This window comes from Neobacillus sp. K501 (assembly GCF_053749995.1).
This window is the reverse complement of record NZ_JBSLYA010000001.1, coordinates 1-115,343: the sequence shown is the minus strand read 5'-3', so window position 1 is coordinate 115,343 and position 115,343 is coordinate 1. Positions and strand designations below refer to the sequence as shown.

Below are 115,343 nucleotides of genomic sequence, written 5' to 3'. Positions count from 1 at the left end.
ATATTAACGGGAATTATCTTTAGTTCGTTTCTGGGTGCGATTATTTCACTAATGATTGCTTTAACAGGAGATGAGCTTAGACAGATTATTGGCTGGTTGTTGGGCAGTGTATCGATGCGCGGCTGGGAATACATAAAAATTATTTTGCCATTTTTTATCATTGGTTCCGTCATCTTGCTTTTTAATGTGAAAGAACTAAATGCGATGTCGTTTGGAGAAGAAAGAGCGCAGCATTTAGGGGTTAACGTTCAAAAACGGAAGCTAGTGGTTTTAACAGCGGGTTCGATCCTAACTGGAGCAGCAGTGGCTGTTTCTGGAACCATTGGTTTTGTAGGACTTGTCATTCCCCATCTCTCTCGATTATTGTGGGGTCCAGATCATAAGCATTTGCTGCCATTAGCGATAGTAACGGGAAGCGGATTTTTAATCTTGGCAGATCTCCTGTCCCGGACAATTATTTCCCCTACCGAATTACCGATAGGGGTTATCACCGCCTTTATTGGTGCCCCGATATTTGCAGTCATTTTATTACAAAGAAAACGGATGGAAAGAAGTGGTTAAGAATGCTTAGCGTTCAACAAGTTTCAGGAGGATATTCAGGTGAATCAGTCCTGAAGGATGTTTCCTTCAACGTTCAAACTGGGGAGCTTTATGGGATACTTGGACCAAATGGAAGCGGCAAGACGACATTGTTAAAAATGGTGAGCGGTATCTTACCATTTGAAACGGGTGAAATCCTGATTAAAGGAAAAAGAGTTCAGGACTATAAAACGAAGCAGCTGGCCAAAATGATTGCGGTCTTATCTCAGCATTCGCCACCTTCTTTTTCCTACACCGTGAAAGAGACGGTTGCGCTAGGGCGTTATGCCCATCAAACAGGATGGTTTCAATCATGGGGGGATAATGATGAGGAAATTGTTCAAAGAGTCATGATGCAGACAGGCATATCTTCCTTCCAAAATAAAAATATTCAGGAATTATCAGGCGGTGAAAAACAAAGGGTGTTTCTTGCGCAGGCTCTTGCGCAAGAACCCGAAATTCTCCTTTTAGATGAACCAACGAACCATTTAGATTTATCCTATCAAAAGGAGTTACTTGATTTCCTTAAAAAATGGACGAAAGATTCAGGTTTAACGGTAATTTCCATATTTCATGATTTGAATTTAGCGGGCTTGTATTGTGATCGCTTGTTATTACTAGAGAAAGGGAGTATTCATATTGACCATGCTCCCAATGAAGTATTAAGAGAAGAAAGAATAAGGGAAGTCTATAATACCGAAATTCAGAAACATCCCCATCCGAAAATTGCTGCCCCACAAATCGTATTATTGCCGGAAGTGGAAGGGAAAAAGATAGAAGAGAATTTGATCATTAATGAGGTTTTATTAACGATTTCGGATGAAATGATCACGTTAACTTCGCCGCTTCCGTTAAGAACAATGTCTTCAGGTGTAATTGGTTCAGGAACAGGTTGGTATCATCACTTTGTCAATCGACATGTTGGAAAGGATTACAATTGTAGTGATCATCGCAAGGAAATGGCGGACTATTTAAGGTCTAATCGGTTTGAACCATCCGAAACGGTAGGGATGATGACGGCTGTGTATCTGGAGGACGTATCCTATAAAATTTTAGAAGAGGATCGTTTTTCTGTATTCATTGTCGTCACTGCAGGTGTCGGAAATGCAATTGATGCCTCTAAAAGCGAAATGCACTCATTCGAAATGGTGCCAGGCACCATCAATACATGGGTCTTCGTCAACGGGGAAATGACCGAAGAAGCATTTATTCAATCTATCATGACGGCTACAGAAGCCAAAACGAAGGCAATGAATGATTTAAAGGTTATCGATGCGGTGACAGGCACCATAGCTACAGGTACCTCAACAGATAGTATATTAATCGCTGCGACACAATCTGGCGAATATCTTGAGTTTGCGGGAACGATTACCCCTTTAGGGAAACTGATTAGCAAAGCTGTATACGAATGTACGACAGAGGCAATTCAAAAATCTCAAAAAAGGAAACAAGTATGATTGTCTATCACTTAACTGCTATCACCATTGCTTATTTTATTGACCTGCTAATAGGAGATCCACCACATTGGCCACATCCAGTCAGATGGATTGGGACAATGATTTCTTTCTGGGAAAAACGTTTGAACCAGGGGAGGAATAAAAAATGGAAAGGAGTCAAAATGCTCGTTTTTGTTTTAATTTCCGTTCTATCTATTGCTATTCTCTTGGTAATCATGGGCTATCAGATACACCCGTATATTGGTATGGCTGTGGAAGCGATTATGATAGCGACAACCGTTGCCCAAAAAAGCTTAAAAGAGGCATCTATGGAGGTATATCGTCCGCTAATAAAAGGGGATTTGGGAGAGGCAAGGATCAAACTATCGTATATTGTAGGCCGCGATACTGATCATTTAAAGGAAAATGAAATTGCCCGCGGAGCGATAGAGACGGTTGCTGAAAATACAAGTGATGGAGTGACAGCACCATTGTTTTGGGCGCTAATCGGCGGAGCCCCGCTTGCTATGGTTTACCGTGCAGTCAATACCTGTGATTCAATGGTTGGTCACAAAAACGAAAGGTACAAAGAATTTGGTTGGGCTTCAGCGAAATTCGATGATGTGATGAACTGGATTCCTAGTCGGTTGACAGGAATATTAATGCTAATAGGAAATGGGCCGAAGAGAATGAGTTACCGAAAAGCATGGTCAATCTTGTTCCGTGATGCAAAAAAGCATCCTAGCCCAAATAGCGGCTGGGGTGAAGCTGCTGTTGCTGCCATATTAGCTATTCAGCTTGGTGGGATCAACTTCTACAAAGGTATGATTTCGAACCGGGCAAAAATGGGTGAACCTTTGGTACCCATTCAAGCTGAACATATAAAGCAAGCAAATAGGATTTTAACCAGAACAGTAATATTGTTTTTAGTATTATTATGGATCGGAGGGATGACGATTGAAATGGCCTTCACATGGTTCCAATCCACAGTATTTATATAAGGCAATGGGGCTCGAGCTTCCCGGGGAGTATATTGATTTTAGTGCGAACATCAATCCAATCGGTCCACCAGCTGCTATAAAAGAAAAATGGGGCGAATTTTATCGTGAGATATCGGTTTATCCAGATCCTTACGCTTTTCAATTAAAAGAAATGATTGCAAAGAGAGAATCGATTAGCCCAGATTCGATTATAATTGGTAATGGCGGAGCAGAGCTGATTACCCTCGTGGCAAGGATGCTAGCAGGTAAAAAAATAGGAATTATCCAGCCTACCTTTTCTGAATATGAAAAAGCTTGCCTAGCAAATAAATGTGAAATCTCATACCATTCTTTAGCGGGACCAGACTTTTCCTTAACTCTCCCAGATTTGTCGAAGGTAGATGCATTATTCCTATGTAATCCCAATAATCCAACCGGCGTTCATTACCCTCCTTCAAAACTCAAGTCAATTATGGAGGAATGCGAAAAACATCGCTGCTTGCTAATTTTAGACGAAGCATTCTATGATTTCTTATCAAACTATGAATCTATCATTCCGAATATTAATCAATTTCCAAGGTTAATTGTCCTTCGCTCCATGACAAAAATGTTTGCAATACCAGGCATTCGGCTGGGATATTTAGTTGCAGCACCCAAGATTATTCATGAACTCAATACACTCCAATCCCATTGGAGTGTTAATACGATTGCTTTACGATCAGGTGAATTATGTTTACAGGACGAGACGTATATCAAGGATACTCAACGATTTATCGATGGTGAACGGAAACGACTCTTTGAATTTTTTACACAGGCTGATTTTGAAGTTTCACCATCCAAGGTCAACTTTTATCTGTTGCGAGATTCAAAAATACTGGATCAATTTAGACTCTTTGAAATTCTTCTCCATCGGGGAATCATTCCGAGGCATACGTTTAATTTTCCAGGCCTTGATGGGAACTGGCTTCGCTTTGCAATTAAAGGGAAAGATGAGAATGATCAATTAATGGAGGTGTTGTTAGCATGGAGACAACATCAACTTTAATCTTCATTACTGGAGGAGTCCGCAGTGGAAAGAGCAACTATGCTGAACAAATGGCCGTGGAGATTGCAAGGAAATATGACGGGCAGCTTACTTATATTGCAACAGGCGTACCTTCTGACCAAGAGATGAAGCAGCGAATTGCCAAGCATCAGCAAGATCGTGAGGCCGGATTGTTTAATTGGAAAACGATCGAGCGATCACTCAAAATTGGAGAAATAGCAGACGGTTTTTGCAAAAGGGATATAATTTTACTAGACTGTGTCACTACGCTATTAAATAATGAATTGTTTTCCAATGACCAGGATTGGGATGAAGCTTTTATCAAAATGACTTTAGAAAGAATTGTTAACGGTATTTTAGCCATAAAATCCCGTGCTGGAACATTGATTGTGGTTAGTAATGAGGTATTTTATGAGCCGAACGTCGGAAATGAGCTGGTTTTTACATACCGTAAGCTACTTGGTCAAATTCACCAACGTTTGGTCGAGAATGCTGATCAGGCAATTTTAGTCGAAGCGGGCATTCCAATCATGATGAAAGGAGCAGGCAGATGAAGGGAGTCATGATTCAAGGAACAGCTTCCGATGTGGGGAAAAGTTTAATTGTAACGGGACTCTGCCGAATCCTAGCCAACGAGGGAGTGAAAGTTGCCCCGTTCAAATCTCAGAATATGTCAAATAATTCTTATGTGACAAAAGATGGGAAGGAGATAGGCAGGGCGCAGGGGATTCAAGCAGAAGCGGCAAAGACAGAGGCGACAGTGAGGATGAATCCTCTATTATTAAAACCGCGCTCGAATCAAGATTCTGAGATTGTCTACTTAGGAAAGGCGATTAAGACTCTTTCAGGAAGAGGCTATCGGGAAGATTTTTATGAAAATGGCCTTGAAGTTATTGAAAAATCATTAATAGAACTTGAAAAACAATATGATGTGATCGTGATAGAAGGGGCCGGAAGCCCAGTTGAAATCAATTTAAAGGACCGTGAACTGGTAAATATGAAGGTTGCAGAGCTGGCGGATGTTCCCGTTGTGCTTGTAGCAGATATTGATCGGGGAGGTGTATTTGCTAGTATCGTCGGTACACTTGAGCTGTTAGAACCAAAAGAGAGACAAAGAGTCGCAGGAATCATCATCAATAAATTTCGAGGTGATCTTTCCCTTTTTGAAGATGGAATTCTGTGGATTGAAGCAAAAACAGGAATACCAGTCATCGGTGTATTGCCATATATTGATTCTCATATGATTGATGGGGAGGATTCTTTGTCCTTATCAAGCCAATTTTCTACGAGGAAAACAGGCAATATTGATATCGCAGTGATTCATCTGCCGTTTATTTCGAATTACAGCGACTTCGAACCGTTTTTATTTGAAGAAGATGTTTCCATCCGCTGGGTGAAAAATAAGTCTGAATTCGGCAAACCAGATGCTATAATCATTCCGGGAACAAAAAGTACGATAAGCGATTTGAAAACGTTAAAAGATAGACAGTTAGATTATCAGATTCAGGAGCATGTACAAAAAGGCGGCTTTATCGTTGGTGTATGTGGGGGATACCAAATACTTGGAGAAGAGTTGTTGGATGAAGCAGGTTCTGATACTGGAATTCATAGCAATCTAGTAAAGGGCTTGGGCTGTATACCTGGTAAAACCATTTTCTATGGTGAAAAAGAAACCAATAGAGTAGCCGGAGTATATCATATGGATACCGGACTCCAGCCTAATGAAAAAATAGAAGGATATGAGATTCATTTAGGGAAGACAATGATTGCGAGAAATGGATGCTCATTTTTAAGATTAGATAATGACTGCGATGAAGGGTTTTACTCGAATAACGGCCAAATAATTGGGACCTACCTTCATCATTTATTCCATAATGATCATTGGAGAAATCATTGGTTAAACATGATTCGAAAAAGTAAAGGTCTATCAATGAAAGATTCCCTTAATATAGGTGATTTTAAAGATAAAAAATATGATGATCTTGCCAACCAGATGAAATCAAACCTTAACTGGGAGCTTCTTAAAGACATTATCAATCATTGGAGTACAAAATGATGACGTTTTTAAAGGGGTTTATCATTAATCTGCAATTTTTCACCTCCATCCCAATTACCATCGAGATTCCGATGGATAAAGAAAATCTAAAGAAGGCGGTCCAAACATTTCCTATTTTAGGGCTATTTCAAGGTATTTTCTTTTCTAGCCTTTTATATCTTTTCATAGAATTCACTCCATTCTCAACGCTAGCGGTGTCATTTATGCTTTGGTTGGCAACGATTCTCTTAACGGGTGGGATTCATCTTGATGGTTGGATGGATGCAAGTGATGCCTATTTTTCTTATCAGAATCCAGAGAAGCGGCTCGAGATTATGAAGGACCCTAGAACGGGGGCATTTGGCGTTATTTCAACTATTGTATTGCTAAGTACAAGATTCTTCTTTATTTACGAAATAACTAGTAATTATCAAACTCTTTCATTCTTATTAATCTCAGCCATTCCATTTTTGAGTAAATGTGTGATGGGCGCATTATTGTTAACCGTTAGCTCGGCTAAAAAGGATGGTCTTGGCTCATTATTTCAAAACGCAGCATCGCCAAGTGCGTTATTCATTTATCTGATCTACTTAGTGGTGTTTCTTTTATTTTTCATTAGTAAAGGAATTCTAGCTGCTGGTATCTTGCTATTCATTGCGTTTTGTTGTTATTGGTTTTGCCGCAAGAAAGCAGTGAAATGGTTTTCCGGAATCACGGGAGATGTTTTAGGAGCTTCTGTAGAAGGGACTGAATTAATACTGTGGCTGACATTGTGGTTATTGCATTATTTCGTCATTACTTAACCGAGGCAAATAAGCGTAAAGCTTATTTAGGTTGGACTGATTCTCCATTATGTGTCAATTCTGAAAGGAGTTCCATTGATAGAAGCTATGAGCGCTATTTTTCTAGTGATTTAAAACGCTGCATCACAACAACGAATCAATTATTTCCTAACAAGGAAATGATTCTCTTAGAAAATTTAAGAGAAATGAATTTCGGTAGTTGGGAAGGAAAAACATATGAAGACTTAAAAGAAGACAAGCAGTACCAACGGTGGTTAACAGACCCTTCCCATTACTCACCGCCAAATGGGGAATCTTTTCAGGAATTTACTGAAAGAGTCCAAGATGGATGGAAAATGATCTTGGATGCAATGCATGAGCAAAGCTTCCAATCTTGTGCTGTGGTTACACATGGTGGCGTCATTCGATATTTATTAACCCAATTCGCTCCCATAAAAAAGGAATTTTGGGATTGGCAGGTTAGTCATGACCAAGGGATTGAATTGATTTTTGAAAAAGCAGCTTTATGGAGGGGTGACCGGTGCACTTTATTACAGGTGGTGCCTTTAACGGAAAACGAGCTTGGGTAAATCAGAACTTTGGAAGGGGTTATTGGCTGTCAGCCTATCAAGGAACCCCATTTCCCGTAGAAATTACCATTGTAGAGGATTTGATTTTTTTAGAAGGGGTTGAAATTTGGATAAAGGGATTAACGGATAAATATGATGCAAATCATTGCCTTGAAATCTGGAATTCCAGTCTAGAGAACTGGCTTTTATGGGAAGCTGCCAGTCCGAATCGCAAATTGATCGTGATTGGGACAGATATTACAAAAGGAATTGTCCCGATGGATGGAGAAAATAGACTATGGCGGGACGTAACAGGATGGGCTTATCAAAAATTAGCTGCGAAAGCAGAAAGAGTCGATATGATCTGGTATGGCTTAAATCAAACAATTAAAGGAGATGGGATGAAATGAGAATCTATACAAGAACAGGGGACAAAGGAAAAACGAGTATTATTGGTGGTAGAGTGGATAAAGACGATATCCGAGTAGAGGCGTACGGAACCGTCGACGAGGTAAATTGTTTTGTTGGTCAGGCGATAGTGGAATTGGATGTAGAAATTTTCAAGGATGTTTTGGCCGACCTTGAAAAAATTCAACATGAATTATTTGATTGTGGTGGAGACCTTGCCAATGTAACGGCAAAGCGTGAGTTAAAGCTGCAAAAAGATTCGATTGATTACTTAGAAACGAAAATTGACGAATATATTGAAGAAGCTCCAGAATTAGAACGGTTCATTTTACCTGGAGGAACGAAACCTTCTGCATCGATTCATATTGCGAGAACAGTGACAAGAAGAGCGGAAAGATTAGTAGTGAAATTGTTGAAAGCTGATCCCACTACACCTGAAGTAGCCTTACAGTACTTAAATCGATTGTCAGACTATTTCTTTGCCTTGGCAAGAGTCATTAACTTCCGTCTACAAGTGGGTGACGTGGAATATGTACGCAGTGCAAAGGTTTTTAGGGGTGGTAAACGTAAAGATGAAAAATAGGATGTTACCTTTATTGGCTTTGTTTACCGCATTATCGACTATCGGAGCTGCGATCAAAATTCCATCCAACATTGGCAGTGTAGCATTTGATGTTTTCCCTGCATTAATTGCTGCAGTGCTATTAGGAGGTATTCCTGGAGCGATCGTTGCTGCGTTTGGACATATGTTATCAGCCTTGATTGGCGGTTTACCACTAGGACCAATGCATTTATTCATCGCAGTCGAAATGGCCGTGCTTGTTTGGACTTTTGCGATTTTGTTTAAGAAGAATAAGACGATCGCGAGTCTAATGTTTATTTTGGGTAATTCTTTTGTTGCGCCGCTGCCATTTATTTTTATTATGAATATAGGCTTTTATTTAGCTATAGTCCCTTCGTTGATCGTTGGTTCGATCATTAATTCGGTGATGGCTTTATTTGCGATTCCACGGCTGACTGCATTCCAAATCATTAAGAGAGATGTAAATTTATGAGGGATGTTATATCGATTCCTTTTCAAGACAAGGAATCACTAATCATTGCCAGCGACAATAGTGGTGCAATTGGCATGAAAGAGCATGATCATGTTCGAGTTTCATACGAAACGGTTGGTTATTTTTCATTTAGAGTAGCGGCGATGGAATGTATCGCAGCTGGTGGGGAACCCGTTTCTGTCATCCTTCAAAATTTTTGCGGAAATGAATCTTGGAGCGCATTAGTAAATGGGATCCAAAAAGGATTAACAGAACTAAATAGGAAGGATGTTATGATAACAGGCAGTACGGAAAGTAATTTCCACTTAAGACAATCTGCTGTCGGTTTATCTGTGCTAGGTAGAAAGCCTGTTGATAAAAAAACAGAGTTGGTTTATTCTGAGCAATTGCAATTGGCGGTCATTGGTTTACCACTCGTTGGGAATGAAGTAATCGAACAACATGAAAAGGTTGTTCCATTATCATTATTTCAAAAAATATGCAATTTAAAAGAGGTAATGGTTTGGCCTGTTGGATCAAAAGGTATCCTATTTGAGTTAAATCAAATGTTTCCGAATCAACGAATTACTCCTGATCGGCTGAGGACAATGATAGATGTAGTAAAATCCTCCGGACCCGCAACTTGTTTTATTGTTGTATATCATCCAGTTCAAGAAAAAGAAATACGGCAGTTAACTTCTGAGTACTTTCATTCAATAAAAATAAAGAAAGAATAGCACGCCTATCGTGGCGTGCTATTGTCTTAAACCTTGAAGTTTTTCAAGAATGGAATCAACGCCTTTACCAATAACATTCAGCGCATCCTCTAGGCCTTTTTTCCAAACAGGGGCTTGTTCCTGAATGACTTCTCCAATTTTTTGAGCATTTTCATTTAGTTCCTTGCCAATTTTGTCTGCCTGTTCTTTAATTTCTTCTCTTGTCTGTGTTTTACCAGCAAGCTGATCATTAATCGAAACAACCTCAAAGCTTTCCTGTTGTAAATGGGGAAGGGATTCCTTTATAATTTCCTTGAAAATCGGGACCACATTACTCGAACTGCTGCTTGGCAAATAATGCTCACGGTCGGTTTGGTCAAAGCCAATCCAAATCGCAGCTACTAGATTAGGAGTATAACCAACCATCCATTGATCTTTGGTACCATTAATATCTGCATAAGGGAGCTGGGTTGAACCAGTTTTTCCAGCGATTTGAACACCTGGGATCTGAGCATTTTTACCGGTACCTGATTCTACGACATTTAAGAGCATCGCTGTCATATCATTGGCAACTTTTTTTGAAATGACCTTTGTCTTTTCTGCTTCGCGTTCTGCGATGATATTACCTGTTGGTCCGACTATTTTTGTAATCAAATGGCTGTCAGCGCGTTTCCCTTCATTTGGAAAGGCGGAAAAGGCATTGGCTAATTGCAGCGGTGAGATACCTTTGTTCATTCCTCCAAGGGCAATAGCAAGGTTTTTATCTTCTTTTTCCACAGGGATTCCAAAACGTTTGACTGTATCTAAGCCTTTCTCTAGACCGATTTCATTTAGCAGCCATACCGCTGGGACGTTTAACGAATCTTCAAGAGCCTTGTACATCTGCACTTTTCCCTGAAATGTTTTAGAAAAATTCTCTGGTGCATAATTACCGAATGTTGTCGGCTCATCGACTAATTCGGAAGAATATTCATAGCCTTCCTCAAGGGCAGGAGTGTAAACCGCCAACGGCTTCATCGTCGATCCTGGCTGTGCCTTTAGCTGTGTTGCCCGATTAAATCCGCGGAACACATGCTCTCCGCGCCCACCAACGAGTGCAAGGACACCGCCTGAACTAGGATCCATTAGTACAGAGCCCGTTTGTACGATTTCACCTGCTTTTCCTCGTGGGAAAAGAGCATTATTACTCGTTACCTTTTCGAGTCCTTTTTGCAGGTTTTGATCCATTTCCGTATATATCCGGTATCCTCTTGTTAAGATTTCTTCCTGTGTTAATCCGTATTTGGAAATCGCCTCATTTAATACGGCATCAACATAATAGGGGTATTCGCGCTCAACAAAACTACCTCCGCCTTTATTAATCTGGATTTTTTCGTTTTTCGCGGTTTCGTATTGATCCGCTGAAATCATTCCTAATTCCTTCATCTTCCCTAAGACCAGATTTCGCCTTTTAATCGCCAAATCATAGTTTTTTGTAGGATCTAGATAATTAGGGGATTGCAATAGTCCAGCAAGCAAGGCAGCCTCACTAATGGTAACCTGATTGATTGGTTTATTATAATATCTTGTTGAAGCATTGGCGATTCCCCATGCCCCGCTGCCAAAGTAAACCTGATTTAAATACATTTGCAGTATTTCATTTTTTTCATATACTTTTTCAATTTTAACCGCTAAGAATAATTCCTCAGCCTTTCGTTTATAGGTTTGTTCAGGTGAGAGCAAAGCGTTCTTCGCTAACTGCTGGGTTAACGTACTGCCGCCGCCGGTAATCTCGCCTGCAAACAAATTACTAAAAAATGCCCTGGCGATTCCTTTAATATCAAAGCCATTATGTTCATAAAATCGTTCGTCTTCAATCGCAACAACAGCATCTGGAACATGGCTTGGAAGTTCCTCAATGTTAATACCTTTTGTCCGATTGGTGGCGACATTGGTAGCAACAGCTTCATTCTTATCATAAATAACGGTTGGCTGACTTAAACCTTCCTTTAAGGATTGGACATTTGCTCTCGTTGCCAGCCAGCCAAAGTAAACAATTGTGATTAGGACAATAACTAGTAGAATTAATAGGATTATTTGTGTCAGGTGCTTCTTCTTCCAGAAACGGACAACCATTTCCCAAAAGGGCTTCAATCTCTCCATTTGATCTCCTTACTTTCCAGGATTTTTGCTTTATCCATTATAAATTTTTTAGCTAAAAAACACCAATGATTGTGTTTTGAAGGAAAATATTTTGTTTGCGAATTTAAAGTAAATGCGTGATATTTGCGGACAACCATTTTCAGTCCAAGCATATGTTATTAGAAAGAAGCATATAAAGGGGATGATGGAATGATCAACTGGAAGGTCCGCTTTAAAAACCGAAAATGGGTGATGGCCTTTATTGCTCAACTATTTATCGTGGCACAAATGGTGTTAGCTGGATTAAATTCATTAGGTATTACGGATTTTCAGCTTACCGAAGCGATACAGCAATCAATACTAAATTTCGTTAACGCAATATTTATTCTTTTATCGATGATGGGAATTGTACAAGATCCAACAACAAAAGGTATGAGTGATAGCGAACGAGCGATGACCTATAAAGATCCTAATTAATAGTTTGTATAGGAAACACCAGACTAGCAATCTGGTGTTTAAATATTTAGAATAATCAACTTTTATGTTATAATTCTGGTAATAACTGATTTTCCAATGTGATGAAAAAGGCAGTTCCTAGAAATCTAACATACTACATAGTAGGTCATCTTGATTTTTCTTTCGAATAGGATATAAAGAAGGGGGTCTAGTTATGTGGTTTTGGATTGCGGTTATATCTTTATTACTTATTGTTTTCGAGGAGTCCATCTATTATTTTTGGAATCGCTATATTTACGGAAGAAAAGAATCGAAACCCAAAAATTGGAAAAGGAGAATTACCCTCGGAATATCCTTTTTAATAAGGAAAAGAATGAGAGATGCACATGATAAACATAACCATAAGATTAGTTCATAAAAAACTGCCTTTGCCATCTCGGTAATAGGTAGTTTTTTTTGATTATTTAGAGGGAGGGTTGTTTTTATGCTTTTTATTCAAATATCCCCCAATGATATCAAAAAGAAAAAAAAGGGAAAACAATAATAATATGAAATATTCCGCATTTTCCATTACCCGAAAAGGATTTACACCTTTTGTAATAATTCCTTTTGGACTTATTCCCATTAGAATATCCATTATGATTATCACCGAAAACAATCCCAGTGCCAATAACATCGTGACAAGCAATAGTTTCACTCAACATCACCTTCAAAAAGCATTTGTTCTATTCTTTGTTATAAATAAACCAGTTAATCGTTAAATTGAAGAAAACTTATTGTAAAAATTGGATATTCTTGAATGTTCCGTGCAAAATAACCACAGATAATAAATTAAGTGAGGCGGAATTTGTGTCCATTTTGTCTAAAATGATGAAAAAGAAACGTAATCGAATACAGAATGATAACTACAGACAAAAACAAGATCCGCAAAATCCAGAAGATTTGCCAATTTTAAGAGATTACCAAGAAAATGTTACTCGTTTAAGGATGGAATTAGGTAATAGTAACGATTTAGCATTACGTGAAATTAAGGTTCGTCAAAATAAAGGAGTTGCAGTATATATTGATGGACTAGCTGATAATCAAATGATCAGTGATTTCTTTTTAGAATCCTTATTAGAAGATACTAAAGGGTCTCATGATGATTTTTTTCAATGGATGCTTGAAAAAGCAGTAGGGTTAGGTAATCTGCAGGTCATAATAAATTGGAATCAAGTATTTGATTTTTTGTTGTCGGGAAATACGATCCTTTTTTTAGATGGCTATAATAAAGGAATTAGTATCGAAACAAAGGGATGGGAAAAACGTTCCATTACTGAACCGACTACTCAATTAGCAATACGTGGACCGAAGGATTCTTTTACAGAAACACTTCGAACAAACACAGCTTTAATTCGAAGAAGAATAAAAAGCCCGAATTTATGGCTTGAATCTATGAAAATTGGAACGGTTACTCAGACTGATATAGCCATTATGTATATTAAAGGAATTGCAAATGAAAAAATTGTTTCTGAAGTGAAAGAAAGGCTCCAGAGGATCAATATGGATTCCATCCAGGGATCTGGTTATGTTGAGCAGTTAATTGAGGATCAAACATGGACCATATTTCCTACCACCTTTCACTCAGAAAGGCCGGATGTGGTAACTTCACAGATATTAGAAGGCAGAGTGGCAATCATTGTTGACGGGACACCATTTGTAGTTACTGCACCAGCGATATTTATTCAATTTTTTCAAGCACCAGATGATTATTATTCACGCTTTGATATTTCAACAGGTATTAGGTTATTAAGGATTCTTGCTTTTTTTATTGCTCTTATCGGACCTGCTGTGTATATTGCGGCAACTACTTTTCATCAGGAAATGATTCCGACAACGATGGCGATTGCAATTGCTGCACAACGTGAAAATGTACCATTCCCAGCATTTGTCGAGGCTTTAATCATGGAAGTTACGTTTGAGATATTAAGAGAAGCAGGGTTACGGCTTCCACGAGCGGTTGGGCAAGCTGTTTCTATTGTTGGAGCTTTAGTAATTGGACAGGCGGCAGTTCAGGCTGGATTTGTATCTCCTGTTATGGTAATTGTTGTTTCTATTACGGCGATTGCCAATTTTTCAACCCCAGTGTTTGCGATGGGAATTGCGGCCAGATTACTTCGTTTTGTCCTAATGGGATTGGCTACGATTTTAGGTTTTTATGGAATCATGTTAGGTTTTATGTTTATGAGCATCCATTTATGCTCACTTCGCTCATTCGGAATTCCCTACATGATGCCTTTGGCACCGTTTAATATCCAAAATCAACAAGATATTTTTATTCGTTTTCCTATTTGGGCAATGAAAAACAGACCTATGTTCATTAGTAAAGGAAATATGGTGAGAACTGGGGAACATCAAAAGCCAGGTCCTCCTCCTGCACAAAATGATGATCAATCTAAAAATGGTGATTCATGATGAAAAGAATAGTAATAATAGGCCTGCTGTTGATTTTGATGTTTTTCTCCCTAACTGCATGCTGGAATCAACAAGAACTGACTGACTTGACCTTCGTTATGGCTTTAGGAATCGATAAAGGAACAAATGAACGTTATCAAGTATCATTTCAATTTGTAAACCCAGGAAATGTTTCATCCAGTCAATTTGGTGGTGGACAGGGTCCACCCATCGCTGTCGCAAAAGCAACGGGAAATACGATAACTGAGGCTGCAAGAAATGTAACTAAAAAAATTCCTCGGGAATTATACTATGCACACACTAATTTAGTCATAATTAGTGAGGAGGTTGCAAAAGAAAAAGACCTATTTTTATCCATTTTTGATTCATTAGGCAGGGATCCGGAATTTAGAAGAACGACTGAATTGGTGATAGCAAAAGGCTCTACAGCAGAGGAAATTTTATCTACCATTACCATATTAGAAAAATTACCTGTCAATAAAATAACCAAACAAATTAAAACGAATGAAGGCATGCTAGGAGAGGATATCACGGTCAATATTGATGATTTTGTAAGTGGCATTGTCAGTACTGGTAAAGAGCCTATTTTAACAGGATATATTTTAATGGGTAAAAAAGAAATAGCAAAAGATCTAAAAAATCTTGAAAAAACGATACCAGATGCTTTCCTCCAAGCTGACGGATTAGCCGTTTTTAGTGATGGGAAATTGACAGGATGGATTGATCATAATAATGCTCGTGGTGTGTTATGGGTTTTAAATAAAGTGAAAAGCACCCAAATTAATGTGAATTGGGAGGATAAAAAAAACGCTCTTAATGTGGTGCCTATTCGTTCAAAGACAAAAGTATCAGTAGTCTTCAAAGATGGCAAGCCTGTCATACACATTAATGTAGAAAATGAAGGCTGGATAAGTGAAGCAAATATTGCGATTGAGTTGACTGATCCAAAGGTTATTTCCAAAATCGAAAAAAAGGTCGAAGAAAATATTAAAACAGAAATTCTAAAAACAGTTAAGGTTGCACAAAAACAAAAAAGTGATATCTTTGGCTTTGGTGATCGAGTACATCGAGCAAATCCTAAACTTTGGAAGAAATTAAAATGGAACTGGAATGAGTACTTTGCAAACCTTGAAGTAAAAGTTGAAGTGGACTCCTATATTCGCAGAGAAGGAGTCAAAACAAATCCGTTTTGGTCTAACCTTGGTAAATAATCCTTTGCTCCAAACAGGGTCAGGGGGAGGATAATTATGGAAAAGGCGAAAATTAATGCTTCACAATTGTTTGTCTTGATCGTTTTATTTGAGATGGGAAGTGCTATTCTTATCGGCTTAGGATCAAGCGCCAAACAGGATGCTTGGATATCGATTTTGATAGGATTAGGTTTTGGTATATTGCTCTTTCATATCTATTACCGACTATACGTATACTACCCTGACCTGCCCCTTACAAGCTATCTCCAAAAGATTTTAGGTAAAACCGTGGGGAGCATTATCGGGGTATTGTATATTATTTATTTTATGTACATTGCAACAAGAGTCATGCGTGATTTTGGCGATCTGTTAACTAGTACAATCTATACCAATACACCACTTTTTGTTGTAAACACATTAATGATTCTTACCATTATCTATGCTATACACAAGGGGATTGAAGTCATAGCAAGAGTAGGCCAGCTCTATTTTGCGATCATTTACTTTTTAGCAATTATTGGAATGTTGCTGATTTTATTTTCAGGTTTAATCCATTTAGAAAATCTTCAACCTATTTTGGAAAATGGCTGGAGACCAATTTTCAAGACGTCTTTTCAAGAAACCATTAATTTTCCTTTTGGGGAAATGATCGTTTTTACGATGCTTCTTCCATTTTTGAATGAGCAAAAAAAGGCAAAAAAGGTTTGTATCGGAGGTATGATTCTAGCGGGTATTAATATTACTTTAACGACGATCATTAATATTGCGGCCTTGGGTGTTGATTCTTTTACTCAATCGACCTTTCCGTTGTTAAGCACAATTAGCAAAATTCAAATTGCTGAATTTATTGAACGGCTCGACGTCTTTTTTATGCTTTATTTGGTGATTGGGGGTTTCTTTAAAGTCACTATTTTTTACTATGCGGCAGTTGCAGGAGCCGCGGATATCTTTAAATTTAATAATCAGCGAAAGCTCATTTTCCCAATTGGATTTATCATCTTAATTGCATCTCTAACGATAGCATCTAACTTTTCAGAACATCTATTAGAAGGTCTAAAATATGTTCCATTTTATATTCAGTGGCCAATCCAAATCATCATTCCCTCCATGGTCCTTTTCATTGCCTACATAAAAAACAGAACAAAGAAAATAAGCTCACCATGAGGCGAGCTTATTTTCGATCCAGGGTTTTTAAGTTAGTTGGATGACCCTGTTTTATTGGCAATACAATGTTTACAGTCGTCCCGTCACCGAGTTCACTTTCAAAATGGATTGTACCTTTATGAGATTGGACAATTTTGAAACTGACTGTCAAACCTAACCCTGTTCCTTTCTCTTTCGAGGAATAAAACGGCTCACCAATTTTATCTAATCGATCTTTTGATATCCCAATGCCATTGTCTTTTATGGTGATACATAAATGTTCGGTTCCGGCAGTTTCAACACCAATCCAAACCGTACCATTATTTTTTGAAGCTTCAATGGCATTTTTAATAAGATTGATAAACAACTGTTTTAGTTGGTTTGGCTCACATTCCAGTATGAGTTCCTCTTCTGGAAAATGAGAGTCCATTTGGACATTATGAAGACTCGACTCAACACCTAATAGGGATATAACATCATTTAAGATCTTTTGAATCGGCAGCCTCGAAAAATGAAAATGTTGAGGTTTAGCTAATAGCAATAGTTCACCAACAATGTGATTGATACGGTTTAATTCATCTAACATGATTTGATAATAGTATTGATGCTTTTGATCTTCGGTTTGCAAGATTTGGACAAACCCTTTTAAGGAAGTAAGTGGATTTCGTATTTCATGGGCGATACTAGCAGATAATTCACCAACGAGTGAAAGTTTTTCCGACCGAAGGAGTCGTTCTTCTGCCTGCCTTAATGAAGTAATATCTCTACCCATAATGACTAACCCTTCCCGGCTTCCGTCCTCCTGAAATAGTGGAACTTTAATGGTATCGAAGATTTTGTTCGTACCATCTGGAAGAGGAATGACTTCTTCACAACGAGTAATTTTTCCGTTTATCCAGGTTTCTTCATCTGATACTTCACAATTTTTTAGTGCTTCTGCATAAAACTCTGTGTATTGTGCTAATTCAGAGTCCTTTTTCCCACGATAATCGACGTTTTCAAGCTGAAATAATTTTAAGCCAAATTCATTTGCCTCAATCCAGCGACCTTCACCGTCCTTGAAGTTAACAAAATCAACCATTGAATTAATTAACGTCGAAAGCCGTCTTTCTTCTTCCTTTGTCGTAGAAAGTTCTTCTTTTTTTAACAGGAAAAAGTAAAAGAATCCACATGTTAAAAGAATATAGAAAATTTCTTTCACACGTTCGAAATAATAATCATATGAGGTTGGTATATATTCCGTAAGCAGATAATTACTGCCATATAACCATATTAAACTTCCTATCAGGTACAGAAATACCAGTTTCTGTTTTTTCATGTAAATCTCCTGTTCTCCGGTAACGAATAATCTTTATTTAATTATATAGTACAAGATGTGAAGGTATTTTGGAATAACGCATTACTGGAAATTGTCTATAAGTAATATCCATTATAATATAGCAAAAAGAAAATATGGAAAAAGGTTACAAAACGGTAACAATACTTGGAAAAAGTGTTTACCGGATTGTAACCCTTTTTATTGCCAATAAAAGTATGATTTATCCAAGGATGAAATGTACCAGGTCTACAAAAAAGGATGGAGAGTTAATATGGAAACGATTTTTAATGATTTATATAGAAAATATCATCACGAATTATTTAATTTCCTTTTTTACATGGTTCATAACCGGGAACAGGCAGAGGATCTCGTACAAGAAGTGTATATCCGTGTATTAAAATCATATACACAGTTTAAAGGTGAAAGCAGTGAGAAAACATGGCTGATTGCCATCGCTCGTAATGTAGCGATTGATTTTTTTCGAAAACAAAAGGGATGGAAAGAACGAACTATAAACAAATTGAAAATAGAGGATTTGCCGATAAAAGATCAAAGACCAATACCGGAAGAAATGGTTTATCAGTTAGAGGAAAAACAATTCATGTACCACTGTTTAGAAAAATGTTCGCTTGACCAAAAGAGTGTGATCATTCTTCGCTATATTCAGGAACTTTCCATTTTAGAGACAGCTCAAGTCCTTGGCTGGAAGGAAAGCAAGGTGAAAACCACGCAGCATCGGGCGATTAAACAGTTGAAAAATCTGATGCAGAGTAAAATGAAGCAGGAAATGGCGGGCTAATGCTTTAAAACTCAATGCCTTTGTTTACTTAATCACTCCTCAATAGAAAATACTTTGCTAAGTTTTAACTAGGATGTAAAATAATAGAAGAGTTATATTTTAGTAAAATGTGAGGATATTAGAATGACAGAGGCTAAGATATTAGTGGTCGAGGACGAATTGCCAATTCGCAAGTTAATAGTTTTTAACCTGCAAAGATCAAATTATAAGGTAATTGAAACAGGAAATGGGCAAGAGGCTATTCAGCTAGTTAAGGAACAATCACCTTCTTTAGTCATATTAGATTTAATGCTGCCTGATTTAGACGGTTTTGAGATCTGTACAAAATTAAGAGAAAGCTACCCTGAGTTGCCCATTGTCATTGTATCTGCCCGAGGGCAGGATATGGAAAAAATAATGGGACTAGAGCTTGGTGCTGATGATTATATCGTAAAACCCTTCAATCCATTAGAATTAGTTGCAAGAATAAGATCAGTGCTTAGGAGAACAACGCAAAAGGTTGATAAGCAGCCTTCAAATGTCATAAACAAAGGGCCTTTTGTGTTAGATACAAAGACACAGCGGGTATATAAATCAGGGCAGATCTTGAAATTAACTGCCCGGGAATACCAATTGGTAAAATTATTTTTTGATCGTGTGAATGAACCGATAACAAGAGATGAACTCCTCGATAAGATTTGGGGAGTAAATTACTTTGGTGACCCCAAAACAGTTGATGTTCATATTCGAAGATTACGTGAGAAAATCGAAGATGAGCCATCTAACCCTAGCTACCTCAAAACGATTTGGGGGTTTGGTTATTGTTTTCAAGAGTGCGAGATTCGAGCATGAAAAAGGGAATAAAAAGAAGAGTGGTTTGGAGTTATTTGCTCCTAATCATTTTTAGCGTTGCATTATTTGAAACGATGATTCTTTTTGCCTTAAGAGTTTACTATATTGATGGGGTAAAGCAGGCATTGCGTGATCAAGGAACGATGTTTTCGTCCATAAATGAGCAAGAATTAATTGACGACCGTCTAAATAATGACCCAGAAAAACTTTTGGATCAATTTCGATTTTTGGTAGAGGCCCAAGTACAATTGATTGATGAAAACGGCATGATTGTTGCTGATACACATAACCATGAGAATTTATATGTTTCAGACTATGTGGATGTGAAAACGGCTTTACTAGGATCAATTGGTTATTTGGATACGGAGATAAATGATGAACGAGTGTTAGTCGTCACCCAACCGTTACAACGGGGGAGCACCGTCATTGGAGCAATCCGATTTACCACCTCTCTTGAAGGAGTAAACAAAGTATATGCTCAGAATGCTTTATTTCTTGTTTCATTTGGTGGAATTGTTATTTTAACCGCTACCATTATGAGCTTCTTTTTAGCCAATACCATTACCAAGCCAGTTAGTGTGATTACGGCAGCAGCCGAGCAAATGGCATCCGGGAAGCTTTCAACAAGGATTCCTAAAGAAAAGGATGACGAAATCGGAAAATTGGCAGAGACGCTAAATTATATGGCGGAGGAAATTGAAAGACATGAACAATTAAAAAATGAGTTTATTGCTTCGATTTCACATGAACTTCGCACCCCATTAACCTCGATAAAGGGCTGGTCTGTGACCTTGCAGTCGATGTCCGAGGATCCATTCTTTCGCGATGGCCTTGAAATCATATCAAACGAAAGTGACCGATTAAATGGGCTGTTAAATGAATTACTTGATTTTTCTAGTCTTTCGTCTGGAAGGCTTCCTTTAGTATTGGATGAAGTTACCTTACCAGTCTTAATTAACCAGGTGATTCAGCAATTAGAACCAAGAGGTTTGCGTCAAGGAGTTACGCTTCGTACGAATATCGATGAATCGATCGGAAAAATCATGGCAGATAAAAATCGGATTAAACAAGTGCTGATGAATCTGCTAGATAATGCGTTAAAATTCACTCCAAGTGATGGAATCATTACAGTGGGACTAGAAAAGGACGAAAATGCTGCTGTTATTACGATAAGCGATACCGGTATTGGAATCGCGAAAGCAGAATTAAAACTCGTTCGGGATAAATTTTATAAAGGGAAGTCGAAATCAGCAGGAAGCGGGTTGGGCCTTGCCATTGTCGATGAAATCATTGGAATTCATCAGGGGCAATTTCTATTAACAAGCCAAGAAGGTATAGGGACTACAGCAGTCATTCGCTTGCCGTTGTAATCGATTAATTATTCTGGAGGACACATGAGAATAGCAATCAATTGGAAACTCGCTGCCACGGTTGCAGCTTGTTTATTTTTATTTACTGGCTGTAATTTATTTGTTTCCCCTGAAAGTTTAATTCAACTGCCAAACCAAGCAAAGGTCGAAAATCAAGAGGAAGATTTAATTTCGATTGCAAAAAGAAATTTGCCTAAAGGTACGGAACTGTCTGTCCCAAATGGCCCTGTTGGTGTCGATCCAGTTTTAAGTTTGGATCTTGATGGTGATGAAAAAAATGAAGCGTTGGTCCTTTACCGCTCGATTATTCATCAAAATCAAGTGGGGGCATTTTTGCTGAAGGAAGGTAAAAATGGCTGGGGAAAAGTCTTTGCTACCAAAGGAACTGGTTCTGAAATAAGTTGGGCAAGTGCATCGGATATAACCGGTGATGGGAAAATGGAAATTTTACTTGGCTGGCAAACAGGGGGATCAGAAGTAAAAGTCCTTGAAATCTATCAATGGGAAAAAGATAAATTAACAATCTTAAATGAACTAAATTATCACGAGTTAGAAGTGATTCATTTTGAAAATGATCCAATAGCAAGACTGGCGTTGTGGAAGCGGGACATAGCGGATGCTTATAAAATCGATTTGTTAGTTTGGAGTGGAAATACTTTCATTTCTGACAAGGACCACTACCCATCTTATTTCCAGAAGGCGATCTCTTACTATGAGCAAAGGACATCAGAAGTTCCGGATGCTGCCTATTACTGGTATTATTTAGCGGACTCCCATTTAAAAGCGAATCATCCTGAACAGGCACTAGATGCTATAAATACGGGAATGAAATTGAAATCAGTTGTTCCAACAAAAATAACTTTTGAGCAATTGAAAGTGAAAATTGAAAATAGACAAAAGGAATTGATCAATACAGACGTTGCCTTTGAATTGTCTGACCCTGATGTGACGATTCGTGTTCCCCGCAGCCTGGCGCCTTATCTATCAATAAATAGTGAGTTAATTCAAGATGATCATTTTACGATTTCTGTTGAAATTTCACCTGACAAAAAGTTGAAGCAATCGCTATTCACGGTCGAGGTTTTCCCTGTTGATATGGTCGTGAATAGTGATTCAAAAATGGAGAAAATTGGCGAGAATTTAGAGCATCAATTTTTTGTTAGAAGAGCGGAGTCATCTACTAACCACGGAAATAGAATCATCCAATTTGCCGTTAACACGATGGATCTCATCATTTCAAACATCGAATTAGGCCCATTAAATGCAGAATATCGGAGCTTAGAAGATGAAGTTGTCCTTCTGAAGGTAAAAGAGGCAGTAAAGAAATATTGGTATGTTATGAGTGGCGGCGATATGCCTGAGGGGAAAATGAAAACGGTATCCATCAATAATCATGAATATCGTTATCTTGGTAAAGATCTGAATACCCATGCGAAATTGGTGAATTATTTATCAGATTCCTTTACTGGGAATGCCATAGACTCTTTTATAGAACAAGCTCAAATCATTGAATATTTCGATAAGTTTATTCAGCCCAATGCTGATGGCGGCTCCTTCCTAAACTATGATGTAGGGGAAATTGTACAGAAGAAAGATAAGGGAAATGAAAAAGAATTTGATATTAAAATTCCGCTGGGGAATAGTTTTACCTATGAATTTGTTCATATAAGTTTCCAAAAAACTGAAAATGGTTGGAGAATCTTTTCAGAACCGGGTACTTTTTAACTTAAAATAGGCAAGTCAGCCAACCGATCTGATTTGCCTATTTTTATAAAAAAATAAAGATTTTTAAATAAAAAACTTGTTTTAACTGAAAGTTCAGAATAAAATAAAAGTAACATACCAACCGGTAGGTATGTTTAGTCTAATAATGGCATATTCTTTTTTAGCGGCAAAAAATCTAGATTCTGAATAAAGGAATGGAGTGGATCGTATGCATTTGCGTTTAACGGATGAACAGAAAATGGTACAAAAAACAATTCGAAGATTTGTAGAAAAAGAGTTGATCCCACTAGAAAATGATGTCCTTAGGAATGAAAGAGAAGGAAAGCCAAGTCTACCTCCAGGAAAATTAAAGGAACTTCAACTAAAAGCGAAGGAAGCAGGTTTTTGGGGAATCAATACACCTGCTGAATATGGCGGTGCCGACCTTGGTCAAATGATGATGGCGATTGTGTTAATGGAAGTGTCCAAGACTTTCGTTCCTTTTAGTTTTGGAGGTTCTGCGGATAATATCCTTTATTACGGAAATGAAGAACAGAAGAAGAAATATTTGCTTCCAACTATTGAGGGTGTGAAGAAATCTTGCTTTGCGATGACAGAACCAGGTGCGGGATCAGACACACAAAATATTAAAATGACAGCTGTGAAAGATGGAAATGAATGGGTATTAAATGGTGAAAAAACTTTCATCACCGGTGGAAATGAAGCAGATTTTGTTATGGCGATTGCGATTACAGATAAAGAAAGACATCAGGTTACTCGAGGTCGTGAGGGTGTAACTTGCTTTATCGTCGACCGTGACATGGGCTGGAAATCAGAGTATATACATACGATGGGAGAATGGGGACCAGCCGGCTTAGTATTTGAAAATGTACGTGTACCAGAAGAAAATATTCTTGGCGAATTACACAAGGGATACAATCTAGGACTGGAATGGATCGGCTTTGCCCGTTGGGTGGTTGGTGCCCGAGCAGTTGGAACGGCGGAACGCTTATTGCAAATGGCGATTGATTATGCCAAAGAAAGGGTAACTTTCGGCAAACCAATTGCGGAACGTCAAGCCATTCAATGGCAAATTGCTGATTCAGCAGTAGAAATTGAAGCAGCAAGATGGCTGGTATTAAATGCAGCGTTTACGCTTGATGAAGGGGAAGATAACCGTCACTTAGCTTCGATGGCTAAACTTTACGGCGCAAATATGGGTAATAATGTTGTTGACCGTGTTATGCAAATCCACGGTGGAATGGGCTATACAAGAGAGCTGCCAATTGAGCGTTGGTATCGTGAAGCAAGACTTTGGAGAATTTACGATGGCACGGATGAAATTCAGCGCATGATTATTGCTAGAAACTTAATTAAAGGCCATGTTAAAGTGGGTCAAAATTTTTAATATCTGATTGTAAGCGCTATCTAAAGATTGATAGATTATTATTTTTGTATAGGAGGAGAAAAAATGGCAGGCAGATTTTCAGGAAGAGTGGCATTTGTTACCGGCGGCAGCCGTGGGATTGGGAAGGGAATAGTTGAGCTTTTTGCAGAGGAAGGCGCGAAAGTCGCTTTCATTGATTTAAATGAAGAAGCATTAGCAGAAACAACAAGTGAGCTGAAGGAAAAAGGCTATGATGTATTTTCCAAGGTTGCGAATGTAACGGATCCTGAACAGGTGGAAGGTGCAGTAAGAGAGGCGTATGAAGCCTTTGGTTCCATTGATATTCTAGTCAATAATGCCGGGGTTATTCGTGATAATCTCTTATTCAAAATGACAGATTCAGATTGGCAGACTGTCATGGATGTTCACTTAAAAGGTTCCTTCAATGCTGCACGCGCTGCCCAAAAGTATATGGTTGAAAACAAGTATGGTCGCATTATCAATATCTCTTCAACATCCGCACTTGGAAACCGTGGCCAAGCCAACTATGCGGCTGCCAAAGCAGGCTTGCAAGGCTTCACGAAAACATTGGCGATTGAGCTGGGTAGATATGGAATTACAGCGAACTCAGTTGCGCCAGGATTTATTGAAACAGAAATGACAAAGGAAACAGCCGCAAGAATCGGTGTTCCGTTTGAGCAATTAATTCAAGCAAGTGTTGCGAATATCCCTGTTGGCAGAAGCGGTAAACCTGCAGATATCGCCAATGCGGTTGCATTCTTTGCAGATGAAAATTCATCGTTTGTCAATGGTCAGGTTATTTATGTAGCCGGCGGACCAAAAAATTAATTGGGAAAGTGAGGCGAAGAGTAATTGTTTAAAGATCAAATTGGCAAAAAGTCCATTAAAGTTAAAAATGTGGTGGAAAGAGGAGCAGTAAAGAAGTTTGCTGAGGCCATTGGTGACCTCCATCCGATCTATTTTGATGAGGAAACAGGGGAAAATTCTCGTTTTAAAAAAAATATTGCACCTCCAACCTTTCCTAGAGTCTTTGACTATGGTGTGATTGAGGGGCTGCATCTTCCAAATATAGGATTAATCCATGGTGAACAAACCTTTCATTATGAGCGTCCGTTGTTTGTTGGTGAGGAGATTCTCTGTTATTCAGAGGTGAAGAATTACACGGAGAAAAAAGGGAATTTTGGTCATATGGGGTTCCTTGTGTTAGAAAACTATGGAGAGGATCTAGCCGGTAATACGGTGTTTAGTTCTACCTCTACTGTGGTCATCTCTGAAGCGGTGAGGAAGGTGTTAACGAAATGAGTACCCTAGCACATTTACAAGTAGGAGAGGAAATAAAAGAAATTCAATTAGAGCCTGTTTCAAGAATTGATTTAATCAAATATGCAGGTGCTTCAGGGGATTTTAATCCGATTCATACCATCGATGATGAAGCGAAAAAAGCTGGATTGCCAGGTATTATTGCTCATGGTATGTGGACGATGGGGAATTTAGCAAAGCTTTTTACACCTTACTTTGAAGAAGGGTTTGTTGAGGATTACTCGATCCGATTTAAAGGGATGGTTTTCTTAAATGATGTGATTACTTTGAGAGCCACTTTAAAAGAAGTCAATGATCGTAAGCTTCGCTTTTCGGTCCAGGCTGTGAATCAGAATGGAAATGAAGTTCTAAAAGGTGAAGTTTTATATCATCAATTCTAAAAAATAACCCGGCATCAATTAGTTAATCCTTTTTGCTGCTGGGTTTCTTATTATTCTTAAAGAAGGGGAGGATGTCGAATGACGGCAAAAATGGTTTTAAGCTATTCACCGCCTGTGTTCTCAAATGTGGAGGAAGAAAGACTGCATTTAAAGCAAAAATTGGCAGCTGCCTTTCGTTTGTTTTCTAAATTTGGTTTCGATGAAGGGGTCGCTGGACATATCACTGCAAGGGATCCAGAAAAGAAAGATCATTTCTGGGTGAATCCATTTGGAATGCATTTCAGTCAAATAAAAGCATCTGACTTAATCCTTTGTAACCATGAAGGGGAAGTTGTAGAGGGGAAATTTCCTGTTAACCGTGCTGCCTTTGCGATTCATTCCCAGGTTCACGCAGCACGACCAGATGTCATTGCTGCTGCACACGCTCATTCTGTATACGGCAAGTCATGGTCTTCATTAGGGCGTCTCCTTGATCCGATTACCCAAGACGCTTGCGCTTTCTTCAATGATCATTCATTGTTTGACGATTTTACCGGCGTCGTCCTAGACACAGAGGAAGGAAGACGGATTGGTAAAGCGCTGGGAAATCGAAAGGCCTGTATATTGCGAAATCATGGTTTACTGACAGTTGGACAATCTGTCGATGAAGCGGCCTGGTGGTTTATTACAATGGAGCGCTCATGCCAGGCCCAATTGCTGGCAGAATCAGCAGGGAAACCAATTGTAATCGATGATGAAAATGCTAGTGTAACCTATGATACGGTTGGGACAACGGAAGCAGGCTGGTTCCAGTTTCAACCATTATGGAATCGAATTGTTAAAGAGCAGCCCGACCTATTAGATTAGTGTTGATATCTGAAAAGATAAGTCATCTTTTCAGACCATACATATAAATATTTGGAGGTTTACAGATGAAAATAGGAATTGTAGGTACTGGAGCTGTCGGAGGCTATTACGGTGGTCATTTAGTTAAGGCAGGAAATCACGTAGTCTTTTTTGCACGAGGGGGAAATCTATCATACTTTCAGGAAAATGGTCTAACGATTGAGAGTGAAGTAGAACATTTCCATGTCCAAAGTACATTTACCGATGATTATCAACTTTTTTCAACAGTGGACCTCTTGTTATTTTGTGTGAAGTCAACAGCCACAAATGAAGTAGCAGATAAATTACTTCCAGTTTTAAAGGAAGACTGCTTGATTCTTACACTCCAAAATGGCGTTGATAATGAGGAAATTCTTGCTTCCCGTTTCGGGAAAAATAGAATTTTATCGGCGGCAGCCTATATTCAAGCAGTAGTAAAAGAAACCGGTGTTATAAAACAAATTGGGGTACCCCCTAGGCTGGTCATTGGAGCACTTGATGAAAATTTAGCTGACAAAGTTGAAGAAATTAGCTCTCTTTTCAATGGCGCTAACACCGAAACATTTACTTCAAAAAATATAATAGAAATGAAGTGGAAAAAACTGCTTTGGAATGTCACCTTTAATCCGTTGACGGCTTTAGTAGAATCAAAAGTTGGGGCTATTTTTGAGAATGAGGGTTTGTATACAACAGCCAAAACTATCTGTAAAGAAGCGATAGCCGTTGCAAGAGCAGCAGGTTTAGACATTGATGAAAGCTTTGCTGAAGTGGTTTTCAAACAAGGACAATTTGCTCGTAATCATCATACTTCGATGCTGCAAGATAAGTTAAGTGGAAGAGCCATGGAGCTTGAATCGATATGTGGATATATTGTCAAAAAAGCGAAGCAATTGGAAGTGGATATTCCCGTCCTTGAAACCATTTACCATCTCTTAAACTACGAGGATCAAAAATTACGACAACACTAATTTTGAACCAGAACGGCGACAGTAAAAAGAGGGATTGCCACTTTATGTGTAGGCGGCGGTCAAGTATTGACGATTTTGGTAGAAAAAATATAAATTTATAAATAATTTTAATATAAAAATATTAACTGTTTTTTCTTGTAACAGATTGTATACATGAACAATAAAAAAATAGTAATATAACTTATTTTCAAAAGGAAATAAACATGAAAATTTTCCGACAAAAGTAGACATTGAATATTCTAAAAATTTTGGATAATATTACTTTAATGACATACCGACTAGTTAGTATGTGAAAAATTCCCATTTTAACTAGTAAAGTGGATTGCATGAAAGCGCTTAAACACAGCCTGTTGGATGATATCGAACTATTAATATTTAAACATATAGGATATGGAGGAAAGATCAATGCATGTAAAAGAATTATTTGACTTAACTGGAAAAGTTGCGATTGTTACTGGCGGTGGCCGAGGATTGGGACACCAAATTGCCGAAGGTTTTGCTGAAGCAGGAGCAAATGTTGTCGTTTGTTCTAGAAAGCTAGAAGCTTGCCAAGAAGTAAGTGAAGAGTTAAAAAATATTGGCGTTGAGTCAATCGCTTTAAAATGCGATGTCACTAATCCTGAGGATGTCAAAAATGTAGTAGAGAAGACTTTAGAGCGTTTTGGGCGGATCGACATTCTCGTGAACAATAGCGGTGCTTCTTGGGGGGCACTTGCAGAAGAGATGCCGCTTGAGGCTTGGAAAAAAGTCGTTGATGTTAATCTCACAGGTACCTTCTTAATGTCACAAGCTGTTGGAAAAGTAATGATCGAACAGCAATCAGGAAAAATTATTAACATTGCCTCAGTGGCAGGTCTTGGAGGCAGCAACCCGAAATACATGAATGCTGTCGGCTATAATGCCTCTAAAGGGGCGGTCATCACCTTTACTAAGGATTTAGCTGTTAAATGGGGACAACATGGAATTTTCGTCAATGCAATTGCTCCTGGGTTTTTCCCAACAAAAATGTCCAAAGGTTTGCTCGAACAAGGTGGAAATGGAATTCTTGAAGGGACTCCATTAGGTAAATTTGGTTCAGACTCAGATTTAAAAGGAGTTGCCTTGTTTTTAGCAGCACCAGCTTCCAATTTTGTGACAGGGGATGTCCTAGTGGTTGATGGCGGCGCACATGCGATGTAAATGAAGAAATTTTATAGAATTCAGGGGGGAAATAAATGAAAAGAGATGCCGTTATCGTATCTGCAGTACGCACAGCGATTGGAAGACAGGGCAGTGCTCTTGCCACTGTTCCAGCACATGTATTTGGAGCAGAGGTCATTAAAGAGGCAGTAAAACGAGCGAATATCGATCCTGAAATAATAGATGATGTCCTATTTGGTAATGTACTATCTGGTGGGGGGAATATTGCTAGATTAACAGCCTTACAGACTGGTCTATCTATTAATTTGCCAGGATTAACAGTCGATAGACAGTGTGGCTCTGGAATCAATGCTATTAATCTAGCTGCTCAGGCCATTTGGGCAGGCGATGGTGATGTGTATATTGCCGGCGGTACCGAGAGCATGAGTCGGGCACCATATTTGATGGAACGTCCAGAAAAGCCATATAGCGCTTCACCGCCAAGCTTTACAAATTTGAAAGTCTCAACAGACGAAATCGGTGACCCGCCAATGGGGATTACAGCCGAAAATCTTGCTGAAAAATATAAGATTACGAGAGAAGAACAAGATGAATTTGCTTATCTCAGCCAGCAGCGAATGAAGATTGCCATGGAAGAGGGTCGTTTTGATGAACAAATTGTCCCCATTACCATTCCGGTTAAAAAGGGTGCACCAATTGTGTTTAAAACGGACGAGCATCCAAGGCCGCAAACGTCGCTTGAGGCATTATCAAAGCTTCAACCGGCTTTCCTAAAGGGTGGTACTGTAACTGCCGGCAATAGCTCAGGATTAAATGATGCTGCTTCAGCATTAGTCATTATGTCGCGTGAAAAGGCAGAGGAACTAAATCTGACTCCATTAGCCGTAATCCGAGCATATGCGGTAGCTGGAGTCGATCCTAATATCATGGGAATCGGACCAGTACCTGCGGTAAGAAAAGTAGTAGAGAAATCAGGGATCTCTTTGGAGAAAATTGATCTAATTGAATTTAACGAAGCCTTTGCAGCTCAAGTATTAGCGTGTAACAGAGAGCTGAACATGGATTTAGAAAAGGTCAATGTGAATGGCGGAGCCATTGCCCATGGTCATCCATTAGGGGCAACTGGAGCCATCCTCGCAACGAAAGCGGTTTATGAACTAAAAAGAACTAACGGCAGGTATGCGCTATTGGCAGCATGTATTGGCGGCGGACAAGGAATCGCCACCATTATCGAACGCGAGTGAAGCCTTTATGAAGCAGAGGATCTTGGAAGCAGGAATTAAATTAATAGATGAGAATGGATTCAAATCAACCTCCATTAACGATATCGTTGAGGCAATTGGAGCAACAAAGGGGACCTTCTACTATTATTTTGCCAGCAAAGAAGAGCTGTTAAAGGATATACATTTATTGTATATAGAGGATTTAATTCATAGGCAAGATAAAATACTAGCGAATCCTGCTACAACCTGCACAAGAAAATTATATGAAATAATCTATTTGTTGATAAGTAATATTCGTACAAAGCGACAAAGTGCTCGGATTTTTATTCGGGAAATCAGGCATCTTTCGAAAGATAACTTTGATTCTATTCGTAATAAAAGGAACGAGTTCCGGGTCAATGTCCAACAGCTTCTCGAGGATGGAATTCAAAAAGGTGAATTTATAACAGGCTGTCAGGCTGACATCGTAACTTTAGGGATATTGGGGATGGCCAATTGGAGTTTTTATTGGTTTAATCCGAATGGAGCCGTTTCAGAAGAAGAGCTGTCAGAAATTTATGTAGATATGATATTAGCAGGAATAAAAAGCTAGTAAACTTCAATGGTGACGAATGAAACCATGTTAAGTGTTTTAGGGAGGTAAAATGATGCTGACTTTACATTATGAACATTGGCCGAATATCGCCAAGTCTTTAAACGTACCAAATACTTCTTTATATGACAATTTAAAGGTAAGTGCCAGTCGTTATCCTGATCAAACTGCTATCTACTATTATGGAAATAAACTTTCCTACGAGCAATTAGATTCAGAAGTTAATGCACTAGCTGGTTACCTGCAGCAAAAGTTAAGTGTGGCACCAGGGGAAAAAGTATTGTTGTTCATGCAAAATTCACCCCAGTTCGTCATTGGTTATTATGCGATTTTAAGAGCAAATGCTGTTGTTGTTCCAATCAATCCAATGCTTGTTGCCGATGAATTAGAATTTTACATCCGTGACTGTGAAATCAAAACGGCACTTATCGGACAGGAACTATACGATCGAGTTGGACCATTACTAGGTTTGACCTCACTAGAAAATTTGGTAATTGGAGCCTATTCCGATTATAAAGGGAATGAATTTGATGGCAATCTTCCTAAGGAAGTAGAAATGGCAAGGCTGGTATTTAATAAGGCTAATCATTACTACTGGCAGGACGCGATTCAGGCAAATTTAACACCAAGTGAACATACTGCAAAGGGCGATGACCTGGCTGTTCTTCCATATACTTCAGGCACGACGGGATTGCCAAAGGGTTGTATGCATACAAATCGCACAGTCCAAGCAAACACATTAGGGGCCTACTATTGGTCAAGGACAACTCCAAATGCTGTTCATCTGATGACTCTCCCGCTTTTCCATGTAACCGGGATGGTTCACAGTATGCATATGCCAATTTACAGCGGAAGCACGATGGTGATTACGACAAGATGGAACCGTGATACTGCTGTCGAACTGATAAAAACTCTGGGCTGTACCCATTGGGTAACCATCGCGACGATGATTGTTGACTTCCTAGCGAATCCGAATTTAAAGGCAGAGGACATTGCTTCGTTAACCTCGATTTCAGGTGGTGGTGCTGCTCTTCCAGAAGCGGTAGGAGAAAAACTGTTCAATCTTTGCGGATTGAGGTTTGTTGAGGGCTATGGTTTGTCTGAAACAATTGCTCAAACGCATTTCAATCCTGCTGAGCGGCCTAAAATGCAATGTTTAGGAATTCCATCTTTTGATGTTGATTCCCGAATTATTGAGCCAGCTACTGGAAAAGAGTTAGGGATCGGTGAAGTCGGTGAGATCATAGTCAACGGACCGCAAATAATGGTTGGTTATTATAACCGTGAGGATGAAAATCGTCAATCATTTATCGAGTTAGACGGGAAAAGGTTTTTTAGGACAGGGGATATAGGCCGTTACGACCAAGAAGGCTATTTCTTTATCGTTGACCGGGTAAAACGGATGATTAATGCTTCCGGATTTAAGGTTTGGCCGACAGAAGTGGAGTCGTATCTTTATAAGCATCCCGCGATCCAACAGGCATGTGTCGTCGGAGTACCCGATGAGAGAAGAGGAGAAACGGTAAAGGCGTTTGTCATCTTAAATGAAGGGTATGAAGGGGAGATTAGCGAAGAGGAAATTATCGAATGGTCGAGAGAGCATATGGCTGCTTATAAATATCCGCGGCTGATCGAATTCCGGAAGCAATTTCCGATGACTTCTAGTGGAAAGATCCTCTGGCGTCAGCTTCAGGATGAGGAAAAGCAAAAAATAGAAAAGTAGAAAAGTAGAAAAAGTGCTCAGTGGGTAGCTTGGGCGTAGAAGTTGCTCCCAGGCTCCCAAAAAGATTAAGCAAACTAAGGGGGCGAATTATGGAAATCTTAGTTCAACAATTATTTAATGGATTGACGATTGGCAGCGTATATGCTTTGGTTGCCTTAGGATTAACGCTTGTATATGGAATCTTACATATTCCAAATTTTGCCCACGGTGCTTTATACATGATGGGTGGATACATTACTTTAACCGTGATGACAAAATTGGGTTTACATTATTGGATCGCTATCGCTATTTCTATTCTTGTAGTTGGATTACTGGGAGTATTAATGGAAAGATTGGTATTCCATCCTCTGAGAAAGGCCCCGCCTATTCAAGATATGATTGCGGCGATTGGAATTCTCTTATTTCTAGAAGCTTTTGCTCATTATGTCTGGGGGGCAGAATACCAAAGCATGGTGACTCCATATGGACAAGTAGTTGAGATTTTTGGTTTAACTCTTACCGTTCAACGTATTCTAATTGTCGCTGCGGCGATTGTGGTCATGATTCTGTTAACTCTTTTCATGAAAAAAACCTTTACTGGGGCAACTATCATCGCGATGTCTCAAGATCGCGAGGGGGCAAGCCTTGTTGGGATTAATACGACCAAAGTTATTATGTTAACGTTTATGATTTCAGGTGGACTTGCCGCTATTGCTGCCTCATTGAGTGCACCAATCAATCTAGTTTTTCCTGGAATGGGAAATTTAGTCATTATGAAAGCCTTCGTCATCATTACTCTTGGAGGAATGGGAAGTGTTCCTGGAGCAATTTTAGGGGGGTACATTCTAGGATTTAGTGAAAGTTTGGGTGCGACGTATCTTTCAAATGATTACAAGGACATTATTGCCTTTGTTCTCCTGGTGGTAATATTATTCGTTAAACCTAACGGACTTTTCTCAAAGGGGGGACATTAATGACGAAGTTGGCAAACAAAAAAACGATTATTGCAGCTTTAGTTGTGATTGCGATACTCTTTCCACTTATTACACAGAATGATTATTTGATTCATGTATTGACTTTATCATTTATTTGGATGATCGGTGTTTACGGCATCAATATTCTTGCGGGTTATACGGGGTATCTTTCCTTAGCGCATGCCGGTTTCTTTGCAATCGGGGCGTATTCTCTCGGTTTGCTTACCGTAAAAGCAGAGATGAATTTCTGGCTTGCACTAGTTTTATCGCTAGTGATAACAGGTGTGCTTGGTTTCTTAGTAGGTTTAATTTCATTAAAAACAAAAGAACACGCTTTCTCCATCTATACAATGTGCGTAGGTTATATCATTTATCTCGTCATCGATAAATGGGAATCGTTAACAGAGGGTGTCCGCGGACTGATTGGTATTCCAGCACCGGCCAACATCGGACCCTTATCTTTTGAAACACAAACGTCTCATTATTACTTAATTTTGTTTTTCTTACTTCTTACGATTTTTATCATGTATCGAATTGTCCATTCCTTGTCAGGGAGAACTTATATCGCGATTCGGAATAGTGAGGATTTGGCTCAGACGATAGGTATTTCTACTACGAAAAATAAATTAATTGTCTTTGTTATCTCGACTATTTTTGCTGGATTAGCTGGTGCCTTGTATGCTTCATTTGTACGGTTTATCGGACCAGATATCGGCTCAACAGTCGTTGTGTTTGATTTTCTAACTTATTTAATGGTTGGCGGAATTGGAACGTTATCAGGTCCAATTGTTGGAACGATTCTTATCGTTGTGCTTTCACAGCAACTACAATTTTTACAAGATTACCGGATGCTCATCTTTGGTCCATTGTTAACATTACTGATCATCTTCTATCCATCGGGCATAGTTGGAGCAATTAGCAATTTTATTCAGAAACGCAAGGCAAAACGTACATTTCAAGGTAGAGATCTATCTATTGTAAAGGCGGGACCGATTACTGAAAAACAGGTAAAGGAGGGGTAGTCATGACTTTTTTAGAAACAAAGAATTTAACAAAAAGATTTGGCGGCTTAGTTGCGGTTAATAATGTCGATTTTGCTATTGAGCAAGGAAAAATTAATGCGATTATCGGCCCGAATGGTGCAGGAAAGTCAACCTTCTTTAACCTAATAAGCGGTTTCCATAACCCTACTTCAGGACAAGTTATTTTTAAAGGTCAAGATATTACTAAATTACCCTCAAATAAAATAGCAAAGCTTGGAATGGCCCGGACCTTTCAAACAACTAATCTATTTGAACAATCAACCCTTTTAGATAATGTGATTGTTGGACACCGGCTACGAACGAATTCCAATCTATTTGATGCAATCTTTCGGACGAAGCGTTTAAAAAGGGAAGAGGCAATCTGCAGGGAAAAAGCAATAGAAGTTATTGAGTTTGTTAATTTACAAGATGTAGCGTTTAAACCAGTTGGCGGCTTGACGCAAGAGGAGAAAAAACGTACAGCCTTTGCGTTGGCACTTGCAACAAATCCTGAAATTGTTTTCTTAGATGAACCTGCAGCTGGGGTAAACCCGGATGAAACGGAAGGTTTAGCAGAATTAATGAAAAAAATGGTTAAAAAGGGAATTACGGTTTGTCTAATTGAGCATAAAATGCAAATGATTATGAAACTAGCAGATAAGATCATGGTGTTAAACTACGGCGAAAAGATAGCTGAAGGGAAACCAGCGGAAATACAAAATAATGAAACGGTTATTAAAGCCTATTTGGGAGGGAGCGCCAGTGCTTAAATTACAAGATGTCTCTGTCAAATACGGTAGTTTTACAGCCGTCCATGACATCAATTTTGAGGTAAAAAAAGGAGAAATTGTCGTTTTATTAGGCTCAAATGGTGCTGGAAAAAGTACGACCTTTCGCACCATTAGCGGTTTAAGTAAGCCTTCAGTGGGTGAAGTTCTATTTGAAGGTACTTCCATTAATAAACGGTCGGCGGACCAAATTGTCCAGTTAGGAATCGGGCAATGTGCTGAAGGCCGTAAACTGTTCCCATCTATGACCGTTCAGGAAAACCTGAGATTGGGAGCTTTCGTTCATAGACGAAGAAAAGATGAAATAAAAAAATCCTTAGATCATGTATACGAATTATTTCCGATTCTCCATGAAAAAAGAAATGATGCTGCCGGATCACTGAGCGGCGGGCAGCAGCAAATGGTAGCCATCGGCAGAGCCTTAATGTCAAAACCAAAGCTGATGCTTCTCGACGAACCATCAGTCGGACTTGCTCCATTGATTGTTGAGCAGATGTTTGATGTCATTCAGCAAATCAATCGTGAGGGTACAACGATTTTGCTGGCTGAACAAAATGCTAACGCAGCCTTGAAAATTGCTGATAAAGGCTATGTTTTTGAAAATGGCTCGATTGTGCTTCAAGGAACTTCAGCTGAATTATTTGCGAATGATGAAGTTCGTAAGGCATACATAGGAGCATAAGTATGATTCGATTTTAAGGGGGTGGTTGCTAGTCCTACACCACATCTTTTGCTTGAATTTTAAAAATATGAGGGGGTAAATCATGAAAAAGATGAAATGGCTTTTAACATTAAGTTTAATATTCGTATTAGTTTTCAGTTTGGCTGCATGTAATAGTTCATCAACGAATACATCAGGAGAAGGCGACTCAAAGGATAATAAAGATTCTGGAGACGTTGGGACTGTTAACATTGGTTATACGGGGCCATTAAGCGGACCGGCAGCATTTTATGGTGAGCGGACATTAAATGGTGTTAAGATGGCTGCTGAGGAAGTAAACGAAGCAGGCGGTTTTGAAGTAGATGGTAAGAAATATAAGCTGAATATTGTTTCATTAGATGATAAATATCTGCCAAATGAAGCAGGTGCCAATGCAAAAAGATTAATTCAAGAAAATAAAACGCCAATTATTTTTACACCTCATAGTGGCGGCGTTTTTGCCCTTCAGGTATTCAATCAACAAGAAAAGTTTATCATTGGTGCTTATTCAAGTGAGCCAAAGATCACAGAGGTTGGAAACAAATTGACAGTTCGTATTCCTCCAAGCTACGCTGGCTACTTAAAGCCATTCACAGATTATCAAATGGAAAAATTCGGGAAGAAGATTGCATTCTTGCCAACAGCTTCTCAGTATGGAAAAGACTGGTCCGAACATTTGAAAGAGCATTGGGAAAAAGAAGGCGGTAAGGTTGTTTACAATTCAGCCATTGACTTCGCTAAGGATACAGATTTCTTCACGATCATCACAAATGCCTTGAAAGAAAAGCCAGATGTACTTTTCATCGGTGGTGCCTCAGAACCAACTGCGAAGGTAGCAAAGCAAGCGAGAGAGCTTGGCTTTAAGGGCGGCTTCATTGTAATGGATCAGGCCAAGTTTGATGAGATGCAAACCGTTACTGGTGGTTATGATATGCTAAACGGATCTATTGGTGTTCTTCCATTTGTTGATTCAGATGCTGCTGCAGTTGATCGTCTTGTGAAGAAATATAAGGAAGAGCATGGTGAAAATCCTGGATCTGAAGCAGCTTTAAATTATATTGCTACGCATGTATTCGTTGAAGCAATGAAGGCAGCAGGCTCTGTTGATGATGCTGAAAAAATCCGTGCGGCTATGCAGGATGGGTTGGACAACCTAGCAGATGATTATAAAGTCTATGATATTCCAAAAATTGGTGAAGATGGCGGGTTTGAAGCCAATCTAGAAGTTGGAGCAATCGAAGATGGGAAAGTTGTCCCTATTAAAGTAAAAAAATAAGTTCAAAAAATTTTTAACACAAATCCCCCTTGTCGAAACAGCACTTTTGTTTAAACAAGGGGGATTTTTCTAGTAAAATTTATTCATATTCGTCGTTCCAAATAAATATAGTTTATAGGACGAGCATTCCACTATTTGGAATAAGTTATATTTGGGGGGATTTTATGAAACTTAATGATCTGCTTGATACTAATATTGCTCAGTATGGTGAATATCCTTTCTTATATTATCAAGATAGGCAATTCACGAATGTGGAAACAAGGCAATATGCAGACCAATTAGCGAATGGATTACGTAAGAATGGGATCACGAATGGTGATCGGGTGATGGTCTGTATGGCCAATTGCCCAGAGGTACTGTTTTCTTATCAGGGAATTACACGAGCCGGTGCCATCATTGTCCCAGTTATGTTTACGCTACATCCAAAAGAACTACATTATATTGCTCTAAACTCTGGAGCTAAAGCAGTCATCACTTCCTCGATGGTCTTAAAAAATGTTGAAAAAGCACTAGAAGGACTTCCTGAAAAACCATTATTAGTAGTGGTAGATCAGCCCTCCGGTGAAGATGTAACGAACTTCTATGATGTGATGACATCAGTCAATCACTCGGAATCCTCAATGAGTGCAGCAGTAAAAGCAGATGATACAGCTGTCATTCTTTATACTTCAGGAACAACGGGTAATCCCAAAGGGGTCCTGTTAACCCACAAAAATTTATCTTCCAACGCAGAAAATTCAAGCAAACATAATGAAACAGAGCGGGGAACCACGATTGGAGTCCTGCCGCTTGCCCATGTTTACGGTCTAACAGTTTCAAATATTTGTTTATTAACTGGTAGCTCAATCGTTGTATTTTCCAAATTTGATGTTGCAGAAGTATTAGGAACAATTGAGCAATATCAAGTCAAAACCTTTTCAGCTGTGCCGGCAATGATACACGCACTAGTCGCATATCCGCAAGCAGACCGCTTTGATACCGCAAGTCTAGAGTCAGTCGGTTCGGGCTCGGCCCCTCTCCCGGTTGCATTGCTTTATGCATTTGAAAAAAAGTTCAACGCAAAGGTTTATGAAGGCTATGGGCTATCGGAAGCAGCACCAGTTGTAACGGCGCATAAAAAGGGGATTGAAATTAAACCAGGCTCTGTTGGTATACCAATCATTGGTGTGGAAGTGAAAATCGTTGATGACAATGGTGTTGTGGTCCCGATAGGAGAGGTTGGCGAGCTGCTTGTCCGCGGTGAGAATGTAACACCTGGATATTTTCAAAATGAAGAAGAATCGAAACGGGTATTAAAGGATTCCTGGTTACATACAGGAGATATGGCACGCGTAGATGATGAGGGCTATGTCTATATTGTGGACCGGAAAAAAGATCTCATCATCCGAGGAGGTTTTAATCTCTACCCCCGAGATGTAGAAGAAATTTTGAATAAAAATGAAAGCGTTTCCGAAGTGGCCGTGGTTGGTGTTCCTCATGAAAAAATGGGGGAGGAAATGGTCGCGTGTGTTGTATTGAAACCAGGTATATCGGCCACAGAGGAAGAATTAATCGCTTTTTGTCAGGATCATTTAGCGAAAAATAAGACGCCTAAAAGAGTCGTTTTTCTTGATACGCTGCCAAGGAATGGTGTTGGCAAGATTTTAAAAACACATCTGCGCAAAAGCGTGTCTGAACTAGAAATCTATTAAATGAGAGGAGTAAGAAGATGGAGAAAAGAACAATTTTAACAACAAGTAAACGAGGGCTACTAGAGGACAGTTTCCCATTTCGATTATTTCAAAAGGCAAAAAGGCTAGGAACCTGGAATCCTGCTGACATTGATTTTAGTCAGGATCAGCGGGACTGGAAGACACTTAATGCTGAACAGCAGGAAGATATATTACGCTTGATTTCGCAATTTCAGGCTGGGGAGGAAGCCGTTACCCTGGATCTGCTCCCGCTTATTATGGCGATTGCCAAAGAAGGGCGTCTCGAAGAAGAAATGTTCTTAACCACTTTTTTATATGAAGAAGCAAAGCATACAGAATTTTTCCGGCTCGTTTTAAATGCGATTGGTGAAAGAGGGGACCTCTCTCATTTTCATACCGAAACCTATCAGAAAATCTTTTATGAAATTCTGCCAACCACAATGGAGCGCCTTGTCACAGATCAATCACCTGAAGCGATTGCCGAAGCCTCGGTTGTCTACAATATGTTTGTTGAAGGAGTATTGGCTGAAACGGGATACTTTTCGTTTTATCAGGCATTAGAGACTGCAGGGATTATGCCAGGTCTCCTAGAAGGTGTGGGAAATTTGAAAAAGGACGAATCCAGACATATTGGTTATGGGACCTACCTATTGCAGCGTTTAATTTGTGAACATCCGCATCTCTTTGATTTTGTTGCAGCAAAAATGCAGGAGTTAACCCCGTTAGCACTGAGATTAAATCAAGAAGGTATCCAAGGAAAGGAGGTTAGTTCGTTTGGTGGTAATCCTGAAGAGGTAATGAACTTCACGCTTAAACAGCTTTCAGTACGGATGGAGGTATTAGCTCGGGCAAAAGGCAAAAAAATTGAAGAGATTTATAGATCGACAGAAAGTGAACTTGGAGTTTTGTAAATTAGAGGAGGAACGATGATGACAGTACATGTTGATGTCCAAACATTTCCACTTTTCATCAATGGAAAGTGGGAGCCTGCAAGTAGTCAAGAAACCTTTGATGTCTTCAATCCAGCCAATGGCCAGCTCGTTGCGAAAGTTGCTAAAGGAACTGTTGCAGACGTTGACAAAGCCGTTCAAGCTGCTAGAGATGCCTTTGATAACACTGAATGGAAAAATATGAATCCAAAAGACCGTGCAGGCATTTTGTATGCGATTTCCTACCAAATTGCCCAACATGCCGAAGAATTAACCTACTTGGAATCTATTAGCTCAGGCGGAACAGTCCGCCGTATAAGCAGTAATGACATTTTACAAATGGTCGATTTATTTCAAACAATGGCGAATTTTACACTCGAATATCCATATTCCGAGACATTGCCAGTTCCGCCATTTCCGGGACCAGCTCATAATTTCATCTGGCGGGAGCCGATTGGGGTTTGTGCCGCGATTACGCCTTGGAATTTACCGATGGTGATTGCCACTTGGAAAATTGCTCCGGCATTAGCAATGGGAAATACCGTTGTCCTTAAGCCAGCAAGCTATACTCCCTTATCAACGTTGAAGCTTGCTGAAATTATCTCAAAGGTTGTCCCTCCAGGTGTGATTAACGTTGTTAGTGGACCGGGGGCTGATGTTGGGGAAGCACTTGTCAATCATCCGAAAGTTGATAAGGTTGCTTTTACTGGATCAACAGAGGTTGGCAGGAGAATCATGGGACTATCAGCCAATACGATAAAAAATACAACGTTAGAGCTTGGCGGAAAATCACCTAATATTCTATTAGAGGATGCGGATTTAAGCATCGCTCTGCCAGGCAGTCTTTTTGGTGTGTTCTTACATTCTGGCCAGCTATGTGAGTCAGGAACCCGCTTGTTTGTTCCAGATTCGATGTATGACCAGGTAGTGGCTGGCCTTGTTGCGTTAACCAGTAAATTAAAGCTTGGGAATCCGCTCGATCCTGCCACAGATGTAGGTCCGGTTATTTCAAAGAAACAAAAGGAAACGATCCTATCATATATTGAGGCTGGTAAACAGGAGGGGGCAACGCTAGTTTGCGGCGGAAAAGAAGTGCAGGTTGCTGGCTGCGAAGAAGGGAATTTTATTGAGCCAACGATTTTTGCCAATGTCACGAATGATATGAAAATCGCCCAAGAAGAGATCTTTGGTCCTGTGTTATCCGTCATCCGCTATTCCGATTTAGATGAAGCCATTCGAATGGCGAATGATTCGATTTATGGTTTAGCGGCAGGAGTTTGGACAGGCGATGTCAACAAAGCTTATAAGGTGGCAAGAAAGCTTCAGGCAGGTGTCGTTTGGATCAATGACTGGCATATGCTGAGAAACGATGCACCATTTGGCGGTTATAAGCAAAGTGGTATCGGCAGGGAAATGGGTAAGCACTCGCTTGACGCCTATACACAGGTCAAGCATGTTCACACATCAATGGCACCCGAGCTGGAAAGAAAAAGCTGGTATGGAATACTGTTTGGCCAAAACTAAGGAAGAGGTGTATAAGATGAAAACTACCTTATCACAGTTTATGCTTCGTACGGGAATTTACAGCGGTTCAAATTCACGGGCGATGGTACCAAGCTTGTTTGCTGGTCTCGGTGCAAAAAGAGTGGTCCTTTTGAGTGACAGAGGTTTAGAAAAAGCGGGTGTCGTCAGCAAGGTGGCTGAAATTTTCCAATTAACCGGACATGGCAGCGGTCCACAGCTTGTTGGTCAATATCTTGATATCAGTCAAGATGCAGAGAGCCGCTGCATCAATGACGCTGTTCGCTATGTGAAGGAAGTCGGCGGTGATGCCCTATTAGCTGTTGGCGGCGGTAGTGTACTAGATACGGTCAAAGGGGTAAAATATGCCATTCACAAAGGGTTGTCCGATATCAAGGAGGCCATTCCAGGCGGACTTTTATACGAGCAGTTTCCAAAAGCGAATCATATTCCGATTCCACATATTGCGATCCCAACCACCGCTGGAACGGGATCAGAAGTTTCCCCAATCGCCGTTATTTTTAATGAAGATATTCAAATGAAAACAAATATCATTAATCCGTTTCTTAGTGCGGATATGGCGATTCTTGATCCTGATTTAACAGTTGGTCTTCCACCAGTGATTACGGCCTTTACAGGGTTTGATGCCCTAACACATGCGATTGAAGCACTTGCTTCCCCGACTGCAACCGCGCTGACAGACGCACATGCGTTGCACGCAATCCGGTTAATTGAAAAAAATCTCCCGGTTGCAGTCGCTAATGGTGGGAATTTGTCTGCGAGAATGGATTTATTGCAAGCAAGTTTAATGGGAATTAGCGCTTTTAGCTTTGCCCTTAATGCGATCCCGGTTCACAATATGGCACACGCCTATGGCGCCTTGTTCCGAATTCCACATGGATTAGCAAATGCTGTGTTCCTTCCAGTTGTCATGGAAATGGTGCCGATGTTGTACCTTCCCAAGGTGTATGAGCTTGCAGCTGCGTTGGATGTGGATGTGAAAGATGAGCCAGCAGAGGCTGCTTTGGCAAAGGTTGTTGAAAAAATTCGCTTACTGCAGCATAAAGTGGGCCTTCCGGCTGATTTCAAAGAATATAATATTTCGGAAGAAGCATTGCGGGCAACGATACCAGCGGTGATGAAGGATCCTGCCGCCTTGAGCTTCCCAATGCCAAAAGAATTAATTGCGGCAATCGGCCAGCGCGTTGTACCTTTAGGCGTAAAATAACTATTGAGCAAGCCCAGCCGGAAGTGTTGTTTCTGGCTGGGCTTGTTTTTCTTCTCTTGGCGAGTAAAAGGGGGAATTTCGCGAGTAGAGAAATATTTTTAGCGAGTAAACCCAAAATTCTCGCGAGTAAAACACCAAATCTCGCGAGTAAGGGTGTAAAATAATAATGAACTCTATATTTTCGCAAAATTACAAAAGTAGGTGTTTGTGTAGTGAGTGAGATTAGAAAATTAACGTATGCTGATTTAAAAGAATTTGTTGAAATTGTGATAAATGCCTATCCGGGTGCCATGAAGGATCGCACACCTGAGTTTAAAGAAAAGCTTCTGTCTCGAATGATTGATCGGCAATCCAATGATCCTTCGATTGATTTTTATGGATTATTTCGCGAAAAGCAATTATTAGGCGGGATGAGGATCCATTATTATCAAATGAATTTGTTCTCAAAAATCATCGTTGTCGGCGGAGTTGGTCAAGTAGCGGTTGATTTACTTCATAAAAAGGAAAAAGTGGCGAAGGAGTTAATTGAAGCATTCCTTACAATGTTTTTAGAAAAAGGTGTCAACATGGTAGCGCTTTATCCATTTCGACCGGACTTTTATAAAAAGATGGGATTCGGTTATGGGCCGAAGATTCATCAATTCCAATTTAAACCAGGAAGTTTTCCAATGAGCAAATCAAAATTTGGTCTGAAATACTTAACTTCAGCAGACAAAGAAAAAGTTAAGCATTGTTATACGCGTTATGTAATAAATACTCATGGCATGTTCATAAAGACAGAAGTTGAATTAGATGCAATGTTTTCCAATCCAGATAATACTTTGATCGGCTTTGAAGAAGGGTCGCAAATGAGTGGGTATATTCTCTTTTCGTTCGCGAAAAAAAGCGAAACGAATTTCGTCCATAACGACCTCATCATAAAAGAATTTATCTATGAATCTCCCGAAGCATTATTGCAATTAAGCAACTTCCTACATACACAAGCTGACCAAGTAAATAGGGTGGTCTGGAATACACAAGAAGAAAACGCCCACTTTCTCATCGAAGATCCACGGAATGGCTCTAATCATTTAATTCCGAGCGTTTATCATGAAAGCAATACATCCGGTGTTGGCCTGATGTATCGGATCATTAATGTCAAAGGGATTTTTGAAGAGTTGGAGGAACATAACTTTAATCATGTCAATACGAGGTTGAAACTAGATATTAAGGATACATTTCTTCCTCAAAATAATCAGAAGCACATTCTTCACGTCAATGATGGTTGGATGAAACTGGTTGAAAATGGTGACTATGATTTGGAATTATCAATGGATATTTCCGATTTTTCTTCGTTGCTGATGGGAGTTGTAACATTTAAGGAGTTATACTTTTTTGGAAAAGCAACACTTTCTCATCCCGATGACTGGATGAAAATGAATCAGTTATTTGCCGTATTGGAAAAACCAAGATGTATCACAGCATTTTAATTTTAAGGAGGAATATAAATGAATTTCACTATTAAGAGATTAACAGAATGTACGCCTGAAGAGATGGTAACCGCATGGAATCGCGGTTTTGAAGGATATTTTGTTCAAATGGAAACGACGGCAGAATTATTCTTCACAAGGTTGGTCAATGAAGGGTTATCGCTCCGTCAATCATTTGTCGTTTTTGATAATGAACAGCCCGTGGCGATTGTCGTCAATGGTTTTCGCACTATTGAAGGGAAAAAAACTGCTTGGAATGGCGGAACGGGGGTCGCAGTTCTATATCGTGGCAAGGGTGTTTCACGATTAATAATGGAGGAAACTTTGAAGATCTATGAGGAGGCGGGTGTTGAAGTTGCCGCTCTCGAAGCCATTAAAGAAAATGAAAAAGCAATCCGGTTATATGAGAAATTTGGCTATAAAGTAACCGATTCACTTGTGTTCATGAGTGGGACTCCTGAATTAACTAGAAATGAGGCAATGCAAACAAAATCTATTCGGCCAGAGCAACTGGCAACAATGACATACTACAAAGAATACGCACCATGGCAGTGCCAATGGCAAAGTGTGAAATCAGGTGAAGCACAAATTTATTTTGATCAGAATGACAATCTCCTTGGTTACGCTTTATATAAACGTATTTGGAATCAAGAAGGGGAGCTAGAAAAAGTATTTTTATATCAGCTTGAGCTTTTCCAAGGACCAGAAGAAATACAGGGTATTTTTGCAGAGATTGCAAATCAGGCAAAAGGTTCCGTTACTTTTACTACCGTCAATGCTCCTGTTTCTAACCCAGTAACCGAATATTTACTGGTGAATGGATTTTCGATTTCGACCGAGCAGGTACAAATGGTAAAAAAATTATAGATCCTTTTTCCTATACTTTTTGATATATTTATAGATATAGAGTCAAAAAGTATGTACTTGCAAGGATGTGTCATCATTGAAGAAATGGGTTGTTGGCAGCATCGTTTTTTCGGTCATCTATTTTAATACCGACCATACATTAGCGGAAAAAATCGCTCAGATGCTGCCATTTTATAAAAATGAACGAACTACCTTACTAGCCCGTGATATCGGAATCGTGGAAAAAGAGTCCTTTTTACCAAGCAATAAATTGTTAGATGTTCCGCTCCTGAACCAGTTCGATGCACCATATTTAACAAAAGGTTGTGAAGTGACTAGTTTGGCGATGCTTCTCCAATACAATGGAATCATGGTAACGAAAAATGAATTAGCTGAGAAAATCCCGTATGTTCCAATGGAATATCCTGATAAAAGAAAAGGAAATCCACAAATTGGTTTTGTCGGAAATATGGTGGATGGTCCAGGATTATCCGTTTATAATGGTCCGATTTTCGAATTAACGAAAGAATATGTGGGAGAAAAAGCAGTTAACTTAACCAATAGTCCCTTTGAGGATTTACTTAGAAAAGTGGGCAGAGGAATACCTGTTTGGGTAATTACGACGGGGAATATGGCTCCAGGTGCTGAATTTCAAAAATGGGATACTCCACAAGGGCCAATAAATATCACCTTTAGTGTTCACAGCGTTGTCATTACAGGCTACGATCAAAATTATATCTATGTCAATGATCCCTTTGGCTATAAAAATAGGAAAGTAGAGCGGCAAAGCTTTATTGAAGCTTGGATGGAAATGGGTAGTCAAGCAGTTGCAATCGAAAAATAAGAATGGCCTGATCAAAAAGATCAGGCCATTTCTTATTTATTTTCCCTTAGTATGACAATGTTTACTCGGCGATTTTCCTGGCGATGTTCATCCGTATCATTCGGATAAATTGGTTGAAATTCACCAAAACCGGTAAACTGCATCCGTTCATTCGGAATATTTTTTGATGCAAAATAATGAAGAACGCTCACAGCTCTTGCAGAGGATAGTTCCCAGTTTGTTGGGTATGCAGCATTTCCAATTGGGACATCATCTGTATGGCCTTCAATACTAATCGGATTTGGTAAGGTAGTAAATAAATTAACAAAGGCATCCAATGTTGGATAGGAGCTTTCCTTCAGGATGGCTTTTCCGGAGTCAAATAGCAGGACATCCTTTAAAGCAATTTCAACGCCACGTCTTGTTTCTTGAAGAGAAACCATCGCCTCAAGGCCATTTGCTGTAACATATGCCTGAAGTTGTTGCTTTAAGTTATCCAGTTCGATATCTTCTGCGCTCTTTTCAGGTTCCGGCGTTTCAGCAGGTGATGTTGATTCAGACTCTTCTTTTTCACCCTGCTTTTGAATCGTAAGCCCCGATTGATCATTTTCAATTTTTGTACCAGTAAATTCTGATTTAAATCCGTCCATAATAGATTGAAATTTAGCCTTATCAACTTCACTGGAAGCAAATAATACAATAAACAATGCTAATAATAGAGTTAAGATATCAGCGTAAGGAATTAACCAAGATTCATCAATATGTTCTTCATGCTCTTCTTCTAGATGTCTACGCCGTTTGCTCATTCGCATCTTCCCCGTTTTTCTTCTCGAACTTTTTACGTTCTTTTGGATCAATGTATACAATTAATTTTTTTTCTAAGGCACTAGGAGAAAGTCCATTACAGATTGAAAGTAATCCTTCTACTGTAACCATCTTTAAATCTTGCTCTTTCTTTGAAATCCGTTTTAATTTCGTAGCAATCGGGTGCCATAAAACATAGCCGGAAAATATTCCAAGGAGAGTTGCGATAAATGCCGCTGCAATAGAATGACCTAGTTTATCTACATCATTTAAATTTCCAAGTGAAGCAACAAGACCTACTACGGCACCGAGTACTCCTAAAGTTGGGGCATAAGTGCCTGCCTGTGTAAAAATAAGGGCACCAGTTTTATGCCGTTTATCAATGGCGCCAATTTCCTCCATTAATACTTCTTCAACGAAATCAATATCACTTCCGTCAATAATAAGTTCAAGTCCTTTTTTGAAAAAAGGGTCATTCGTATTATTGGCGATTTCCTCTAGTGCTAAAATACCTTCTCTTTTCGCAACTTCCGCACACTTCACTAATTCGGATATTTGATCTAGCTTAGAAGGGAGCTTTGGTTCCAACATGGCGATTTTTAATAATATAGGAAACTTCTTAAATTCACTAAAAGGAAATGCAATTAAAAGAGTAGCAAGTGTTCCTCCAAAAATAATCAAATATGCGGCTGGGTTGTACAATGAAGCTAATGGAGCACCTTTTAAAACCATCCCAACCCCAATTGCAATAAGTGCGACTAAAATTCCGAGAATACCAGACAAACCAGACATAATTTTCTCCTTTTGATGTTAAAGTTAATAATGCTATTGTAAATCAATCAAAATAAAACGACAATAAAGTTTTTTGAAAGCTTTCAGTCAAGTAAAAACAATTACCATTTTTGATACATTCTATCAAAATAAATCAAAAACAATTAATCAATTCGGATGAAAATTAATAAAAAAATTCAATTGACGTGTATCGCTTTATCCAGTAGTTTTATAATAAATCATGACGATTGTTTCATCATTTTGAAAGAATATTATCAAATTTTTATCTCTACAAATGCTCACTGGAAAAGGTGATAGATGTGCAAGATATCGGATTATCAAAACTAAGTCAAATGATTTATGATTACTGCGGGCTAAGGTATACAGACAGACTGGACATCCTCAAAGATAAGATCTCAAAACGGTTAAACGAGTTAACTCTTACCCCTTGGGAATATTGTGCCTATTTGAAACAAACAGCTCAAGAATGGGATGTTTTAGTGGAAATTTTAACGATTAATGAGACTTATTTTTATCGTGAAGAAAATCAGTTAAATGAATGCTGTATGTCAATTCTTCCACAATTAAAAGAAAAAAATCAAGGCAGACCGGTGAAAATATGGAGTGCTGCTTGTTCTACAGGGGAGGAGCCCTATACATTAGCGATGTTAATTCATGAATCTGGTAAATTTTTACCGGGAACAGTGAAGATTATCGCAACAGATATTAATAAAAAGGTACTGGAAAAAGCGGAAAAGGGCTGGTATCACCAAGGGTCATTCGCTTTTCGAAGAATCCCAGAAAATTTACTGAAGAAATATTTTATACATGAAGATAACGGCTATCAGGTTCAACCATCGATTCAAAAAATGGTACAGTTTGAATCATTAAATCTCCTCGAAGAGAAAAAAATGACTGAAATCGGAGAGGTGGACGTGGTTTTTTGTCGAAATGTATTAATATATTTTGATCAAGAAACGACAAAACGGATTTTACGTAGTTTATATCGACTTTTATCACCCGGTGGTTACTTGTTTCTAGGCCATGCAGAATCCATAACAGATACAACCTTGGGATTTAAAAAAGTAGACTCAGACAAGACTTTTTATTATCGAAAGGAACCTGTTTAGAATGAAAAAGTACGGCGTATTAGTAGTTGATGACTCTGCTTTTATGAGACGGGCAATAAGTATTATATTAGAAACCGATCCCTATTTTTATATTGTGGGTATTGCAAGAAATGGGGCTGAGGCAGTTGAAAAAGTACAGCGCCTAAAGCCTGATTTGGTTACGATGGATGTAGAAATGCCAGAGATGAACGGGATTGAGGCATTAGAAAAAATTATGAAAACAAATCCAGTTCCAGTAGTGATGTTGAGTTCACGGACGGGTGAGGGAGCAAAGGAAACGATTCAGGCGTTGGAATTTGGAGCGGTTGATTTCTTCTTAAAAGATAATCTTATTCGTGATCGAGTGGGTAATGCTCTGACAGAAGAATTCATCATGCGTTTAAAAGGGATCCTAGATGCAAAGAAACCCGCCAAGGCTCCAGCTCCAAGTAAAAAGCCGGCAGTAAATGTAGTAAAAAGAATAAAGAAAAGTCAAATAGATTTAGTATTTATTGGTTGCTCTACAGGTGGTCCATCTGCACTCCAAGCGATCCTGCCAAAATTTTCAGCAGACTTTCCGATTCCAATCGTTGTGGCACAGCATATGCCGCCAGGATTTACGAAACCGCTGGCGGAACGGTTTAATACATTGTGTAACTTGAAAGTGTGTGAAGCCCAAAATGGACAGGAAATCTTACCAGGAAACATCTATATTGCACCATCAGGTTTCCAAACCGTTTTTGAGAAGAAACTAGATGGCACAATTGTCTTTAAAGTGGTTAATTCCGATGAACATAAGGCACTTTATAAGCCATGTATAGATGTATCACTACGTTCGGCCGCCCCTATCTTCGCTGATAAACTGTTAACGGTTATATTAACTGGAATGGGTGTAGACGGGATGGAAGGCAGTGCTTTAGTAAAGAAATACAAAGGACATGTATTTGTTGAAGCAGAGGATTCCTGTATTGTATACGGTATGCCAAAAGCCGTTCAGGAAGCCGGATATGCAGATGGGCAATATCTGCTCTCGCGCATGTATCAAGAAATAATTTCATTCGTTTAACTGTACTAATAGAAAAAGGATGATGTAATAGCATCGTCCTTTTTTTATGTAGTAAAAAAGAGTAAAAATTCATCAAATTATACTTAATATTCAATTGCCACTTTTTGTTATTCCTTATCAAAAAAATAGTAAAATACTCATAAACTATTAAAAATAAAGGGTTTTTATGTTACAAACCTATTAAAATCGTATTTCAAAAAGTCGATGACGAATAATCATTATTGAGTTATAATGAAAAATATTGACGATAGAGATCCATGATAGGAGGAAGTTTTTTGGATATCTCTCAAATCCAAATCAAAATAAATCAAACTTCGCTTGCTGATAGTGGAAAGACAAAATCAAATAAACCAAATGATGCTTCAGTTAATTCCTTCAATCAGGTATTAGCGATGTTTAATTTGTTAGGACAACAATCTGAGCAATTAGAAACAACTAATATACAAGGTGATTCTGAAGTTAGTAATACGATCATTGATCCTGCTGAATTGGACGAAGAGGATTTGCAACAGCTTGATTCTCTATTAACTTCAATGGTTGAATTGCTTCAATCATTACAACAGTCATTAGAGAAGAATGAGACTGAGCCATCATCTCATGTATTTAATCCAAACAACCAATTAAATCAACTTCAGCAAAACGCTGAAAAAATTGGACAGGATTTAGCTCGTTGGTTACAAAAACTCGATGGTTTAAATGAACCAACTTCAACAAATGAAAATGAAATTCAACTCATTCAGAAATTAGCAAATTTAATGAATGAAATTAAACCCAATGAAAAGAATAGTTCGATTCTTAATAATATTGAAGACAAACTTCAACTTGTTTTGAACGAATTTGATAATATAAAACAAATCGACAGCCCAGAAACAAATGTGCTGTTAAGTTTAGATAAAAATTTAGTATTATTTTCACCTGAAGGTAACCGAAATATTACGCAGAATGAAAATGGTCGATTTAATCAAGATTTTGTAAATGAACCTGTCCATACAAACGGTTCAGTGTTTATTAGTACGGATCAACAGATTCAAGGGAATAAGAGCTGGAGTTCAACGAATGAACAGCAATCTCTGCCAACGATGTCAGTGAATGATTTTGTACCAGAGGTAAGTGACTTTGTGGGAAGTTATATGCGGATTTTTCATAATCAGAATGGCAGTACGGAAGCGAAATTTTTGTTATCACCCGACCATTTAGGTCAAATCGAGGTCAAACTCACCGTTCAAAATGGCGAAGTTTCGGCGCAAATTTTAGCAGATACAAATGTCGCAAAAGAAGCGCTGGAAGCTCAGCTTCAACAGCTTAAACAAGCACTGACACAACAGGGCCTAACCGTTCAAAAATTAGATGTAGTCCAGCAAACACCGCAATCATTCGATTTAAATCAAAATAATCAGCCACAGTCCTTTTCTCAAGACACTTCTCATTCGGACAAACGACAATCTGCGGATTCGTCTGAGGAAGGCTCAAAAAAACAACACGAAAATGATCATGGAACAATGGATGTTTTAAGTCCAGTTGAGACAAAAATGGCCACTTATGGCGGAGCGATGATAAAGAGTGCTCCACGGATTGATTTTACTGCATAGTAAGGAGTGGATAGGTGAATGAGTAATTGGATTGATATCGCCGCTGTAACGAAAAATAATTCAATTAATAATGTAAAATCGTTTGAACAGAAAAGTATGTTAGGGAAAGATGATTTTCTCAAAATATTAACAACCCAATTAGCACACCAGGACCCTTCCAGTCCGTTGCAAGATAAGGATTTTATTGCTCAAATGGCTACCTTTAGTTCATTAGAACAAATGACCAACTTAAATAAGGCATTTGAAAAATTTGCTGGTAATCAAATGAGTAATCATGCTGCGATAATTGGAAAAGAAATCAGTTGGACTCCAGACGGAGCAACTGCACCGATTACTGGTGTGGTTAAAGGTGTTTCGACTCAAGATGGAAATTATTTTTATTTAGTAGGGAATGAAAAAGTTCCTGCAGATTATGTGACAGAAATTAAATAGGTAAATGCTGAATCGAAATAAATCAAACTTACACAATCGGGGGAAGATAGAATGTTAAAATCACTATACTCTGGCGTTTCTGGGATGAAAGGCTTTCAAACAAAATTAGATGTGATTGGTAATAATATTTCGAATGTAAATACAATTGGTTTCAAGAAAAGCCGTGTCATGTTCCAAGATATTATTAATCAAAATATTGCCGGAGCTACTGCACCAACGGCACAAAGCGGAGGTATCAACCCAAAGCAAGTAGGACTAGGGACTAAGATTGGATCGATTGATACAATCCATACACCAGGTAGCCCGATGACTACTGGTGTTGGCACGGATTTAGCGATTGATGGGGATGCATTCTTTGTTGTTACTCCAGAAGCGGGTGGGGCAAATTACTTAACAAAAGCAGGTAATTTCACTCGAGATGCACTTGGAAATTTAGTTAATTCTAATGGATTCATGGTCAATGGGATTTCAAAGGATGTAACTGGAGCAGCTACTCAACTTCCTATTAATATTAATACTGTTAACGAAGTGATCCAAGTAGATGATGGAAATGGTGGAACTACTGATCAAATTGTGTCAAAACGAATTACTTCCTATTCCATCGATGCTAATGGTTTTATTAATATCGTTGATGAAGGCGGAAATATTGGTAAACTTGCATTAAACTCTGATCCAACTGATCCACTTTATGGACAGTACTATTTAAATGCTGAAAATAGTACTACAGACCACGATAACATTTCTTTAGCTACAGCAGTAGTTTCCAATCCAAACGGTCTAAATAAAATTGGTAACACCATGTACATGGAAACAGGGAACTCCGGTGCGGCATTGATTGGAAGAATTGAGGATAATAGCGGAGGTCAAATTAATGCTGGTGTGTTGGAAATGTCCAACGTTGATTTAACCGAAGAATTTACAGAAATGATTATTGCTCAACGTGGATTCCAAGCAAACTCTAGAACCATCACAACATCTGATTCGATTTTAGAAGAGGTTGTTAACTTAAAACGATAATAAGATGAAGTAATCAGACAATCATCTCTTGAAATAAAATGATGCTGATTACAGCCTCGTTTTATTTCAAATGCAAAAATGACTTAATAACTCATGGAAGAGTTAGGGGGATGCTTTTTGGCAGATGTACTATCGCAACAAGAAATCGATGCACTGTTATCAGCCTTAAATAATGGCGAGCTGCAGGCATCCGACGTAACAGAAGAGAAAGATACTGTAAAATTATATGACTTCAAGCGGGCCATGCGCTATTCGAAAGAGCAATTGCGTAGTATCATGAGGATTCATGAGAGCTTCACACGTTTGATGTCTACACAACTTTCTGCTCGACTAAGGACGTTTGTCCAAATAGAAATCGATCTGGTCGATCAGGTACCTTATCACGAATTTATTGCTTCAATCCCATCGAAAACGATCGTCAATGTATTTGATGTGAAGCCAATGGAAGCAAAAATGGCAATGGAAATCAATCCAAATATTGCCTTTGCCGTTTTAGAACGGTTGCTAGGAGGACAAGGTGGTTCTTTAGCGAGAAGCGGAGATTTAACGGAAATCGAAATGGTCCTGTTGCAAAAAATTATCAATCGTGCAGCTGAAATGTACGAGGATGCCTGGAAAAACATTGAAGAAATTAAAGTTAAATCAGAGGCGGTTGAAACGAATCCACAATTTATTCAACTTGCTTCGCAAAATGACACGGTTATTATTATTGCCTTAAAAACAACGATCGGGGACGTTACAGACAGGGTGACGATTTGTTTACCACACTTAGTCGTTGAACCTGTTCTGCCTAAATTATCGACGCATCAATGGCTGTCATCGATGACAAAAACATCCGCACCTGAACAGGATAAAATTAAGGAAAAACTTGATAACGTTGGAGTACCTGTCATCGCTGAACTCGGCAGAGCAACTTTATCCGTTTCGGATATTGTCAACCTACAGGTCGGAGATGTGATTGGAATTGAAACGGGTAAGCTTCAAGTAAAAGTCGGAAATTTGACAAGATTTCTTGGAAATCCTGGACTGCAAAATGGACGATATGCCGTACAGGTTGAACAAGTAATCCAAACGGAAGGAGATGATCTATAAGATGGCTGAAGGTATTCTTTCACAAGAAGAGATCAATGCATTATTCAATCAAACCGCTTCTAAACCTGCATTGTTGTCCATCAGTGACTATTTAAGCTCTTTAGAGCAAGATGCATTAGGAGAGATTGGAAATATATCTTTAGGAAGTTCAACAACTGCACTCTCTACCCTTCTTAACCAACGGGTGGAAATAACAACGCCAATTCTATCTGTCATTGAACATGATCGAATGGAAGAGGTAATTGAAGAAAACCATGTAGCCGTGCATGTAGATTATACAGTTGGCATCCGTGGGAAAAATCTTTTCATGATAAAAGAAAGAGATGCAAAAGTCATTGCCAGCTTGATGATGGGCGGCGATGGTACCCAGTTAGAAGAGGAATTATCAGAGCTTCATTTGAGTGCTGTACAAGAAGCAATGAACCAGATGATGGGTTCAGCAGCAACTTCGATGTCGACCATCTTCAACCAAAAAGTGGATATTTCTCCACCATTTCTAGATGTTCTTGGTTTTCCACCAAAACAATTGGAGGATCTTGAAGACGAAATTATTATCGAAGTTTCCTTCCGCTTGAAAGTTGGAGACCTTATTGATTCTAATATGATTCAATTTATTCCTTTATCTTTCGCAAAGGATATGATTGGCAAAATCCTTGGTACGGCAGAGCCTGAAGTAAGCAGTCCTGCACAACCTGCACCAGTAGCAGAAGCGGCTCAAAGACAAGCGACACATCAAACTCCAGCACCTGCCTATGAAAGCAATCAGCCGGTACAAGCTGCACCGCCTGCACCTTCGTACGAAAGCAGCGTGAATGCACCAAGTTCAAGTCCTGCTCCGGTCAATACGAATGTGCAAAAAGTGGAGTTCACTAATTTCTCTGAGCCCGCAAATTCAACTGCAAAACCTGGGACACTCGATATGTTATTTGATATTCCACTTGGAATTACCGTTGAATTGGGTCGTACAGAGATGAAAATTAGGAAAATCCTTGAATTAGGACCTGGAGCTGTGATTCAATTAGATAAGTTGGCTGGTGAGCCTGTCGATATTCTTGCAAATCAAAAATTGATTGCAAGAGGAGAGGTCGTAGTTATCGAAGAGAACTTCGGTGTACGGATTACGGATATCATTAGCCCAGGGGATCGTTTATCAAAAATGACGAATTAGACATTAATTAACATAGAAATAGGAGGAAATAACTATGACACGGGTATTAATCGTAGATGATGCAGCATTTATGCGTATGATGTTAAAGGACATTTTAACAAAGAATGGTCTTGAAGTTGCAGGAGAAGCTGTAAATGGCCAAGACGCTATTGAAAAATATAAGGAATTAATGCCAGACGTAGTAACGATGGATATCACAATGCCTGAAAAGGATGGTATTACGGCAGTAAAGGAAATCAAAGCTGCATATCCACAAGCAAACATTATCATGTGTTCAGCAATGGGCCAGCAGCCGATGGTTTTAGAGGCGATCCAAGCTGGAGCAAAAGATTTCGTTGTTAAACCTTTTAATGCGGATCGTGTAATGGATTCGATTAAGAGAGTACTAGGATAGAAATTAACTTAAGAGAGCAGCAAACAAAACTTATCAGATATTGATGGCAATAAAATAATATAGGTAAAGCGAGAGGTATTGGATAGGGTAGTTTTTCCGGGTACTCTCGCTTTTTTTGTAGATATTTTCTGATGAACGTTTTTATAATATTGTTCATCCTAATATCGCAATATCAAAATTTATTAATTTAACCAAAAACCATAAAACTATCAAAATTATTCAGACTTTTGAATCGAAGAATATGGTAAAATAGACATAAATTTATTAATGCTACCAATGTCCTAGTGACTACTTTGTATGCTATTTAGCAAGGGGAGTTTAAAATGGATTTTAATAATTATTTGGAAATATTTATTGAAGAAGCGAAAGAACACCTACAAGCAATCAACGACCAATTGTTACTATTGGAATCGGATCCTGATAATATACCAATTGTTAACGAAATTTTCCGCTCGGCTCACACACTTAAAGGGATGGCGGCATCGATGGGTTTTGAAGATCTTGCTTCATTGACTCATGAGATGGAAAATGTCCTTGACTTAGTCAGAAATTCAAAACTATCCATTTCATCCGATATTATGGATGTAATTTTTAAGTGTATTGATCTAATTGAAAAAATGGTCGATAACATTATTCAAGGTGGAGATGGTAAGGAAAACGTGAGCCACATTGTCACAATGCTGACAAATATCCAAGACCCATCTTTTTCTGGGAATTTAGAGATTACGACTGCAGCCCAAGAGGTGGCAGCAACGGCTGAATTAGTGATGGATGAATATTTAACCACCATCATAAAAGAAGCAAAAAATACAGGAAATAACGTATATCAAGTTAAGGTCACGTTGGATGAAGGCTGTTTAATGAGGTCGGTTCGTGCCTATATGGTTTTTCAGAATGCAGAAGAACTAGGAGAAATTATCCAGTCAAATCCTTCAGTAGAACAAATTGAAGAGGATAAATTTGATGGTTCCTTTACGTTAGTCATTGTCACTCATCGTGCAATAGAAGAAGTTCAAAAACATTTGAGCAATGTTTCTGAAGTAAGTGAAGTGTTAGTTGTAGAAGCTAGTTTACAAGAGTCAGCATCTGCAGTCCCAACACCTGCACCAGTGGATGAAAAAAAAGAAGGAACGAATCAAAATAATGGGAAAGAAAATCCTGCTCCTATCAAAAAAGTTCAGAGATCAAAATCGATCCGTGTGGATATTGAGAAACTTGACCAATTAATGAATCTATTTAGTGAATTAATAATTGATAGAGGCAGGTTAGAACAGATTTCAAGGAAATCTCAATTAACCGATTTAAGTGAAACAGTGGAGCATATGGCTCGGATATCGACAGACCTACAAGGGTTAATTTTAAACATGCGAATGGTCCCTGTTGAGACGGTATTTAATCGATTCCCGCGTATGGTTCGAGATCTTGCAAAAGACCTGAATAAGAAAGTGAATCTAGTTGTCGAAGGGGCAGAGACAGAATTAGATCGTACCGTCATTGATGAAATTGGGGATCCATTAGTCCATTTATTGCGAAACGGATTAGACCATGGATTAGAGTCGACAGAAGAAAGACTTGCGAAAAATAAACCAGCTGAAGGTACGATTCTTTTGAAGGCTTACCACAGCGGTAACCATGTGTTTATTGAAGTTGTAGATGACGGAAAAGGGATTAATCGTGACAAAGTACTAAGCAAAGCCATCGAGCGTGGCGTCGTTTCTCAAGAGGAAGCAGAGCTATTATCGGATCAACAAGTTTATTCATTAATTTTCTCCTCAGGTTTTAGTACAGCGGATAAAATTTCTGATATTTCTGGACGTGGTGTTGGACTGGATGTTGTTAAGACAAAAATTGAGTCACTTGGCGGCGTAATCACGATTGACTCGACTGAGGGACAAGGTTCGGTTTTCCGCATTCAACTTCCATTAACTTTATCGATTATTTATGCAATGTTAGTAAAAGTGGAAGAGGAAACGTATGCCATTCCTTTCAGTTCGATCGTCGAAATTACTACGTTGTCAAAGGATGGAATTTATCAACTCCACGGGCAAAGAGTCATCCAATTCCGAGGGAACGTTGTCCCGTTAGTCTTTTTGGGTGAAGCCTTTGACGTGCCAGGAGTGGAAGAAACAGAACAAAAACAACTGTATATGGTTCTTGTTCGCAAAGGAAATAAGACAGTTGGTTTAGTTGTTGACTCTGTAATCGGACAACAAGAGGTAGTTCTTAAGTCTTTAGGTGGCTATTTAACAAATCTTTTTGCGATTTCTGGTGCAACGATACTTGGAAATGGTGATGTTGCTTTAATCATCGATCCGAACCAGTTTATTAAATAGAGAGAGGGATGATCACTATGGGATTAGTAAAAATAGTGGCATTTAAGTTAGGAGAAGAGGAGTATGGACTGGATATTACCCATGTCCAGTCAATTGAAAGAGTCTTTCGTTTTACGAGGGTTCCGAACGCTCCTGCATATGTAAAAGGAGTGATCAATCTTCGCGGTCATGTGACCCCGATTATTGATCTTCGTAGTAAGTTAAATCTTGGAGAAGCGAATCAATCTGAAAATTCACGGATTATTATCACGAAGTACGAAGAGATGGAGCTAGGTTTAATTGTTGATCAAACAAGTGACGTGATTGATGTAGCGGATGAAGATATTGAATCTCCATCCACAAGTGGTTATGATTTTGATTATTTGGGCGGAATTGCCAAAATTAATGGTCGTTTGATCATGATTTTAAAATTAGCGGAGTTAATGAAAGCTACTGAGTTTTAGTTTTTTGAATGGAATGATCAACCCGATTTTTTCATTTAGAAAATGAAGGAGTGAAAGATGGGACAAATGCTAACTCAAGAAAATAAAACGCTTATTTTTAAAGTGGGCCAAGAAGAATTCGGCGTTCAAATCAATCAAGTTGTATCCATTGAACGAATGCAGGAAATTACACCATTTCCCAATCGCCCGCGACATGTTTTAGGAGTAACTTCAATAAGAAATATCGTGACACCAGTAGTGGACCTACGTGAAGCGCTTAAAGGTGGAGTTTTTCAGAAAAAAGATTCAGCTCGTATTATCATTGTTCAAGTTCAGGATAAAGAAGTTGGGCTTGTCGTCGATGCTGCCACTGATGTACTTGATATTTCTGCGGATACGATTCAGCAGCCTAACCTGCTTGGAACAAGAAATGCTTCGTATCTTACAGGTATTTCTAAATTAGATGAGCGATTGATTATTCTTTTAGACATCGAAAAGCTCTTAGAAGACACTACCAATATCGATGAATTAAATGAAATAAAAAATAATCTATAGTTCGTCATTCATTTGAATGTTGCCAGGGAGCGGTTGTTATGAAAAAAATCATTGGAAAAATGTCAAGTAAATTATCAATTAAGAAATTTAAAAAGCTAAAATTTAAAGGTGATATCTTTAAGAAACGAAATGAAAAACGAGAGAAAAAATCCGTTGTCAGCGGGTCTAGGAGATTTAGAACGGTCCCAATGGGAGTTCAACTATGGGGCAGTTATATTATCATAACATTTTTCATTGCTATTATTATGGTGGTTTCCTATCGAGGAGTAACCAATATTATTGATGATATGTACTTTGTTGGCAAAAAACAGGTTCCAAAGATTGAATTGCTAGGGCATTTAAGAGAAGATGTGACACGAATTGCCCAATATTCCGTCAAACATGCATATGAGCGTGACGGGGAAGAAAAGGATAAAATTGCCTTGAATGTGAGTGAAGAGATAGGTGACATCAAAGGTAATATTGAAGCTCTTGAAAAACTAAACTTAACGAAGCAAGAGCAGGATTTATTATGGAATTTTAAAAAGAGCTTTGACGAATATGCGGCTATTTTACCTCTATATTTTAAGGAATCTGAAACAAATAATTATGTGTTGGTACAAAAAATTGCTGGGATTATCGATCCGTTGGCAGTAAAAACAACCACCTCTCTGGATGATTTGGATAAGTATATCGATAAAAATACGAGTGATATTATTAAAGATTCAGAGAAAAATGCAGAAGGTTTTAATTACCGTGTATTTTATCTTGCGATTGCAGCGGCCTTTTTTAGTATTTTAATCGCATTCATCACTACGAGGGTGATTCGTCGTACAGTTAAAGGTGTAGTCAATAATGTAGAGGTTACGAACCAATCGGTAACTGAAATTAAGAAATCCGTCGATAACACCTCCATAGGTGCTCAGGAATTAGAGATTTCGATGAATAAGGCAAATGACTCAGTCAATGAACTAGTAGCATCGATTCATCAAGTCGCTGGAAATACAAGTATCACGGCATCCAGTGTCGATGAAATTTCTGCTGCAGTGGAAGAAATGAGCGCCTCCATTAACTTGGTGGCAGGCAGTGCGGATCATTTATCCTCTTCTGCGGAACAAACCTCATCAGCAATTGAAGAGATGATGGCTTCCATCGAACAGGTCGCATCGAATGCTGGCAATGTCAATCAAAGTGTGGAAATATTCTCGACTCGGATTCAAGAAATGAGCCATTCGATTAAAGGGGTCAGTGAAAATGCAGTAAGTTTAACGCAAACGGCAGTCCAGACTTCAGAAACTGTGGAAGAAATGGTCGTCTCCATTAAACAAATTGCAGACAGTGCTCATACGGTTAACGAGCTTAGCAACACAGTAAAGAATGATGCCCTTGAAGGAAATGATTCACTGAATGAAACCTTGGCAGGAATGAAAAACATTTCAAACGTTATCGATCGTGCAAGCGAGGTTATGTCGAAACTGGGGAAAAGTTCAGAGGAAATTGGCAGCATTATCGAAGTTATTGATGATATTGCCGATCAGACGAATTTATTAGCACTAAATGCAGCCATCGAAGCTGCTCGGGCCGGAGACCATGGAAAAGGCTTTGCAGTTGTTGCCGATGAGGTACGAAAGCTTGCTGAGCGCTCTGCAAAAGCAACGAAAGAAATTGCAAACCTCATCAATGGAATTCAAGCTGAGACTTCTGATGCCATTACTTCGATTAATCAAGGGGCAGATCAAGTTAAAATAGGTAATCAATTGGCAGAAAAAACGAACCAGGCGATCAAGAAAATTACCGATGGTATTGAACAAGTTTCAGTCGAGATGAACCAAATTGCGAAAGCAACAGAAGAACAAACGAAAAACAGCGAATTTATTTCGAAAGCCGTCGAGGATGTAACGGTGCAAGCAACGGAAATGACGAACTCTACTAAAGAACAGTCAGCAGTTGCAGAAAGCCTTGTAAATGGCATCATTCATGCTAAAGAACAGGTACAACAAATCTCTATTGCCACAGCAGAACAAGCAAAGGGTGGGCGTGCGATTGTTCAAGCAGTTGAAAATGTCAGCAATCAGTCAAACTCAGTTACACAGGCAACAAAAGAACAGGCGTTAACGGCTGATGAAATTGTTAGAAATATCAGTAGTATGAAAGAAATGGTGAGTCAAATGACCGTCGCTGCTAAGGACCAGGCACGATATGGTCAAGACATCGCTGGTGAAATCAAAAATGTTCAAAAACAAACTGAAGAATTAAATAGCAGCATAGAGACACAGACGAAGGAAGTTGACGCTGTAGTCCATGCCATTACCGGTGTGAACAAGCAAATTGAAAAGCTTAAATAAAAATACGAGATGATTTACGGTAATGTGGGGAGCGAGCAAATTTGGGGAAATTTACTAGTAAACTTTCAATGAATGTTAAACAATGGGGTAGTCAGATCATCATCATCTTGTTAATTGCTTCGTTATCGATTGTTGCATTTAAGAATATCAAACTATTAAGCGATAATATTTTGTTTATCGGAAATACTCAAGTACCAAAAATAGAACTAATTGGCAGCATTAAAGATAAGGTTTCAACCATAAATCAAAATGCTGCCAGACATGCTTTCAAACAAATTGAAGTGGATAAGAATACGATTCAAAGCTTAACCGAGGCTGATATTGCAAAAGTAAGAAAGGATATTAAGGAACTAGAAAAGCATACAGAATCAGCCCAAGGTAAAAAACTATTAAATACGTTCAGTCAGAATTTTGATAAATATGCGAAAGCACTTCCTCCATTTTTTGAAGTATCAAAAACGAATGATTTTAAAAAGATCGAGTCCCAAATGGGATTGATAACGGTCTTAAATACTACAACGATAGTTACTCTAGATAAACTTGCAGTGGATATCAATAAAGAATCGGATGCGATCCTACATAAATCGGAGCAGGATTCATCAAGTTCCATGGTTCAGATCCTAATCGTATCACTTGTCGCATTGCTATTTAGTATTGTCATTTCCTTCTTGATTACTAGACTTATTGGTCGTTCGGTATACAAAGTGATCACAAATGTAGACTCCACAACACAGTCTGTTACAACCATTAAATCTTCGATCGAGCAAACGGCTTTCAGTGCAAGGGAATTGGAGGAATCGATGAACAAGGCTAGTGAATCTGTAAATGACCTTGTTGCTTCGATTCAGCAAGTGGCAGGTAACACAAATGATACCGCTTCAAGTATGGATGAGATTTCAGCTGCTGTAGAAGAAATGAGTGCTTCGATTAACTTAGTTGCAGGCAGTACTGGTCAATTAGCCTCATCAGCAGAGGAGTCCTCTTCGGCGATTCAAGAAATGATGGCATCGATTGAGCAAGTAGCAAACAATGCTAGTAATGTGAATCAAAAGGTGGAAATTTTCTCAGAAAGAATCAAGGAAATGAGCGACTCGATTAAAGGAGTTAGTGAGAATGCTGCTGGATTAACCAAAACGGCAGAACAAACTTCTGAAACAGTGGAAGAAATGGTTATTTCCATTAAACAGGTGGCCGAAAGCGCCCAAACTGTTAATAAGCTTAGCCACTCAGTGAAAAAGGATGCACAAGAAGGAACCGCAGCCTTGAATGAAACCTTACATGGCATGGTGGACATCTCTCAAGTGATGGAACATGCAAGTGATGTGATGGCGAAGCTTGGAAAAAGTTCAAAAGAAATCGGCAGTATTATAGAAGTAATTGATGATATTGCTGATCAAACCAATTTATTAGCCTTAAATGCTGCCATTGAAGCAGCTCGTGCTGGAGAACATGGTAGGGGATTTGCCGTTGTTGCTGATGAAGTACGGAAGCTAGCCGAACGCTCTGCAATGGCAACGAAAGAAATCGCCGGCCTCATAAAAGGAATTCAAGATGAAACAGCGAATGCCGTAACCTCAATCAAGCAAGGGGCCGATAAAGTGAAAATTGGCAATGAGTTAGCGGAAAAAACGGATGAAGCGATTAAGAAAATATCCGAAGGTATTGCGCTCGTTACCGATGAAATGAATCAAATTGCCAGGGCGACTGAAGAGCAAACAAGGAACAGCGCAGTCATCACAAAAGCTGTTGAAAATGTAACGAAGCAAGCAATGGACATGACGAATGTTGCTAAGGATCAGTCGATTGTCGCGGAATCCCTTGTTGATGGAATCATCGAAGCAAAAGCTCAAGTGCAACAAATTTCTGTTGCGACAGCTGAACAGGCGAAGGGTGGACGGGCCATTATTGACGCAGTCGAAAATGTCAGCAATCAAACGATTTCAGTGACAAATGCAACAAAGGAACAAGCGCTTACCGCTGAAGAAATTGTCCTTAATGTCAACAGCATGAAAGAAATGGTTGGTCAGATGACGATTGCGACAAATAATCAAGCAAAATATGGTCATGTCATTGCGAATGAGGTTGAAAATGTTCAGAAACAAACAGAAGAGGTAAATATCAGCATTGAAACCCAAACCAAAGAAGTGGATGAAGTCGTCAATGCGATTAGAAATGTGAATTACCAAATTAAAAAACTTAAGTAAGCACTAGGATGAAGATTGAGGAGAGGGTTTAGTTGAGTAAATATACAGCAAAAATCTCGATGAATGTAAAGCAATGGGGCAGCCATATTATTATTATTTTATTCTTCGCATCATTGACCTTTGTTTCTTACAATAATATTCGTAGTTTAAGTGATGATATTGATTATATTGGAAACACGCAAATGCCAAAAGGGGAGTTAATTGGCCATTTGAAAGAAGAGGTAATCACATTACGCTTAGATGCAACGAAGCTGGCTTATGCAGGAACTCCAACTGACAAAGAAAATTTACAGAAGGCTGTGAATCAAGACAGCAGCAAGGTTAGCAGTACGGTGAAGGAGCTTGAAAAGCTTATCACATCAAATGAAGAGAAAGTTTTATTATCAGAATTTACAGAGTCCTTTGGTAAGTATGATTCAACACTGAAAGACTTTATTAAAGCTTCCGGAGATGCCAACGTGGATCCAGCTACCATTCGAGCAAGAATGGGGGCACTTGCACCTGTTGGAGAAAAAAATATTCAGGCATTGAATGCATTAGTTAAAGGAATTGATAAAAACACAAATGACTACCTCGCAGAAACGAAGGAAGATTCAAAAACATTTACAGCAGAAATCCTTATCGTTTCAGGGATTGCTGCACTTTTCAGTATCCTTGTGTCCTTCTTTATGACTAGACTCATTAGCCGGTCTGTTAGAAATGTTTCTAAGAACGTTGATATTACCACGCACTCTGTTGCAGAAATTAAAAGGTCTGTTGAACAAAATACAGTTAGTGCTCAAGTATTAGATACTTCTATGGAGAAGGTAAACGATTCCGTTACTGAGCTAGTGTCCTCCATTCAAAAGGTTGCAGAAAATACGAAAGTCACCTCTTCAGGCGTTGACGAAATTTCGGCAGCAGTAGAAGAAATGAGTGCATCAATTAATCTTGTAGCTGGCAGTGCAGATCAATTGTCGGCATCAGCGGAAGGAACATCATCTGCGATTCAAGAAATGATGGCTTCCATTGAACAAGTGGCATTAGGGGTAGGAAATGCTGGAATTAGTGTTGATGAAATTTCATCGGCGATTGAAGAAATGAGCCATTCGATTAAAGGGGTAAGCGAAAATGCAGTGGAATTAACGACAACTGCAGAACAAACGTCTAATCGGGTAGTGGAAATGGTTGATTCGATTCAACAAGTGGCAAGTAGTGCGCAAACAGTGAATCATCTAAGTAACTTAGTTAAGGATGATGCACTAGAAGGAACGGTTTCACTAAACGAAACGTTAGAGGGTATGAAAGAAATATCTCAGGTCATTAGCCAAGCAAGTAATGTGATGGAAAGCCTAGGGAATAGCTCGAAGGAAATCGGCAGTATTATTGAGGTTATTGATGATATCGCTGATCAAACCAACCTACTTGCCTTGAATGCAGCGATTGAAGCAGCCCGTGCAGGCGAGCATGGTAAAGGTTTTGCTGTTGTTGCTGATGAAGTAAGGAAGCTTGCGGAACGCTCAGCGAAAGCGACAAAGGAAATCGCAATCTTAATTAAAGGAATTCAAGAAGAAACAGTAGTTGCCGTATCCTCCATTCAACAAGGGGCGGATAAAGTACAAGTTGGTAATGAATTAGCAGAGAAAACCAATCTGGCGATTAAGAAAATAACCGAGGGTATCGCCAAAGTAACAGTGGAAATGGATCAGATTGCTAAAGCAACCGAAGAACAAACACAGAATAGTGAATTTATCACTAATGCGGTTGGAAATGTAACGAAACAAGCAAAAGAAATGACTTTCTCTACAAAAGAACAATCGTTAACCGCTGAAGAAATTGTTAGAAGTATAACTGTGATGAAGGATCAGGTACAGCAAATCTCGATTGCAACTTCTGAACAAGCTCAAGGTAGCTTTGCCATCGTTGAAGCAATCGAAAATGTTACCAATCAATCAAGCTCAGTTACGAATGCGACCAAGGAACAGGCCCTTACTGCCGAAGAAATCGTTCGCAATATTAGCAGTATGAAGGAAAAGATTCAACAAATCATGATTGCGGCAGATGATCAAGCAAAATATGGTGAGGAAATCTCGACTGAAGTGACGAATGTTAAGAAACAAACAGATGACTTAAATACTAATATCGGAACACAGTCTAAAGAAGCAGAAGAGGTAGTTATAGCAGTGGCAAACGTGAGAAAACAAGTGGAAAAACTGAAATAAATCTATTCATAATTTGTTTGTAAAAGTTGTTTTTCCAAGCATGTTAGTACTATTCATTGAACCTCTAAAACCACTTGTACAGAATCTTGCTGTACTATTGAAGACTAACAACAAGTAATGAGGAGATTTTGTAATGTTAAAAAAAGCTTCCTTGAAATTAAAATTATGGTTTCTCTTTATCAGTATGATGGCTATGATTCTAGTTTTAAGTATAAATTCGTATAACAGTTTTAATAATTTGTCTAGTTCTGTTGATCGTTTAGCTAATGATGAAATGGAAAAAGTGCAAACGATTAATAATCTTGTTGAACATATGACAAGAGTGCGTTTGTTTGTTGCTAAACATGGGACTGAAACGCTGCAAACCAATAAGATGGAAGCAGAAAAATTAATTCAAGAAGATTTAAACATTATCAAAAAAAATGTTGACCAATTACGTCCGTTACTTGTGGAGGATGCACACAAAAATAGATTAAACGAATTTGAATTCCAATTATCTAAATATCAAGAAGCGATTCCAAAAGCATTAGAACTATCGAATAATCAAGATATGGAAGGTTTTGCCGAAGAATTTAGTTCAATGGGTAATTATGGTGAAACTGCCGTAAAAAAATTAGACATTCTTCAAACAGAAATGCAAAAAGGTGTAAAAAATACCTCTAAAGACACTATTAAAAAAGTGGATAGCTCCAAGACATTGATTATGATTATTTCAATTGCTGTCTACTTGATTTGTGTGTTAATTGCTATCTACATTACTAGAAAAATAACACGATCTGTAACATCAGTGGTAAATGAAGCACAAAGCATGAATAATGCAGTCAATAATATCCAACTATCCATTGATCACACCGTTTCAAGTGCCCAAGTATTGGACCAATCGATGAATAAAGCCAATACCTCAGTTCACGAGTTAGTTGCCTCTATCCAACAGGTAGCAGGGAATACGAATGAAACAGCTTCAGGAGTGGATGAGATTTCTGCAGCCATTGAAGAAATGAGTGCGTCGATTAATTTGGTTGCAGGTAGTTCTGATCATTTAGCAGCATCTGCAGAAGAATCATCATCTGCGATTCAAGAAATGATGGCTTCGATTGAACAAGTAGCTGGAAATGTCGGACATGTTAGTGCAAGCGTCGAACAATTCTCTGCGGCAATTGAAGAAATGAGTAAATCCATAAAGGGTGTAAGCGAAAACGCGGTTAGCTTGACTGATTCAGCGGAACAAACATCTGAGACGGTTGATGAAATGGTGGTTTCGATTAAACAGGTTGCTGAGAGTGCCCAAACCGTTAACCAATTAAGTAATTCAGTTAAGGCTGATGCTCTTGAAGGTACAGCTGCTTTAAATGAAACATTAAATGGAATGAAAGAAATATCTCAAGTTATTGACCAAGCAAGCGGAGTAATCGAGAACTTAGGAAAAAGCTCCAAAGAAATTGGAACGATTATTGAAGTGATTGATGATATTGCTGAACAAACCAATCTACTAGCACTCAATGCGGCAATTGAAGCAGCTAGAGCAGGAGAGCACGGAAAAGGTTTTGCGGTTGTAGCTGATGAAGTACGTAAACTCGCTGAACGATCTGCAAAAGCAACGAAGGAAATTGCAGCTCTTATTAAAGGTATTCAAGAAGAAACCACTGTAGCTGTTAGCTCGATTAAAGTAGGTGCCGATAAAGTAACAATTGGAAACCAATTGGCCGACAAGACCAATCAAGCGATTATGAAAATTACTGAAGGAATCGCGCAAGTGACAATGGAAATGAGTCAAATTGCGAAAGCTACAGAAGAACAGACGAAAAATAGCGATATCATCACAAAAGTAGTTGGAAATGTAAAGAAACAAGCAGTTGAAATGACATATTCAACGAAAGAACAATCGATTACTGCAGAAGAAATGGTAAAAGGAATCTTCAGTACAAAAGATCAGGTCCAGCAAATCTCGATTGCTACTGCGGAACAAGCAAAAGGAAGCCAAGCCATTATTGAAGCGGTTGAAAATGTATCAAATCAATCTAGTGCGGTGACCAATGCTACGAAAGAGCAAGCATTAACTGCTGAAGAAATTGTCCGCAATATTAATCGAATGAAAGATATGGTTGATCAAATGAAAGTGGCAACCAATGATCAAGTACAATTTGGACAAGATATCGCTGCTGAGGTTAAAAATGTCCGAAAACAAACGGAAGAACTAAACGGCAGTATCGAGAAGCAAACGAAAGAAGTCGGAGAAGTTGTCCAAGCAATAACAGAAGTAAATAACCAAATCCTAAAACTTAGATAATTGTAAGAAATGAAACGCTTCTGCAGCGGATGCAGAGGCGTTTTATCGAACAATTCAAAAAGGGGAAGACTGTGTGAATAACGAGCTATCTGAATTGGCTTTAAAAGTAAGAAGTTTTTGTGGAATCGATTTTACGTCGAATCTCAAAAGCTTAGAAATGAAAGTATCGCGAAGGTTAACGGAATTAGGGTTAGGTTTAAAGGCATATATGACAATCCTTGATAGAGATTTAAAAGAATGGGAAAAACTTGTTGAACATATTACCATCAATGAAACCTATTTTTTTAGGGAGTTTAACCAACTAGAAGAATTTCAAAGATTGGTTAAGCAACAGACAAGAAAAGAGATCAAGGTATGGTGTATTCCTTGTTCCACTGGTGAAGAAGCCTATTCTCTAGCGATACTGGCCCATGAACTGGAACTGTTAACTGGGAACCGAGTAAGAATCATCGCATCAGATATTAATAAGAAGGTTTTGGAACAAGCGGAAAAAGGATTTTATCCAAAAAATTCTCTATCCTTTCGCCGCCTTCCAGATAACAAAGATTATATCCAAAAGTACTTTATTGAAACAGAAACAGGCTTTGAAGTGAAAAAAGAAATCAAACAAATGGTATCATTTGAATATTTTAATTTAACCGATTATCATAAATATCCAAGATTTTCAGGAATGGATTTCATTTTTTGCCGAAACGTTCTGTTTTATTTTAACGATGAAATCATCGAAAAAATTATTGGAAACTTTCATTCGATTCTGAAGGATGATGGATTCTTATTCTTAGGTCATGCAGAATCTATTTCTAAATTCGATAGCAAATTTGTCCCCGTCCACACGAAGGATTCCTTTTACTATACTAAAGAATAAGTATTTTGTGCTCTAACCAAATGGTTAGAGTATTTTTATTGGTATTTATCTCCTAGTGGTTTTTTTGATTGTTTTAATGAAATATTTATGTGGATAGGGTATAATTACAACATATTTTGATATTTTTTGATGATATTTGATTATTTTTGCGTGTCATCAATTATGAGGTGAATTTTACTTGAAAATTCAAGAACCAGTAAGAATGAATATGACAGAACCTCGTCTGCCAGTTTCCGACCGGTCGTCTGTCAATTCAGCATCTTTTCAAAAAATCATGAACTCTTATACAAAAGAAATCACCCAGGATCACATGCAAAAGCTGATCCAGGATATTGATAAACAAGGCCAGCAATTAAGTGAAAACCCCACTTTTAATGAACTTCGTAAATATAAAGACTTAGTAAAAAAGTTCATGGGTGAGGTTACGAAAAATGGCGTTGGTTTGTATCAGACAGAATCTTGGGATCCTTATGGCGGCAGTAAAACACTAAAAACCGTCCAAACCCTTGATAAGAAGTTGATGGAATTAACCGATCAAGTTTTAAATCAGCAAAATAATGGTTTATCGTTATTAGATAAAATTGGTGAAATTAAAGGACTATTAATTAATCTTTATACTTGAGAGCAGAGGGGATGACACTATTTGTTAAATTATTTGATCATTACACTTTTAGCTCTCAATCTAATCGGAATCCTTATTTTGATTGCAAAAAAATCTGGGAAAAAGGATATTGATCCACAGAAACGTTATTATCAAAATTTGCTCGAAAATCAACAGAAAATTGCACGTGAAATCGTTGAGCTAAAAGGTCAAACTGAATATTATCATGAACAGATTAAGGCAGAATTCGCAAATTGGAAAGTGGAACGGAAGGCATTGGAGGAATCACTTCAGGCATCTCTAAAGCAGGCAGTGAAAACCGAAAAACAGCCTGATTTGCATTTAACAGATCGCTATAAAGATATATTTGATTTACATGAACAGGGATTAACCGTAGATGAAATCGCAAGGAAGTTAGAAAAGGGCGTCGGAGAGGTATCCTTCATCCTTCAGCTTGCTTCAAAATGAGGGAGGAGTTTCACGCATGATTAGAGGTTTATATTCAGCAGCTTCAGGTATGTTTTCGTTGGAACGCAAACAGGAAGCACTATCAGATAATCTTGCCAATGCACAAACACCGGGATATAAGAAGGATGATACGATGCTTCGTACATTCCCGAAACTTATTCTCAATCGTATTAATGACATGGAGAAAATCGGAAAAGGACCGCAAATGCCAGGTTCCGTTCCGGTTGGAGTCCTAGCAAATGGAGTCTATGCACAAGAACGTGTCCCTAGCTTCACACAGGGAACACTTGTGCAATCAGATAACCCGCTTGATGTTGCAATTGAAGATTCAGGGATTCCAACCGTTGATATCAATGGCAGACAAATAAAACCATCAGCATTCTTTGCAGTTCAACTCCCAGATGGCACGGTCGGTTATACACGTAACGGAAAATGGGATTTAGATGCAAACGGAAATGTCGTAACATCTGAAGGTTACCGTGTACTAGGAGCAAATAATCAGCCTATCCAAATCAGAAATGGTGTGGGCAAGGAAAATATAGCGATTAATCCAGGCGGTCAAATCATTGAATACCCTAATGACCCAGCGAGAACTAGAATCGGTGGTCAAATTGGTGTGGCGATGGTTGAAAATCCAAATGACCTACGCCGTATGGGTGGAAATGTCTATCAATCTGACAATGTCATTCCACTTGGTGGGGCGAACGCAGGGGTTTCCCTGCAGCAAGGCTTTATTGAACAGTCCAATGTGGATGCAGGGCAGACGATGACAGAAATGATGCTTACATTGCGTGGTTATGAGGCGAATCAAAAAGTCGTTAGTGCTTATAATACTTCATTAGAACAATTATATTCCGTAGGGAAAATGAACTAATAAATTACTAGAATAGGAGAAGAGGAATTTGAATACTTCATTATTTATCTCTTCCGGTGCTTTGCAGACGTATCAGCAAAAGCTTGATACAACTTCAAATAATATTGCCAATGTCAATACAACCGGCTATAAAAGAAGAGATCACAGCTTCTCAGAAATTTTAGCGAATCAAATTAATAATCAAACCCGTCCTGAAAATGAAACAGGTCGACTTACTCCAGATGGCATTCGTGTAAGCTATGGTGTGCGCTCGGGTTTGACCCAAATTGATATGCAACAAGGTCAAGCGATGCAAACCGGTCAGCCTTTTGATTTGATGATAGAAGGGAAAGGATTCTTTCAGGTGGGAGTTTCTTCTGAAGGTAGAGTGGATACAGTAAGATATACGCGTGATGGGAATTTTCACTTGAGCCCAAGTACAGATAATCCAGGAAGCTACAACCTAGTCCATGCCAATGGCGGTTATTTGCTTGATCAAAATGGAGCACCTATTGAGCTTAATGATCAGTATGATGTAAGTTTTGCTTCTGACGGACAAATTCAGTTGAAGAACAAAAATGGCCAAGGCGGAGCATTTATGTCTGCGCAGCAAGTAGGGATTGTTGATATTTCTAATCCTAGTATTCTTAAGAATTTGGGAGATAACCAATTTGCTATTGATCCATCGCAATTGGCTAATGGTGCCAACATTGGTGATTTTGTTAGAATGATGATTCCAGGTGAGGCACGAGTGCAATCTGGTTTCCTTGAAGGTTCTAATGTAGATTTGACGAAAGAAATGACAGATTTAATGACAACACAGCGTAGCTTTCAAATGAATTCAAGAGCCGTTTCCTATGCAGATCAGATGTTGGGGATTGCGAATAACATTTTAAGATAAATTTAAAGGGACGTTTACACGTCTCTTTTTTTCTAGTAAATGTTGCTAAACTTTTGGTGGCGATTATCCGATAATCAAACTATATTGGTATGTGCACAGATATGGTTTGCACAGAAATTAAAGGAGGTATAAGGAATGGTTGGTGTAAATAATACCTTAAGAATAAGTGGTCTTGCTTCTGGGATGAATACTGATGAGATCGTAGCCCAACTTGTAAATGCACAGAGCAGCCGTTTAAACAAAATGATGCAAAATAAAATATCAACGTCTTGGAAATCGGATGCTTATCGGGATGTGAATAAAAAGGTTGATGAATTTCGTAAGGCTATGGAAGGGCTGCGTTTGGAATCGACTTTTAATAAACAAGCAGTGACTTCCAGTAGTACTAGTGTGACAGCTTCATCTGCTGGAACGAGTACACAAACAAACTTTCAAATCACTTCAGCAACACCAGCACAAGCAGCGAAGCCTGCGATGGTTAGTTTCAATAGCGGGATGGCAAGTGGCACCACAAGTATAGGTACCTCTGCAATTTCATTTTCTCTAAACGGAACATCGGTAACTCTTGATGCTAATATGACATTTGATCAGGCGATTGCAAGAATTAATGAATCTAGTTCATCAACAAATGTAAAAGCATCAAATGTTGGTGGATCGTTAGTTTTTACATCATTGGGAACTGGTGCTACTCAGAAAGTTGAAATTACTGGCGCAACTTCAAACTCTTTAAAAATTGCAGATACTATTGATCCTAATACAAGTATGCCTGGGCCAGTTAAAGGTGTGGATGCTAAAGATGGGTCAGTAACGATTAATGGAACAACGATTATTATTTCCACTAATACGTTTACCTATGATGGAGTCACTTTTAATATTAATGGGGCAATTGATTCTACAAAGCCTGTTTCCATCCAAGTAGGAAGCGATACAGACAGTGTATTTAACAGCATTAAAACTTTTGTAGATAAGTATAATGAACTTATTGCAGATTTAAATGGGAAGATGACTGAGAAACGTTATCGAGACTTTCCGCCGTTATTGGATGAGCAAAAGAAGGATATGAAGGAAAATGAAATAAAATTATGGGAAGAAAAGGCTAAAAGTGGCTTACTAACAAGAGATTCTACCATCAGTAATTTACTTACTGAGATGAGAAATAGTTTAATATCGACTGTAGAAGGTACGGGAGGTAGTCTTCAATCTTTAAAGGAAATCGGGATTAACTTTTCTGCTAATTATAAAGACAATGGTAAACTTGTAGTAGATGAAGCAAAACTAAAAGGTATTCTTCAGACAAATCTTGAAGATGTTAAGAAATTGTTCACGGCAAATGCAGCAAGTACAGCGAGTAAAGAAACAACGGTGACAGATAGTAATATTCATAAAAATAGCGGTTTTGCCTATAGAATTTATGATCGTCTAAATGAGACGATTTCACAACTTGGAGTCATTGCAGGTTCTCCTACTGCCTCCATTGATACTAAAAGTAATATAGCAAAACAACTGTTATCATTGGATGAAAATATAGATAATGAACGAGATAAAGTTAGTGCTTATGAGAAAAGATTATGGAAACAATTCACAGCCATGGAAAAAGCACTATCACAGCTCAATTCTCAAGGATCCTGGATCTCACAACAGTTAGGAATGTAGTGGAAAAGCTAAAGTGAAACCAATATCTAGTAGGTTTTTATTATTTATTTCCCTACTAGCTATTGGTTTTTAAATTTTTGTATAAGAAAAACAGGAAAATATCTAAACAGGATTAATGAATATCCGATAAAACAAATAACAAGGAATTCTTTTATTAAGAAGCAAATAAATTTGAAAACAGGACTAAACAAAATGTTAGCTTCTCCGATAAGAGTAATACAAGGAATTCTTTAAGGATTTGGCATAATGGTTTTAAAAAAAGAGTACTAAACTATCAATCAGAACATCCGATAAGAATAATACAAGGAATTCTTTAAGGATTTGGTTAATGGTTTAAAAAAGAGTACTAAACTAACTACCAGAACATCCGATAAGAATAGAACAAGGAATTCAAATCGGATTGATGGAAAATGAATTTTAAAACTACTAAACTAACTGCCAAAACATCCGATAAGAATAATACAAGGATTTCCTTGGGTGTAAGAAGTTAAAAAAGTTTTAAAAATGCTAAACAATTCTTCGGATTTACCGAAAATAAGAATTGTAAGGCAATGTAAGGCAAATGAATCATTGGAGGAAGGTAACGTGCTTATTGTAGGCAGAGAAATTGGACAATCCGTTATTATCTGTGATGTCATAAAGGTTACTGTTCTACAAATTGATTCAAAGGTCTGCCTATCCATTGATGCACCAAAGCACATTCGAGTTTCTCAGCATAATGAGAAATTTAGTATGAAAGATAAGTTGAAAAAAGGAGCTAAAGTTATCGGTTCCTCAACAATAATTGGAGATTGCATCAAAATAACCATACTCCAAACCGAATCTGGATTACTTCGAATTGCCATTGATGCACCAAAGGAAATTAGTATCTTTCGAGAGGAATTGTACAAAGGAAATCAAATCTTTAAACATCATATTGTGCAAGCACTTTAGAGTTTGATACTGTATCTATTTTGATAATGGACCCTAAGGGTTTATTATAGATAAATTTTAAAAAGGGGATTATCCCCAAACAAAATTAAACTTACAATTTTAGGGAGGAAATACAATTATGCGTATCAATCATAACATTGCAGCTCTTAATACTCACCGTCAATTAGCGAATGCTTCTGGTGCACAATCAAAATCTATGGAAAAACTATCTTCAGGTCAACGAATCAATCGTGCAGGTGACGATGCAGCTGGTCTTTCAATTTCAGAAAAAATGCGTGGACAAATTCGTGGTTTGGAAACAGCTTCTAAAAATGCACAAGATGGTATTTCAATGATTCAAACGGCAGAAGGAGCTCTTAATGAAACACATGCTATTTTACAACGTATGCGTGAGTTAGCAGTTCAAGGTGCCAACGATACAAATACAACACAAGATCGTTCAGCAATTGAATCAGAACTTGATCAGCTTACTTCAGAAATCGATAGAATCTCAGGCCAAACTCAATTCAATAAGAAAAACTTATTAGATGGTACTTTAAACGCTACGCTTCAAATTGGTGCAAACGCTGGTCAACATTTAAATATTACAATTAGCACAATGAATTCTACATCATTAACAGTAGCAGATGCTAACGTCTCTGTTGATACTGCAGCTAATGCAAGTGCATCTATCGCTAATATTGATGCAGCAATTGAAGCTGTTTCTACTCAGCGTTCTTCATTAGGTGCATTCCAAAACCGTTTAGAGCACACTATCAGTAACTTGGATACTTCTGCTGAAAACCTAACTGCTTCTGAATCTCGCATTCGTGACGTTGACATGGCAAAAGAAATGATGAGCCAAACAAAGAACTCAATTCTTTCTCAAGCTGCTCAAGCAATGTTGGCTCAAGCAAATCAACAACCACAAGGTGTGTTACAATTACTTCGTTAATCTATGAAAAAATTAATGAACTTATAGAAATATCGTGCTTGGCTTTTCTAAGCACGATGTTTTTATTAATTTCATTAACAATTAGGAGGACACCAAAAGATGAAACCCTTTATTTCACTATGTATGATTGTGAAAAATGAACAGAGTGTTCTTAAAAGATGTCTACAATCTGTAGAAGGAATTGTAGATGAAATTGTAATTGTAGATACGGGATCCACTGACCTTACGAAGGTAATAGCCTCTCAATATACAAATAATATCTTTTATTTTGAATGGATAAATGATTTTTCTGCAGCTAGAAATTATGCCGCTTCTAAAGCAAAAGGGGACTGGATTGTTGTTTTAGATGCAGATGAATACGTTGATAGAGAAAATTTAATAGAGACGATTTCTTATTTGAAGTCTGCACCAATAGATTTATATATCTATAAGACAAATATTATTAATTTTGCAGGAGAGCATGGAGATCAACTTATTCAACATCAGCACAATCGGATATATAGGAATATTCCTTCTGTAAAATTCCATAGAAAAGTTCATGAGCAATTAATGAAAGATGATAAATCTGTTAATGGAGCAGAATCTCCACTTACTATTTATCACTCAGGTTATATGAAACATGTAGTAAAGGAAAAAAATAAAGGAGTAAGAAATAGAAAACTAATTGAAGAAGAGTTGCAAAAGACCGATAATGTAGCCTTTGATTATTTTAATCTTGGAAATGAACTTAACTCTATTGGAGAATATCAAAAAGCGTTGAATTGTTATCAAAAAGCTTTTAACCTGAAAAAGGATATTCATTATGCATGGGTACCAATAAATATTGTTCAACTTATTCATTGTCTTATATTCTTGCAAAGGTATCAAGATGCACTAAATGTAATTGAAGATGCTAAAAAGATTTGGACTGATGCGATTGACTTCTATTATTTACAAGGGCATATTTACTTTTTACAAAACCGTTTTGATGACGCAAAACTGGTTTTAAATGACCTCCTCAGTGAAAATACAACGTACAAAAAAACCTTAGTTAGTTTAAATTATAAGGATATATATCCTTATAATACACTTGGTAAAATTGCCAAGTTGGAAAGGGAAGAGTACCTAGCAGTTGAGTATTATTCGAAATCTCTGGGGTTAAATAAATATCAACAAGAAATTCTTATAGAATTAATACAAATATTAGTTCGCTATCATGATGAATCAGAGGTTGAAGATTATTTAAATAAACTGGGTCTTAATAAGGACAATTATCAGGTATTGAATACGATTCGAGTATTGTTACAGGTTCCAGAACTAAATATAGCAAAAAAATATTCTGAATACATTTTAGAAACTCCTGTTATAAAGGACGGGGTTAATCTAAAATCTCAACTTATAAATGGTGATATTACAGAGGTATTGTCAAAGCTAACTATCATGCCAATTAAAGATGTTCAATTGTTATTGGAACAACATATTATTGATGCCTATGATTTATTAATTATTTTACTTCAAGTACAAGGTTCAACGTATGAAATATTAACACAAAAATTATTTAGTAGTGACAACAGATTTATTGTTAGTATTTTAAATGGTGAAAAAGTAAAAGAAGAATTTATGGCCTACTTTACTCTTTTACTTGATAGATGCATTCGTTACAATTATTTTGATACTTTTGAAAAATTACTTCAATTGCGAGATGTTACACTCATTCCATTAACATTAAATATCGGACATCTTTTATACAGTCATGATTTTAAAGAAATAGCTATTGGTTTTTATCAGGAAATTAATCATATAGAAAGTTATGATGATGAGACAATTTTAAATATTATAAAAGAATTTATGAATCAAGAGGAACTTGATAGTGCCCTGAATTATGTCATATCGGGTATTGAACAAGGTAGAAGTGATTTTAGAACCTTCAAACTCGGCATTGAATTGGCAGAACGTAAGGATCTATCTGATCTAAAGAAAGAGCTAGTAAAGATTGCTTTAGAGCTTTACCCTGATAGTAGATTGTTGAAGAATTATCTATCGAGTCTATAGAGTGAGAACAACTCTAGGTCTTCAAGATGAAAATTTCACAAATTGGTTTGAGAACCCTACCATATAGGGGACACCTCTTCTGTATGGTAGTGGGAATCTTGGATTCACTTTTACCACCAAAAGAGGTGTTTTTTATTTTATCAAGGCGAGAACCATAGCTAAGAATGGCAATCAATTTACCATACTTTTGATTTGCGAATAATTTATTTTAAATAAAAAAACATAGAAAAATGAGAATATGTTTTGAACCATGGACTGACTGAAAAAGAAAGAGGGTTTCCATTGAAAATTTCTTTAGCCATGATTGTGAAAAACGCCGAATCAACAATTAAAAAGTGTTTGGATAGCGTTAAAGATATCGTTGATGAAATGGTGGTAGTTGATACTGGATCAACGGATAATACCGTAAATATCATAAATCAATTTCCTTCTGTAAAATTGTACCACTATCATTGGTGTGATGATTTTTCTGCGGCACGAAATTTTTCCATTGAAAAAACATCTGGAGATTATATTTTAGTTATTGATGATGATGAATTTGTTGTAAAAGGTACTAGAAAAGATTTTGAAGAAGCAATGAAAAAAAATGCAATTGGTAGAATCCAGCAGTATAGTCACTTTATTAAGCAAAATCAAGATTTCTATTCAAATATTTTTATTTCACGGCTATTTCCAAGAAATTTACGTTATACAGGTACAATTCATGAACAAATTGATGGAAATAATCAAAGGATGGACTTGGACTTTGTGGTTTACCATGTTGGTTATCTAGAAACGAATAAAGGTGAGAGAAACATTCCATTGTTAGAAAAAGAGCTAGAAAAAAATCCTAACGATTCTTACTATTTATTTCAATTAGGACAAGAATTAAGAATCCAAAAACAATATGAAAAAGCATTTCATTTCTTGAAACAATCCTATAAAATGGTTAATCCTAAAGCTGGATATTATGAAAAATTGGTAATTGAATTAATTGATTGTGGTAAAGAGCTAATACATGAAGATGTGCTCGTGATCATTAATGATAACGAAAATAAACTACAATATGTTACAGATTTCCATTTTTTAAAAGGATTATTTTATTTGGATTTCTGTTTAAAAAACCCAAAAAATGCAGAAAAGTATATTCATTTAATCGAGTCGAGCTTTCAAAAATGTTTAATTTTAGGCAAGGGGCAACATACAGAGTTTCTACAAGGAACAAGTAGCTATTTGGCTTGTTACAATTTAGGAGTCTTCAATGAGGTGACGGGGAATAGGGAAAGGGCGATCCATTTCTATCAGCTCGCAGCTAACTTCGGATACAAAAATGCAGACAATCGCCTAGAGGAGATTACGAATTAAGTGCTCGGGTTAAAGGAAAAAGAATAATTTTATCCATATTACAAAAGGATAATAATAGGAGAATCTAAACTGATAAGGGTGTGAAGTTATGAAGGTTGCGATTTTGGCAGGTGGTCGAGGAACTCGTATTAGCGAAGAATCCCATATTCGGCCGAAGCCAATGATTGAAATTGGTGATGCCCCGATCTTATGGCATATTATGAAAACTTATTCTTACTACGGTTATAATGAATTTATTATATGCTTAGGTTACAAAGGGTATGTCATTAAAGAGTACTTCGCCAATTATTATAGACATATGTCAGAGGCTATAACCTATGATTTTACCACAGGTAATACGCTTGAAATTCACCAAAACAAAGTAGAACCATGGAAGGTTACGCTAGTGGAGACGGGGCTTGATACGATGACTGGAAGCCGTATTAAACGGATTGAACCTTATGTTGGAAATAGTCCCTTTATGCTGACGTATGGTGATGGGCTTGCTGATATTAATATTAATCACCTTGTAGAATGTCATAGAAAGAATAAAAAGCTTGCAACGATTACTGCTGTACAACCAGATGGGCGGTTTGGTCGACTGGAAATTGAAGACAATCAGGTAATTGGATTTACTGAAAAAGTACGAGGAGACGGTGGATGGATCAATGGAGGCTATATGGTTTTTGAGCCAGAAATCTTCAACTATTTGCCAGATCGAGATACGACCATTCTTGAACAAGCCCCCTTACAAAATCTCGCACATGACAGAGAGCTTAATGTGTACCAACACAATGGGTTTTGGCAGCCAATGGATACCCTTCGAGAGAAAATTATGCTTGAAGAACTCTGGAACGATAACAGGGCACCGTGGAAGGTTTGGAAAGATTGATTATAGCTTGAAATGATTTATGGAGGCATAATATGTTTAAACTATCAATGTCAGTTGTTGAGTTAAAGGAGTATGTTTTTCGTCAATTGAATCATTTTTTTCCGGACAATCGAATGTCTCCAAATGATCAGCTTTTTATCCACTCTTTAAATCACGCGTTAGAGCGGTCAGAGTATTGCTTTAAACATATTGCATTAAAGTCATTCCATAATAAAGGGACTACGTACTTTTCTCATCTGCATGCGGATCAATATACTATTTTTCTGTGGTTCTTATCCAATACTGTTTGGAAGGAGTATCAAGATATTGAAATCGCATCCAAACTTTTCTACCTTAATAAAACACTAAATGGTGTTGTATGTATGTACGATGCAGGGTTACCGGATATTTTTTTAATTGTACATGGAGGAGGAATTGTTTTAGGAAAGGCGAAGTATCAAGACTTTTTTGTTTGTTATCAAGGTTGTACGGTTGGTGCTATCGAAGGGGTATACCCTGTTATTGGAAGAGGTGTTGCTATGGCTCCTCAATCAAGCATAATTGGGGAATGTGTCGTCGGGGACTTCTCTACTATTGGAAATCAATCACTTCTGCGAAATAGAAACCTCAATGAAAGATCTATTTATATCCGTAATACAGATACAGGGAGCCATGATGTACGACAATCTCAGATGCCTTGGGCACAATCATTTTTTAACGTTCCAATTCATGATAACGGAGAAGAGAAATGAGAAACAAAACAATACTAATAAGTGGAGCAAACGGCTATATAGCTCTCCATTTAACTCAACTATTGAAAAAATTGAACTATAATGTTTTAAGGGCTACCAGAGAAGGTGTTGAGGGCCTTGAAATGGATTTTTCCCATCCTTACCGCGTATCGAATATTAATTGTAATGACATCTATGCAATGATACATACTGTTTCACCAAATGAAGAGCTATATAAAACAGATCCTTACCGTGCTTTATCTGAAAATAGTTCAGGTATTCATGCTGCCTTGGATTTTTGTAGGAAAAACAACATAAAAAAGTTCATCTACTTATCAAGCTTTCATGTCTTTGGAAAGCAAACAGGTAAAATAACGGAAAATGTACCACCTGCTCCAATTAGTGATTACGGTTTGGCGCATCTCACTGCAGAACAAACTATTCAATTGTTTGATAGAAATCAATGGATTAATGCTTGGATCGTAAGACCTTCAAATCTATATGGAGTACCAGTTGATTTACACAAGTTTAAAAGATGGAATCTAATCCCTTTTTCTTTCTGTAATGAAGTTGTAAAGGAAAAAAAGATTACCTTAATGACAGCAGGAAATCAGCTTAGAAATTTTGTTAGTGTTTCGGATGTATGTCAGAAAGTGTGCTGGATATTAGAAAATAGTCCAAAAGAGCGTGTTTTTCACGCGTACGGAAATGAAACGATTAGTGTTTATCAATTTGCTCTGTTGGTAAAAAAAGTAGCTCAAGATGTACTTCAACATTCTGTGGAGATCACAAGGCCATTAGGTAATGATTCAGTTATACCATTTGAATTTACAAGCATTTATTCACTACCTGATTTGTTGCCGAAAAAAAAGCTAGAAACTTATGTTGAGGAAATGATTCGCACACTTCTCATGTTCAGAAGAAAGGATTGATACCTATAAATTGTAATATTTGTGATAATAAATGTATCCATTTAGAGACGTATACACAAGCCCCTCATAAGCTGATGAATGTATATGATTCAGAGGAATTACAATTAAGGGACCTAGAAATTTATTATTGTACGATATGTGGGCATACTCAAATACCCTCTTGTATTAGTGAGGATTACTATGAGGAATACTCTATGGGCTCATTTTGGGGATCAAGCTTCAGATCAACACGGGAAGCACAAATTGAACGGCTTGCCAGTTTAGCTCCATCCAACAGTAGATTTTTGGATATAGGTTGCGGAGTAGGTCATTATCTGACTATTGCCAAGAAACGGTTCACTAATTTATTTGGTGTTGAACCTTCCCGTACAAGTGTTAAAATTGCCAGAGAAAAGGGATTCACCGTTATCCATGACTATTTTCATGAAGGATTGGAATTTGATGGTGGATTTGATGCTATTTCAATTATTGAAGTATTAGAACATTTAGAACAACCATTGGTTTTATTTAAACAAGCCGCAAGGTTACTAAATGAGAATGGTATTCTTCTTGTAGAAGTTCCCAATGGTCAGAGGATCGTTGAAAAGAAATTGTTTAATAACCTCTGTACAGATCACATCCAGTATTTTTCGGTGTCAAGTTTGTCTTCTATGGCTCATCAAGCCGGTTTATCCATAGTTTGTGTGCAAGAATCAAGGGATCCCAACCTACTTGAGTTATACGTTAAAAGATCAACCAGATCACAAGAGTCCTTTACTTCTAAACGAGATGTCGCTATGGATCGTTTATTAACCAAACTTTCCCCGAAAGATAGGGTGTCTGCTTGGGGAGCAGGTGCGGAGTCTGTTAGTTATTTAGCCATGCTCCAGAAGGTAACAAACATTCAATGCTTATTTGATAGTGACGTAGCTAAACACGGTCATTCAATTGCAAAGATCCCAATCCTTCCGCCAACAGCCGAGAATGTAACTAAATTTGATAAGATCATCCTATTTGCCAGTGCTCATAGACAACAAATACAAGAGCAACTCAATGAACTAGGTTTTTGTGGAGAACTTCTGGATATTTGAATAACATACAGGCAAATAATACCCAGTTAAAGGAGAAGAAGTATGATTATTCGCACAACCCCATTGAATGGTGCTGCAATCATTGAACAAGAACCAATCCAAGACAGTCGTGGCTTTTTTGCTAGAACCTTTTGTAAAAAAACAATGGAAAAACATGGTATTTTTTTTGATGCAGTCCAAGCAAATGTTGCCTATAACATAAAATCTGGAACCCTTCGGGGGATGCATTTTCAATTACCACCATTTAGTGAGGATAAGATTGTTACTTGTTTTAGTGGAGCCATCTACGATGTTATTGTTGATTTAAACCGCGAGAGCTCCACCTACACAAAATGGTTTGGAGTGACACTATCTGAGGAAAATGGGTTATCTTTGTATGTTCCTAAGGGTTTCGCTCATGGGTATCTAACACTTAAGGACAATACTAGCATTCATTATATGGTTAGCGAATATTACACCCCTTCTTCTGAGTCAGGAGTACGCTGGAATGATGATGCGTTTGGAATTGATTGGCCTAACAAGAACAATCTAATTATTTCGCAAAAAGATCAACAGTGGAGAGACTTCAATCGAAATACGGACGGAATCTTTTTAACTGAAAGGAAGGCCTATGAGGAATAATGATATTGAACAAATAGTAGAACTCTTACATATAGGAAGGGAGGGTGTCGATTACTTAGATAACCGTATCCAAAATGGGGAGCTAAGTATGTCTGATATTGATATTCTGACTACTTTGATCGAGTTATTGGATGCTTTAGAGAATAAAACCATTGATTCATCCGTCCCACATAGGGTAAGGGAAATTAATAATAATATTAAATACTATATAGAGCGCTTAACATATAATGCGGAATATGGGAAAATAAACGAGTTTTTATATGATTTTAGATTTCATTTTCTTTCTTTATTTAGAATTCTTGAATTTGAAATTGCTTATATCATCGAGAAATATGTAATCAAAAGTGATTATCCACACTTGTACCCTGAAGTAAGAGAAATTGATCATAATGAAATAGTAGCTCTTGGAGAGAAAGCCATTTGTAAGGTGAGTGTTGTGCTCCTAGCTTATAATAATTTAGAATACACAAAAGAATGTGTTGAGAGTATTTTAGAAAATACACATGGTGTGGAGTACGAATTAATATTAGTTGATAACGGATCAACGGATGGAACTAAAGAGTATTTTGATTCCATTGAAGGTGCTAAAGTTATTCATTTAAAAGAAAATCTACATATTGTAAAAGGATTTAATATTGGATTAATGGCAGCAGAAGGGAAATATTGTGCTGCAGTTTGTAATGATTTTATCTTTGCACCTAATTGGTTAAATAATTTAATTCTTTGTATAGAATCTGATCCATCATATGGGTTTGTATCACCAGGTGCGACAAGTATTTCGAATTTGCAACAAATTAATATTAAGTTTGATTCAAAAGAAGATTTCATAGAAAAGGCTGCAGAATTTAATAAGAGTGACCCTAGTAAATGGGAAGAACGTGTTGTATTATTACCAAATGTTTTATGTTGCCCAACTGCACTTTTAGATCAAATCGGTTATTATGATACTAGATTTTTCAGGGGAGAATTTTTAGATGACGATATTAGCTTTAAGATTAGAAGGTCAGGCTATAAACTTATCTATTGCTCAGATACAGTTACATACCATGTCGGGAGTTTAACAACTGCAAGTGATCACTTATTGAATTCCCTTGAAGAAGGTAGGAAAACATTCATTGAGAAATATAAGTTAGATGCATGGACTGATGCTCGCATAAATCCGGTAAACTCATATGCCATTTCCAATAATCTTACAAGTGCAGATTCTATCCTTGGTATCGATGTAAAATGTGGTGCAACGGTATTACAAATAAAAAATGGTATTTGGTCTAAATATAGAAAAAAACCTTTATTGTCAATTGGTACAAGCGAAGAGAAATATAAAGTCGATGTCGATTCTATCGCGGATCAGTATTTCACTTTTTCTGATTTTTCCGAGATATCGAAACAGGGATTTAGTGATGTAGAATTAATCTATATTGAAAAGCCTCTGGATCTGTATAATGAAGATTTAGAAACAATTTTTACTAGTCTTTCAAATGTAATGAAAACTAATGGTAAAATAATTTTTACTGTAAATAATATCATAAGTATTGAAAACTTATTCAAAATGTTGCTTTCAAAAGAATCAATGCACAATCGTAAAATTTATATTCAGGACAAGTTGCGCGAAATTGCGATACAGCAAGGGTTTTCTGATATTTCTGTCATAAATATTGTTCCAGAAAGGAGCAATGAGTCCAATCAAAAGGTAATGGAGATTGTATCCAGTTTGGCGGGTGGAAAGCAATCAAACAGGGAATACATTGAGTCGATGTTACTTGCCGATTACTTTTTGTATGAGATGAACTATCAGGGAAAATAATGAATGATGCTAGGAGTTCCGTAATGAATAAAACGAAAATTGTCGATCCTTCGTTTTGGGTGGGGAAGAAAGTTTTTTTAACTGGTCACACCGGTTTTAAGGGAAGTTGGCTTAGCCTCTGGCTGCACCTCTTGGGAGCAGAAGTAACAGGATATGCATTGGAAGCTCCAACAACTCCCTCTTTATTCGAATTGGGAAAAATAGAAACTTTCATGAAAAAATCAATATATGGGGATGTGTCTGATTTAGAGTTATTAACTCAATCAATGGTGCAAGCTGAACCGGACATTGTGATTCATATGGCGGCACAGCCCTTGGTTCGAGCTTCATATGTTAAACCAGTCGATACTTTTCAGACAAATGTAATGGGAACTGTTCACGTATTAGAAGCCACACGCTCTTGTTCGTCAGTGCGCGCCATTCTGAATGTAACCACTGACAAATGTTATGAAAATCAGGAGTGGAGCTGGGGATATCGCGAGATTGATCACTTGGGGGGATATGATCCGTATTCTAGTAGTAAAGCATGCTCAGAATTAATTACATCAGCTTATCGTCGATCCTTTTTAGAGGGTTCCAATATTCGTGTTGCTACTGCCCGTGCAGGAAATGTAATCGGAGGGGGAGACTGGGCGGAGGACCGCTTAATTCCCGATTTGATTCGATCGTTAACGAATGAGAAAAAAATACATATTCGTCATCCTGGGGCAATGAGGCCATGGCAGCATGTGCTTGAGCCGTTATCAGGCTACCTCGTTTTATGCCAGAGTATCTATCATAATGAAGAAGACTATTCGGGTGCATGGAATTTTGGTCCGTTAGATAGTGACGTGCGTTCAGTAGAATGGATTGTACAGAAAATGCTTAATAAATGGTCTGGACATCACCCAGGGTATGAAATTGATTCTCAAAAACACGTACATGAAGCTACCATGCTGAAGCTCGATTGTTCCAAAGCGCACACTCAGTTAGGTTGGTATCCTCAGTGGAGATTAGAAAAAGCATTGGATCTGACCATTCAATGGGTTCATGATTTTAAAGCGGGAAGAGATGTAAAGGAGATATGTATACAGCAAATTAACGAATATATGAATGAGGAACATATGAATAGTTGAAGAATCAAAAGGGGGCCATTTTAGTGACTCCCTTTTAAAATTAGGATGACATTTTAACGTTTTATGTTCTTCTGATTTATAACAATACAACTTTATCTTCAACTAATTATTTTTTACTTTAGTTCATCCTCTTATTTAGCTCTGTTAAATTACTAATTTTGAGAATAGGTTATTTCATATACTTCCCACAATTAATAGCAACTCTAAACATTTCCACTTTTATACCGATAAGGTAATTGTACCATCGATAGAAGGAGGGGTGGCAGATGTTAGAAAAGGTATCAAGCACTACTAGTCCATTAATAAAACAAGTTGAGCAAGTGGAAAGTATTCCAAAAGTTAAAGAGATGACAGCAGAGAAGCAAGATTTACCCCAGCAGCAAGCGCAATCAAAGGAAAAAACAGAAAAAGTAATCCAAAGCATGAACGAGTTTTTAAAAGAATCGAATACCCATTTAAAATTTTCACTTCACGAAGAATTACAAGAATATTATGTGGCGATTGTTGATGATTCCACAAATGAAGTGATTAGAGAGATTCCGTCGAAGAAATTACTCGATATGTATGCTGCTATGACAGAATATGTTGGTTTATTGGTTGATCGGAAGGTATAAGAGTACATATGAAATTTAATTAAGGTGGTGAAAGTATGAGAATCCCGCAAATCCGCTTACAGCAAACCTATGCCCAAATTGGACTGAATATTAGCCAACCTAGGCAGGAAATCGAGCAAAAACCAGCTGATATGCAAATAAAACAAAATTCATCTAAGATGACAATCGATCGAACACCATCAAAGCTGACGATAGATCAAGATCAGGCTTGGGGTGAATTAGGTTTTAAGCCAACCAGTGAGTTATCTCGAGAGTTTGCTGATGCCGGTTACCAAGCAGCCATTGAAGCCATTGGTGAGATTGCCTCAGAAGGGGATCAATTAGCTGCGATTGAACAACATTCAGATGCTTTCGTCGCAATTGCAACAGAAAAGGGGAATCCACCACCTGCGGATTTCAATATTGCTTTTATCCCGAGCCATGGTTCAGTCAAAATTGATTATACTCCATCTGAGGTACGTATCAATTGGGAACGGGGCGGAGCCGTAATCGAAGTGAACCCGAATAAAACGATACACAATTATACCCCTGGTAAAACGGAAGTCTATCTTCGACAAATGAATCAGCTTCAAATTGATTTTGTTGTTTAAAACAGTGAAACTATATTCACTAATTTGTAACAGTATGAAGTTCAAACTGAACTAATACTGTTATTTTTTTATTTATCATTTAAACATTTTTTGAAAATAACCGATTACAAAAATGAAGGTATAATCAGTATTTACTAAAAAGGGAGGTTTAACATGTCACATCGAAAGAAAAATACATCCAAGATCAAATGGAATAGCGTGAAAACAAAGTTGATTGTAGGTATGTCTGCTGTTGCAATCATTCCAACGATCTCAATTGCAGTCATTTCAAATAGTGTTTCGAAGAATGTTATGGAAGAGGAGTTATCTCGTTCCACCGTTCAAGTAACCAAACAGTCGAGTGAGAGTTTGACTTATAAAATGCAAGGGGTTACTGCACAATTGCAATTTCTAGCAAACAATAAATATTTTTCTGAGTTTTTTCAAGATCCAACGAATACAACAAATGGGTTTTCTGTTTTAGAGGGGATATTGAAAACGAACCCTGAGTTTGCTTACGTGTCCTTTGGGTCTGTTAATAAGGATATGGTAAGTGCCCCATTAGAGGAGCTGCCTGAGAACTATGATCCAACAACGCGTGATTGGTACATAGGAGCAGTAGAGAAGAATGGAGATGTATTTTATAGCGAACCCTATCAAGATGTGAGTACTAAACAAATGGTACTAACGATTTCACAGGCAGTTTTTGACAAAACGGGTGGACTAACAGGTGTAGTTGCGATTGATTTAGATATAAGTAAATTTTCAAAATCAATCAGTGACATTACCATCGGCAAAACTGGTTATATGACGGTCATTGGAGAAAATGGAAAATATATTTCTCACCCGGATGAAAAAAAGATTGACTCTGATGAAGCGACAAAGCTCAAAGATTGGGATGAAATTCAAAAAGGTAAAGAAGGCTCTAGCGAATATGAATTAAATGGAACAGAAAAATTTTCTGCCTATGTTACCAATGAAAGCACAGGCTGGCATTTTGTATCCATTTTAGAAAAGGCAGAAATAACAGCTAGTTCTAAAAAAATAGGTACTATGAGCTGGATATTTACCTTGATTTTTGGACTTTTGTCTGCGATAACAGCTTATATTTTTGGCAAACGAATATCAGACAAAGTACATACTGTAAAAGACGCTCTAGAAACGGCTGCACAAGGAGATTTTAGTGCCAGAGTATCTGTAAATGCTAAAGATGAATTTAATGAGTTAGAAGAAAGCTTTAATGATACGTTGGATCAATTGTCTACATCTTTTGAGAAAATTGGAACGTCATCAAAATCAGTGTTAGAAACTTCCTCACAGCTTTCGGTTATCACAAGAGAAACAAACGCAGCTTTATCTGAGGTAGCTCTTGCGATAGAAGAAATAGCTCAAGGAAGTTCATTGCAAGCGAGAAATGTACAAGTTAGTTCTGAACAAATGCGTGGTTTGGCACAACAACTAGAGGATATCTCAGTTGTTACTGATAACATGAACAAAGTATCTCATCGTTCGATGGAATTAAGTACGAAAGGGTTAGAGCAGGTGGAATTGCTTTCAGACAAATCATCTGAAACCAAATCATCTACCACAGAAGTCGCTTCCATCGTACAAGAGGTCAATGTACGAATGGAAGAGATTAATGAGATTATTGAGGTTATCACGAAAATTACCGATCAAACGAACCTTTTATCGCTCAATGCATCCATCGAATCTGCAAGAGCTGGCGAGCATGGTCGTGGATTTGCGGTTGTTGCGAATGAGGTAAGAAAATTAGCGGAACAATCACAAGCATCTGCCGGAGAAATCAAACGGATTGTCGATAGCATTAAAGGGGTGGTTAAGAATGCTGTAGATTCGATGGAACGCACAAATCAAGCCGTAACCGACCAAGATCAAGCGGTAAACCAAACGAAATCGATCTTCAATGACATCTTAGCTGCGGTTCGTGAATTGGCACAAAAAGCAGATGAAGTTCAAATTGCCATCAAAGAAAGTAATACCAATAAAGATGCGGTAACGAACGAAATGGAAAGTATTGCTGCCGTATCACAACAAACGGCAGCCGCAACAGAAGAAGTAGCAGCATCAGCCGAACAAATCTCAGCAACCATGAACTCATTCACCCAACATGCTAACGGCTTAAAAGAATTATCCGAACAACTCGACAGTGAAATTAAGAAATTTAAGTTATAGGCAGAAAAATTACAAATGAAAAAACAGTCAAAATTCCATGAGAATTTTGACTGTTTTTTATTATGTTTGATTAAACTTTTTCAAAAAGATTCCGATTAATAGATATAAGTAATAAAATCAAAATCATTACTAATAAATATACAGGAGGTTTATCGTGGAACAGCGAAAGAAAACGACATCTAAGTTTAAATGGAATAGCGCGAAAACCAAGTTAATTGCTAGTATGACTGCTGTAGCAATCATCCCAACAATTACCATCGCTATTGTTTCAAATACCGTTACCGCCAAGATTACAAAAGAAGATCTATCAAAATCAACCTTGCAGGTAACAAAGCAATCAAGTAGGAGCTTGGATTATAAAATTGAGGGTGTAGGAAACCAACTAAGCCTTTTGGCGAATAATATCAACTTTACTGAGTTTTATCTGAACGATATGAATGCCACATATGGATTCTTTCTTTTAGATGGAACTTTGAAAACAAATAGCGATTATCAAAATGTCTATTTTGCCTCATCCAAAAAAGATATGATTCTAGCACCAAAACAGGAACTTCCAGAAGGGTACGATCCAACTGGGCGTGACTGGTATAAAGGTGCCGTTGAGAAGCAGGGAGAAGTTTATTACAGTAATCCATATGAGGATGCCGCTACAAAGGAGCTAGTCATCACAATATCTCGTGCGGTATTAGATAAGAATAGTGAAATTGTGGGTGTGGCTGCCGTAGACCTAAACATGAGTAACTTTTCGAAATCCATTAACGAAATTAAAATCGGTGACAATGGTTATATGGTGATTATCGGGGAAGATGGCAAGTTTATCACTCACCCAGACGCCAAACAAATAGGGTCTGATTTAGCCACTACACTCACGTTATGGGATGACGTCAAGGAAAGTAAAGAAGGCTATAGTGAGTATGAATTAAATAACACAGAGAAATTTTCCGCTTATACGACAAATGAAAACACAGGATGGAAGTTTGTTTCAGCGGTAGAAATGAAAGAAATTACGGATGGTGCTGAAAAAACTAGAAACATTGCCTGGATTTTAACCATCATCTTTGGTGTTTTATCTGCATTGGCCGCATTTATTTTTGGTAAAAGAATTGCAAATAACATCCTTGCGGTAAAAGGTGCATTGGAAACAGCCGCACAAGGAGATTTTAGTTCCAGAGTATCTGTGAATACAAAAGATGAATTTAAGGAATTAGAACAAAGCTTTAATGAAACAATGGATCAATTATCAACATCATTTGAAAAAATTGGAACATCTTCTAAAACCGTATTAGATACATCTTCACAATTATCCGTCATCACAAGAGAAACGAATGCAGCTTTATCAGAAGTTGCTCTGGCGATTGAAGAAATTGCCCAAGGAAGCACTCTACAGGCTAGGAATGTTCAAGTAAGTTCTGATTCGATGAAAGGGTTAGCTCAACAATTAGAAGATATTTCGATTGTGACAGAAAACATGAACAACGTCTCTAATCGCTCAATGGAATTAAGTACAAAGGGATTAGAACAAGTTGAATTGCTTGCTGGTAAATCTGGTGAAACAAAAGCCTCAACTAGTGAAGTTGCTTCAATCGTACAAGAGGTCAATGTACGCATGGAAGAAATTAATGCCATTATTGAGGTTATTACTAAAATTACAGATCAAACGAACCTATTATCACTTAATGCTTCGATCGAATCAGCAAGAGCAGGAGAACACGGTCGTGGATTTGCGGTTGTTGCGAATGAAGTAAGAAAGCTTGCAGAACAATCACAGGCATCTGCTGGTGAAATTAAGCGCATTGTTGATAGTATTAAAGCAGTAGTTAAGAATGCAGTTGACTCAATGGAGCGCACAAATCAAGCCGTAACAGACCAAGATTATGCGGTAACAGAAACAAAAACAATCTTCACTGACATCCTATCAGCGGTTCGCGAGTTAGCACAAAAAGCGGACGAGGTTCAGACTGCCATCAAGGAAAGTAATGCCAATAAGGATGCGGTAACGAATGAAATGGAAAGCATTGCGGCAGTATCAGAACAAACAGCTGCTGCAACAGAAGAAGTAGCAGCATCAGCAGAACAAATCTCAGCAACCATGAACTCATTCACCCAACACGCCAACGGCCTAAAAGACCTATCAGAACAATTGGATAGTGAGATTAAGAAATTTAAACTGTAAGTTAAGATTAAAACGAACATTAAATATTTCCGCTTAGTTGATTGGAGCGGAAGGCACGAAGACTCCTGCGGGAGTACGGGACAGGGGAGACCCCACAGGCGCTTAAGCGCCGAGGAGGCTCCCCGGCACGCCCGCGGAAAGCGAAGTGCCTGGAGCGGAAATCAACGGCAAAGTTAGGTGCAGTAAATTGGTTATTCGCAAAGAGAAGCTATATACAATAGCTTCTTTTTTTTGTACCGTTTTTACTAATAGGTAATAAAAACATAATGAAAGTTACAAGTTATTCTGATAAAATTAAACACATTGCCCACCAAAACTGAAAAACTTTAAATAAGAACTAAACCAATTTACTGACCTGCCGATAATTTAAATATCGAGGAATAGGAGGGAACTCTTAAAATGAGAATTAATGATACGAATTATGGTATTTATTCCTACCAAAACCAACAGAACCGTACAAATATAACAAATACTACGAAAAAACCAGCCGCTTCAGCGGAAATCCAAATATCATCGCGCGGTCGTGAAATGTCACAAGCTATCATGTCGGAACAGGCTAAACGCCAAGAACGTGTTCAAGAATTAAAACAGCAAATTGCCGACGGAACTTACCGTGTAGATAGCGGTAAAGTTGCCGAAAAGCTATTCGACTTTTGGAACAATAACAATTCTAATTAGGAGTTGGTCAGCATCGAAGCGCTAAAAAATCTTATGACTACATTGGAGTCCATGATTGAAGCCCATTCACGTTTACTAGAGGTTGCAAATGAAAAAAGAACCATCCTAGTTAGTGGTGATACCCAAGGCCTCCAAACCTTAGTTCATAAAGAAAGCTTATATATAGATGAAATTCAAAAGCTCGAAGAGAATCGAAAACAGCAAGTACAAGAATATATGGAAAATCAAGGGGTAACCGGGGAATCGTTTACCCTTGATGAATTGATGCAGATTATTAAATCTCCTAATGAACAAGTGGCGCTACAAACAATCGCAAAGAAACTTCGTTCATTAGTTCAAGAACTTACTCATGTAAATGAGAGTAATCAGCAATTAATTCAAACATCGCTTTCTTTCGTGCAGTATTCCATTGGGATGCACGTAAGAAAGGAACCACCAGTCGGCTACGGTCCAAAAGCGGGTAACAACCGATATTCTAGTATATTAGACGCAAAAATATAGAGATTTTTTTAAAAAAGGAGGGGAACAGGTATGGCTTCCACGTTTCATGGCTTGGAGTTAGGTAAAAGGGGACTTTATGCCCAACAATCAGCCCTGTCGACAACAGGACATAATATTGCAAATGCTAATACGACCGGATATACGAGACAGCGAGCAGAGATGCAGGCGACAAAAGCGATTTCTTATCCAGGGATGCACAGCGATACATCTCCTTCCCAAATTGGGACCGGTGTAGAAGTTAATAAGCTTGTTCGCTTAAGAGAAGAATACTTGGATGTCCAAATCCGCGGCGAAAACAAAAACTTAGCTTATTGGGAAGCGAAAAGCGATTCGCTGTCCAAAATGGAAGAAATTTTAAATGAGCCGTCAGAGACAGGTTTAGCAGCAACGATGGATCAATTTTGGAAAGGCTGGCAGGAGTTGGCGAAAAACCCTGACAGTGCAGCTGCCCGTGGGGTCGTGAAACAAAGAGCGATTGCCGTTACTGAGACATTTAATTATATCTCAGATTCTTTGGATCAAATGAAGGATGACCTCAAAAATGTTATTAATACGAAAGAAACAGAGGTTAATTCGTTAGCTGAACAAATTGGTAGTCTGAATGACCAAATTGCAAGGATGTTACAAAATAATTATCAACCCAATGATTTATTAGATCAGCGTGATGTATTAGTCGATCAGCTTTCCAAATTGGTTAATGTGAAGACCATGCCTACCCAGCCAGTGAATGGGATGGTTGATGTTTTTATCGGCAGTGAGGCATTAGTGTCTGGAAGAAATGCTGGTAAATTAGAAATTGGATATGATTCGACAGGACAATTTGTTGATCCTGCCAACACAACCATTACAATGGCAGGTACTAAAAAAGCAGTAAACATCGAATCAGGTGAATTATTTGGCCGAATGGAATCTTTTGGTATCCTAGGCGACAATAAAACTTCAACTATTCCAGGAATGAAAGACCAAATCGATACTTTAGCTAAGAAATTCATTGATAGTGTAAATGATGCACATAAAAATGGCATAGGTTTAGACGGTAGTACTGGTCTAGAGTTTTTTTCAGGTTCAAATGCAAAAGATATCGCCGTAAACAATGACATTATGACTTCGTTAGACAAAATTGCGGCAGGAGCTCTTGAAACTGGAGGTGGCACATCCTCTGGAAACGGGAAAAATGCTTTATTGATTGCTAATCTCCAAACATCAACAGGCATCGATGACAGCTATCGCAATATTATTGGTCAGTTAGGGATTGACTCTCAGGAATCACAGCGTATGCGTGATAACTCAGAAGTCATCGTCAACCAAATCGAGAATCGCCGTCAATCTGTTTCAGGCGTTTCCTTAGATGAAGAAATGGCCAATATGATTAAATTTCAACAAGCGTACAATGCATCTGCACGAATGGTTTCTGTAATGGATGAATGCCTTGATAAAATTATCAACGGCATGGGTCGTGTAGGACTGTAGGAGGGATGAAATGGGTACACGAGTAACACAAAGTATGCTGAATTCAAATATGCTGTTTAATTTGCAGAAGAGCAATAAGCAGATGGAAAAATATCAAGAACAATTTTCCTCAGGAAAAAAGATTAATAAACCTTCTGATGACCCAGTTACTGCAGTACGTGGGATGGTATACCGTTCAGCATTAAATGATATCGACCAATATAAAAGAAATATTGGAGATGGAGTTTCTTGGATGGAGGCTACCGATGAGGCTCTAGATGAAGTAACCTCTGTCATCCAGCGTATTCGTGAAATTACTGTACAAGGTGTTAATGGAACAAATGGTGAAACGGATCGATATGCAATTGCAGAAGAAATTAATCAGTTAAAAGAGCATTTGGGAGAAGTTGCGAATTCTCAAATAGCTGGTAAATATATTTTTGCAGGAACCGATACCAAAAATCCACCATATAGAACAGGTACTACTGGTGCGAAAGAGTTTGTGAATAATAATCAAGAGAGTGTTGAAATACAAGTTGGCCAAAATAATAATGTCCAAATAAATGTTGCAGGTACTGAAGTATTCAAAAATAAAGACATTGGCAGTATTTTTGATGTATTAAATAACATTGTAACCGACTTTAATTCTCAAAATACAGCACCTTCGCAGGACCATTTAGCAGAACTCGATAAACAAATCGATAACATTTTAAAGGAGCGCTCAGAATTAGGTGCTAAGATGAATCGATTGGAATTAAGTTCATCACGCGTAGATGGACTAGAAGTATCAACAACAAAAATGCTATCAACGGAAGAAGATGTTGATCTGTCTCGTTTGATCATTGATTTAAAAGCACAGGAAAACGTGCAAAAAGCTGCACTTTCCGTAGGTGCTCGTATCATCCAGCCAACGTTAATGGATTTCCTACGTTAACATCCAAAGGGGCACACAGACATCTGTGAGGGCCTCTTTTTTTGATAGAGTTTGAAATTTAAACCAGATAAAAATTTTTGCAGGAAATTATCACAAATTTTGGTATAATGAGAGAGAGCATATAGGAATTTAGAACTAACAGGAGTGAGCCGATGTATCCAAAAGTGAATCAAAATATTATGATTGACATCAATGACCATGATGCTTCATGTCGTTCTTTAGTCGCTGAGGTCGGAGATGAGGAGATTTTAATTTGTTTTCCAATGGATAAAAGTATTACTGGACTATTAGCGATTGGAACAAAATTAGAAATAACCTATATTGTGGAAGATAATAAGTATTCGTTTCAAACAGAAATAACTGGAAGAAAAAAAGCAGTTATGCCTTTATTTCATATTCGAAAACCAAAGGAAAATGAAATTATTCGAATCCAACTAAGAGAAAATTTTCGAGTAAGAACCAATTTACGACTTTATTTGGATGAATATGAGCTAAGTACAATCAATATTAGTGCAGGCGGCGCACTATTTTCCTGTGAAATTGATTTGCCATATCAGCAAGGAGAGCAGGTTAGCGGAACCATTGTCCTGCCTAATTTACAAATGAAGGAATTGGATTCCGTAAAGTTTGATGGAGTAATCATTAGGATTAATCAGATGAATAACGACGATCGCAAATACGTAGCCTTACAATTTAGCAGCATGGACCAAAAAGATCAAAAGAAATTGGTACAGTATTGCTTTGAGAAAGAGAGACAAAATCGTCTAAAAGGTAGATAAATAAATAGTAAAAAAGTAACGAATGAATGAGTACCCTTATAGGTAAAAAGGGTGCTCTTTTTGTTAAATTTTAAATAAAATTGAAAAAATTACCCAATTTAGTAGTTTACAGATGCTTACATAATTTGTATAATAAATTTGTTGGGAATTTTGGAAAAACTTTCTCACACTTCGATATTTTACCTTTGATAAACCCCAATAAAATCTTCAACTGATTCGAATACATATAGTAAAGCCATTCATCACGCTTGTTTTTAGAATGAAAATAGATTATAGTAGAATAGTTTTTTAAGAGAAAGAGATTACAATAGGAAAACAACTAGATAGAACCTATAAAACTAGGAGGTTAATCTAATGAGTTTAAAATCTGCTCTTTTTGACATGAAAAAAGCAATGGAAAATGATAGAATTGGAAAATCTGTTGACGAATTTATTCATGAACTAGAATTTCAACATGAATTAAATGCAGGTACATTAGTATTTTATTATAACAATTTGATGATGAGTTTGACTCGGACTGAGAAAGCGAATTTTGATGATTCCAAAAAGGTAAACCGTAAATGGGCGAAAGATGAACTTCAATTTATGTTTCAGTATATTAAAGAACGCCAAGATGAAGGTGGCCTGAATATTACTGAATTATTAGAAGAGGTTGCCCAATTATTAAATAGAGGCTACCAATCAGTTAATTATAAATATTATTCTCAGATGAAAGAAAATGATCGTAAAAAGCAATCAAATCAAAATTCTTACAATTTCACTACCATTACTCAAACTCAAATACCCGTTTTATCGACTGAGAAAATTGCGACTGCTCAAGCCATGCCTTCTCCTTCAATGGACGATAATGAAACTACCGGAGAAGACCTATTGGATATCTTATCTGGCTTAATATCCAATGTTGAAAAGCTCCCTGGAATTAATTTAAATGATATGTTAAAAAGCTTATATCAACTTACAAATATGGCTTTACAAAATCAAGATGCGGTAAGGCAATTTGAGAATGTTAAATCTGAAATTCATCATGAAAAAGAGTCTTTAAAGAAAAGTTTAAAGCAAAAGGATCAGCAATTACTTGAAGAGAAAAGACGTAATGATGAATTACAATTAGAGGTTGCAAAGTTGGCAAAGGAAATCATGGCATTTAATCAATTAGGGGATGCTGCGAAAATTCAGAACTTAAAATCATACAATCAGCGACTTAACTACATCATTGATGGATCCGGAGTCGTACTAAAAGTCGGAAGTTAGGTCCATTACTAGAAGGTTATTCACCGAATGAAATAACGATAAAAAATTCCGAGGGCTTAACTTTTTTTGATTACTTCCGATAATCAATATGAATAGTTCTTGAAAGGAGTAATCAATTATGAGTATAAATAATCCTTATCAAACATATCAAAGGCAAGCAGTTACTACTTCTAAACCAGAAGATTTAACCTTGATGCTTTTTCAAGGATTGGTTAAGTTTATCCGTCTTTCTAAATTAGCCGTTCAAAATAACAATTTTGAAGAAAGCCATAAGAACAATGTAAGAGCTCAAGATATACTAACAGAATTAATGGTGACCTTAAAACCGGGGTATGCTATATCTGAGCAGTTACAGACGATGTATGACTATATGAAAACACGATTAATCGAAGCAAATATTAGTAAAGATATTGCTGTTTTGGAAGAAGTAGAACAATTTGCATCTGAATTAACAGAGACTTGGTCAAATGCGATCAAGCAGATGAAAGTGAAAAATTAAGGGTTGAGATTAAGAATGATTGATGAGATGATTCAAACCATTAAGGATATAACTGTGAATATGAACACAGTTTTACAAACTGGCGATTATCAAGAGTTCGAAAAGCTTTTAGCAGATAGAAATGGTGTCATGTTAAAAGTAGAAGCAGAGAAAAATCGAATGGCTGATTTCGAATACTCTGCCTATGCAAAAGAAATTTTAAAAGAAACGCTGGAACTAAATGAAAAGATAATTCCATTTATTGAAAAAGAATACACTAAAACCGAAACCATGATCCAACAGGTGAAAATAAATAAAGTAGTGTCCAGAAAGTACCAGCCATACATGAAACAAACAAATGGAGCATTTGTCGATACAAATAAATAGGTGTGAAAAGCCTGTTAAATAGCCATTCATAACAAATTGCTTGAAAAGTATAAAGTGACAAATCGAAGTATTATTATTCACTTTGTGTTATAAAATGCGTGAGTCCGTAAATTTTATGTTGCGTGACCACGCATTTTTTTGTACAATTTTTTTTGTGAGTAATTTTACAATTACATTAATAACTTTTCACATATATTACAATTTTATTTCAAAAACATATTTTGGTTGTTCTCTCTGCTTTGCTTTTTAGCTTGACTGACAACTTTACGTTCACGTAAGTAGAGGAGGAGAAGTTTCAATGCTCCAGCATCGGATAAATAATGATAATAATGGTAAAGTCTATGATTTCATGGAATATAAAAACAATAGACCTTTCTTCCAACAACCATTTAAAATTAAAATAGAACATCCGACCACCGAAACCTATTTTGTGGTGAAAAACCTTGTCTATAATAAAAAACAAATTCTTGCTTTACGGAAAGAGCAGGACCCAAACACAATTGTATTGGTGGAGGCAGGAATAGAAAATGGAAAACTTATGCATATACTTATGATCCCTGATGAATATATTGGTGATATTGGGAAAATGTTAGATGGAACGATATAAAGTATAAGCTTAATAGTAGTGGGTGATTGATCCAAAATAGTCACCCATTTTTCTATTATTGGTAAATAATGAGACCCCATTTAAATTTGAAATATATTTGATACAATAATGTTAACGAAAAGAAAACTGAAAGGTGATTCCATTGATTATAGGTGATGATTGGTTTACTAAGTCGATGCTGATTACAGCGATGGCAAAAAATGATAAATTACGGTCTCAACTGCTAACAAACAATTCAGATACCGCTAATCAATTTGCCAATATACTTAATCAACTTTTAATACAAAAGGGACAAACTGCGGTCGAACCAACTTTCAATGTTTATCCGCAAGACATGGAGATGAATTTTCAGACCCCCCTACAGAATATAAATGAACCATTACGCTTTCAATCGCAAAGTCCTGACAACCTGAATCAAATGTTAGAAGGTAAGCTGCGTGGAACCGGGGATATTTTTGTCCGAGCAGGTAAGCATTATAATATTGATCCAACCCTCTTAGCATCGATTGCCATTCATGAAACCGGAAATGGTAAATCCCGCGCAGCGAACGAAAAAAATAACGTGGCAGGGATGATGGGAGCGGGAGGATTAAAATCATATGCTACTGTGGAAGATAGCATCATGGACATGGCACGAAATTTAAGTAAAAATTACTTGAATAAAGGTTTAACGACAATTGCTCAAATCGGTGCAAAATATGCTCCGGTGGGTGCAAGTAATGATCCTACAGGATTAAATAATCATTGGGTCAACGGCGTATCCAAATATATGAACAAATTAACAGTTTGATAGATTGTGATATTTGGTAAATATATCAAAATATCTTTCTAACTTTGTTTCTTTTTATAATTGGAAAAAAAAGATGTAGATTTATCATCCTCGTATATTGTATATTGATGTAGGATAAAAAATCATTTTGATGTTTTTTGAATAAAATCAAAAAAAGCTTTTGGGTTAGGAGGGAAGGAAACAACATGACGAATATTAATCTTTTACACTCTGCATTAAATGCTGCTAGTTTACGTCAACAAGTCATTTCGAATAATATTGCGAATGCTGAAACCCCAGGTTATAAATCAAAATCAGTTGTTTTTGAAGATATATTGCAAAAACATTTATCGAACCAAACAAGTTTTGTCGGGAATAGAACGGATCAAAGGCATATAGTGATTGGTGAAAGTTCAGGAATTCCTTCTGCCATCACAAAAGTGAATAACAATACAATCATGCAAAACAATGGAAATAATGTTGATATCGATGGAGAAATGACCTTAATGGGGAAAAACTCCTTATGGTATTATACGATGACCGAACAGCTAAACAGTGAATTTCAAAAATTATCGATTGCCATTAAAGGAAGGGGTTAAGGAGAATGTTTAATTCTTTAAATATAAGTGGTTCTGCCTTAACTGCTCAACGACTACGGATGGATGTTGTTTCTTCTAATATCGCGAACGCTTCATCAACGAGAGGGACTTTAGTTGATGGTCAGTGGGAACCATATCGCCGGAAAATGGTCGTTATGGAACCGAGAGAGAAAGCTTTTAATCAAATTTTAGCTGGACAAATGAAGAAGCAGGCAGGGGGACAATCTCCGCTTGAAGGAGTAAGAGTGACAGGAATTGTCGATGATAGTACTCCTTTTAAGATGGTATTTGACCCCAGTCATCCGGATGCTGATGCAGAAGGTTATGTAAAAATGCCAAATGTGGATTTATCGAAGGAAATGATTGATTTGCTGGCTTCATCAAGAGCGTATGAAGCCAATGTAACAGCCTTCAATACAGGCAAGTCGATTATGATGAAGGCTTTGGAGATAGGTCGTTAGGAGGAAGTTAAATGGATGTTTCACGCATAACGGGTGGACAAATCAAAATAAATCAAAATCCTTTTCAAAAAGTTGAAACGGATCAATCTAAAACATCTTTTGCTAATGTCATAAAAGGTTATCTTGAAAATGTAAATAAATTGGATAATCAAGCATCTGAGCTTACTGTTAAGGCAGCAGCTGGACAGGTAGATAATATTCATGATGTTACGATTGCTTCGCAAAAGGCAAAGGTGGCATTAGAACTGACAGTGACGATTCGGGATAAAGCAGTGGAAACATATCAAGAAATGATGCGGATGCAATTTTAAAGAATGATAGACTAGGTAGGGTGAGAAATGAAACGATCATGGATAGATCAACTCAAACAAACAAAAGAGCTTTTTACTAATTATTGGAATGCACGGAGCTCGAAACAAAAAGGGCTCATCATTGGGTCATTCTTATTTTTTTTGATTGCCTTATCTGCTTTTGTTTTCTTTGCGTCTCGCCCTAACTATGTTCCTTTATATACAGGGCAATTAACTCAGCGTGAAGTCGGAGATATTAAGGCAGTATTGGACAAACAAGGATATACTGACTATCAATTATCGGAAACTGGGACGATGCTTCTCGTTCCACAAAAAGACGCAGCTGATTTATTAGTTAGCCTGGCATCTGAAGGTTATCCGAAAGATAACAAAATTAACTATGATATTTTTAGCGAAAACTTATCATTTGGAGCAACTGATCGTCAAATCGAGATACTTGAACGTGAAGCGATGCAAAATCAAGTTGCAGCGGTTATTAAACATGTAGACGGAATTAGTAATGCTGAAGTTATTTTGACATTACCTGATGAAACCGTGTTTGTAAGACAAGACTCGGAAGAAAAAGCCAGTGCTTCGGTAATGGTAGAAGTGGAGCCTGGAGTTAAGATGAGTGCTCAGCAAATTCAAGCACTCTATACATTAGTTTCACGAAGTGTACCTAATCTTCCTATTGAAAATATTACGATTATGAACCAATACAGCGAAACATTAGCGATGGATAATGTTGAAAGTGATGATCAATCACTTGATAAATATTCGGAACAGCGACAAATTCAAAAAGATGTTGAAAAAGATATTCAACAAAATCTACAAAGCTTGCTTGGAACGATTTTAGGTACTGACAAGGTTTATGTTCATACTTTTGTAAAAATGAATTTTGATAAAGTAAAAACTCAAGAAAGCTTAGTTGAACCTACTACTGATGAAAATAATGAAGGGATTGTAATTAGTTCTGAAAAAAATTCGATAACTTCTAGTGGAACTGGCGCTGAAGCTGGTGGAGTTGTTGGAACAGGGGAAACCGATGTTCCAGGCTATGTTGGCAGCACAACAGGTGGAGATAGTGAATACGAAGAATTACAAGAAAAAGTGAACTATGAAGTAAACCGAATTAATAATGAGATTGTTAAAAGCCCTTATGAAATAGAAGATATTACAATCAACGTTGGATTACAGAACGATCCAGAAAGTACTCAATCTTTATCGGAGGAAGCACAAGCTAATATCCGAAATATTGTGTCTAATACTGTACGTACGGCACTTGGGCATCCGGAATTATCACAGGAGCAAGTGGATCAACGGATCACTATTTTCCCTCATTCTACGTTCGCTAAAAACGCGGAGGCGGAAACTAGTACAAAAACGAATTGGCTATATATAGGTATAGGTGCAGCTGTTGGACTTCTTTTAATCGGTGGATTGGTTTGGTTTCTGATTAGCAGAAGAAAAGATAAGGATGATATCGACGTCGAAGAAGCCATCATGTTTGCGGCACCAGCGAAAGATCCGGAAGACTACTTTAAGGAAAATGACATGGATACCGAAAGTCAGCTTAAGAAATTATTAGAGCAACGACCTGAGGATTTCTCAAAGGTAATCAGAACATGGCTGCATGAAGAGGAGGCATAATTCCCTATGGCGACAGCATTAAAGTTGACTGGAAAACTTAAAACAGCGATTTTACTAATTTCGATGGGAAAAGAGGCTTCTTCTAAGGTGTTTAAGTATTTACCAGAGGAAGAAATCGAAGAGATCACGCTCGCCATCGCAAGTATCAGTAAAGTTGATTCAAAAGAAAAAGAGGAAGTTTTGAAGGAATTTCATGAAATGTGTATGGCACAAGACTTCCTAGCAATGGGCGGAATCGGCTATGCCCATGATGTGTTAGAGACTGCTCTTGGTAAGGATCGAGCAAAACAGATAATTCAAAAATTAACGACACAGTTACAAGTAAAACCATTTGATTTTGCCCGTCGTGTTGATGCGACGCAAATATATCACTTCTTACAAAATGAGCATCCTCAAACAATTGCTTTAGTGTTAGCTCATTTAGAACCTCAACAAGCATCACTGATTTTATCGTCATTGTCTGAGGACCTGCAATCAGATGTTGCAAGACGTATTGCAACGTTAGAACAAACTTCACCAGATGTCATTAAAGAAGTGGAGAAAATCTTAGAGCAGAAGCTTGCGACAACCATTCGTCAAGATTACAGTGTTGTTGGTGGTATTGAATCGATTGTTAGCATCCTTAATGGTGTTGATAGAGGAACAGAGAAGAGTATCCTTGAGCAACTTAGTCAGAAAAATACGGAGTTGGTGGACGAAATCAAGAAACGTATGTTTGTCTTTGAAGACATTATTAACCTTGATCGACGTGCTATTCAGCGTATTATTCAAGAAGTGGAAAATTCAGACTTGATGCTTGCTTTAAAAGCTGCCAGCCCAGAACTGAAGGATGTTATTTTTGAGAATATGTCGAAACGTATGGTTGAAACCTTCAATGAAGAAATGCAATATCTTGGACCTGTTCGTGTTAAAGATGTGGAAGAAGCGCAAGGGAGAATTGTTTCTGTTATCCGCCGCTTAGAGGATTCTGGTGAGTTAGTGATTGCTCGAGGTGGTAATGATGGCATCCTACTCTAAAATATTTAAAGCAAATGACCTTTCCATCATGAAGGATGTAAAGGTTATTTCTCAGCCTGAAATCTATTTTAATCATTTAGAAGATGAGCAAGTTGATGCTGCTTCTCCCGGTGGAGAAGAGCAAATGGCCAAAGGAAATATAAATGCTCAAAGATTGTTAGATGAAGCGCATGCGGAAGCTAAAGCCATCACTGATAAGGCAGAACAAAGAGCGAGAGCAATCGAAACCTCGGCCGAAGAACAAATAAGCCAGTGGTGGGAAGAAAACCAACAAAAATTTGAGGATATGTCTATTGAAGTGAGGGAGCAAGCCTTTCAACAAGGATTTGAGCAGGGGTTAGTAGAAGCAAAGGCTCAGATTGAGCAAGAGTACCATGAAAAGATTGCCCAGGCTGAGCAGTTGTTACAGTCGGCCTTTGAGCAAAAAGATGCCATTATATCTGAGGCAGAACCGTTTTTACTAGAATTAAGCACCGTTATTGCTTCTCAGATTATCAAGCAGGAGTTAGATGCCAATCCTGAGAAGTTTATTGGTTTAATCCAACAGCATATTCATCGTGTGAAGGAAAAAGAATCGATTATTGTATGTGTTCATCCTGATGATTTTGAATTTATTCAGTCGCAGCGAGCGCATCTTACTGCGATTGTGAATGGTGATACAGAGATAAAAGTTATTCCAGACCATACTGTTTCCCCTAAAGGATGTATCATCCGAACAGCCTTTGGCAGCATTGATGCCAGGATTGATACCCAAATCGAGGAAATTAAAAAGGTGATTCTAGAGTCGCGAAGGGAGCCGGAAAGTGCGATTAGTAACTGATAACTATGTGAAACTTATCCGCAGCATGGATCCAGTTAGAGTGAACGGTAAAATCACGCAAATCATTGGACTTACCATCGAATCTCAAGGACCTGACGTAAGAATTGGAGAACTTTGCTCGATTTATCCTTCAAACTCCCAAGTCCCGATACAAGCAGAGGTTGTCGGGATTCGAGAAAATAAAGTATTGCTTATGCCTCTTGGCGAAGTGAAGGCAATTGGCCCCGGCTGTGATGTGGTTGCTAGCGGAAAACCAATGATGGTTAAAGCAGGACCGCAATTATTAGGCAGAATTTTGGATGGTTTAGGACAACCTATGGACGGGAAACCGCTGCCTTTAGGCTTAGATGAAGTACCTACCCATGCTATGCCACCCAACCCATTAAGCCGTCCCCGAATACATTCACCATTAGGTGTAGGAGTTCGGACGATTGATGGATTATTGACAATGGGGAAGGGTCAACGTGTAGGAATCTTTGCTGGTAGTGGTGTCGGGAAAAGTACCCTGTTAGGGATGATTTCTCGAAACACAACGGCGGATGTGAATGTCATTGCTTTAGTTGGTGAACGGGGACGTGAAGTCCTTGATTTTATCGAACAAAACTTAGGCGAAGAGGGTTTAAAAAAATCAGTATTGATTGTTGCCACTTCTGATCAACCAGCCTTGATTCGTATTAAAGCAGCGTTAACGGCGACTTCGATTGCGGAATATTTCCGAGATCAAGGGAAAAATGTCTTACTTGTTATGGATTCAGTTACCCGTTTTGCGATGGCTCAACGTGAAATTGGTCTGGCCATTGGAGAACCTCCGACCACGAAAGGGTATACGCCATCGGTTTTTGCCATGCTACCACAACTATTAGAGCGTGCGGGAACAGGACCGAAAGGATCGATTTCGGCGATTTATACGGTTCTCGTTGATGGGGATGACATGAATGAACCCATTGCAGATGCTGTCAGAGGAATTTTGGATGGCCATATTGTTTTGAGCCGTGCCATCGGAAGTAAAGGGATTTTTCCTTCGATCGATGTCTTAAGCAGTGCCAGTCGGGTAATGACGGAAATTACCTCGGACGAACACTTGAATGCCGCTCAGAATTTCAAAAAATTATTAGCAGCCTATAACGAAGCGGAAGATTTAATTAATATTGGTGCTTATAAAAAAGGATCAAATCGTGATATTGATTTAGCGATGAGAATGAAGCCTGTAATTGATAATTTCCTTCGCCAAGGTATCTACGAACCTTCTCAATTAGATGAAACGCAATCTTTCTTACTTTCACAATTTGGAGCGACGATGCGATGAAATTTGATTTTTCTTATCAAAAAGTACTTGATTTCAAGGAAAAAGAGAAAGATATGGCCAAGCAGGAGTTTGGATCGATCAAAATCAAACAAATGGAACTTCAGGAAAAACTGGATGGTCTTGATTTGGTAGAAGAACAGGTTTTTAATCAGTACAATGATGTAAATCATAAAACAGTTTGGGAGATTTTAGAGTTTCAACAGGAAATCGACCATGTAAACAGGCAGAAAAAGCATCTGGAGCTTCAATCTCAGCAATTAGTTCAGGAAGTGGAACAAAAACACAAAAAGCTAATTGAAAAAACACAAGAAGCAAAAATGTGGAACCAATGGAAATCAAAATCAATGGCTGCATTTCAGAAGCATATGAACCAACAAGAGCAGGCAATGCTGGATGAAATGGCTGTATTACGTCATTCTCGCAGGATATGAGGAGAGGAAACCAGATGGTAGAGAAAAAGAGCAGAAGTTTTGGGCCTGTCCTTTTGTGGGGGACGCTTATCACCGCTACGGTAGTTGTTGCGCTCATCGCCCTTAACTTTTTGGGATACCCAATAGCGAAAACGGCTTTGGAGTGGGGAAATAAAATTCCTGTTGTTAACGGAATCATTCCGGATGTAGAAAAAGAAACTAGTACCGTACAAGACTCAACCTCTGAATCGGAAGATGCGGACTATTTGCAACAGCAATATTCACAGCTCGAAGCGCAATTAGCAGAAAAGGATAAAGAAATTTCTGAATTAAAAAAAGAAATCAGTACGAGTGAAAAAAGCCTAGAAGAGTCAAAAAAGAATAACGAAGAATTGTTAAAACAGCTTCAAAATAACCAATCTAATGAAGAAGACAAAGAACAAGAAAATAAGATCGCTGAAATTTATGGAAACATTCCTGCTTCCAAGGCGGCAAAAATGATTGAGACCATGTCACTTGAAGAAGCGGCCTTAACGATCTCACAGTTAGAACAGGAACATCAGAGCAGCATCCTTGGCAGTATGAAGGACGCACAGAAAGCTGCTCAAATTACTTTGATTTTGAAAGATATGCCTTAAATCAAAAAGAACAATGGACTCCAAGGAAGGAGAAAAAGAATGAAACGCTTCGTCTTACTTATGGGTATACTCCTATACCTATTTTCCTTACAACCCACAATCTATGCCGCTGGCACTTATGCTGCCGGCGATCCTTCCGTCTATGATGCTATTCATGATGATGAGAAAGATACTCCATCAGAAACGAAAGCAGAGGATAGCCAATCTACTTCTTTATTTCCCTTATTTATGAAATTTATCGGCTCGTTTATCTTAGTAATTGCCTTGTTATTATTTATTCTCCGTTTTCTAACGAAACGGAAACGGCTATTGTCAGCCAATGGTCCAATCGTTTCATTAGGTGGACAGGTTATTGGGAATAATCGGTCAATACAGATTGTCCTCATCGGACAGACTATTTATATCCTTGGTGTCGGAGACACGGTTAACTTGATTCGAACGATTTCACAGGGTGAGGAATACCAGCATTTACTTGACAGCTATGAAAATCAAGCAGAACCAATTTCTCCGAAATGGATACCAAAGGATCTAAATGCGAACTGGAACTCTATTTTCCGAAAACATATGCAGAAAATGCACAAAGAAAATGGAGAGGAGTAGGAGCATGTTAAAAAAAATAGCTTTACTTGTTCCACTTCTCTCTCTAGGATTTATCTCTGTTGCTCATGCAGCTGATACAGTTGGGACGATCATACCAGGTATTAATTTAGGTAATGAACCGGAACAGGTTTCAAACTCACTAAGAATTATATTATTAATAACGGTGCTATCGATTGCACCCGCGATTCTCGTATTAATGACGAGTTTCACACGGATTATTGTGGTATTAGGATTTGTTCGAAATGCCATGGGGACGCAGCAAATGCCTCCTAATCAAGTACTAGTTGGTTTAGCTTTATTTATGACGTTTTTTATTATGGGGCCAACATTTTCAGAGGTAAATAAAACGGCGCTCCAGCCATTTATGGCTGGTCAGATGACGCAAGAGGATGCCTTTGATGCAGCAAGCGCACCATTTAAGGAATTTATGACCAAACATACCCGTGAAAAGGATTTAGCCTTGTTTATGGATTATGCCAATATGGATACCCCTGAAAATGTTCAAGATATTCCACTCACGGCTTTAGTACCTGCTTTTGCCATCAGTGAATTAAAGACCGCCTTTCAAATGGGCTTTATGATTTTTATTCCTTTTTTGGTTATTGATATGATTGTCTCCAGCATTTTGATGTCAATGGGGATGATGATGCTGCCGCCGGTGATGATTTCATTACCATTCAAAATTTTGTTATTTATTTTGGTCGATGGTTGGTACATGATTGTCAGATCATTGCTTACCAGCTTTTAAGAAGGGAATGTGAGGCATGACCACTGAAATGGTTTTAAGAATTGCCCAAGAGTCTGTTTATACGATACTCATCGTCATCGCTCCGGCAGCGGGCGTCGCACTTATTGTTGGCTTATTGGTTAGTATTTTCCAAGCAACCACTCAAATACAGGAACAAACACTTGCATTTGTACCGAAAATTGTTGCCGTTTTCCTAACGATATTATTTTTTGGGGCTTGGATGCTTCGAAAAGTAGTCGATTTTACGCAAAACATATTTGAAAACCTTGCTTCCTATATCGGGTAGGTGTTGGATATGGAGGTCTTTTCTTGGTGGACATTTCTACTTATCCTGGTTCGTATCTCTTCGTTCTTGATCACAGCACCCGTCTTTTCTGGGAGTCAAATTCCCGCCCAATATAAAATTGGTTTAAGTGTCGCACTAACCTTTTTAACCATGGGGGTAATTGATAAGCCTACTGATGATTTTCAAGAATCGATGATTGCTTTATTAATACTTAAAGAAGTCTTAGTTGGAGTGGTTCTTGGCCTGGCAGCGAATATTTTGTTTTATGCTGTCCAGTTTGCCGGGACGATGATTGATTTTCAAATTGGCTTTATGATGGCTAATCTTTTTGATCCAACTTTTGGAACAAGTACACAACTAACCGGGCGAATGAAAAACATTTTGGCTATTTTGTTCTTACTTACCACAAATGGTCATCATTTAATCATTCAGGGAATTTTAGCTAGTTTTGATTGGGTAGCAGTTCAAGCCCTTGTCCCTGCATGGATGGACGGCCGTATTTCAACATTTTTGTTAGAATGTTTGACGCAAATGTTTATGATTGGATTCATGATTGCTGCACCGATATTAGGCACATTATTTGTAGTGGATTTAGCGATTGGAATCATTGCCAAGACCGTTCCTCAAATGAATATATTTGCCATTTTCCCTCCGGTGAAAATTTTGATACACTTCTTCTTGTACATTTTTATTTTACCGAGTTTTTTTTATCTGTTAAAAATACTTTTTGAAACGATGTTTGAATCAATGCATTCTATCTTAAAAATATTGGGGGCCTGAGCATGCTGCTTCGTCTAGATCTGCAGCTCTTTTCTGGTGAAAAAACAGAAAAAGCAACTCCGCATAAACGTAATGAAGCTAGAAAAAAGGGTCAGGTCGCGAAGAGTCCAGATGTTTCAGCAGCTCTCATTTTACTTTTCAGTTTTGCGTTTTTTATGGTTGCTGGTCAGAAATTTATCGAAGGCTGCTTCTATATTTTTCGCCACACCTTTCAAGAATATATGCTTTGGGATTTAACGATTTCAAGCACACAGCTCCTTTTTAAGGAAGTGCTATTACAAATGGCGAAATTACTGGCACCAATTTTTGGTGTTGTAGTGATCGCTGGACTAATAGCAAACTACGCACAGGTCGGCTTCATGTTTACGATGGAGAATTTAAAAGTGAATTTTGGAAAGCTGAACCCGCTTCAAGGTGCGAAACAGATCTTTTCCATGAGAGCCATTGTGGAATTGATCAAATCACTATTGAAAATAACAATAACTTCATATATAGCATTTTGGGTGATTTGGAATAAAAAAGAGCAGCTCTTGATGATCGGTGAAAAGAGTATTTTTGATGCTGCGAGATTTATAGGTTCATTGACTGTTCAAATTGGTATTGTTATCGCTGGTAGTTTGATAGTTTTAGCTGTCGCTGACTATTTTTATCAAAGATTTGAACATGAAAAGAAATTGAAAATGTCAAAACAAGATATTAAGGATGAACATAAAAAGATGGAAGGTGACCCGTTTATTAAGGGTCAAAGGCGTGCTAAGCAGCGTCAAATGTCCATGAATCGAATGATTCAAGAAGTTCCAAAAGCAGATGTCGTGATCACAAACCCTACCCACTTTGCAATTGCGATTCGATACGATTTTGAAACGATGGATGCTCCACAGGTAATTGCCAAGGGACAGGATCATATCGCCTTAAAAATTAAGGAAATTGCCAAAGAGCATAAAATTATGACGGTAGAAAATCGGCCATTGGCTCGAGCGCTCTTTGCAGCAGTGGAGATTGGGGATAACATCCCTGAGGAATTATTTAATGCAGTTGGCGAGATTTTAGCCTATGTTTACTTCCAGGAAGGTCGATATAAGGGGATGATGGCATGAAGATGAAGGATATTTCAGTATTGTTGGTTGTAATCTTGATCGTTGCAATGATGATCATTCCACTCCCAACCTTATTGTTAGATTTTCTATTAATAATTAACATCTCTATTTCATTGCTTATTTTAATGGTAGCAATGAATACGAAGGAACCGTTAGAATTCTCGATTTTTCCAACGGCTATCCTACTGACAACTTTATTCCGCTTAGCTTTGAACGTTTCAACCACACGTTCCATCCTGTCTCATGCAGATGGTGGAGAGGTTATTGAAGCGTTTGGTTCCTTCGTTATTGGGGGGAACGCTGTTATTGGTTTTGTCGTCTTCTTAATACTTGTCGTCATCCAATTCCTCGTTATTACAAAAGGTTCCGAGAGGGTCGCAGAGGTTGCTGCCCGCTTTACCTTGGATGCGATGCCTGGTAAACAAATGGCGATTGATGCCGATATGAATGCTGGATTAATAAGTGAGCAGGATGCCCGTGAACGCCGTAGTAAGGTTGAACGTGAATCCGACTTTTTTGGTGCTATGGACGGTGCCAGTAAGTTTGTTAAAGGAGATGCCATAGCTGGGATCGTTATCCTTTTAATCAATATCATTGGTGGTTTTGCCATCGGTATGGCTATACATGGAATGGATTTTGCTACAGCTGCAAGTACTTTTACCCTTTTATCGGTGGGTGATGGTTTAGTCAGCCAGGTACCAGCATTATTAATTTCGACAGCTACAGGTATTACCGTAACGCGTGCTGGTTCGGATGGTACATTAGGTTCTGATGTAGCGAAGCAGCTTTTCAATTCACCTAAACTGCTTTATATCGTTGCAGGAACGATTTTAGTATTAGGTTTATTTACGCCTATTGGACTCTTCCTAACTGCACCTGTCGCTGGAATACTTGCTTTTGGTGCGTATAAAATGAAGCAAAATCTGGAAAAAGAAGAACTGTTGCAAGAACAGGTGGAAATGGAAAATTCCGAAGAGGATATCCGTAGTCCGGAAAAAGTCATTAACCTGTTACAATTAGATACACTAGAACTTGAAATAGGGTACGGTTTAATTCCACTTGCTGATCAAAAACAGGGCGGGGACATTCTTGACCGAATCGTGATGATTCGTCGACAGTTTGCCCTTGAATTAGGATTAGTCATCCCTACGATTCGAATTCGAGATAATCTCCAATTACCGCCAAATGAATATGTGCTAAAATTCCGCGGCAGTAAGATTGCTTCTGGGGAAGTTTATCTTGATCATTTCCTTGCGATGAATCAAGGGGCAGACACTGATGAAATTGAAGGAATTCAAGTCATTGAACCAGCCTTTGGTCTCCCTGCCATTTGGGTGAGCATGGAAGCAAAACAAAAAGCAGAATTAATGGGATATATCATCGTAGATCCACCATCAGTGATAGCGACTCACTTGACCGAAGTTATTAAACGTCATGCTTACCAGTTATTGCGTCGTGAAGAAACGAAAGAACTTGTTGATAATCTAAAAGAAACACATCCGAACTTAGTTGAAGAACTTGTTCCCAATTTATTATCAATCGGGGATATTCAAAAGGTATTACAAAATCTTCTCCGAGAGCAGATTTCGGTTCGGGATTTAGCAGCTATCTTTGAAACCTTGGCGGATTATGCGGTTTATACGAAGGAACCACGTGTATTGACGGAGTATGTTCGTCAGTCCTTAACCCGCCAAATTACCGAGCAATATGCAGAGAATGGCGTCATCCATGTCCTAACAGCAGGTGCTACTTTAGAAAAAGGAATATCTGATTGTATCCAACAGACGGAGGCAGGGGTACAATATTTATCAATGGATCCTCAAATATCACGGAAGATTACAACTGAGCTTCATGAGCAAATTGATCGAGTAGTACAGGCCGGCTCTCAGCCAATCTTCCTTACTTCTCCATCGATTAGGATGTATTTGAAACAATTCGTTGATAAAATTATGCCGACAGTTCCTGTTCTTTCCTACACAGAGCTGGAGCCGGAAGTTGAGATCCAAAGTATAGGAGTGGTGAATATATGAAAACAGAAAAAATTATCGCCGATTCCATGCCACTTGCTCTAAAAAAAGTGCGACAACAATTAGGAGAAAATGCGATTATTGTGAATACCAGGGCAATTAAAACAGGCGGCCTATTCGGTTTATTCGCAAAACAAAAATATGAAGTAACGGCTTATGCGATCGACAATGGTCCAGCACCATCAAAATCGAAGACCATTGTTGATCGAAAAGATCCAATTGAGATGCCTGTAAAAGAGAAAGAACCTGTTATAAAAAATACGGAAAACACTGGAAATAGTCCTTCGGTTTTTCATAAGAATCCACAAAAATTATATAATTTTTATTCGCAACAAACCGAAATGACAGAAAAACAAAATGCTCCTGAACAGAAAAATGAAACAGTCCTGAAGAATATCCTTGAACAAAAACAGGAACGGACAAATAAGTCTTCCGGAGCAGAATCGCAAATGCTTGATGAACTTCAACATATGCGTAAGATGATGATGAATTTTATGATGAGCGAAAATGCGGGCGGTAACCTGCCGTCTGGAATAGTCAAATGGGTTAATCAATTGAAAAAACAGGGTGTTGATGATGAAGTCATTGCACATTTAACAAACACCCTGTTACAAAAATACGAATCGTTGAACGATTTATCGGAAGAGATGCTTAAAAATGAAATCAAGACATTGGTCGAAGAGATCATTGTAAAGCGAGTTCCAGCCTCAAATGCTGTCGCCGAGCAAACCAGGATCATAAATGTTATCGGTCCAACGGGTGTCGGTAAAACAACGACGATTGCCAAGTTAGCGACAGAACAAGTCTTAAAACAAAAACGTCGTGTTGCGATGATCACAACGGATGTTTATCGTATTGCGGCGGTTGAACAATTAAAAACATATGCCGGAATTTTGAACGTGCCAATTGAAGTCGTTCGTTCCACAGATGAACTCGAAAAGGCAGTAGCAAGGTTAAAAAACTACGATCTCATCTATATGGATACAACCGGGCGAAATTATAAAGAAATGCAAAATCGCGAATCGATTTTTGAATATTTAAATTATCCATTACAAAGCGATAATTATTTAGTGCTTAGCTTAACGACAAAGTTTGAAGATATGCAAGTATTATTAAATTCATTTTTGAAAAGTCCGGTGAAAAAACTGATTCTCACTAAATTTGATGAAACAACAAGCTATGGTTCGATTTTAAATATTGCTTTTAATTATCCATACCAATTAGCGTATATTGCAAATGGACAAAGTGTTCCCGAGGATATCGCTCCAATTGATGCTGCATCGCTTGCTCGTTATTTATTAGGAGAGGAAAACTAAAAGATGGATCAAGCACAAAGTCTGAGAGAATATATGCACCGATTTAATGCTAAGCAGGAAACCATTCATTCCTCTCGAGTGATTACGATTACGAGTGGTAAGGGTGGGGTTGGCAAATCCAATTTCACGCTTAATTTTGCTCTCGGCTTAAAAGAAGTTGGTAAGAAGGTAGTTGTCTTAGATTTGGATTTATCAACAGCTAATATTAATATTCTAATGGGAATCAGCCCACGGTACACTTTGGTGGATGTTCTCTATCAAAGGAAAGATATTTGGGAAGTATTAGAAAAGGGGACCCACGGAATTGAATATATTTCCGGTGGAATTGATGTTCAAGATCTTTTAAACTTAGATCAAATGAGACTGTCTTACTTTTGGAATCAAATTCTTGAACTCCAAAATTATGCGGATTTCATTTTACTCGACACAGGTGCGGGAATATCGAAGGAACTCGTTGATTTTATTGTAGCTTCTGATGAAACTATCTTGGTTACGACACCTGAGCCCACCTCGATCGCTGATTCGTATGCAGTTTTAAAAACCGCGCTTCATTACTCTAACGAGGCTCCGAACTTTCGTTTGGTGGTAAATCGAGCATTGTCGTATCGTGAGGCAGTCGAAACGTCTAGAGCCTTGAAAACAACTAGCAGTAAGTTTCTAAAGCTGCAATTGAATACACTGGGATTTCTGATGGAGGATGATCACGTCAAGAAATCGGTTCGAATGCAGAAGCCATTTTTCATTACTTTTCCAAAATGTGAAGCATCAAAAAATATCAAACAAATTGTTCAATCTTTTTTACCTGAAAGTGAAGAAAATTCTTCCGTTTCATCAACTAAAGGTATAAAAGGATTCTTAGAAAAAATATTATTAGGTAAGTCGCGGTAATTGAGGAGGAAAAATTTGAAATCATTTATAAAGTTAAATGTTATAATAGGTTTAATGGTCTCCTTGATTACCGGCCTATTTTCATTCGTTAACAATACGTGGCAACTATCCTTGTTCAGAGCAGGGATTGGCTTCCTTCTCTTTTTTCTTTTGGGAAATATACTTTCATTCTTTTTATATCGAAAAGTATCAAAAAATGAATCGAAAAATGCTCAAGATCAAATTTCTAACGTGAAAAGTAACAAAAGTATAGAAATAAAAGAAAAAGTTGAAGATCTCCGATTAGCTGAACCATTGGATGAAATAGTAGATGAGCCTGTCTTTCATGCAATCCCTCTACAATCTCTCCATAATGGCGAGGAAGCTAGTAATTGAGAATAATGGAACAAACCATATTTAGTTGATGAAGGATAACAGGGGTGATTCGTGTTGAGAGCTGCACTAAAGGAAAGCATTCCGCATTATTTATTATGGAGAACGTACCAAGAAAAACAAGATTCCTTCACACAGGAAACGCTTGTCACGAAATATATGTATTTGGTAGAGCAAATGGCCAACCGCCTAAGCGTAAGTATTCCACAACGTATTATTTCGAAGGATGACCTGATGGGATTAGGTTATATCGGTTTAATTGAAGCGATTAAAAAATTTGATTATAAAAAAGGGTTTCAATTTGAAACCTACGGCTTGTGGCGAATTAAGGGTGCGATGTTAGATGGTGTTCGTAAATTAGATTGGGTTCCACGGGGATTAAGAGATAAGGCAAAGAAATTAAACAATGCCTATCGAATGCTAGAGCAAAGTTTAATGCGGGCACCTACGGAAGAGGAACTCAGCCAATATTTAAATATTTCCCTTGATGAAGTTGACCAAATCATGTCTGTTGTATCATTATCAACGCTGTTATCCCTGGATGAACCTATTAATGCGAATGAGGATGAAGGAAAACTGCAGAGTTTAGTTGATCAAGTTAAGGATGACAATTCCGTAAATCAAGAAGGCCAGGTTATGATGGAAGAATTCAAAAAATTGATGGCCGGGTGTATCGAAAAGATGCCTGAAAAAGAAAAATTAGTTGTGACATTATTCTACTATGAAGGATTATCACAGGTAGAAATTGCGGAAGTGTTAGATTTAACGAAGGGTAGAATTTCACAAATTCACTCTCGCGCTATTTTACGATTACGTCAAAGTTTTGAAGCAAAAGGCTATTCACTTGATTCCTTTTTTAATTGATTCCTATATTCGCTCGCTATTTTATAGTTTTTATATTTTCATAGGACACATTCTCAATTAAGAGGGTGTGTTTCTTCGTGTTTGATTAAATTTTGCAAATTTTTGATATTGATTAAACCAATGTTGTTTTTTTCCGATATATAATAATGTCTAGGTTAAAACCGAGGGTAGAAACGTTTGAAATAGAAAATAAGGGCATTTAAAAAATGAAGAAAGGTTGGTATTGGATGAGATCAATCATAGAATATAATGCTCTTTTCGCCATTTATAAATCATTCTTTGATTTAAATGAAGATGCCTGTTATGCACTTGATTTAGAAGGAAACTTTATCTTATTTAATGAGGCCGCTTCCCGATTGACAGGATATCCTAAGGAAGAAATTCTTTTAAAGTCATTTATATCTTTTATTCCCGATAACAATTTGAGTGAAACCATTATTCGTTTTAAATCGGTATTGGAAGGGAATCAGGGGAAAATTTCTAC

Annotated in this window: 112 protein-coding genes (1 of these 112 running past the window's edge); 108 read left to right on the top strand and 4 right to left on the bottom strand. The window is 38.0% G+C overall.

What is annotated here, in order from left to right; genetic code table 11:
* The 12 genes in view from ACWM35_RS00560 to ACWM35_RS00505 are tightly spaced (at most 2 nt apart) and all read left to right on the top strand, a layout consistent with a single transcriptional unit that may run on beyond the window.
* Positions 1 to 561, top strand: the 3' portion of a protein-coding gene (locus tag ACWM35_RS00560; protein ID WP_454814452.1) for a FecCD family ABC transporter permease. 501 nt of this gene lie to the left of the window's left edge; only the last 561 of its 1,062 coding nucleotides appear in the window; its start codon lies beyond the left edge, outside the window; it ends in the stop codon at positions 559 to 561.
* 2 nt (positions 562 to 563) lie between these two features.
* The gene (locus tag ACWM35_RS00555; protein ID WP_454814450.1) at positions 564 to 2,036 is read left to right on the top strand and encodes an adenosylcobinamide amidohydrolase; all 1,473 of its coding nucleotides are present in this window, start codon (positions 564 to 566) and stop codon (positions 2,034 to 2,036) included.
* Positions 2,033 to 3,016 (top strand): adenosylcobinamide-phosphate synthase CbiB, encoded by a 984-nt coding sequence (gene cbiB, locus ACWM35_RS00550; protein WP_454814448.1) that lies wholly within the window; start codon positions 2,033 to 2,035, stop codon positions 3,014 to 3,016. The genes ACWM35_RS00555 and cbiB overlap by 4 nt, the downstream gene beginning before the upstream one ends.
* Positions 2,973 to 4,040 (top strand): threonine-phosphate decarboxylase CobD, encoded by a 1,068-nt coding sequence (cobD, locus tag ACWM35_RS00545; RefSeq protein WP_454814446.1) that lies wholly within the window; start codon positions 2,973 to 2,975, stop codon positions 4,038 to 4,040. The genes cbiB and cobD overlap by 44 nt, the downstream gene beginning before the upstream one ends.
* Entirely contained in the window at positions 4,019 to 4,594 is a 576-nt protein-coding gene (locus ACWM35_RS00540; RefSeq protein ID WP_454814445.1) for a bifunctional adenosylcobinamide kinase/adenosylcobinamide-phosphate guanylyltransferase, read from the top strand. The genes cobD and ACWM35_RS00540 overlap by 22 nt, the downstream gene beginning before the upstream one ends.
* Positions 4,591 to 6,096, top strand: a complete 1,506-nt coding sequence (locus ACWM35_RS00535) for a cobyric acid synthase (protein WP_454814443.1) — start codon at positions 4,591 to 4,593, stop codon at positions 6,094 to 6,096. The genes ACWM35_RS00540 and ACWM35_RS00535 overlap by 4 nt, the downstream gene beginning before the upstream one ends.
* Complete coding sequence (gene cobS / locus ACWM35_RS00530) at positions 6,096 to 6,878, top strand: adenosylcobinamide-GDP ribazoletransferase (protein WP_454814441.1); 783 nt, start codon at positions 6,096 to 6,098, stop codon at positions 6,876 to 6,878. Before ACWM35_RS00535 ends, cobS begins: the two co-directional genes overlap by 1 nt.
* Positions 6,836 to 7,447 carry a histidine phosphatase family protein gene (locus ACWM35_RS00525; protein ID WP_454814439.1) on the top strand — a complete coding sequence of 204 codons (612 nt, stop codon included), beginning with the start codon at positions 6,836 to 6,838 and terminating at the stop codon, positions 7,445 to 7,447. Before cobS ends, ACWM35_RS00525 begins: the two co-directional genes overlap by 43 nt.
* Positions 7,399 to 7,836, top strand: a complete 438-nt coding sequence (locus ACWM35_RS00520; protein WP_454814437.1) for a bifunctional adenosylcobinamide kinase/adenosylcobinamide-phosphate guanylyltransferase — start codon at positions 7,399 to 7,401, stop codon at positions 7,834 to 7,836. Before ACWM35_RS00525 ends, ACWM35_RS00520 begins: the two co-directional genes overlap by 49 nt.
* Entirely contained in the window at positions 7,833 to 8,417 is a 585-nt protein-coding gene (locus ACWM35_RS00515) for a cob(I)yrinic acid a,c-diamide adenosyltransferase (protein ID WP_454814435.1), read from the top strand. The genes ACWM35_RS00520 and ACWM35_RS00515 overlap by 4 nt, the downstream gene beginning before the upstream one ends.
* Positions 8,407 to 8,889 (top strand): ECF transporter S component, encoded by a 483-nt coding sequence (locus tag ACWM35_RS00510; protein ID WP_454814433.1) that lies wholly within the window; start codon positions 8,407 to 8,409, stop codon positions 8,887 to 8,889. Before ACWM35_RS00515 ends, ACWM35_RS00510 begins: the two co-directional genes overlap by 11 nt.
* On the top strand, positions 8,886 to 9,605 hold the full coding sequence (locus tag ACWM35_RS00505) for an ATP-binding protein (RefSeq protein ID WP_454814431.1): 720 nt from the start codon (positions 8,886 to 8,888) through the stop codon (positions 9,603 to 9,605). Before ACWM35_RS00510 ends, ACWM35_RS00505 begins: the two co-directional genes overlap by 4 nt.
* 18 nt (positions 9,606 to 9,623) lie before the next feature.
* On the opposite strand, the gene ACWM35_RS00500 is transcribed toward ACWM35_RS00505, so the two are convergent.
* Positions 9,624 to 11,726, bottom strand: coding sequence for a transglycosylase domain-containing protein (locus tag ACWM35_RS00500; protein WP_454814429.1), 2,103 nt, complete (start codon positions 11,724 to 11,726; stop codon positions 9,624 to 9,626).
* A gap of 189 nt (positions 11,727 to 11,915) precedes the next feature.
* On the opposite strand from ACWM35_RS00500, the gene ACWM35_RS00495 reads away from it, so the two are divergent.
* The 4 genes from ACWM35_RS00495 (at position 11,916) to ACWM35_RS00480 (ending at position 16,969) form a co-directional block, all read left to right on the top strand.
* Positions 11,916 to 12,182, top strand: a complete 267-nt coding sequence (locus ACWM35_RS00495; protein WP_454814427.1) for a phage holin — start codon at positions 11,916 to 11,918, stop codon at positions 12,180 to 12,182.
* Between the two features lie 828 nt (positions 12,183 to 13,010).
* Positions 13,011 to 14,615 (top strand): spore germination protein, encoded by a 1,605-nt coding sequence (locus ACWM35_RS00490; protein ID WP_454814425.1) that lies wholly within the window; start codon positions 13,011 to 13,013, stop codon positions 14,613 to 14,615.
* Positions 14,615 to 15,826: a Ger(x)C family spore germination protein gene (locus ACWM35_RS00485; protein WP_454814423.1), complete on the top strand. Its 1,212-nt coding sequence runs from the start codon at positions 14,615 to 14,617 to the stop codon at positions 15,824 to 15,826. The genes ACWM35_RS00490 and ACWM35_RS00485 overlap by 1 nt, the downstream gene beginning before the upstream one ends.
* Positions 15,827 to 15,862: 36 nt before the next feature.
* Entirely contained in the window at positions 15,863 to 16,969 is a 1,107-nt protein-coding gene (locus tag ACWM35_RS00480) for a GerAB/ArcD/ProY family transporter (protein WP_454814421.1), read from the top strand.
* Between the two features lie 7 nt (positions 16,970 to 16,976).
* On the opposite strand, the gene ACWM35_RS00475 is transcribed toward ACWM35_RS00480, so the two are convergent.
* Positions 16,977 to 18,266 carry an ATP-binding protein gene (locus ACWM35_RS00475; protein ID WP_454814419.1) on the bottom strand — a complete coding sequence of 430 codons (1,290 nt, stop codon included), beginning with the start codon at positions 18,264 to 18,266 and terminating at the stop codon, positions 16,977 to 16,979.
* A gap of 271 nt (positions 18,267 to 18,537) precedes the next feature.
* Here ACWM35_RS00475 and sigX point away from each other — a divergent pair, with 271 nt between their 5' ends.
* The 26 genes from sigX (at position 18,538) to ACWM35_RS00345 (ending at position 45,855) form a co-directional block, all read left to right on the top strand.
* Positions 18,538 to 19,065, top strand: a complete 528-nt coding sequence (gene sigX / locus ACWM35_RS00470; protein ID WP_454814417.1) for an RNA polymerase sigma factor SigX — start codon at positions 18,538 to 18,540, stop codon at positions 19,063 to 19,065.
* A gap of 123 nt (positions 19,066 to 19,188) precedes the next feature.
* Positions 19,189 to 19,896, top strand: a complete 708-nt coding sequence (locus ACWM35_RS00465) for a response regulator transcription factor (RefSeq protein WP_454814415.1) — start codon at positions 19,189 to 19,191, stop codon at positions 19,894 to 19,896.
* On the top strand, positions 19,866 to 21,266 hold the full coding sequence (locus ACWM35_RS00460; protein WP_454814413.1) for an ATP-binding protein: 1,401 nt from the start codon (positions 19,866 to 19,868) through the stop codon (positions 21,264 to 21,266). The genes ACWM35_RS00465 and ACWM35_RS00460 overlap by 31 nt, the downstream gene beginning before the upstream one ends.
* Before the next feature lie 24 nt (positions 21,267 to 21,290).
* Positions 21,291 to 22,991 carry a DL-endopeptidase inhibitor IseA family protein gene (locus ACWM35_RS00455; RefSeq protein ID WP_454814411.1) on the top strand — a complete coding sequence of 567 codons (1,701 nt, stop codon included), beginning with the start codon at positions 21,291 to 21,293 and terminating at the stop codon, positions 22,989 to 22,991.
* 208 nt (positions 22,992 to 23,199) lie between these two features.
* Entirely contained in the window at positions 23,200 to 24,378 is a 1,179-nt protein-coding gene (locus ACWM35_RS00450) for an acyl-CoA dehydrogenase family protein (protein WP_454814409.1), read from the top strand.
* A 63-nt stretch (positions 24,379 to 24,441) separates the two neighbouring features.
* Entirely contained in the window at positions 24,442 to 25,206 is a 765-nt protein-coding gene (gene fabG, locus ACWM35_RS00445) for a 3-oxoacyl-ACP reductase FabG (RefSeq protein WP_454814407.1), read from the top strand.
* 24 nt (positions 25,207 to 25,230) lie between these two features.
* Positions 25,231 to 25,680, top strand: a complete 450-nt coding sequence (locus tag ACWM35_RS00440) for a MaoC family dehydratase N-terminal domain-containing protein (RefSeq protein WP_454814405.1) — start codon at positions 25,231 to 25,233, stop codon at positions 25,678 to 25,680.
* Positions 25,677 to 26,078: a MaoC/PaaZ C-terminal domain-containing protein gene (locus ACWM35_RS00435; RefSeq protein WP_454814403.1), complete on the top strand. Its 402-nt coding sequence runs from the start codon at positions 25,677 to 25,679 to the stop codon at positions 26,076 to 26,078. The genes ACWM35_RS00440 and ACWM35_RS00435 overlap by 4 nt, the downstream gene beginning before the upstream one ends.
* A 78-nt stretch (positions 26,079 to 26,156) precedes the next feature.
* The gene (locus tag ACWM35_RS00430; protein ID WP_454814401.1) at positions 26,157 to 26,924 is read left to right on the top strand and encodes a class II aldolase/adducin family protein; all 768 of its coding nucleotides are present in this window, start codon (positions 26,157 to 26,159) and stop codon (positions 26,922 to 26,924) included.
* Between the two features lie 65 nt (positions 26,925 to 26,989).
* Complete coding sequence (locus tag ACWM35_RS00425; protein ID WP_454814399.1) at positions 26,990 to 27,910, top strand: ketopantoate reductase family protein; 921 nt, start codon at positions 26,990 to 26,992, stop codon at positions 27,908 to 27,910.
* Positions 27,911 to 28,315: 405 nt separating this feature from the next.
* Entirely contained in the window at positions 28,316 to 29,089 is a 774-nt protein-coding gene (locus ACWM35_RS00420) for an SDR family oxidoreductase (protein ID WP_454814398.1), read from the top strand.
* A 35-nt stretch (positions 29,090 to 29,124) separates the two neighbouring features.
* Entirely contained in the window at positions 29,125 to 30,294 is a 1,170-nt protein-coding gene (locus tag ACWM35_RS00415) for a thiolase family protein (protein WP_454814396.1), read from the top strand.
* Positions 30,295 to 30,301: 7 nt separating this feature from the next.
* Entirely contained in the window at positions 30,302 to 30,865 is a 564-nt protein-coding gene (locus tag ACWM35_RS00410) for a TetR/AcrR family transcriptional regulator (RefSeq protein ID WP_454814394.1), read from the top strand.
* 55 nt (positions 30,866 to 30,920) lie between these two features.
* Positions 30,921 to 32,588, top strand: coding sequence for a long-chain fatty acid--CoA ligase (locus ACWM35_RS00405; protein WP_454814392.1), 1,668 nt, complete (start codon positions 30,921 to 30,923; stop codon positions 32,586 to 32,588).
* Positions 32,589 to 32,677: 89 nt separating this feature from the next.
* Positions 32,678 to 33,541 (top strand): branched-chain amino acid ABC transporter permease, encoded by an 864-nt coding sequence (locus ACWM35_RS00400; protein WP_454814391.1) that lies wholly within the window; start codon positions 32,678 to 32,680, stop codon positions 33,539 to 33,541.
* The gene (locus ACWM35_RS00395) at positions 33,541 to 34,563 is read left to right on the top strand and encodes a branched-chain amino acid ABC transporter permease (protein ID WP_454814389.1); all 1,023 of its coding nucleotides are present in this window, start codon (positions 33,541 to 33,543) and stop codon (positions 34,561 to 34,563) included. The genes ACWM35_RS00400 and ACWM35_RS00395 overlap by 1 nt, the downstream gene beginning before the upstream one ends.
* A gap of 2 nt (positions 34,564 to 34,565) precedes the next feature.
* The gene (locus ACWM35_RS00390) at positions 34,566 to 35,333 is read left to right on the top strand and encodes an ABC transporter ATP-binding protein (protein ID WP_454814388.1); all 768 of its coding nucleotides are present in this window, start codon (positions 34,566 to 34,568) and stop codon (positions 35,331 to 35,333) included.
* On the top strand, positions 35,326 to 36,033 hold the full coding sequence (locus tag ACWM35_RS00385) for an ABC transporter ATP-binding protein (protein ID WP_454814387.1): 708 nt from the start codon (positions 35,326 to 35,328) through the stop codon (positions 36,031 to 36,033). Before ACWM35_RS00390 ends, ACWM35_RS00385 begins: the two co-directional genes overlap by 8 nt.
* 82 nt (positions 36,034 to 36,115) lie before the next feature.
* A complete protein-coding gene (locus tag ACWM35_RS00380; RefSeq protein ID WP_454814386.1) occupies positions 36,116 to 37,327 on the top strand; it encodes an ABC transporter substrate-binding protein in 1,212 nt (403 codons plus the stop codon).
* A gap of 164 nt (positions 37,328 to 37,491) precedes the next feature.
* Positions 37,492 to 39,018 carry a class I adenylate-forming enzyme family protein gene (locus ACWM35_RS00375; protein ID WP_454814384.1) on the top strand — a complete coding sequence of 509 codons (1,527 nt, stop codon included), beginning with the start codon at positions 37,492 to 37,494 and terminating at the stop codon, positions 39,016 to 39,018.
* A gap of 17 nt (positions 39,019 to 39,035) precedes the next feature.
* On the top strand, positions 39,036 to 39,929 hold the full coding sequence (locus tag ACWM35_RS00370; RefSeq protein WP_454814383.1) for a R2-like ligand-binding oxidase: 894 nt from the start codon (positions 39,036 to 39,038) through the stop codon (positions 39,927 to 39,929).
* Between the two features lie 18 nt (positions 39,930 to 39,947).
* On the top strand, positions 39,948 to 41,471 hold the full coding sequence (locus ACWM35_RS00365; protein WP_454814382.1) for an aldehyde dehydrogenase family protein: 1,524 nt from the start codon (positions 39,948 to 39,950) through the stop codon (positions 41,469 to 41,471).
* A 16-nt stretch (positions 41,472 to 41,487) separates the two neighbouring features.
* Complete coding sequence (locus tag ACWM35_RS00360) at positions 41,488 to 42,696, top strand: iron-containing alcohol dehydrogenase (RefSeq protein WP_454814381.1); 1,209 nt, start codon at positions 41,488 to 41,490, stop codon at positions 42,694 to 42,696.
* A gap of 212 nt (positions 42,697 to 42,908) precedes the next feature.
* Positions 42,909 to 44,165, top strand: a complete 1,257-nt coding sequence (locus ACWM35_RS00355; protein ID WP_454814380.1) for a GNAT family N-acetyltransferase — start codon at positions 42,909 to 42,911, stop codon at positions 44,163 to 44,165.
* A gap of 18 nt (positions 44,166 to 44,183) precedes the next feature.
* A complete protein-coding gene (locus tag ACWM35_RS00350) occupies positions 44,184 to 45,032 on the top strand; it encodes a GNAT family N-acetyltransferase (RefSeq protein ID WP_454814379.1) in 849 nt (282 codons plus the stop codon).
* Between the two features lie 76 nt (positions 45,033 to 45,108).
* A complete protein-coding gene (locus ACWM35_RS00345) occupies positions 45,109 to 45,855 on the top strand; it encodes a C39 family peptidase (RefSeq protein WP_454814377.1) in 747 nt (248 codons plus the stop codon).
* Between the two features lie 32 nt (positions 45,856 to 45,887).
* Here the strand turns inward: ACWM35_RS00345 and ACWM35_RS00340 are convergent, their stop codons facing one another.
* Together ACWM35_RS00340 and motA are read right to left on the bottom strand one after the other, a co-directional pair.
* Positions 45,888 to 46,640 carry a flagellar motor protein MotB gene (locus ACWM35_RS00340; RefSeq protein ID WP_454814376.1) on the bottom strand — a complete coding sequence of 251 codons (753 nt, stop codon included), beginning with the start codon at positions 46,638 to 46,640 and terminating at the stop codon, positions 45,888 to 45,890.
* Positions 46,624 to 47,430 (bottom strand): flagellar motor stator protein MotA, encoded by an 807-nt coding sequence (gene motA, locus ACWM35_RS00335; RefSeq protein ID WP_454814375.1) that lies wholly within the window; start codon positions 47,428 to 47,430, stop codon positions 46,624 to 46,626. Before motA ends, ACWM35_RS00340 begins: the two co-directional genes overlap by 17 nt.
* Before the next feature lie 299 nt (positions 47,431 to 47,729).
* On the opposite strand from motA, the gene ACWM35_RS00330 reads away from it, so the two are divergent.
* The 66 genes from ACWM35_RS00330 to ACWM35_RS00005 all read left to right on the top strand — a co-directional run.
* Positions 47,730 to 48,539 (top strand): CheR family methyltransferase, encoded by an 810-nt coding sequence (locus ACWM35_RS00330; RefSeq protein ID WP_454814374.1) that lies wholly within the window; start codon positions 47,730 to 47,732, stop codon positions 48,537 to 48,539.
* 1 nt (position 48,540) lies between these two features.
* Entirely contained in the window at positions 48,541 to 49,584 is a 1,044-nt protein-coding gene (locus ACWM35_RS00325) for a protein-glutamate methylesterase/protein-glutamine glutaminase (RefSeq protein WP_454814373.1), read from the top strand.
* Positions 49,585 to 49,859: 275 nt separating this feature from the next.
* Positions 49,860 to 51,173: a flagellar hook-length control protein FliK gene (locus ACWM35_RS00320; RefSeq protein ID WP_454814372.1), complete on the top strand. Its 1,314-nt coding sequence runs from the start codon at positions 49,860 to 49,862 to the stop codon at positions 51,171 to 51,173.
* Between the two features lie 18 nt (positions 51,174 to 51,191).
* Entirely contained in the window at positions 51,192 to 51,605 is a 414-nt protein-coding gene (flgD, locus tag ACWM35_RS00315; protein WP_454814370.1) for a flagellar hook assembly protein FlgD, read from the top strand.
* A 51-nt stretch (positions 51,606 to 51,656) separates the two neighbouring features.
* Positions 51,657 to 52,622 carry a flagellar hook-basal body complex protein gene (locus ACWM35_RS00310; RefSeq protein WP_454814368.1) on the top strand — a complete coding sequence of 322 codons (966 nt, stop codon included), beginning with the start codon at positions 51,657 to 51,659 and terminating at the stop codon, positions 52,620 to 52,622.
* 117 nt (positions 52,623 to 52,739) lie between these two features.
* On the top strand, positions 52,740 to 53,714 hold the full coding sequence (gene fliM, locus ACWM35_RS00305; RefSeq protein ID WP_454814367.1) for a flagellar motor switch protein FliM: 975 nt from the start codon (positions 52,740 to 52,742) through the stop codon (positions 53,712 to 53,714).
* Position 53,715: 1 nt separating this feature from the next.
* Positions 53,716 to 54,882, top strand: a complete 1,167-nt coding sequence (gene fliY, locus ACWM35_RS00300; RefSeq protein WP_454814365.1) for a flagellar motor switch phosphatase FliY — start codon at positions 53,716 to 53,718, stop codon at positions 54,880 to 54,882.
* 34 nt (positions 54,883 to 54,916) lie between these two features.
* Entirely contained in the window at positions 54,917 to 55,276 is a 360-nt protein-coding gene (locus ACWM35_RS00295) for a response regulator (RefSeq protein ID WP_454814363.1), read from the top strand.
* Between the two features lie 323 nt (positions 55,277 to 55,599).
* Entirely contained in the window at positions 55,600 to 57,609 is a 2,010-nt protein-coding gene (locus tag ACWM35_RS00290) for a chemotaxis protein CheW (RefSeq protein ID WP_454814361.1), read from the top strand.
* Positions 57,610 to 57,626: 17 nt separating this feature from the next.
* Positions 57,627 to 58,052: a chemotaxis protein CheW gene (locus ACWM35_RS00285; RefSeq protein WP_454814359.1), complete on the top strand. Its 426-nt coding sequence runs from the start codon at positions 57,627 to 57,629 to the stop codon at positions 58,050 to 58,052.
* Between the two features lie 57 nt (positions 58,053 to 58,109).
* Positions 58,110 to 58,586, top strand: coding sequence for a chemotaxis protein CheW (locus ACWM35_RS00280; protein ID WP_454814357.1), 477 nt, complete (start codon positions 58,110 to 58,112; stop codon positions 58,584 to 58,586).
* Positions 58,587 to 58,624: 38 nt separating this feature from the next.
* On the top strand, positions 58,625 to 60,910 hold the full coding sequence (locus ACWM35_RS00275; protein ID WP_454814355.1) for a methyl-accepting chemotaxis protein: 2,286 nt from the start codon (positions 58,625 to 58,627) through the stop codon (positions 60,908 to 60,910).
* Positions 60,911 to 60,951: 41 nt separating this feature from the next.
* On the top strand, positions 60,952 to 63,114 hold the full coding sequence (locus tag ACWM35_RS00270; RefSeq protein ID WP_454814353.1) for a methyl-accepting chemotaxis protein: 2,163 nt from the start codon (positions 60,952 to 60,954) through the stop codon (positions 63,112 to 63,114).
* A gap of 32 nt (positions 63,115 to 63,146) precedes the next feature.
* On the top strand, positions 63,147 to 65,315 hold the full coding sequence (locus ACWM35_RS00265) for a methyl-accepting chemotaxis protein (RefSeq protein ID WP_454814351.1): 2,169 nt from the start codon (positions 63,147 to 63,149) through the stop codon (positions 65,313 to 65,315).
* Between the two features lie 133 nt (positions 65,316 to 65,448).
* Positions 65,449 to 67,602: a methyl-accepting chemotaxis protein gene (locus ACWM35_RS00260; RefSeq protein WP_454814349.1), complete on the top strand. Its 2,154-nt coding sequence runs from the start codon at positions 65,449 to 65,451 to the stop codon at positions 67,600 to 67,602.
* A gap of 73 nt (positions 67,603 to 67,675) precedes the next feature.
* Positions 67,676 to 68,467: a CheR family methyltransferase gene (locus ACWM35_RS00255; protein WP_454814347.1), complete on the top strand. Its 792-nt coding sequence runs from the start codon at positions 67,676 to 67,678 to the stop codon at positions 68,465 to 68,467.
* A gap of 178 nt (positions 68,468 to 68,645) precedes the next feature.
* Positions 68,646 to 69,089 carry a YaaR family protein gene (locus ACWM35_RS00250; protein WP_454814345.1) on the top strand — a complete coding sequence of 148 codons (444 nt, stop codon included), beginning with the start codon at positions 68,646 to 68,648 and terminating at the stop codon, positions 69,087 to 69,089.
* A gap of 21 nt (positions 69,090 to 69,110) precedes the next feature.
* Positions 69,111 to 69,536 carry a DUF6115 domain-containing protein gene (locus ACWM35_RS00245; protein ID WP_454814343.1) on the top strand — a complete coding sequence of 142 codons (426 nt, stop codon included), beginning with the start codon at positions 69,111 to 69,113 and terminating at the stop codon, positions 69,534 to 69,536.
* A gap of 16 nt (positions 69,537 to 69,552) precedes the next feature.
* Positions 69,553 to 70,410, top strand: coding sequence for a flagellar hook-basal body protein (locus ACWM35_RS00240; RefSeq protein WP_454814341.1), 858 nt, complete (start codon positions 69,553 to 69,555; stop codon positions 70,408 to 70,410).
* A 28-nt stretch (positions 70,411 to 70,438) separates the two neighbouring features.
* Positions 70,439 to 71,290 carry a flagellar hook-basal body protein gene (locus ACWM35_RS00235; protein WP_454814339.1) on the top strand — a complete coding sequence of 284 codons (852 nt, stop codon included), beginning with the start codon at positions 70,439 to 70,441 and terminating at the stop codon, positions 71,288 to 71,290.
* A gap of 135 nt (positions 71,291 to 71,425) precedes the next feature.
* Positions 71,426 to 72,943, top strand: a complete 1,518-nt coding sequence (gene fliD / locus ACWM35_RS00230) for a flagellar filament capping protein FliD (protein WP_454814338.1) — start codon at positions 71,426 to 71,428, stop codon at positions 72,941 to 72,943.
* Positions 72,944 to 73,528: 585 nt separating this feature from the next.
* A complete protein-coding gene (locus tag ACWM35_RS00225; protein WP_454814336.1) occupies positions 73,529 to 73,876 on the top strand; it encodes a carbon storage regulator in 348 nt (115 codons plus the stop codon).
* Between the two features lie 118 nt (positions 73,877 to 73,994).
* Complete coding sequence (gene hag / locus ACWM35_RS00220) at positions 73,995 to 74,810, top strand: flagellin Hag (RefSeq protein ID WP_454814334.1); 816 nt, start codon at positions 73,995 to 73,997, stop codon at positions 74,808 to 74,810.
* A 99-nt stretch (positions 74,811 to 74,909) separates the two neighbouring features.
* Positions 74,910 to 76,841, top strand: a complete 1,932-nt coding sequence (locus ACWM35_RS00215) for a glycosyltransferase (RefSeq protein ID WP_454814332.1) — start codon at positions 74,910 to 74,912, stop codon at positions 76,839 to 76,841.
* A gap of 282 nt (positions 76,842 to 77,123) precedes the next feature.
* A complete protein-coding gene (locus ACWM35_RS00210; protein WP_454814330.1) occupies positions 77,124 to 78,185 on the top strand; it encodes a glycosyltransferase in 1,062 nt (353 codons plus the stop codon).
* Positions 78,186 to 78,273: 88 nt separating this feature from the next.
* Positions 78,274 to 79,056, top strand: coding sequence for a glucose-1-phosphate cytidylyltransferase (rfbF, locus tag ACWM35_RS00205; RefSeq protein ID WP_454814328.1), 783 nt, complete (start codon positions 78,274 to 78,276; stop codon positions 79,054 to 79,056).
* Positions 79,057 to 79,088: 32 nt separating this feature from the next.
* Positions 79,089 to 79,787 (top strand): hypothetical protein, encoded by a 699-nt coding sequence (locus tag ACWM35_RS00200; RefSeq protein WP_454814326.1) that lies wholly within the window; start codon positions 79,089 to 79,091, stop codon positions 79,785 to 79,787.
* Complete coding sequence (locus ACWM35_RS00195) at positions 79,784 to 80,698, top strand: NAD-dependent epimerase/dehydratase family protein (protein ID WP_454814324.1); 915 nt, start codon at positions 79,784 to 79,786, stop codon at positions 80,696 to 80,698. Before ACWM35_RS00200 ends, ACWM35_RS00195 begins: the two co-directional genes overlap by 4 nt.
* A gap of 194 nt (positions 80,699 to 80,892) precedes the next feature.
* Complete coding sequence (locus tag ACWM35_RS00190) at positions 80,893 to 81,768, top strand: class I SAM-dependent methyltransferase (protein ID WP_454814322.1); 876 nt, start codon at positions 80,893 to 80,895, stop codon at positions 81,766 to 81,768.
* Positions 81,769 to 81,810: 42 nt separating this feature from the next.
* Complete coding sequence (gene rfbC, locus ACWM35_RS00185) at positions 81,811 to 82,389, top strand: dTDP-4-dehydrorhamnose 3,5-epimerase (RefSeq protein WP_454814320.1); 579 nt, start codon at positions 81,811 to 81,813, stop codon at positions 82,387 to 82,389.
* A gap of 88 nt (positions 82,390 to 82,477) precedes the next feature.
* Complete coding sequence (locus ACWM35_RS00180) at positions 82,478 to 84,193, top strand: glycosyltransferase family 2 protein (protein WP_454814318.1); 1,716 nt, start codon at positions 82,478 to 82,480, stop codon at positions 84,191 to 84,193.
* Positions 84,194 to 84,216: 23 nt separating this feature from the next.
* Positions 84,217 to 85,308 carry a CDP-glucose 4,6-dehydratase gene (gene rfbG / locus ACWM35_RS00175; protein ID WP_454814316.1) on the top strand — a complete coding sequence of 364 codons (1,092 nt, stop codon included), beginning with the start codon at positions 84,217 to 84,219 and terminating at the stop codon, positions 85,306 to 85,308.
* Between the two features lie 266 nt (positions 85,309 to 85,574).
* On the top strand, positions 85,575 to 85,922 hold the full coding sequence (gene flaG, locus ACWM35_RS00170) for a flagellar protein FlaG (protein ID WP_454814314.1): 348 nt from the start codon (positions 85,575 to 85,577) through the stop codon (positions 85,920 to 85,922).
* A gap of 35 nt (positions 85,923 to 85,957) precedes the next feature.
* A complete protein-coding gene (locus ACWM35_RS00165) occupies positions 85,958 to 86,512 on the top strand; it encodes a DUF6470 family protein (protein ID WP_454814312.1) in 555 nt (184 codons plus the stop codon).
* 153 nt (positions 86,513 to 86,665) lie between these two features.
* Positions 86,666 to 88,684: a methyl-accepting chemotaxis protein gene (locus ACWM35_RS00160; protein ID WP_454814310.1), complete on the top strand. Its 2,019-nt coding sequence runs from the start codon at positions 86,666 to 86,668 to the stop codon at positions 88,682 to 88,684.
* A gap of 154 nt (positions 88,685 to 88,838) precedes the next feature.
* Complete coding sequence (locus tag ACWM35_RS00155) at positions 88,839 to 90,857, top strand: methyl-accepting chemotaxis protein (RefSeq protein WP_454814308.1); 2,019 nt, start codon at positions 88,839 to 88,841, stop codon at positions 90,855 to 90,857.
* A gap of 399 nt (positions 90,858 to 91,256) precedes the next feature.
* Complete coding sequence (flgM, locus tag ACWM35_RS00150) at positions 91,257 to 91,535, top strand: flagellar biosynthesis anti-sigma factor FlgM (RefSeq protein WP_454814306.1); 279 nt, start codon at positions 91,257 to 91,259, stop codon at positions 91,533 to 91,535.
* Between the two features lie 33 nt (positions 91,536 to 91,568).
* Positions 91,569 to 92,036 carry a flagellar protein FlgN gene (locus ACWM35_RS00145; protein ID WP_454814304.1) on the top strand — a complete coding sequence of 156 codons (468 nt, stop codon included), beginning with the start codon at positions 91,569 to 91,571 and terminating at the stop codon, positions 92,034 to 92,036.
* 30 nt (positions 92,037 to 92,066) lie between these two features.
* A complete protein-coding gene (flgK, locus tag ACWM35_RS00140) occupies positions 92,067 to 93,506 on the top strand; it encodes a flagellar hook-associated protein FlgK (protein ID WP_454814302.1) in 1,440 nt (479 codons plus the stop codon).
* 10 nt (positions 93,507 to 93,516) lie between these two features.
* The gene (flgL, locus tag ACWM35_RS00135; RefSeq protein ID WP_454814300.1) at positions 93,517 to 94,419 is read left to right on the top strand and encodes a flagellar hook-associated protein FlgL; all 903 of its coding nucleotides are present in this window, start codon (positions 93,517 to 93,519) and stop codon (positions 94,417 to 94,419) included.
* A gap of 152 nt (positions 94,420 to 94,571) precedes the next feature.
* Positions 94,572 to 95,198, top strand: coding sequence for a flagellar brake protein (locus ACWM35_RS00130; protein ID WP_454814298.1), 627 nt, complete (start codon positions 94,572 to 94,574; stop codon positions 95,196 to 95,198).
* 354 nt (positions 95,199 to 95,552) lie between these two features.
* Positions 95,553 to 96,449, top strand: a complete 897-nt coding sequence (locus ACWM35_RS00125) for a hypothetical protein (protein WP_454814297.1) — start codon at positions 95,553 to 95,555, stop codon at positions 96,447 to 96,449.
* A 118-nt stretch (positions 96,450 to 96,567) separates the two neighbouring features.
* Positions 96,568 to 96,948 carry a flagellar export chaperone FliS gene (gene fliS, locus ACWM35_RS00120; RefSeq protein ID WP_454814296.1) on the top strand — a complete coding sequence of 127 codons (381 nt, stop codon included), beginning with the start codon at positions 96,568 to 96,570 and terminating at the stop codon, positions 96,946 to 96,948.
* A 15-nt stretch (positions 96,949 to 96,963) separates the two neighbouring features.
* Complete coding sequence (locus ACWM35_RS00115; RefSeq protein WP_454814294.1) at positions 96,964 to 97,314, top strand: hypothetical protein; 351 nt, start codon at positions 96,964 to 96,966, stop codon at positions 97,312 to 97,314.
* A gap of 298 nt (positions 97,315 to 97,612) precedes the next feature.
* On the top strand, positions 97,613 to 97,921 hold the full coding sequence (locus ACWM35_RS00110) for a hypothetical protein (RefSeq protein ID WP_454814292.1): 309 nt from the start codon (positions 97,613 to 97,615) through the stop codon (positions 97,919 to 97,921).
* A 142-nt stretch (positions 97,922 to 98,063) separates the two neighbouring features.
* The gene (locus tag ACWM35_RS00105) at positions 98,064 to 98,711 is read left to right on the top strand and encodes a glucosaminidase domain-containing protein (protein ID WP_454814290.1); all 648 of its coding nucleotides are present in this window, start codon (positions 98,064 to 98,066) and stop codon (positions 98,709 to 98,711) included.
* A gap of 185 nt (positions 98,712 to 98,896) precedes the next feature.
* Positions 98,897 to 99,289 (top strand): flagellar basal body rod protein FlgB, encoded by a 393-nt coding sequence (gene flgB / locus ACWM35_RS00100; RefSeq protein WP_454814289.1) that lies wholly within the window; start codon positions 98,897 to 98,899, stop codon positions 99,287 to 99,289.
* A gap of 5 nt (positions 99,290 to 99,294) precedes the next feature.
* Positions 99,295 to 99,750 (top strand): flagellar basal body rod protein FlgC, encoded by a 456-nt coding sequence (flgC, locus tag ACWM35_RS00095; RefSeq protein ID WP_454814287.1) that lies wholly within the window; start codon positions 99,295 to 99,297, stop codon positions 99,748 to 99,750.
* A gap of 11 nt (positions 99,751 to 99,761) precedes the next feature.
* Entirely contained in the window at positions 99,762 to 100,061 is a 300-nt protein-coding gene (gene fliE / locus ACWM35_RS00090) for a flagellar hook-basal body complex protein FliE (protein WP_454814285.1), read from the top strand.
* A gap of 27 nt (positions 100,062 to 100,088) precedes the next feature.
* Positions 100,089 to 101,690, top strand: a complete 1,602-nt coding sequence (fliF, locus tag ACWM35_RS00085; RefSeq protein WP_454814283.1) for a flagellar basal-body MS-ring/collar protein FliF — start codon at positions 100,089 to 100,091, stop codon at positions 101,688 to 101,690.
* Positions 101,691 to 101,696: 6 nt separating this feature from the next.
* Positions 101,697 to 102,707: a flagellar motor switch protein FliG gene (fliG, locus tag ACWM35_RS00080; protein WP_454814281.1), complete on the top strand. Its 1,011-nt coding sequence runs from the start codon at positions 101,697 to 101,699 to the stop codon at positions 102,705 to 102,707.
* Complete coding sequence (locus ACWM35_RS00075) at positions 102,691 to 103,527, top strand: FliH/SctL family protein (protein ID WP_454814279.1); 837 nt, start codon at positions 102,691 to 102,693, stop codon at positions 103,525 to 103,527. Before fliG ends, ACWM35_RS00075 begins: the two co-directional genes overlap by 17 nt.
* Positions 103,511 to 104,833, top strand: a complete 1,323-nt coding sequence (fliI, locus tag ACWM35_RS00070) for a flagellar protein export ATPase FliI (RefSeq protein WP_454814277.1) — start codon at positions 103,511 to 103,513, stop codon at positions 104,831 to 104,833. The genes ACWM35_RS00075 and fliI overlap by 17 nt, the downstream gene beginning before the upstream one ends.
* On the top strand, positions 104,830 to 105,264 hold the full coding sequence (gene fliJ / locus ACWM35_RS00065) for a flagellar export protein FliJ (RefSeq protein WP_454814276.1): 435 nt from the start codon (positions 104,830 to 104,832) through the stop codon (positions 105,262 to 105,264). The genes fliI and fliJ overlap by 4 nt, the downstream gene beginning before the upstream one ends.
* A 14-nt stretch (positions 105,265 to 105,278) precedes the next feature.
* A complete protein-coding gene (locus ACWM35_RS00060; protein WP_454814274.1) occupies positions 105,279 to 105,881 on the top strand; it encodes a MotE family protein in 603 nt (200 codons plus the stop codon).
* A gap of 39 nt (positions 105,882 to 105,920) precedes the next feature.
* On the top strand, positions 105,921 to 106,481 hold the full coding sequence (locus tag ACWM35_RS00055; RefSeq protein ID WP_454814272.1) for a flagellar biosynthetic protein FliO: 561 nt from the start codon (positions 105,921 to 105,923) through the stop codon (positions 106,479 to 106,481).
* Between the two features lie 4 nt (positions 106,482 to 106,485).
* Positions 106,486 to 107,229, top strand: a complete 744-nt coding sequence (gene fliP / locus ACWM35_RS00050; RefSeq protein WP_454814270.1) for a flagellar type III secretion system pore protein FliP — start codon at positions 106,486 to 106,488, stop codon at positions 107,227 to 107,229.
* A gap of 16 nt (positions 107,230 to 107,245) precedes the next feature.
* Positions 107,246 to 107,515, top strand: a complete 270-nt coding sequence (gene fliQ, locus ACWM35_RS00045) for a flagellar biosynthesis protein FliQ (protein ID WP_454814268.1) — start codon at positions 107,246 to 107,248, stop codon at positions 107,513 to 107,515.
* A 9-nt stretch (positions 107,516 to 107,524) separates the two neighbouring features.
* A complete protein-coding gene (fliR, locus tag ACWM35_RS00040; RefSeq protein ID WP_454814266.1) occupies positions 107,525 to 108,295 on the top strand; it encodes a flagellar biosynthetic protein FliR in 771 nt (256 codons plus the stop codon).
* Between the two features lie 2 nt (positions 108,296 to 108,297).
* Positions 108,298 to 109,392, top strand: a complete 1,095-nt coding sequence (gene flhB, locus ACWM35_RS00035; protein WP_454814264.1) for a flagellar biosynthesis protein FlhB — start codon at positions 108,298 to 108,300, stop codon at positions 109,390 to 109,392.
* Positions 109,389 to 111,422 carry a flagellar biosynthesis protein FlhA gene (gene flhA / locus ACWM35_RS00030; protein WP_454814263.1) on the top strand — a complete coding sequence of 678 codons (2,034 nt, stop codon included), beginning with the start codon at positions 109,389 to 109,391 and terminating at the stop codon, positions 111,420 to 111,422. The genes flhB and flhA overlap by 4 nt, the downstream gene beginning before the upstream one ends.
* On the top strand, positions 111,419 to 112,735 hold the full coding sequence (gene flhF / locus ACWM35_RS00025) for a flagellar biosynthesis protein FlhF (protein ID WP_454814261.1): 1,317 nt from the start codon (positions 111,419 to 111,421) through the stop codon (positions 112,733 to 112,735). Before flhA ends, flhF begins: the two co-directional genes overlap by 4 nt.
* Before the next feature lie 3 nt (positions 112,736 to 112,738).
* Entirely contained in the window at positions 112,739 to 113,623 is an 885-nt protein-coding gene (locus ACWM35_RS00020) for a MinD/ParA family protein (RefSeq protein WP_454814260.1), read from the top strand.
* 15 nt (positions 113,624 to 113,638) lie between these two features.
* Complete coding sequence (locus ACWM35_RS00015) at positions 113,639 to 113,998, top strand: hypothetical protein (RefSeq protein WP_454814259.1); 360 nt, start codon at positions 113,639 to 113,641, stop codon at positions 113,996 to 113,998.
* Between the two features lie 54 nt (positions 113,999 to 114,052).
* Entirely contained in the window at positions 114,053 to 114,859 is an 807-nt protein-coding gene (locus ACWM35_RS00010) for a sigma-70 family RNA polymerase sigma factor (RefSeq protein ID WP_454814257.1), read from the top strand.
* Positions 114,860 to 115,086: 227 nt separating this feature from the next.
* Positions 115,087 to 115,343 (top strand): PAS domain S-box protein (locus ACWM35_RS00005; RefSeq protein WP_454814255.1); only part of this gene is annotated, 257 nt, incomplete at its 3' end.

Bases quoted from the DNA above. Each gene is read 5' to 3' on its own strand.
- ACWM35_RS00555 (WP_454814450.1), top strand. From the start codon at position 564: ATGCTTAGCGTTCAACAAGTTTCAGGAGGATATTCAGGTGAATCAGTC.
- cbiB (WP_454814448.1), top strand. From the start codon at position 2,033: ATGATTGTCTATCACTTAACTGCTATCACCATTGCTTATTTTATTGAC.
- ACWM35_RS00540 (WP_454814445.1), top strand. From the start codon at position 4,019: ATGGAGACAACATCAACTTTAATCTTCATTACTGGAGGAGTCCGCAGT.
- ACWM35_RS00535 (WP_454814443.1), top strand. From the start codon at position 4,591: ATGAAGGGAGTCATGATTCAAGGAACAGCTTCCGATGTGGGGAAAAGT.
- cobS (WP_454814441.1), top strand. From the start codon at position 6,096: ATGACGTTTTTAAAGGGGTTTATCATTAATCTGCAATTTTTCACCTCC.
- ACWM35_RS00515 (WP_454814435.1), top strand. From the start codon at position 7,833: ATGAGAATCTATACAAGAACAGGGGACAAAGGAAAAACGAGTATTATT.
- ACWM35_RS00510 (WP_454814433.1), top strand. From the start codon at position 8,407: ATGAAAAATAGGATGTTACCTTTATTGGCTTTGTTTACCGCATTATCG.
- ACWM35_RS00505 (WP_454814431.1), top strand. From the start codon at position 8,886: ATGAGGGATGTTATATCGATTCCTTTTCAAGACAAGGAATCACTAATC.
- ACWM35_RS00500 (WP_454814429.1), bottom strand. From the start codon at position 11,726: ATGGAGAGATTGAAGCCCTTTTGGGAAATGGTTGTCCGTTTCTGGAAG.
- ACWM35_RS00495 (WP_454814427.1), top strand. From the start codon at position 11,916: ATGATCAACTGGAAGGTCCGCTTTAAAAACCGAAAATGGGTGATGGCC.
- ACWM35_RS00485 (WP_454814423.1), top strand. From the start codon at position 14,615: ATGAAAAGAATAGTAATAATAGGCCTGCTGTTGATTTTGATGTTTTTC.
- ACWM35_RS00480 (WP_454814421.1), top strand. From the start codon at position 15,863: ATGGAAAAGGCGAAAATTAATGCTTCACAATTGTTTGTCTTGATCGTT.
- ACWM35_RS00475 (WP_454814419.1), bottom strand. From the start codon at position 18,266: ATGAAAAAACAGAAACTGGTATTTCTGTACCTGATAGGAAGTTTAATA.
- sigX (WP_454814417.1), top strand. From the start codon at position 18,538: ATGGAAACGATTTTTAATGATTTATATAGAAAATATCATCACGAATTA.
- ACWM35_RS00465 (WP_454814415.1), top strand. From the start codon at position 19,189: ATGACAGAGGCTAAGATATTAGTGGTCGAGGACGAATTGCCAATTCGC.
- ACWM35_RS00455 (WP_454814411.1), top strand. From the start codon at position 21,291: ATGAGAATAGCAATCAATTGGAAACTCGCTGCCACGGTTGCAGCTTGT.
- ACWM35_RS00450 (WP_454814409.1), top strand. From the start codon at position 23,200: ATGCATTTGCGTTTAACGGATGAACAGAAAATGGTACAAAAAACAATT.
- fabG (WP_454814407.1), top strand. From the start codon at position 24,442: ATGGCAGGCAGATTTTCAGGAAGAGTGGCATTTGTTACCGGCGGCAGC.
- ACWM35_RS00435 (WP_454814403.1), top strand. From the start codon at position 25,677: ATGAGTACCCTAGCACATTTACAAGTAGGAGAGGAAATAAAAGAAATT.
- ACWM35_RS00430 (WP_454814401.1), top strand. From the start codon at position 26,157: ATGACGGCAAAAATGGTTTTAAGCTATTCACCGCCTGTGTTCTCAAAT.
- ACWM35_RS00425 (WP_454814399.1), top strand. From the start codon at position 26,990: ATGAAAATAGGAATTGTAGGTACTGGAGCTGTCGGAGGCTATTACGGT.
- ACWM35_RS00420 (WP_454814398.1), top strand. From the start codon at position 28,316: ATGCATGTAAAAGAATTATTTGACTTAACTGGAAAAGTTGCGATTGTT.
- ACWM35_RS00415 (WP_454814396.1), top strand. From the start codon at position 29,125: ATGAAAAGAGATGCCGTTATCGTATCTGCAGTACGCACAGCGATTGGA.
- ACWM35_RS00410 (WP_454814394.1), top strand. From the start codon at position 30,302: ATGAAGCAGAGGATCTTGGAAGCAGGAATTAAATTAATAGATGAGAAT.
- ACWM35_RS00405 (WP_454814392.1), top strand. From the start codon at position 30,921: ATGCTGACTTTACATTATGAACATTGGCCGAATATCGCCAAGTCTTTA.
- ACWM35_RS00400 (WP_454814391.1), top strand. From the start codon at position 32,678: ATGGAAATCTTAGTTCAACAATTATTTAATGGATTGACGATTGGCAGC.
- ACWM35_RS00395 (WP_454814389.1), top strand. From the start codon at position 33,541: ATGACGAAGTTGGCAAACAAAAAAACGATTATTGCAGCTTTAGTTGTG.
- ACWM35_RS00390 (WP_454814388.1), top strand. From the start codon at position 34,566: ATGACTTTTTTAGAAACAAAGAATTTAACAAAAAGATTTGGCGGCTTA.
- ACWM35_RS00380 (WP_454814386.1), top strand. From the start codon at position 36,116: ATGAAAAAGATGAAATGGCTTTTAACATTAAGTTTAATATTCGTATTA.
- ACWM35_RS00375 (WP_454814384.1), top strand. From the start codon at position 37,492: ATGAAACTTAATGATCTGCTTGATACTAATATTGCTCAGTATGGTGAA.
- ACWM35_RS00370 (WP_454814383.1), top strand. From the start codon at position 39,036: ATGGAGAAAAGAACAATTTTAACAACAAGTAAACGAGGGCTACTAGAG.
- ACWM35_RS00365 (WP_454814382.1), top strand. From the start codon at position 39,948: ATGACAGTACATGTTGATGTCCAAACATTTCCACTTTTCATCAATGGA.
- ACWM35_RS00360 (WP_454814381.1), top strand. From the start codon at position 41,488: ATGAAAACTACCTTATCACAGTTTATGCTTCGTACGGGAATTTACAGC.
- ACWM35_RS00350 (WP_454814379.1), top strand. From the start codon at position 44,184: ATGAATTTCACTATTAAGAGATTAACAGAATGTACGCCTGAAGAGATG.
- ACWM35_RS00340 (WP_454814376.1), bottom strand. From the start codon at position 46,640: ATGAGCAAACGGCGTAGACATCTAGAAGAAGAGCATGAAGAACATATT.
- motA (WP_454814375.1), bottom strand. From the start codon at position 47,430: ATGTCTGGTTTGTCTGGTATTCTCGGAATTTTAGTCGCACTTATTGCA.
- ACWM35_RS00325 (WP_454814373.1), top strand. From the start codon at position 48,541: ATGAAAAAGTACGGCGTATTAGTAGTTGATGACTCTGCTTTTATGAGA.
- flgD (WP_454814370.1), top strand. From the start codon at position 51,192: ATGAGTAATTGGATTGATATCGCCGCTGTAACGAAAAATAATTCAATT.
- ACWM35_RS00310 (WP_454814368.1), top strand. From the start codon at position 51,657: ATGTTAAAATCACTATACTCTGGCGTTTCTGGGATGAAAGGCTTTCAA.
- fliY (WP_454814365.1), top strand. From the start codon at position 53,716: ATGGCTGAAGGTATTCTTTCACAAGAAGAGATCAATGCATTATTCAAT.
- ACWM35_RS00295 (WP_454814363.1), top strand. From the start codon at position 54,917: ATGACACGGGTATTAATCGTAGATGATGCAGCATTTATGCGTATGATG.
- ACWM35_RS00290 (WP_454814361.1), top strand. From the start codon at position 55,600: ATGGATTTTAATAATTATTTGGAAATATTTATTGAAGAAGCGAAAGAA.
- ACWM35_RS00285 (WP_454814359.1), top strand. From the start codon at position 57,627: ATGGGATTAGTAAAAATAGTGGCATTTAAGTTAGGAGAAGAGGAGTAT.
- ACWM35_RS00280 (WP_454814357.1), top strand. From the start codon at position 58,110: ATGGGACAAATGCTAACTCAAGAAAATAAAACGCTTATTTTTAAAGTG.
- ACWM35_RS00275 (WP_454814355.1), top strand. From the start codon at position 58,625: ATGAAAAAAATCATTGGAAAAATGTCAAGTAAATTATCAATTAAGAAA.
- ACWM35_RS00260 (WP_454814349.1), top strand. From the start codon at position 65,449: ATGTTAAAAAAAGCTTCCTTGAAATTAAAATTATGGTTTCTCTTTATC.
- ACWM35_RS00240 (WP_454814341.1), top strand. From the start codon at position 69,553: ATGATTAGAGGTTTATATTCAGCAGCTTCAGGTATGTTTTCGTTGGAA.
- fliD (WP_454814338.1), top strand. From the start codon at position 71,426: ATGGTTGGTGTAAATAATACCTTAAGAATAAGTGGTCTTGCTTCTGGG.
- hag (WP_454814334.1), top strand. From the start codon at position 73,995: ATGCGTATCAATCATAACATTGCAGCTCTTAATACTCACCGTCAATTA.
- ACWM35_RS00215 (WP_454814332.1), top strand. From the start codon at position 74,910: ATGAAACCCTTTATTTCACTATGTATGATTGTGAAAAATGAACAGAGT.
- rfbF (WP_454814328.1), top strand. From the start codon at position 78,274: ATGAAGGTTGCGATTTTGGCAGGTGGTCGAGGAACTCGTATTAGCGAA.
- ACWM35_RS00200 (WP_454814326.1), top strand. From the start codon at position 79,089: ATGTTTAAACTATCAATGTCAGTTGTTGAGTTAAAGGAGTATGTTTTT.
- ACWM35_RS00195 (WP_454814324.1), top strand. From the start codon at position 79,784: ATGAGAAACAAAACAATACTAATAAGTGGAGCAAACGGCTATATAGCT.
- ACWM35_RS00190 (WP_454814322.1), top strand. From the start codon at position 80,893: ATGGGCTCATTTTGGGGATCAAGCTTCAGATCAACACGGGAAGCACAA.
- rfbC (WP_454814320.1), top strand. From the start codon at position 81,811: ATGATTATTCGCACAACCCCATTGAATGGTGCTGCAATCATTGAACAA.
- ACWM35_RS00180 (WP_454814318.1), top strand. From the start codon at position 82,478: ATGTCTGATATTGATATTCTGACTACTTTGATCGAGTTATTGGATGCT.
- rfbG (WP_454814316.1), top strand. From the start codon at position 84,217: ATGAATAAAACGAAAATTGTCGATCCTTCGTTTTGGGTGGGGAAGAAA.
- flaG (WP_454814314.1), top strand. From the start codon at position 85,575: ATGTTAGAAAAGGTATCAAGCACTACTAGTCCATTAATAAAACAAGTT.
- ACWM35_RS00165 (WP_454814312.1), top strand. From the start codon at position 85,958: ATGAGAATCCCGCAAATCCGCTTACAGCAAACCTATGCCCAAATTGGA.
- ACWM35_RS00160 (WP_454814310.1), top strand. From the start codon at position 86,666: ATGTCACATCGAAAGAAAAATACATCCAAGATCAAATGGAATAGCGTG.
- flgM (WP_454814306.1), top strand. From the start codon at position 91,257: ATGAGAATTAATGATACGAATTATGGTATTTATTCCTACCAAAACCAA.
- ACWM35_RS00145 (WP_454814304.1), top strand. From the start codon at position 91,569: ATGACTACATTGGAGTCCATGATTGAAGCCCATTCACGTTTACTAGAG.
- flgK (WP_454814302.1), top strand. From the start codon at position 92,067: ATGGCTTCCACGTTTCATGGCTTGGAGTTAGGTAAAAGGGGACTTTAT.
- flgL (WP_454814300.1), top strand. From the start codon at position 93,517: ATGGGTACACGAGTAACACAAAGTATGCTGAATTCAAATATGCTGTTT.
- ACWM35_RS00130 (WP_454814298.1), top strand. From the start codon at position 94,572: ATGTATCCAAAAGTGAATCAAAATATTATGATTGACATCAATGACCAT.
- ACWM35_RS00125 (WP_454814297.1), top strand. From the start codon at position 95,553: ATGAGTTTAAAATCTGCTCTTTTTGACATGAAAAAAGCAATGGAAAAT.
- fliS (WP_454814296.1), top strand. From the start codon at position 96,568: ATGAGTATAAATAATCCTTATCAAACATATCAAAGGCAAGCAGTTACT.
- ACWM35_RS00115 (WP_454814294.1), top strand. From the start codon at position 96,964: ATGATTGATGAGATGATTCAAACCATTAAGGATATAACTGTGAATATG.
- ACWM35_RS00110 (WP_454814292.1), top strand. From the start codon at position 97,613: ATGCTCCAGCATCGGATAAATAATGATAATAATGGTAAAGTCTATGAT.
- flgB (WP_454814289.1), top strand. From the start codon at position 98,897: ATGACGAATATTAATCTTTTACACTCTGCATTAAATGCTGCTAGTTTA.
- flgC (WP_454814287.1), top strand. From the start codon at position 99,295: ATGTTTAATTCTTTAAATATAAGTGGTTCTGCCTTAACTGCTCAACGA.
- fliE (WP_454814285.1), top strand. From the start codon at position 99,762: ATGGATGTTTCACGCATAACGGGTGGACAAATCAAAATAAATCAAAAT.
- fliF (WP_454814283.1), top strand. From the start codon at position 100,089: ATGAAACGATCATGGATAGATCAACTCAAACAAACAAAAGAGCTTTTT.
- fliG (WP_454814281.1), top strand. From the start codon at position 101,697: ATGGCGACAGCATTAAAGTTGACTGGAAAACTTAAAACAGCGATTTTA.
- ACWM35_RS00075 (WP_454814279.1), top strand. From the start codon at position 102,691: ATGGCATCCTACTCTAAAATATTTAAAGCAAATGACCTTTCCATCATG.
- fliJ (WP_454814276.1), top strand. From the start codon at position 104,830: ATGAAATTTGATTTTTCTTATCAAAAAGTACTTGATTTCAAGGAAAAA.
- ACWM35_RS00060 (WP_454814274.1), top strand. From the start codon at position 105,279: ATGGTAGAGAAAAAGAGCAGAAGTTTTGGGCCTGTCCTTTTGTGGGGG.
- ACWM35_RS00055 (WP_454814272.1), top strand. From the start codon at position 105,921: ATGAAACGCTTCGTCTTACTTATGGGTATACTCCTATACCTATTTTCC.
- fliP (WP_454814270.1), top strand. From the start codon at position 106,486: ATGTTAAAAAAAATAGCTTTACTTGTTCCACTTCTCTCTCTAGGATTT.
- fliQ (WP_454814268.1), top strand. From the start codon at position 107,246: ATGACCACTGAAATGGTTTTAAGAATTGCCCAAGAGTCTGTTTATACG.
- fliR (WP_454814266.1), top strand. From the start codon at position 107,525: ATGGAGGTCTTTTCTTGGTGGACATTTCTACTTATCCTGGTTCGTATC.
- flhB (WP_454814264.1), top strand. From the start codon at position 108,298: ATGCTGCTTCGTCTAGATCTGCAGCTCTTTTCTGGTGAAAAAACAGAA.
- flhA (WP_454814263.1), top strand. From the start codon at position 109,389: ATGAAGATGAAGGATATTTCAGTATTGTTGGTTGTAATCTTGATCGTT.
- flhF (WP_454814261.1), top strand. From the start codon at position 111,419: ATGAAAACAGAAAAAATTATCGCCGATTCCATGCCACTTGCTCTAAAA.
- ACWM35_RS00020 (WP_454814260.1), top strand. From the start codon at position 112,739: ATGGATCAAGCACAAAGTCTGAGAGAATATATGCACCGATTTAATGCT.